The 115,343-nt window shown below is 37.1% G+C and carries 118 protein-coding genes, 2 pseudogenes and 1 other annotated feature (1 of these 121 running past the window's edge); of the genes and pseudogenes, 28 read left to right on the forward strand and 92 right to left on the reverse strand.

Annotated elements, in window-relative coordinates:
- Positions 1-124 precede the first annotated feature (124 nt).
- The 13 genes from DLJ74_RS00005 to DLJ74_RS00065 form a co-directional block, all read right to left on the reverse strand.
- The gene (locus tag DLJ74_RS00005; RefSeq protein WP_181397392.1) at positions 125-1,741 is read right to left on the reverse strand and encodes a type 2 periplasmic-binding domain-containing protein; all 1,617 of its coding nucleotides are present in this window, start codon (positions 1,739-1,741) and stop codon (positions 125-127) included.
- Positions 1,742-1,777: 36 nt separating this feature from the next.
- Positions 1,778-2,674 carry a carbohydrate ABC transporter permease gene (locus DLJ74_RS00010; RefSeq protein WP_245902222.1) on the reverse strand — a complete coding sequence of 299 codons (897 nt, stop codon included), beginning with the start codon at positions 2,672-2,674 and terminating at the stop codon, positions 1,778-1,780.
- A 16-nt stretch (positions 2,675-2,690) separates the two neighbouring features.
- Positions 2,691-3,647 (reverse strand): ABC transporter permease, encoded by a 957-nt coding sequence (locus tag DLJ74_RS00015; RefSeq protein WP_425454553.1) that lies wholly within the window; start codon positions 3,645-3,647, stop codon positions 2,691-2,693.
- A 195-nt stretch (positions 3,648-3,842) separates the two neighbouring features.
- Complete coding sequence (locus DLJ74_RS00020) at positions 3,843-6,131, reverse strand: helix-turn-helix domain-containing protein (protein WP_181397393.1); 2,289 nt, start codon at positions 6,129-6,131, stop codon at positions 3,843-3,845.
- Positions 6,132-6,192: 61 nt separating this feature from the next.
- Positions 6,193-7,674 carry an alpha-L-fucosidase gene (locus DLJ74_RS00025; protein WP_109982825.1) on the reverse strand — a complete coding sequence of 494 codons (1,482 nt, stop codon included), beginning with the start codon at positions 7,672-7,674 and terminating at the stop codon, positions 6,193-6,195.
- A 15-nt stretch (positions 7,675-7,689) separates the two neighbouring features.
- Complete coding sequence (locus DLJ74_RS00030; protein ID WP_109982826.1) at positions 7,690-8,622, reverse strand: aldo/keto reductase; 933 nt, start codon at positions 8,620-8,622, stop codon at positions 7,690-7,692.
- 12 nt (positions 8,623-8,634) lie between these two features.
- Positions 8,635-9,468: an amidohydrolase family protein gene (locus DLJ74_RS00035; RefSeq protein WP_109982827.1), complete on the reverse strand. Its 834-nt coding sequence runs from the start codon at positions 9,466-9,468 to the stop codon at positions 8,635-8,637.
- A gap of 14 nt (positions 9,469-9,482) precedes the next feature.
- The gene (gene fucU, locus DLJ74_RS00040; RefSeq protein WP_109982828.1) at positions 9,483-9,917 is read right to left on the reverse strand and encodes an L-fucose mutarotase; all 435 of its coding nucleotides are present in this window, start codon (positions 9,915-9,917) and stop codon (positions 9,483-9,485) included.
- Positions 9,918-9,929: 12 nt separating this feature from the next.
- Entirely contained in the window at positions 9,930-10,946 is a 1,017-nt protein-coding gene (locus DLJ74_RS00045; RefSeq protein WP_109982829.1) for a zinc-binding alcohol dehydrogenase family protein, read from the reverse strand.
- A 136-nt stretch (positions 10,947-11,082) separates the two neighbouring features.
- On the reverse strand, positions 11,083-12,867 hold the full coding sequence (locus DLJ74_RS00050) for an L-fucose isomerase (RefSeq protein ID WP_109982830.1): 1,785 nt from the start codon (positions 12,865-12,867) through the stop codon (positions 11,083-11,085).
- A gap of 53 nt (positions 12,868-12,920) precedes the next feature.
- The gene (locus DLJ74_RS00055; RefSeq protein ID WP_109982831.1) at positions 12,921-14,387 is read right to left on the reverse strand and encodes a rhamnulokinase; all 1,467 of its coding nucleotides are present in this window, start codon (positions 14,385-14,387) and stop codon (positions 12,921-12,923) included.
- A gap of 21 nt (positions 14,388-14,408) precedes the next feature.
- Complete coding sequence (locus tag DLJ74_RS00060) at positions 14,409-15,062, reverse strand: class II aldolase/adducin family protein (RefSeq protein WP_109982832.1); 654 nt, start codon at positions 15,060-15,062, stop codon at positions 14,409-14,411.
- A 24-nt stretch (positions 15,063-15,086) separates the two neighbouring features.
- Positions 15,087-16,109, reverse strand: coding sequence for a LacI family DNA-binding transcriptional regulator (locus DLJ74_RS00065; RefSeq protein WP_109982833.1), 1,023 nt, complete (start codon positions 16,107-16,109; stop codon positions 15,087-15,089).
- 271 nt (positions 16,110-16,380) lie between these two features.
- On the opposite strand from DLJ74_RS00065, the gene DLJ74_RS00070 reads away from it, so the two are divergent.
- Positions 16,381-17,250, forward strand: a complete 870-nt coding sequence (locus DLJ74_RS00070) for a helix-turn-helix transcriptional regulator (RefSeq protein ID WP_181397394.1) — start codon at positions 16,381-16,383, stop codon at positions 17,248-17,250.
- 27 nt (positions 17,251-17,277) lie between these two features.
- On the opposite strand, the gene DLJ74_RS00075 is transcribed toward DLJ74_RS00070, so the two are convergent.
- Both DLJ74_RS00075 and DLJ74_RS00080 read right to left on the reverse strand, forming a co-directional pair.
- Positions 17,278-17,955, reverse strand: a complete 678-nt coding sequence (locus DLJ74_RS00075) for a DUF1129 family protein (RefSeq protein WP_109982835.1) — start codon at positions 17,953-17,955, stop codon at positions 17,278-17,280.
- Between the two features lie 4 nt (positions 17,956-17,959).
- Positions 17,960-18,283, reverse strand: coding sequence for a PadR family transcriptional regulator (locus tag DLJ74_RS00080; RefSeq protein WP_054788087.1), 324 nt, complete (start codon positions 18,281-18,283; stop codon positions 17,960-17,962).
- 300 nt (positions 18,284-18,583) lie between these two features.
- Between DLJ74_RS00080 and DLJ74_RS00085 the strand changes: the two genes are divergently transcribed.
- On the forward strand, positions 18,584-19,474 hold the full coding sequence (locus DLJ74_RS00085) for an endonuclease/exonuclease/phosphatase family protein (RefSeq protein ID WP_245902229.1): 891 nt from the start codon (positions 18,584-18,586) through the stop codon (positions 19,472-19,474).
- A 36-nt stretch (positions 19,475-19,510) separates the two neighbouring features.
- Here the strand turns inward: DLJ74_RS00085 and DLJ74_RS00090 are convergent, their stop codons facing one another.
- Positions 19,511-19,999, reverse strand: coding sequence for a DinB family protein (locus DLJ74_RS00090; protein WP_181397395.1), 489 nt, complete (start codon positions 19,997-19,999; stop codon positions 19,511-19,513).
- Positions 20,000-20,389: 390 nt separating this feature from the next.
- On the opposite strand from DLJ74_RS00090, the gene DLJ74_RS00095 reads away from it, so the two are divergent.
- The 5 genes from DLJ74_RS00095 to DLJ74_RS00115 all read left to right on the forward strand — a co-directional run bounded on the left by DLJ74_RS00095 (position 20,390) and on the right by DLJ74_RS00115 (position 24,331).
- Positions 20,390-21,205 carry a CAP domain-containing protein gene (locus DLJ74_RS00095; protein ID WP_054788084.1) on the forward strand — a complete coding sequence of 272 codons (816 nt, stop codon included), beginning with the start codon at positions 20,390-20,392 and terminating at the stop codon, positions 21,203-21,205.
- 253 nt (positions 21,206-21,458) lie between these two features.
- Positions 21,459-21,788 carry a four-helix bundle copper-binding protein gene (locus DLJ74_RS00100; protein ID WP_054788083.1) on the forward strand — a complete coding sequence of 110 codons (330 nt, stop codon included), beginning with the start codon at positions 21,459-21,461 and terminating at the stop codon, positions 21,786-21,788.
- A 25-nt stretch (positions 21,789-21,813) separates the two neighbouring features.
- The gene (locus tag DLJ74_RS00105) at positions 21,814-22,266 is read left to right on the forward strand and encodes a DUF2188 domain-containing protein (protein ID WP_109982838.1); all 453 of its coding nucleotides are present in this window, start codon (positions 21,814-21,816) and stop codon (positions 22,264-22,266) included.
- Between the two features lie 228 nt (positions 22,267-22,494).
- Positions 22,495-23,847: a PepSY-associated TM helix domain-containing protein gene (locus DLJ74_RS00110; RefSeq protein ID WP_109982839.1), complete on the forward strand. Its 1,353-nt coding sequence runs from the start codon at positions 22,495-22,497 to the stop codon at positions 23,845-23,847.
- 13 nt (positions 23,848-23,860) lie between these two features.
- A complete protein-coding gene (locus DLJ74_RS00115; protein WP_109982840.1) occupies positions 23,861-24,331 on the forward strand; it encodes a hypothetical protein in 471 nt (156 codons plus the stop codon).
- A 78-nt stretch (positions 24,332-24,409) separates the two neighbouring features.
- Here the strand turns inward: DLJ74_RS00115 and DLJ74_RS00120 are convergent, their stop codons facing one another.
- From DLJ74_RS00120 to DLJ74_RS00140, 5 genes are all read right to left on the reverse strand, one after another.
- Positions 24,410-25,291 carry a manganese catalase gene (locus DLJ74_RS00120; RefSeq protein ID WP_109982841.1) on the reverse strand — a complete coding sequence of 294 codons (882 nt, stop codon included), beginning with the start codon at positions 25,289-25,291 and terminating at the stop codon, positions 24,410-24,412.
- A 207-nt stretch (positions 25,292-25,498) separates the two neighbouring features.
- On the reverse strand, positions 25,499-26,767 hold the full coding sequence (locus DLJ74_RS00125) for a hypothetical protein (protein WP_109982842.1): 1,269 nt from the start codon (positions 26,765-26,767) through the stop codon (positions 25,499-25,501).
- Between the two features lie 27 nt (positions 26,768-26,794).
- Positions 26,795-27,235 (reverse strand): hypothetical protein, encoded by a 441-nt coding sequence (locus DLJ74_RS00130; RefSeq protein ID WP_109982843.1) that lies wholly within the window; start codon positions 27,233-27,235, stop codon positions 26,795-26,797.
- 52 nt (positions 27,236-27,287) lie between these two features.
- Positions 27,288-28,052, reverse strand: a complete 765-nt coding sequence (locus DLJ74_RS00135; RefSeq protein WP_054788075.1) for a sporulation protein — start codon at positions 28,050-28,052, stop codon at positions 27,288-27,290.
- 371 nt (positions 28,053-28,423) lie between these two features.
- Positions 28,424-29,866: a glycoside hydrolase family 1 protein gene (locus DLJ74_RS00140; RefSeq protein ID WP_109982844.1), complete on the reverse strand. Its 1,443-nt coding sequence runs from the start codon at positions 29,864-29,866 to the stop codon at positions 28,424-28,426.
- Between the two features lie 318 nt (positions 29,867-30,184).
- Here DLJ74_RS00140 and DLJ74_RS00145 point away from each other — a divergent pair, with 318 nt between their 5' ends.
- Entirely contained in the window at positions 30,185-30,919 is a 735-nt protein-coding gene (locus DLJ74_RS00145) for a MurR/RpiR family transcriptional regulator (protein ID WP_109982845.1), read from the forward strand.
- 161 nt (positions 30,920-31,080) lie between these two features.
- Positions 31,081-31,575 carry an SRPBCC family protein gene (locus tag DLJ74_RS00150; RefSeq protein WP_109982846.1) on the forward strand — a complete coding sequence of 165 codons (495 nt, stop codon included), beginning with the start codon at positions 31,081-31,083 and terminating at the stop codon, positions 31,573-31,575.
- A 79-nt stretch (positions 31,576-31,654) separates the two neighbouring features.
- Here DLJ74_RS00150 and DLJ74_RS00155 read toward each other — a convergent pair whose 3' ends face one another.
- Both DLJ74_RS00155 and DLJ74_RS00160 read right to left on the reverse strand, forming a co-directional pair.
- A complete protein-coding gene (locus tag DLJ74_RS00155; protein ID WP_054788074.1) occupies positions 31,655-33,109 on the reverse strand; it encodes a flotillin lipid rafts scaffold protein FloT in 1,455 nt (484 codons plus the stop codon).
- A 15-nt stretch (positions 33,110-33,124) separates the two neighbouring features.
- Positions 33,125-33,655 carry an NfeD family membrane protein gene (locus DLJ74_RS00160; protein ID WP_109982847.1) on the reverse strand — a complete coding sequence of 177 codons (531 nt, stop codon included), beginning with the start codon at positions 33,653-33,655 and terminating at the stop codon, positions 33,125-33,127.
- A gap of 236 nt (positions 33,656-33,891) precedes the next feature.
- Here DLJ74_RS00160 and DLJ74_RS00165 point away from each other — a divergent pair, with 236 nt between their 5' ends.
- From DLJ74_RS00165 to opuFB, 3 genes and pseudogenes are all read left to right on the forward strand, one after another.
- Positions 33,892-34,236 (forward strand): NIPSNAP family protein, encoded by a 345-nt coding sequence (locus DLJ74_RS00165; RefSeq protein ID WP_054860405.1) that lies wholly within the window; start codon positions 33,892-33,894, stop codon positions 34,234-34,236.
- Positions 34,237-34,300: 64 nt separating this feature from the next.
- The gene (locus DLJ74_RS00170; protein ID WP_109982848.1) at positions 34,301-35,260 is read left to right on the forward strand and encodes an ABC transporter ATP-binding protein; all 960 of its coding nucleotides are present in this window, start codon (positions 34,301-34,303) and stop codon (positions 35,258-35,260) included.
- Positions 35,253-36,723: pseudogene (opuFB, locus tag DLJ74_RS00175) on the forward strand (osmoprotectant update ABC transporter permease/substrate-binding subunit OpuFB). The gene DLJ74_RS00170 and the pseudogene opuFB overlap by 8 nt, the downstream one beginning before the upstream one ends.
- 217 nt (positions 36,724-36,940) lie before the next feature.
- Here the strand turns inward: opuFB and DLJ74_RS00180 are convergent.
- Positions 36,941-37,660: a ferredoxin reductase domain-containing protein gene (locus DLJ74_RS00180; RefSeq protein ID WP_109982849.1), complete on the reverse strand. Its 720-nt coding sequence runs from the start codon at positions 37,658-37,660 to the stop codon at positions 36,941-36,943.
- Positions 37,661-37,853: 193 nt separating this feature from the next.
- On the opposite strand from DLJ74_RS00180, the gene DLJ74_RS00185 reads away from it, so the two are divergent.
- Positions 37,854-38,459: a DedA family protein gene (locus tag DLJ74_RS00185; RefSeq protein ID WP_109982850.1), complete on the forward strand. Its 606-nt coding sequence runs from the start codon at positions 37,854-37,856 to the stop codon at positions 38,457-38,459.
- Positions 38,460-38,522: 63 nt separating this feature from the next.
- Here DLJ74_RS00185 and DLJ74_RS00190 read toward each other — a convergent pair whose 3' ends face one another.
- The 12 genes and pseudogenes from DLJ74_RS00190 to DLJ74_RS00240 form a co-directional block, all read right to left on the reverse strand.
- A complete protein-coding gene (locus DLJ74_RS00190; protein WP_109982851.1) occupies positions 38,523-40,082 on the reverse strand; it encodes a 2-isopropylmalate synthase in 1,560 nt (519 codons plus the stop codon).
- Positions 40,083-40,222: 140 nt separating this feature from the next.
- Positions 40,223-40,460: a binding site (T-box leader), on the reverse strand.
- Positions 40,461-40,556: 96 nt separating this feature from the next.
- Positions 40,557-41,393, reverse strand: coding sequence for a 23S ribosomal RNA methyltransferase Erm (erm, locus tag DLJ74_RS00195; protein ID WP_109982852.1), 837 nt, complete (start codon positions 41,391-41,393; stop codon positions 40,557-40,559).
- 391 nt (positions 41,394-41,784) lie between these two features.
- Entirely contained in the window at positions 41,785-42,378 is a 594-nt protein-coding gene (clpP, locus tag DLJ74_RS00200) for an ATP-dependent Clp endopeptidase proteolytic subunit ClpP (protein WP_109982853.1), read from the reverse strand.
- Positions 42,379-42,409: 31 nt separating this feature from the next.
- Entirely contained in the window at positions 42,410-43,069 is a 660-nt protein-coding gene (locus tag DLJ74_RS00205; protein WP_109982854.1) for a sigma factor-like helix-turn-helix DNA-binding protein, read from the reverse strand.
- Between the two features lie 291 nt (positions 43,070-43,360).
- Positions 43,361-44,020 (reverse strand): SOS response-associated peptidase, encoded by a 660-nt coding sequence (locus DLJ74_RS00210; RefSeq protein WP_109982855.1) that lies wholly within the window; start codon positions 44,018-44,020, stop codon positions 43,361-43,363.
- A 70-nt stretch (positions 44,021-44,090) separates the two neighbouring features.
- Positions 44,091-44,906: a polysaccharide deacetylase family protein gene (locus DLJ74_RS00215; protein ID WP_054788064.1), complete on the reverse strand. Its 816-nt coding sequence runs from the start codon at positions 44,904-44,906 to the stop codon at positions 44,091-44,093.
- Positions 44,907-44,975: 69 nt separating this feature from the next.
- Entirely contained in the window at positions 44,976-45,587 is a 612-nt protein-coding gene (locus DLJ74_RS00220) for an FMN-binding negative transcriptional regulator (protein ID WP_109982856.1), read from the reverse strand.
- A 14-nt stretch (positions 45,588-45,601) separates the two neighbouring features.
- Positions 45,602-46,120: a spermidine/spermine N(1)-acetyltransferase gene (gene paiA, locus DLJ74_RS00225; protein ID WP_109982857.1), complete on the reverse strand. Its 519-nt coding sequence runs from the start codon at positions 46,118-46,120 to the stop codon at positions 45,602-45,604.
- A 24-nt stretch (positions 46,121-46,144) separates the two neighbouring features.
- Entirely contained in the window at positions 46,145-46,570 is a 426-nt protein-coding gene (locus DLJ74_RS00230; RefSeq protein ID WP_109982858.1) for a MarR family transcriptional regulator, read from the reverse strand.
- Positions 46,571-46,730: 160 nt separating this feature from the next.
- The gene (locus DLJ74_RS20985) at positions 46,731-47,339 is read right to left on the reverse strand and encodes a pectate lyase (protein ID WP_245902230.1); all 609 of its coding nucleotides are present in this window, start codon (positions 47,337-47,339) and stop codon (positions 46,731-46,733) included.
- Positions 47,319-47,840 (reverse strand): annotated as a pseudogene (locus tag DLJ74_RS20990) (RICIN domain-containing protein); the annotation flags it as partial. The pseudogene DLJ74_RS20990 and the gene DLJ74_RS20985, both read right to left, overlap by 21 nt.
- A 192-nt stretch (positions 47,841-48,032) precedes the next feature.
- Entirely contained in the window at positions 48,033-49,430 is a 1,398-nt protein-coding gene (locus tag DLJ74_RS00240) for a sugar porter family MFS transporter (protein WP_109982860.1), read from the reverse strand.
- Positions 49,431-49,903: 473 nt separating this feature from the next.
- Between DLJ74_RS00240 and DLJ74_RS20325 the strand changes: the two genes are divergently transcribed.
- Positions 49,904-50,080, forward strand: coding sequence for a hypothetical protein (locus DLJ74_RS20325; RefSeq protein WP_181397399.1), 177 nt, complete (start codon positions 49,904-49,906; stop codon positions 50,078-50,080).
- Positions 50,081-50,295: 215 nt separating this feature from the next.
- Here DLJ74_RS20325 and DLJ74_RS00250 read toward each other — a convergent pair whose 3' ends face one another.
- From DLJ74_RS00250 to DLJ74_RS00355, 22 genes are all read right to left on the reverse strand, one after another.
- Positions 50,296-51,858 (reverse strand): response regulator transcription factor, encoded by a 1,563-nt coding sequence (locus tag DLJ74_RS00250; protein ID WP_109982862.1) that lies wholly within the window; start codon positions 51,856-51,858, stop codon positions 50,296-50,298.
- On the reverse strand, positions 51,852-53,291 hold the full coding sequence (locus DLJ74_RS00255) for a sensor histidine kinase (RefSeq protein ID WP_109982863.1): 1,440 nt from the start codon (positions 53,289-53,291) through the stop codon (positions 51,852-51,854). The genes DLJ74_RS00250 and DLJ74_RS00255 overlap by 7 nt, the downstream gene beginning before the upstream one ends.
- On the reverse strand, positions 53,288-54,286 hold the full coding sequence (locus tag DLJ74_RS00260; RefSeq protein WP_109982864.1) for a sugar-binding protein: 999 nt from the start codon (positions 54,284-54,286) through the stop codon (positions 53,288-53,290). The genes DLJ74_RS00255 and DLJ74_RS00260 overlap by 4 nt, the downstream gene beginning before the upstream one ends.
- A gap of 234 nt (positions 54,287-54,520) precedes the next feature.
- Entirely contained in the window at positions 54,521-55,204 is a 684-nt protein-coding gene (locus DLJ74_RS20605; protein WP_219987208.1) for an excalibur calcium-binding domain-containing protein, read from the reverse strand.
- A 780-nt stretch (positions 55,205-55,984) separates the two neighbouring features.
- The gene (locus tag DLJ74_RS00270; RefSeq protein ID WP_109982865.1) at positions 55,985-56,854 is read right to left on the reverse strand and encodes an ATP-binding cassette domain-containing protein; all 870 of its coding nucleotides are present in this window, start codon (positions 56,852-56,854) and stop codon (positions 55,985-55,987) included.
- Positions 56,847-57,248, reverse strand: coding sequence for a GntR family transcriptional regulator (locus tag DLJ74_RS00275; RefSeq protein ID WP_109982866.1), 402 nt, complete (start codon positions 57,246-57,248; stop codon positions 56,847-56,849). Before DLJ74_RS00275 ends, DLJ74_RS00270 begins: the two co-directional genes overlap by 8 nt.
- A gap of 14 nt (positions 57,249-57,262) precedes the next feature.
- On the reverse strand, positions 57,263-58,000 hold the full coding sequence (locus tag DLJ74_RS00280) for a hypothetical protein (protein ID WP_109982867.1): 738 nt from the start codon (positions 57,998-58,000) through the stop codon (positions 57,263-57,265).
- 20 nt (positions 58,001-58,020) lie between these two features.
- On the reverse strand, positions 58,021-58,494 hold the full coding sequence (locus DLJ74_RS00285) for a small multi-drug export protein (RefSeq protein WP_181397400.1): 474 nt from the start codon (positions 58,492-58,494) through the stop codon (positions 58,021-58,023).
- Positions 58,495-58,624: 130 nt separating this feature from the next.
- Positions 58,625-59,515: an ROK family protein gene (locus tag DLJ74_RS00290; RefSeq protein WP_109982868.1), complete on the reverse strand. Its 891-nt coding sequence runs from the start codon at positions 59,513-59,515 to the stop codon at positions 58,625-58,627.
- Positions 59,516-59,548: 33 nt separating this feature from the next.
- Positions 59,549-60,988: a glycoside hydrolase family 1 protein gene (locus tag DLJ74_RS00295; RefSeq protein WP_109982869.1), complete on the reverse strand. Its 1,440-nt coding sequence runs from the start codon at positions 60,986-60,988 to the stop codon at positions 59,549-59,551.
- A 17-nt stretch (positions 60,989-61,005) separates the two neighbouring features.
- Positions 61,006-62,553: a response regulator transcription factor gene (locus tag DLJ74_RS00300; RefSeq protein ID WP_109982870.1), complete on the reverse strand. Its 1,548-nt coding sequence runs from the start codon at positions 62,551-62,553 to the stop codon at positions 61,006-61,008.
- Positions 62,543-64,300 carry a cache domain-containing sensor histidine kinase gene (locus DLJ74_RS00305; protein WP_109982871.1) on the reverse strand — a complete coding sequence of 586 codons (1,758 nt, stop codon included), beginning with the start codon at positions 64,298-64,300 and terminating at the stop codon, positions 62,543-62,545. Before DLJ74_RS00305 ends, DLJ74_RS00300 begins: the two co-directional genes overlap by 11 nt.
- Before the next feature lie 37 nt (positions 64,301-64,337).
- The gene (locus tag DLJ74_RS00310; RefSeq protein ID WP_425454554.1) at positions 64,338-65,186 is read right to left on the reverse strand and encodes a carbohydrate ABC transporter permease; all 849 of its coding nucleotides are present in this window, start codon (positions 65,184-65,186) and stop codon (positions 64,338-64,340) included.
- A gap of 39 nt (positions 65,187-65,225) precedes the next feature.
- On the reverse strand, positions 65,226-66,101 hold the full coding sequence (locus DLJ74_RS00315; RefSeq protein ID WP_054860423.1) for a carbohydrate ABC transporter permease: 876 nt from the start codon (positions 66,099-66,101) through the stop codon (positions 65,226-65,228).
- A gap of 48 nt (positions 66,102-66,149) precedes the next feature.
- On the reverse strand, positions 66,150-67,427 hold the full coding sequence (locus tag DLJ74_RS00320) for an extracellular solute-binding protein (RefSeq protein ID WP_109982872.1): 1,278 nt from the start codon (positions 67,425-67,427) through the stop codon (positions 66,150-66,152).
- A 189-nt stretch (positions 67,428-67,616) separates the two neighbouring features.
- The gene (locus DLJ74_RS00325) at positions 67,617-68,348 is read right to left on the reverse strand and encodes an ABC transporter permease (RefSeq protein ID WP_109982873.1); all 732 of its coding nucleotides are present in this window, start codon (positions 68,346-68,348) and stop codon (positions 67,617-67,619) included.
- Positions 68,349-69,059 carry an ABC transporter permease gene (locus DLJ74_RS00330; RefSeq protein WP_109982874.1) on the reverse strand — a complete coding sequence of 237 codons (711 nt, stop codon included), beginning with the start codon at positions 69,057-69,059 and terminating at the stop codon, positions 68,349-68,351.
- Positions 69,056-69,967, reverse strand: coding sequence for an ABC transporter ATP-binding protein (locus DLJ74_RS00335; RefSeq protein ID WP_109982875.1), 912 nt, complete (start codon positions 69,965-69,967; stop codon positions 69,056-69,058). The genes DLJ74_RS00330 and DLJ74_RS00335 overlap by 4 nt, the downstream gene beginning before the upstream one ends.
- Before the next feature lie 97 nt (positions 69,968-70,064).
- Positions 70,065-71,447, reverse strand: coding sequence for a sensor histidine kinase (locus DLJ74_RS00340; RefSeq protein WP_109982876.1), 1,383 nt, complete (start codon positions 71,445-71,447; stop codon positions 70,065-70,067).
- On the reverse strand, positions 71,444-72,112 hold the full coding sequence (locus tag DLJ74_RS00345; RefSeq protein WP_109982877.1) for a response regulator transcription factor: 669 nt from the start codon (positions 72,110-72,112) through the stop codon (positions 71,444-71,446). The genes DLJ74_RS00340 and DLJ74_RS00345 overlap by 4 nt, the downstream gene beginning before the upstream one ends.
- Positions 72,113-72,298: 186 nt before the next feature.
- Entirely contained in the window at positions 72,299-72,889 is a 591-nt protein-coding gene (locus DLJ74_RS00350; RefSeq protein ID WP_109982878.1) for a TetR/AcrR family transcriptional regulator, read from the reverse strand.
- Positions 72,890-72,894: 5 nt separating this feature from the next.
- Positions 72,895-73,644 (reverse strand): alpha/beta fold hydrolase, encoded by a 750-nt coding sequence (locus tag DLJ74_RS00355; protein WP_109982879.1) that lies wholly within the window; start codon positions 73,642-73,644, stop codon positions 72,895-72,897.
- A 236-nt stretch (positions 73,645-73,880) separates the two neighbouring features.
- On the opposite strand from DLJ74_RS00355, the gene DLJ74_RS00360 reads away from it, so the two are divergent.
- Entirely contained in the window at positions 73,881-74,663 is a 783-nt protein-coding gene (locus DLJ74_RS00360) for an SDR family oxidoreductase (RefSeq protein ID WP_054860427.1), read from the forward strand.
- A 78-nt stretch (positions 74,664-74,741) separates the two neighbouring features.
- Here the strand turns inward: DLJ74_RS00360 and DLJ74_RS00365 are convergent, their stop codons facing one another.
- The 4 genes from DLJ74_RS00365 to DLJ74_RS00380 all read right to left on the reverse strand — a co-directional run bounded on the left by DLJ74_RS00365 (position 74,742) and on the right by DLJ74_RS00380 (position 78,089).
- Complete coding sequence (locus tag DLJ74_RS00365) at positions 74,742-76,076, reverse strand: hemolysin family protein (protein WP_181397401.1); 1,335 nt, start codon at positions 76,074-76,076, stop codon at positions 74,742-74,744.
- A 97-nt stretch (positions 76,077-76,173) separates the two neighbouring features.
- Entirely contained in the window at positions 76,174-76,626 is a 453-nt protein-coding gene (locus DLJ74_RS00370) for a DinB family protein (protein ID WP_109982880.1), read from the reverse strand.
- 109 nt (positions 76,627-76,735) lie between these two features.
- Positions 76,736-77,173: a carboxymuconolactone decarboxylase family protein gene (locus DLJ74_RS00375; RefSeq protein ID WP_109982881.1), complete on the reverse strand. Its 438-nt coding sequence runs from the start codon at positions 77,171-77,173 to the stop codon at positions 76,736-76,738.
- Between the two features lie 40 nt (positions 77,174-77,213).
- Positions 77,214-78,089, reverse strand: coding sequence for an RNA polymerase sigma-70 factor (locus tag DLJ74_RS00380; protein ID WP_054860430.1), 876 nt, complete (start codon positions 78,087-78,089; stop codon positions 77,214-77,216).
- A gap of 147 nt (positions 78,090-78,236) precedes the next feature.
- Between DLJ74_RS00380 and DLJ74_RS00385 the strand changes: the two genes are divergently transcribed.
- Both DLJ74_RS00385 and DLJ74_RS00390 read left to right on the forward strand, forming a co-directional pair.
- Positions 78,237-78,686, forward strand: coding sequence for a GNAT family N-acetyltransferase (locus tag DLJ74_RS00385; RefSeq protein ID WP_054788749.1), 450 nt, complete (start codon positions 78,237-78,239; stop codon positions 78,684-78,686).
- Between the two features lie 130 nt (positions 78,687-78,816).
- Positions 78,817-79,389, forward strand: a complete 573-nt coding sequence (locus tag DLJ74_RS00390) for a hypothetical protein (RefSeq protein WP_109982882.1) — start codon at positions 78,817-78,819, stop codon at positions 79,387-79,389.
- 90 nt (positions 79,390-79,479) lie between these two features.
- On the opposite strand, the gene DLJ74_RS00395 is transcribed toward DLJ74_RS00390, so the two are convergent.
- The 9 genes from DLJ74_RS00395 to ric all read right to left on the reverse strand — a co-directional run bounded on the left by DLJ74_RS00395 (position 79,480) and on the right by ric (position 90,709).
- Complete coding sequence (locus DLJ74_RS00395) at positions 79,480-80,997, reverse strand: nitrate/nitrite transporter (RefSeq protein ID WP_109982883.1); 1,518 nt, start codon at positions 80,995-80,997, stop codon at positions 79,480-79,482.
- A 113-nt stretch (positions 80,998-81,110) separates the two neighbouring features.
- Complete coding sequence (locus DLJ74_RS00400) at positions 81,111-81,755, reverse strand: response regulator transcription factor (RefSeq protein ID WP_109982884.1); 645 nt, start codon at positions 81,753-81,755, stop codon at positions 81,111-81,113.
- Positions 81,756-81,760: 5 nt separating this feature from the next.
- On the reverse strand, positions 81,761-82,816 hold the full coding sequence (locus DLJ74_RS00405; RefSeq protein WP_109982982.1) for a PAS domain-containing sensor histidine kinase: 1,056 nt from the start codon (positions 82,814-82,816) through the stop codon (positions 81,761-81,763).
- Between the two features lie 5 nt (positions 82,817-82,821).
- Positions 82,822-83,274 carry a GAF domain-containing protein gene (locus tag DLJ74_RS00410; protein ID WP_146202416.1) on the reverse strand — a complete coding sequence of 151 codons (453 nt, stop codon included), beginning with the start codon at positions 83,272-83,274 and terminating at the stop codon, positions 82,822-82,824.
- 101 nt (positions 83,275-83,375) lie between these two features.
- On the reverse strand, positions 83,376-84,065 hold the full coding sequence (narI, locus tag DLJ74_RS00415) for a respiratory nitrate reductase subunit gamma (RefSeq protein WP_109982885.1): 690 nt from the start codon (positions 84,063-84,065) through the stop codon (positions 83,376-83,378).
- Positions 84,062-84,637 carry a nitrate reductase molybdenum cofactor assembly chaperone gene (gene narJ, locus DLJ74_RS00420; RefSeq protein WP_109982886.1) on the reverse strand — a complete coding sequence of 192 codons (576 nt, stop codon included), beginning with the start codon at positions 84,635-84,637 and terminating at the stop codon, positions 84,062-84,064. The genes narI and narJ overlap by 4 nt, the downstream gene beginning before the upstream one ends.
- Positions 84,630-86,165 (reverse strand): nitrate reductase subunit beta, encoded by a 1,536-nt coding sequence (narH, locus tag DLJ74_RS00425; protein WP_109982887.1) that lies wholly within the window; start codon positions 86,163-86,165, stop codon positions 84,630-84,632. The genes narJ and narH overlap by 8 nt, the downstream gene beginning before the upstream one ends.
- Positions 86,155-89,832 (reverse strand): nitrate reductase subunit alpha, encoded by a 3,678-nt coding sequence (locus DLJ74_RS00430; protein ID WP_109982888.1) that lies wholly within the window; start codon positions 89,830-89,832, stop codon positions 86,155-86,157. The genes narH and DLJ74_RS00430 overlap by 11 nt, the downstream gene beginning before the upstream one ends.
- A gap of 169 nt (positions 89,833-90,001) precedes the next feature.
- The gene (gene ric, locus DLJ74_RS00435; protein ID WP_109982889.1) at positions 90,002-90,709 is read right to left on the reverse strand and encodes an iron-sulfur cluster repair di-iron protein; all 708 of its coding nucleotides are present in this window, start codon (positions 90,707-90,709) and stop codon (positions 90,002-90,004) included.
- A gap of 296 nt (positions 90,710-91,005) precedes the next feature.
- Between ric and DLJ74_RS00440 the strand changes: the two genes are divergently transcribed.
- Complete coding sequence (locus DLJ74_RS00440) at positions 91,006-91,431, forward strand: hypothetical protein (protein ID WP_109982890.1); 426 nt, start codon at positions 91,006-91,008, stop codon at positions 91,429-91,431.
- A gap of 17 nt (positions 91,432-91,448) precedes the next feature.
- On the opposite strand, the gene DLJ74_RS00445 is transcribed toward DLJ74_RS00440, so the two are convergent.
- Genes DLJ74_RS00445 through DLJ74_RS00455 form a run of 3 tightly spaced genes read right to left on the reverse strand, consistent with a single transcriptional unit; the run spans position 91,449 to position 93,546 of the window.
- The gene (locus tag DLJ74_RS00445; protein WP_109982891.1) at positions 91,449-92,093 is read right to left on the reverse strand and encodes an O-methyltransferase; all 645 of its coding nucleotides are present in this window, start codon (positions 92,091-92,093) and stop codon (positions 91,449-91,451) included.
- Between the two features lie 23 nt (positions 92,094-92,116).
- Complete coding sequence (fosM, locus tag DLJ74_RS00450; protein WP_054860437.1) at positions 92,117-92,539, reverse strand: FosM family fosfomycin resistance protein; 423 nt, start codon at positions 92,537-92,539, stop codon at positions 92,117-92,119.
- 17 nt (positions 92,540-92,556) lie between these two features.
- Positions 92,557-93,546, reverse strand: coding sequence for a zinc-binding dehydrogenase (locus DLJ74_RS00455; RefSeq protein ID WP_109982892.1), 990 nt, complete (start codon positions 93,544-93,546; stop codon positions 92,557-92,559).
- Between the two features lie 151 nt (positions 93,547-93,697).
- Between DLJ74_RS00455 and DLJ74_RS00460 the strand changes: the two genes are divergently transcribed.
- The gene (locus DLJ74_RS00460) at positions 93,698-94,513 is read left to right on the forward strand and encodes a helix-turn-helix transcriptional regulator (RefSeq protein WP_109982983.1); all 816 of its coding nucleotides are present in this window, start codon (positions 93,698-93,700) and stop codon (positions 94,511-94,513) included.
- 82 nt (positions 94,514-94,595) lie between these two features.
- Complete coding sequence (locus DLJ74_RS00465; RefSeq protein WP_245902223.1) at positions 94,596-95,021, forward strand: VOC family protein; 426 nt, start codon at positions 94,596-94,598, stop codon at positions 95,019-95,021.
- A gap of 37 nt (positions 95,022-95,058) precedes the next feature.
- Here DLJ74_RS00465 and DLJ74_RS00470 read toward each other — a convergent pair whose 3' ends face one another.
- From DLJ74_RS00470 to DLJ74_RS00485, 4 genes are all read right to left on the reverse strand, one after another.
- Positions 95,059-95,529: a metal-dependent hydrolase gene (locus tag DLJ74_RS00470; protein ID WP_109982893.1), complete on the reverse strand. Its 471-nt coding sequence runs from the start codon at positions 95,527-95,529 to the stop codon at positions 95,059-95,061.
- An 81-nt stretch (positions 95,530-95,610) separates the two neighbouring features.
- The gene (locus DLJ74_RS00475) at positions 95,611-96,315 is read right to left on the reverse strand and encodes an MBL fold metallo-hydrolase (RefSeq protein ID WP_109982894.1); all 705 of its coding nucleotides are present in this window, start codon (positions 96,313-96,315) and stop codon (positions 95,611-95,613) included.
- A 32-nt stretch (positions 96,316-96,347) separates the two neighbouring features.
- A complete protein-coding gene (locus DLJ74_RS00480; RefSeq protein ID WP_181397402.1) occupies positions 96,348-97,247 on the reverse strand; it encodes a nuclease-related domain-containing protein in 900 nt (299 codons plus the stop codon).
- 249 nt (positions 97,248-97,496) lie between these two features.
- Positions 97,497-97,997 carry a CarD family transcriptional regulator gene (locus DLJ74_RS00485; protein WP_109982896.1) on the reverse strand — a complete coding sequence of 167 codons (501 nt, stop codon included), beginning with the start codon at positions 97,995-97,997 and terminating at the stop codon, positions 97,497-97,499.
- Between the two features lie 133 nt (positions 97,998-98,130).
- On the opposite strand from DLJ74_RS00485, the gene DLJ74_RS00490 reads away from it, so the two are divergent.
- The 3 genes from DLJ74_RS00490 (at position 98,131) to DLJ74_RS00500 (ending at position 100,157) form a co-directional block, all read left to right on the forward strand.
- Positions 98,131-98,568, forward strand: a complete 438-nt coding sequence (locus DLJ74_RS00490; RefSeq protein WP_342767694.1) for a MarR family winged helix-turn-helix transcriptional regulator — start codon at positions 98,131-98,133, stop codon at positions 98,566-98,568.
- 258 nt (positions 98,569-98,826) lie between these two features.
- Positions 98,827-99,606, forward strand: a complete 780-nt coding sequence (locus DLJ74_RS00495; RefSeq protein ID WP_109982897.1) for a Cof-type HAD-IIB family hydrolase — start codon at positions 98,827-98,829, stop codon at positions 99,604-99,606.
- A gap of 125 nt (positions 99,607-99,731) precedes the next feature.
- Entirely contained in the window at positions 99,732-100,157 is a 426-nt protein-coding gene (locus DLJ74_RS00500; RefSeq protein ID WP_054788739.1) for a DUF2935 domain-containing protein, read from the forward strand.
- Between the two features lie 71 nt (positions 100,158-100,228).
- On the opposite strand, the gene DLJ74_RS00505 is transcribed toward DLJ74_RS00500, so the two are convergent.
- Entirely contained in the window at positions 100,229-100,447 is a 219-nt protein-coding gene (locus DLJ74_RS00505) for a hypothetical protein (protein WP_109982898.1), read from the reverse strand.
- 217 nt (positions 100,448-100,664) lie between these two features.
- On the opposite strand from DLJ74_RS00505, the gene DLJ74_RS00510 reads away from it, so the two are divergent.
- Complete coding sequence (locus DLJ74_RS00510) at positions 100,665-101,174, forward strand: GNAT family N-acetyltransferase (protein WP_054788756.1); 510 nt, start codon at positions 100,665-100,667, stop codon at positions 101,172-101,174.
- 68 nt (positions 101,175-101,242) lie between these two features.
- Here the strand turns inward: DLJ74_RS00510 and DLJ74_RS00515 are convergent, their stop codons facing one another.
- The 5 genes from DLJ74_RS00515 to uvrA form a co-directional block, all read right to left on the reverse strand.
- A complete protein-coding gene (locus tag DLJ74_RS00515; protein ID WP_054788737.1) occupies positions 101,243-101,815 on the reverse strand; it encodes a hypothetical protein in 573 nt (190 codons plus the stop codon).
- On the reverse strand, positions 101,812-102,006 hold the full coding sequence (locus DLJ74_RS00520; protein ID WP_054788736.1) for a hypothetical protein: 195 nt from the start codon (positions 102,004-102,006) through the stop codon (positions 101,812-101,814). The genes DLJ74_RS00515 and DLJ74_RS00520 overlap by 4 nt, the downstream gene beginning before the upstream one ends.
- Before the next feature lie 58 nt (positions 102,007-102,064).
- Positions 102,065-102,376 (reverse strand): CHY zinc finger protein, encoded by a 312-nt coding sequence (locus DLJ74_RS00525; protein WP_054788735.1) that lies wholly within the window; start codon positions 102,374-102,376, stop codon positions 102,065-102,067.
- Positions 102,377-102,400: 24 nt separating this feature from the next.
- Positions 102,401-103,048, reverse strand: a complete 648-nt coding sequence (locus tag DLJ74_RS00530) for a pentapeptide repeat-containing protein (protein ID WP_109982900.1) — start codon at positions 103,046-103,048, stop codon at positions 102,401-102,403.
- Positions 103,049-103,144: 96 nt separating this feature from the next.
- On the reverse strand, positions 103,145-105,601 hold the full coding sequence (gene uvrA, locus DLJ74_RS00535) for an excinuclease ABC subunit UvrA (RefSeq protein ID WP_109982901.1): 2,457 nt from the start codon (positions 105,599-105,601) through the stop codon (positions 103,145-103,147).
- Positions 105,602-105,763: 162 nt separating this feature from the next.
- Between uvrA and DLJ74_RS00540 the strand changes: the two genes are divergently transcribed.
- The gene (locus tag DLJ74_RS00540) at positions 105,764-106,477 is read left to right on the forward strand and encodes a MerR family transcriptional regulator (protein ID WP_109982902.1); all 714 of its coding nucleotides are present in this window, start codon (positions 105,764-105,766) and stop codon (positions 106,475-106,477) included.
- 52 nt (positions 106,478-106,529) lie between these two features.
- Here DLJ74_RS00540 and DLJ74_RS00545 read toward each other — a convergent pair whose 3' ends face one another.
- The 5 genes from DLJ74_RS00545 to DLJ74_RS00565 all read right to left on the reverse strand — a co-directional run bounded on the left by DLJ74_RS00545 (position 106,530) and on the right by DLJ74_RS00565 (position 110,007).
- Positions 106,530-106,928, reverse strand: a complete 399-nt coding sequence (locus DLJ74_RS00545; RefSeq protein WP_109982903.1) for a RidA family protein — start codon at positions 106,926-106,928, stop codon at positions 106,530-106,532.
- A gap of 26 nt (positions 106,929-106,954) precedes the next feature.
- On the reverse strand, positions 106,955-107,371 hold the full coding sequence (locus tag DLJ74_RS00550; RefSeq protein ID WP_109982904.1) for a VOC family protein: 417 nt from the start codon (positions 107,369-107,371) through the stop codon (positions 106,955-106,957).
- A gap of 29 nt (positions 107,372-107,400) precedes the next feature.
- Positions 107,401-108,465, reverse strand: coding sequence for a site-2 protease family protein (locus tag DLJ74_RS00555; RefSeq protein ID WP_054788731.1), 1,065 nt, complete (start codon positions 108,463-108,465; stop codon positions 107,401-107,403).
- 71 nt (positions 108,466-108,536) lie between these two features.
- A complete protein-coding gene (locus DLJ74_RS00560) occupies positions 108,537-109,157 on the reverse strand; it encodes a hypothetical protein (protein ID WP_109982905.1) in 621 nt (206 codons plus the stop codon).
- 16 nt (positions 109,158-109,173) lie between these two features.
- Complete coding sequence (locus tag DLJ74_RS00565; RefSeq protein ID WP_109982906.1) at positions 109,174-110,007, reverse strand: DUF7587 domain-containing protein; 834 nt, start codon at positions 110,005-110,007, stop codon at positions 109,174-109,176.
- 258 nt (positions 110,008-110,265) lie between these two features.
- Between DLJ74_RS00565 and DLJ74_RS00570 the strand changes: the two genes are divergently transcribed.
- On the forward strand, positions 110,266-110,916 hold the full coding sequence (locus tag DLJ74_RS00570) for an SDR family oxidoreductase (protein WP_054788728.1): 651 nt from the start codon (positions 110,266-110,268) through the stop codon (positions 110,914-110,916).
- A gap of 83 nt (positions 110,917-110,999) precedes the next feature.
- Here the strand turns inward: DLJ74_RS00570 and DLJ74_RS00575 are convergent, their stop codons facing one another.
- The gene (locus DLJ74_RS00575; RefSeq protein ID WP_109982907.1) at positions 111,000-111,914 is read right to left on the reverse strand and encodes a VOC family protein; all 915 of its coding nucleotides are present in this window, start codon (positions 111,912-111,914) and stop codon (positions 111,000-111,002) included.
- Between the two features lie 149 nt (positions 111,915-112,063).
- Here DLJ74_RS00575 and DLJ74_RS00580 point away from each other — a divergent pair, with 149 nt between their 5' ends.
- Positions 112,064-112,618: a PadR family transcriptional regulator gene (locus DLJ74_RS00580; RefSeq protein ID WP_109982908.1), complete on the forward strand. Its 555-nt coding sequence runs from the start codon at positions 112,064-112,066 to the stop codon at positions 112,616-112,618.
- Complete coding sequence (locus DLJ74_RS00585; protein ID WP_109982909.1) at positions 112,619-113,092, forward strand: DUF4188 domain-containing protein; 474 nt, start codon at positions 112,619-112,621, stop codon at positions 113,090-113,092.
- A gap of 25 nt (positions 113,093-113,117) precedes the next feature.
- Here DLJ74_RS00585 and DLJ74_RS00590 read toward each other — a convergent pair whose 3' ends face one another.
- Both DLJ74_RS00590 and DLJ74_RS00595 read right to left on the reverse strand, forming a co-directional pair.
- Positions 113,118-114,401, reverse strand: a complete 1,284-nt coding sequence (locus tag DLJ74_RS00590) for an NCS2 family permease (protein WP_109982910.1) — start codon at positions 114,399-114,401, stop codon at positions 113,118-113,120.
- Positions 114,402-114,595: 194 nt separating this feature from the next.
- Positions 114,596-115,343, reverse strand: partial view of a C40 family peptidase gene (locus DLJ74_RS00595; protein WP_109982911.1) — the 3' portion only. It continues 326 nt past the right edge of the window; 748 of the gene's 1,074 nt are visible here — the last part of the coding sequence; its start codon lies off the right edge, out of view — the gene reads right to left on this strand; it ends in the stop codon at positions 114,596-114,598.

Genomic DNA, 115,343 nt, shown 5'->3' on the forward strand with positions numbered 1-115,343 from the left:
TACTATTTAAACGCATAAAAATCCCCCTAAAGTAGTTTTACTTTTTTAAGTGTCTACTTTAGGGGGAGCATATCAATGGTTAATAGGAAACCTTTTTTCATTGATTAACTTCACTAAACAAATCTCAGTTTGCTTCTAAATATTGATTATAGGCCTCTTGATTAATTTCAACATATCTTCCTACACCAAGTGATTCAAGGCCTGCGACATAATCATCCCAATCATCCTCAATGCTCAATTCACCGGTAATAAACTGAACAGAGCTCTGCTCGACATTATCGAGAATATTTGTTTCTAATGTCGCTAACTCATCCTGAACATTTTCAGGATACCATATCGCCCAGAAAGGGAATAATTCATCTGGTTCCTTTCCTTCATAAAGATAGGTCGCCTCCTGCAAGCGCCGCTCAAAACCTTCGTCTGTATAAATATCCTCCGCCTGCACCCATCCATCTCTATATTCTCTTGTTTGGTAATATTGAGCACTAGCTCCCCAAGCATTATTTGTTGGTTCATCTGAATGCAATTGCTTTAAATTTGGTTCAACCTCTTCATTAATCGCGACATCACCTTCTTCAGGCTTGATCCAATCCTCTCCTTCAACACCAAAATGGGCCCGAGTAGATCCTTCCTCTGTAAACATATAATCTAATAGTTTTATCGCTTTAATTTGTGCCTCTTCACTTGCTTTATTTGTAATAGCAAAAGTAGCTCCTTGTACTACTGGATAGTAATAGGAAGCATACTGTCCATGTGGGCCTTTTAATGGTGTTAAAGGATCATAGGCATATTGATTCTCGTTATTCGTAAACTCCCATGGGTGGATGGATGTTGCTGCACCAAGTAACATTTCTGTATTATTTCCTAATTGTAAATAAGCATCTTGATTTTGAGTAAATGCTCCTGGATCAATCAATCCTTCCTCATATAATGATCGTATATATGTTAATCCCTCCTTCCACTCCACTTTATTCGCTACGAATTCTACTTTCCCATCCTGAACCATTAGCTTCGAATCCACATCGTCATATATAAATCCATTCATTAAAAAAGGGATAATGGAATGTTGTGGTAAAGCAATCGATCCACTTAAAGGTATTTCATCTGATTTTCCATTTCCATTGGGGTCTTGTTCGTTAAATGCCGTTAACACATTTTTAAACTCTTCATGTGTTTCAGGTATAGACAAATCCAGTTTCTCTAACCAATCCGTATTAATCCACATTTTGTTCGGCCATGTGCAATGAAAGCATTCTTCTAATTGTGGAATTCCGTATATATTCCCATCTGGAGCCACCGTGATTTTTCGAAACTCCTCATGTTCCTCTAGTACCTTCTGAAGATTTGGTGCATGTTCTTCAATCAAGTCGTTTAATGGTATTAACACTCCCTGTTTTCCATATTTCAAAAGATCATTTGCTTTAAACTGATCCACCCATTCAGTAAGGAAGTACACATCAGGGTAATCTCCACTTGCTAAAGAAATTTGCCGGCGCTCTTTGGCTGCTGCTCCATCCATGGAGGTTGTTTCAAATTGAAAATTAATTCCAAATTCCTCTTCTGCAAATTTTGTAAAGGAATTGGTTTCCAAATCTACTGTATCACTTTCTGGCATAAACACTGTCATTTTCGTTTTCCCATTCGAATCGGTTTGCTCCTCTGATGTTTCTTTATCCGAATTACACGCAGTTAATACGATTACCATGCTAAAAGAAATAAGCAAAACCATCAGCTTTTTCATTTTTTTCCCCCTCATCATGATTAGCTGTAATAAAAATTATCCCTTCACTGAACCAATGAGCATCCCTTTTACAAAATATTTTTGTGCAAATGGGTAGATCATTAGTACAGGCAAGCTAGAAATCACTATTAAAGAATATCTCATCAGGTTAGCTAATTGTTCTCTCCTCTGCTGTTCAGCAATATCCATATTAGCTCCAGAGTCACTTTGCACAATCAATAATTCACGAAGCTCTAGCTGAAGTGGAAACAATTCCTCTGACTTTAAGAAAATCATCGCATCAAAATAACTATTCCATTGAAAAACCGCGTACATCAATGCTAGAACAGCAATAATTGGCTTTGACAAAGGCAGAACAACATACCAAAGAAATTTCAAACTACTACAACCATCCATCTCACTTGCTTCCACCAGTTCATCTGGTACACTGGATTGAAAAAAGGTTCTTGCAATAATTACCTGCCATACCGCCATTGCCTTCGGAAGGAGAATTGCCCAAGGTGTATCGAGCATCCCTAGCTTTTGAACCACTAAATACTCAGGTATCAATCCTCCATAAAAAAGCATAGTAAATAAGATAAAAAACATGAAAAATGTTCGCCCATAAAACGATTTTCTCGAGAGTGGATAGGCAAATACAACGGTTAAAACAACCGAAATAATCGTATAGCCAATTGTGTATAAAATGGAGTTACGAAACCCTCTGATCACATCCGAATTCGTTAATACCTCTATATACCCTTGTAAGGAAAAATCAACAGGCCATAGCCACACCCTCCCTGAAGTCACAGCTTCTGGACTACTAATAGAAGCACTAATTATATAAATAAGCGGATATAAAACAACGATCATTATGCAACAGAGGAACACATAAATAGCTCCAAGAAATAGGCGATCACCAAAGGATTCCTTTATCCATATTTTACTGCTCACTTGAACTACCCCTTTCTTACCACAAACCGTCACCTGAAACCTTCTTCGCCAAGGCATTAACGATGATTAATAGTACGAGATTGACAACAGAATTAAATAAACCTACAGCTGTACTGAAGCTGAAATTGGCATTAATAATTCCCATTTTGTAAACATATGTTTGTAAAATTTCTGAAGTACTCAGGTTCAAAGGATTTTGAAGCAAATATACTTTTTCAAATCCAATTGCCATCAAATTACCTACACTTAGGATGAGAATAATAACAATTGCTGGCATAATCCCAGGTATGTCTACGTTCCAAATTTTTTGTAGCCTAGATGCACCATCCATTTTCGCCGCTTCGTATTGTTGCTTATCTACCCCTGCAAGTGCCGCCAAATAGATAATGGCAGAATAGCCTGTTAGCTGCCATGCATCAGACCAAACAAAAACAGAACGAAACATTTCTGCATTTCCTAAGAAATTAATTGGCTCAAAGCCAAAAAACTCCACAAACGAGTTAATGATCCCTGTTCTAGGCGACAACATTAGGATAATCATCGAAACAATGACAACAGTAGAAATAAAATAGGGTGCATAGGTAAACATCTGAACAGAACGTTTAAATAGCCCATCTTTTATTTCATTTAAGGCAAGTGCCAAAATAATCGGCAATGGGAAGGTAACTGCTAAATGATACAAGCTTAATAGCAGAGTATTTTTAATCAGATCCCATGCCACAGGATTTTGGAAAAAAGCTTCAAAATGCTTGAAGCCTACCCACGGACTTCCGAATATTCCCTCTACAACGTTATAATCCTTAAAGGCGATCACCGCCCCCACCATTGGTACATATTTAAAGATGACAAAATAAAGAATAGGTGGGATCATTAATAGATATAACTGCCAATGCTTGCGAAAACTTCTTTTGGCCAAATGTAATTGAGAGGTTTTCTTTTTTTTCAAACCGTCATAACCATGACCTATCTCCATCGCTTGTTTCAATCTTCATCCTCCCTTCTGTTCGAATAATAGCACCTCATTGGTAAGCGCTTACAAATAAATTATCATGTTCTGGCTGAAGAGAATACAGACAATTCTATTTATAGCGTACAAATTTAGAATTTAATGAAATATAGAAAAGGTACCATTCAAATCAAAAGGTACATATTAGAAAACCTTGGCGTATTAGTCTTGTAATGTCTTTCGAAATTGATTCGGAGTCACTTTATTGATACGTTTAAAGGCCCTTCGAAAAGAATGAGCACTATTATAGCCCACCTCTTTCGCTATATCATTAATCGTTTTTTTCGAATTAGCCAATAGATTCATTGCTTCATTCATGCGAATTTTTTCAAGGTATTCGTACAGATATTCTCCCGTCTCTTCCTTGAAAATATGTGAGATGAACTTTTCCGGTCGATTAAAGTGTTCTGCGATTCCATAGATGGTTAAGTCAGGGCTCTGATAATGCTCATGTAAAAATGTCTTTATCGAATGAATCATCGTATGATTGGATTCCTTCCGTTGATCTGCAATCATTTGGCAATAACATTCAATGGCCTGATCAAATTTGTTCTTAAGTGATTCGATACTTTCTTCATCTACTTGGATATCCCAAATATTTTTCCACACCTTTTCTAATTCTTCTTTTTTCGAACTATACTGATCAAAAGCCTTAAACAGTGTTCCCTTGATTTCATACATCACTTGTTCTAACATATCCTTTGGTAAGCATCGATTGTTTATATTTTCTTCATAAATCTCCTGTAATATTTTTTTGGCTTCTTCTGCATTTCCTTCTTTTAAATTTTTTAAAAGTCGAAACTCATAGTCTAATGGATAATAAAATAATACCGTTTCCTTGATCATCTCGTTATACCAGAATAAGTGATAGTCATTTGTCGAAATAGTAATATAGTCGAGTGCTTGCACCGCCTCATTATAGGAACGACTTATATCAAGCAATGATTGAAACGGCTGCCCAAACCCAACCTTTAAGGATATACGATATTGATGCTGAAATTGCTTTTTTAGGGATAGAAACATTTGTTCAATATCTCTAGCAAAAACATCGGTATCTTTTTGATCATCTAAGAAAATGTAAACCATTTTATCTGAATCTAAATTCGTTACGTAAAATTTTTGGCACAGCTTCAAGGACTCTTTTTGGATAACTAAGCGAATAGCATGTAATTCTTCGTAAATTTCACTACTGGACATCTCTTCATAGCCTGCCACCTTTAAAATAGAGACAAAACCTTTATTTCCGATGATCGGCAAATCTGCTAGTGCAGCGAATTCCTGTAAGTTCTGATTTTTCTCCGTCAGTTCCCCAGCTAGTAGCTGCTTAAGAAAGGCATCTTTTAATAATGGCTTTTGCTCCGCAAGCTGACTGTGTAGATCTACATTTGTGGCAATTAATTTAGATATATTACCATGTAAAAAATCATAGTCATTTCTGGATTCTGTCCCTGTATATTCCTTTAGTGTTTTCATCATCCCTGTAATTGGTCGGCTATGTCTGTAGGCAAATAAAAAACAAATGATCAATCCAATTACAAGTGTACCTATCGTAACTAGCCAAGTAATATATTTTATCGGTGCAGCCTGTCTAACTAACGTCTTACTAGGGATGCCCGCCACATATGTCCAGTTGTACTTATCGGAATGAGCCGTGATGAGGAGTGTCCCATCTTCTAAATAGAGGCGATTATCGTTCATTGATACCCTAGAGTGAATTGGTGAAATCTCTGATTCGTCAATGCCATTTGTTGTTACAATATGGCCATTATTTTCGTCCATTATATATACCCACCCATTAAATTGTGTAGAAATCCCCATTAACAGGTTATTTATTTTACTACTTTCAATTGGAACGACAATCGAACCCATTGATTTTGAATAGCTATTCATTGGTAATGGTCGTATATAAGTAATCACATTGGTATTCCTCTCATCCATGACAAACGCTTTTCTAGGTAGCATTCCTTGGTGATGGGATAAAACTTCAGTCTTCCATTCAGAAAATGTGAAATCAGTATAATGATACTCCTGATAAAAATGGTAGGGTCGGTAATAAACAGATCCCGGTACCATTACAATGTCCATTCGACGAAAATAGATATAGAAATCTTCAAGAAAATCATTGGTGGAGGCGAAAGGAGAAATATCTGTAGACAGCTGCTTCATGCTAGAGACAATTTTATTCTTTTCGGTAATATTTTTATTTAATAATGTGTTGACATCACTATTTGTAGCAAGCTGATTCGCAAATCGGTTTATTTCATCTAACCTTTGCTCCAAAATGGTTTTTCCTTCATGAAGAACTTGGGTGCTATTCATAATTGAGTACTTTTCCGCTGTTTTTAAGGAAACATGGTAAGAAATCAAGCCTGCGAACAAAGGAATAAAAAGAATAATAAGATAGGATAGCAAAAATCGTCTAAAAACCTTAGAAAATTCTGCTAAATTCATGATAACTCCCTCCCCAGTCATTAATAGATAAAGCCGAAATTTTTACATTTCGGCTTTGTTATCAGTCTATTTGGATTTTAAAGACAACCGGCTTTCTGCTTTGAACAGATGTAGTCTTGATCTTAAGGCCATGTGACGATCGCTCCCACTTTGGTATCTCATCAAATCCTAATATTGTTATGCTCTGAATAATTCCGTGGAAATGTGGTAGCTTTGAAGCATCCTGTTCAGCTAGTGCCGTAATGTTTACTTTTCCGTCCTCTGGATAGTTCAAAACCGTTGCATATAAAAAAGAACCTTTTACTGTGAAACGAATATCCTCTGGTGTGAAGCTCTTAGATTTACTATCGGTAAACTGTCCTTCTTCAATAGTCGTTGGTCCTTCTCCCGCTTTTCGCCATACCTTACTCCCATAAATGGCTTCCCCATTTGTATGAAGCCAATCTCCTATTTCGAGTAAAATATTTTTATCTTCGTTTGGGATCGTGCCATCTGCTTTTGGCCCAATGTTTAATAGCATTGTCCCATTTTTGCTTACAATATCCACTAAATCACAAATAAGCTCATTGGCTGTTTTATATTCATTATTTTCGGTATAACACCATGAATTTTTTGCGACAGCTGTATCTGTCTGCCAAAAATAAGGTTTTTGTTCAGCAAATTGTCCTCTTTCGATGTCCACTACTGCCGTACCAAACATGAAAGCATCATGCTTATAATTAATGGCAACTTCTATGCCCCACTCCTCTGCACGATTATAATAATAAGCTGCAAACTTCTTTAAATAGGGCTTAACGGAGCTATGCTGAATCCACCAATCAAAGTAAACGATTTTCGGCTGATAGCGATCAACGATTTCACAGGTCCTTAATAGCCAATCCTCTAAAAACTCCTCTGATGGTGCTGGAGAATATAAATCATGATGATCAGGCTCAGGCATTGCTGCCCAATAGAAATCTCCTCTTACTAGTGGCTCTTTTATATCACTATCAAATTCCTTCCCATGACCCATAAAAAACCAGTGCTCTATACGATGAGAGGAAGCACATATTGGAATACTACGCTTGGCTAACTCCAGCTTTAATTCTCCGAGTATATCTCGTTGTGGTCCCATTTCATATGCATTAAATTTAGAAATGTCGCTCCTGTACATTTGGAACCCATCATGATGTTCTGCCACAGGCATTACATAACGTGCCCCCGATTCTTGAAACAGCTGCGCCCATTCAGCTGGATCAAATTTCTCTGCCTTAAATAGTGGAATAAAATCCTTATAACCAAAATCCTTATGCTGGCCATATGTTTTTACATGATGTTCATATGCCTTCGATCCTTGAATATACATATTTCTCGAATACCATTCATTTTCAAAGGCTGGTACAGAATACACTCCCCAGTGAATAAAAATTCCAAACTTCGCCTCCCTATACCAATCAGCAAGCTTATATTGAGATAAAGAATCCCAATTGTCTTTATATTTCCCATGCTCAATCACTTTGTCTATTTGTTGAAGATAGGCTTGTCTATCAACATATGCTTTCATTTTATTTTCCTCCTTTTATTGTCTCCACTCTTCTCTCCCACTTGGCCAGCTTCTGTTCTGAATTGGTTTTAGTATCTTTAATACTTGTTCTAATAGTTCTTGATTGATCGGTTCGTCTATCCATTCTATGTTTTTCGCTATATTTCTTTCACTCGCTGTACTAACAAGCGTTGTAGGGATTCGGTTATTTTGGACAGAAAATTGAATCGCTAGCTTTGCTAGATTCTCGCCCTTTTCTTCACAGTAGGCTGCCGCTTCTTTACAAACAGAAATCATTTCTTTATCAGCAGGATGCCAATCCGCTACTGGCCGATTATTTAATAACCCCATAGAGATAGGCGAAGCATTGATGATACCAACATTTTTTTGTTCAAGTAATGGAACAATGTGTAAAAGTGACGTATCGTTTAAGGAATAGTGACAATAGGATAAAATTACATCTATTTCTGCTTTCTGTAATACCCTTTCAAATACGCTTAAAGGTAATCCTGAAACACCAGCATAGCGAATTTTCCCTTGCTCTTTTAATTGATATAATGCGGGAATCCCTTCTTCGATCACCTCATTGTAAGAACCAAATTCAATATCGTGTAACAAAAGAATATCGATATAGTCTGTTTGCAATCTTTTTAAGCTTTCTTCGGCACTTGTTATAATTCTTTTCTTGGAAAAATCGAAGGAATCTTCTCCATAACGACCTGCCTTCGTCGAAAGAATATAACGATCTCTTGGAATTCCTTTCAAAGCCTTACCTAATACCCTCTCTGCTTTGGTCAAGCCATAATACGGGGAAACATCGATATAATTAATACCTTTATCCAAGGCATAATGAACGGTTCGAATCCCCTCCTGTTGATTAATCTCTCTGAAAACAGAGCCTAACGAAGATGCGCCATAACTCAGTACAGAGACATCCAGCCCTGTTTTCCCTAATTTACGATATTTCAAGAAACTCCCTCCCTATACGTTTAACTTATAAAAGTCGATAGCATTTCTTCCAAAAATGCAATCTTCTTCTTCCTCTGTGACTTTGTTTGATAACGCTTTCTTTAAAAGCTGAAAAACTTCATCATAGCTTGCCGATAGTAAACAAACTGGCCAATCACTTCCATATAAAATACGATGAATCCCAAACATATCAACCACATGATCCACAAACGGAAGAAAGTCATCGAGTTTCCAATTGCCATGCTCCGCTTCTGTCACCATTCCAGATAGCTTACAATAAATATTCGGATGCTTCGCAATTTGCGTCATATAACTTTTCCATGGTTCAAGCACTCCTGCTGCGATATTTGGTTTTGCCATATGATCGATTACTCCTCTTAATGGAACTTGCTCGATAAGTTTGGTAACGGCTGACAACTGACTAGAATGGACTAACAAATCAACTGGCAAATCGATTTCAGCAAAAAATTCAAAAGCTTCTATATACTTCGTCCTTAAGATGACATTTTCATCAGGCATATCTTGAATCATTATCCGTATTCCAATAAATTTCGGATGCTTCAGAAATTGCGCTAACTGTTTTTTATATGCTGGATTCTCTACATCGATCCAGCCAACCACTCCTGCGATGATGCTTGATTTTTCACTTTGGGTAAGAATAAACTCTGTCTCTTCAATGGTGGGGGCTGCCTGTACGACAATCGTTTTATCGATCTGATTTTTCTTTAAGTGAGGAATGAGATTTTCTTCAAAAAAATCCCGATACAAAATCGGAATTTCTGGTGTAATCCACCCATAATCATTTCGGCTGATTTTCCAATAATGCTGATGTGCATCAATACGCATTGGACACTCCTCCTTCAGCTAATTGTAACAACACCTTTTTTCAAAATAATATTTGCATATAATGCTTGCTCTCCGGTAGCAATAATGGCATAGGCATTTTTCGCTCTCTCATAAAAAGCAAATCTTTCTAATTCCTCAAAACCACCATCCAAGGAAGTATTCTTCCTCACCATTCTACGATATTCATCCCAAATAGGGGTTTCCACATCGTCACCAGGTACAACTTGCATAAGTTTAATCGGATAGGATGTATAGCTATCTAACGGAAATAGCTGCAATATGGCCTCCAGAATTTCTGCTATCCCATTTCCATCATAACGAACAACCCTTTCACATAGACTTGCGGAAGGGAAATTACCATCTGCCAGAACTATCTCATCGCCATGCCCCATCTCCATTAATATTTTCAATAAATTTGGTGATATAATGGATGGAATTCCTTTTAACAATTGAGTCACCTCCTATTTTCGTACAATCATTGTTTTAATCGTATCCGATTGGGGTTGTAGCCAATCCTGAAAATTACTAACCGTACTCTCGAATGGAACTTTATCTGTTATATAATCTTTCACGTTGACTTTTTTGGAAAGTATCATCTCCTTAACAAATTGAAAATCCTCTCTTGTAGCATTTCTACTAGCAAAAAGCGTAAGCTCCTTTGCATGAAAGTCTGGATCAAAAAACGTTATATCCTCCTTAACTAATCCAACATAGACTAATTTCCCACCATGAGAAACATATTGAAAAGCTGTATTCATGGAGGTTGGATTACCTGTTGCATCAAAAACAACTGTTGGCAATTCACCATTTGTTATCTCCAAGAGTTTATCGATCGGCGCCTTCGAACCATTGACAGTGTGTTTAATCTGGGCCCATTCCCGACAAAACTTTAACCTTTTTTCATCAATATCCATTGCGATCACTTTTGCTCCTTTTTGATTGGCAATCGCCATCACGCCTAAACCAATGGGACCAGCGCCAATTACAAGTACTGTCTCCCCTTGTCTAAGCTCCGAACGCCTAACGGCATGTGCACCAATACTAATAGGTTCGATGACGGCAGTTTCATCTAAGGTTAGCTCATTTGTTAAGACTAGATGATCAATGGGAACAGATAGCTGCTCACACATTCCTCCATCTCTATGCACTCCTAACACGTTCATATCAATACAACAATTCGTCTTACCATTTCTACACGCTATACAGTTTCCACATTCCAGATATGGTATCACCGCAACTTGATCTCCTCTTTTTATAGCTGACGAGGTATCATCTATCCAGCTTACTGTTCCTGCAAGCTCATGGCCTAATACTCGTGGATATTTAAAGAATGGCTGATTCCCTTTAAAAGCATGAATATCTGTTCCACAAACGCCAATACGCTTAATATCAATAATCGCAGTACCTTCTGCCTTCTCAGGTGGTCGTTTGACCATTTTTCTTAGCTTTCCTGGCTGTTCACACACAATGTATTCCATCATCTATCCCCCTCATTGATTTTCTTTTATCTTACCAGCAATAATATGAAATAAAAATGGCATTTATTGCTCTTTTTATACTCTTTTTTGATATTTAAAAAACCAGAAAGTACCCATAAAGAGTACTTTCTAATGTCTAACTATATAACGGTCCGTATGTCGCACATGCTCGGTAATCTGCTCCTTCTATATCCTTTGTTCCGAACATATTCCAAGCACTTGGACGGAAAATATTTTCCTCCGAAACATTATGCATATTCACTGGAATTCTGAGCATTGCTGCTAATGTTAGGAGATCTGCACCAATATGTCCATAACTCATCGCACAATGATTGGCTCCCCAATTATTCATGACAGTATAGACATCTCGAAAGGCACCATCTCCCGTTAAGTTAGGAACAAACCAAGTGGTAGGCCATGTTGGATCTGTACGATCATTTAGTTTCTCATGTACCTTTTCAGGAAGATCAACCGTGTATCCTTCCGCTAGTTGCAGTACTGGTCCTAAGCCTTTCAATAGATTCACTCTGGCGATTGTGACAGGCATCCCACCTTTAGTTAAGAAATTACTGGAGAAGCCACCTCCACGAAAGTATTCGGTATTAGCTGGGCGCCATTTGGTGGCATTCAAGCATTTCTCTACCTCCTCAGCAGTAATATCCCAAAACGGCTTCATCACAGGCTTCCCATCCAATGATTGTTCACCAGTACCGTCTAATGCAGCTGCACCTGAATTAAGAAGATGAATGACGCCATTCTCCGCTTGGCCATTTACTTCATATCCAGTAACTCGCTTTATTGCATCAGGACTCCAATATGTTCGAACATCTGCAAAGACCTGTGCTGTATTTGTTAATAGGTGTCCGAATAACATCGTAATTGCATTTAAGGCATCATTTTCTGTTGCCACAATATATGGTGCTCGAATTCCATTCCAATCAAAGGAGGAATTCAAAATTGCCTCCATGAAATCCCCATTTGGAAAATGATCGGTCCATTGTCTTTGCCCTTGAAAACCTGATGCAATGGCATTTCTACCCATCGCTTCTTCCTCATATCCTAACTCAGCTAGTCTTGGGTTACCTTCCATTAGATCCTTTGTAATAATTGTCATCTTAATGTTCATCTGTAGATCTTCTTCCTTTTGTTCCTCTGTCCGTTGATTTTCAGCTGAATTAATATCAGAGCCAATCACACATTTTTCTTTCACCCATTTATATGCCTTCTCGAATTCTTGCTCATCATAAATCTTTTCTTCTATGCGTCTAGTAAATTCTGACATATCAATATATTCATTTCTCATTCCAAGATAATCCTGGAATAATTCTTCATTGACCATACTGCCCGCAATCCCCATTGAGACAGAGCCCATGGATAAGTAAGAGGTATCCTTGAGCATCGCTACCGTAAGCCCCGCCTTTGCAAAGCGGAGCAGCTTCTCTTGAACATCTGCTGGAATGGAGTGATCCTCGATATCCTGCACATCGCGCCCATAAATACCAAAAGCAGGAATCCCCTTCTGATTATGTGCTGCTAGTACTGCGGCTAAGTACACCGCTCCTGGTCTTTCCGTACCATTAAACCCCCAGACAGCATTAGGTCGACGAGGATTCATATCCATCGTCTCTGAGCCATAGCACCAGCACGGGGTAACGGTTATAGTCAAACCCACTGATTCCTTTTCAAATTTCTCCTTCGCTTCCGCTGCTTCCTTCACTCCGCCAATACAAGTATCTGCAATTACACATTCCACGGAATCGCCATTGTTATATCGTAAATTTTCTGACAAAAATTGAGCTACAGCTTTTGCCATATTCATCGTTTTTTCTTCTAAAGATTCGCGTACACCCTTACGCCTACCATCAATCGTTGGTCTGATTCCAATTTTCGGCATGCTTCCTATTAATCTTTTATTTGACATCTGTCTTCCTCCTTTAAGTGTCAGCTTATCGATGTTTCCTATAGTAAACCTTTTTATTCTATTAATTCTTTGAACTGGGTATAAGCATTCTGCCAATACTGATCGTGATTCGGTAAGTAGCTATTAATGGGAAAGGATTTTTTTACAATCGATTTTGCTTCCTTCCCATCTCTTATTTCCCCAAGTGCAATCAATTGCCCAAGTGCGTTTCCTACTGCACTTGCTTCTATTGGACCTGCAATGATTTCCCTATCCGTCGCATCTGCAATGGTTTGACATAATTGCTGATTCTTTGTCACCCCTCCCCCTATATGAATGCGCTTTATTTTTCGTTCAACAAGTGTTTCTAGCTGATCAATTACTAGTTTGTACTTCATTACCAAACTATCGATGATACAGCGAATGATTTCCCCTCTTGATTGAGGAATTGGTTGCTCAGTTTCCCGACAATATGCTCGAAGCTCTACTAACATATTCTCAGGATTAAAAAAACGGGGATCATCCGGATCAATCAATGATCGAAATGGGGTTGCTTGCTGAAATAATTGATTTTCTTCCATATAATTTGTCCTGATCCCATCTCTCTCCCATATTAGACGAGATTGCTGCAATAGCCACATCCCCATATTGTTTTTTAACAAACGGTAAGTGCCATCCATTGTTCCTTCATTGGTAAAACCCCACCTTCGTGCGTTTGGTGTGGTTAATGCTTTTTTTACAGGAATCCCAATTAAACTCCATGTACCACAGCTCATGAAAACAGAATAATCATCCTCTATGGGCAATGCTGCTAGCGCACTTGCCGTATCATGCCCTGCGACATGAATAACCTGTACTGGGTCCATTTGTAGTTCCCTATTTATATCAGGTAATGTAGATCCTGCGATGGTTAAAGATGGTACAATTTTAGCAAAAAGGTTATCTTTTACTCCCAGCATGCTAATAAGCTGTTTAGACCAATCTTCTTGGTGGATATCTAATAGCTGCGTAGTCGAGCTTATCGTGAATTCACTGGCTTTTGTTCCTGTAAAAAAATAGGTAAGTAGATTGGGAGTAAGAAGTAATGTATCAGCCTGTTCTAATAAGCCTGGGGATTGTTCTTTTATCGTAAATAATTGATATAAACTATTTATTGGTGCAGATTCTACACCTGTCAAAGTAAAGAGCTCTTCCTCTGACATCCATTCATGAAACTTTTCCATTCCGAATTTATTTTGTGGATCGCGATAACAATAGGGATTTGCTAAAAGTTCTCCTGTTGCAGATAATAAGCCAAAATCCACACCCCATGTATCTATACCTAAGCTCTCTACCTCATGTCCAGCTTGCAGACTAGCCTGCATTGCTTTTTTCATCTCATTGTAAATATGTAAAATATCCCAATAATAATGATTGGTCAATGAAACAGGGTGGTTAGCAAATCGATATATTTCATCTAGTATAAGTTGTTCTCCGTCATATTGACAAAGCATCAATCTACCATTGGATGCTCCAATATCAAACGCCCATACTTTTTTCACCTATCTCCCTCCTCTCGCAAGCTATTTTTCAGAGCTTTTTAACAGCTTCGCTCGATATTTTTCACTAGAAAGATTGCGTAAATCCTGACATTCTGACTCCGTTAATAGCCTAGGAGTACCAACCGTTTTAGATAGGTAATATACCTTTGCCGCCTCTTCTACTAGTTGCATAAAAAAGTAAGCTTCTTTCATCGATTTTCCTACCGTTAATACTCCGTGGTTTCTCATTACTACTACATCTGTTTCAGCAATAACCTCTGCAACGGCATCTGCTAGAATATGAGTAGTCGGAATGAGATAATCTAGATACGATATATTGCTTATCATTGCAGGGAAGTCAGGGAACATTGGAGGAATTTCCAAACCCGCTGAGGAGATGGCTACAGAGTAGCTTGGATGTGCGTGTAGGACAGAATCAATATCAGGTCTCCTTTGAAAACATTCTAAATGCATTAAGATTTCGGATGATGGTTTTAAATCACTTATTACTTCACCTGTTAAGATGTTTACACATACCCATTGCTCCTCCTTCACCTCCTGCAAATCAAATCCACTAGGAGAAATATACATATAATCCCCTTCTCGCATGCTTAGATTTCCCCCAGCACCTACTACTAGCCCTGTAGAGACTAGCTTCTTTGCATAAAGACATAGTTGTTTCCTAACATCAACCATGAATGAACCTCCTTTTAAATCGCATTATTTTATTGGCCTTGTAGACTTTCGTAGATGAATATCTGGTGATAAAACAATTTTTCGATCTTTCTGAATCGTTTTACCATCTAATCGTTCTACTAAGAATTGAATACCAATTCTTCCAAATTCCTGAGCAGGCTGAGATGCTACTGTAAAGAATGGATCAAAATATACTACTGGTTCTACTTCATCAAAGCATACAACAGATATATCCTCAGGTACTTTCATACCTAATTCCTTTAATGCCCGCATCGTACTAATCGCTATAAAATTATTTGCCGCAAATATGGCCGTAGGTCTCTTTGTAGAAGGTAAAGCTAATAATTGTTCGATATTTTTTTTCGTATCCCCTGCTTGGATACTCTTGAAGTCTATTTCCGTAATATAATGCTCGTATACTGGTAATTCATTTAATCTCAATGTTTCTAAATAACCTCTTAAACGCTCGCGTGCTGTTGAAATATTCGAAGGACCATTGATGAAAGCAATGTTATGATGTCCTTGTTCAATTAAATGCTCCATCAGCTTCCTACTACCTTCATAGCTGTCTCCAAGTACATAATCACCTGTAAAGCCTTCAATGGTCCGATCAATTAGGACAACAGGTATATCCTGTGCTCTAAGACGATTAATTTGTTCCAAGGAATGGTCACTTGTTGGGGCAATTAACACCCCATCTACTCTTGCGGATAATACCATATCCATATAATTCAACTCTTTAGATGCATCTTCATCCGTATTACTTAGTATTACTCGATACCCAAGCTCATGTGCTTTATCCTCTGCACCTCTTGCTAGCTTTGCAAAAAATGGATTCGAGATATCCGGCAAAATAAGACCTAAAGTTTTTGTTTGCTTGGAAATTAATCCCCTTGCCACAGAGTTAGGTACATAGCCCAATTCTTTAATAGCTTGTTCAACCTTTTTCCTTGTGGATTCCTTTGTCTTCCCAGAATTATTTATCACTCTGGAAACGGTCATTGCAGATACATTGGCCTTTTTGGCAATATCATAAATTGTCACCATGATCGAGAACCTCACTTACTTTTATATTTATTCCATTATATCGATAACATTCCTGGGCAACAATTAAATATAGAGATTGAGTACTTAATTAATGTATTTAAAAACATAATTTAGTTATCGATAACATAATATGATATAATCATATAAAGCGCTTTCGTTCTATATACGGAATAAATATTTATATATTATATAGTATGTGAGACTAGAGAAAAGTACTATTGTCATTTTTGCTTTTTTTATACTATTTTTTGATCAAGGAAAGGAGATAATGATGAGCTCACTTCAAGATATGAAACCATTAGAGGAATTATTCCCGTACTCATTTGTCTATAAAAATAGTAAAGCCCCTCAAAATGAACGTCCTGATCATATGCATCATTTTCATGAGATTATTTATGTCCACAATGGAAATGGCGTATTTTTCATTGATAACACCCTCTACGAAATGAGCAAGGGGGATATTTTCATTATTCCAAATGATACGCTTCACCATGCCAGACCTGACAAACATAATTTAATCACTTCTTCCGTGATCTTCTTTAGTTCTGGCTTGATTTATCCCATCTCTATTGATGATTCCTTTTCCTATTTATCACTTATCGAAAAAGTAAAGAAAGAAAAAGAATTCAAAATACAGATTCCCATAAAGGAACAGCCTATTCTTGAACAGTATCTCCTACAAATACATCATGAATTAACAGAGGATAAACTAGGGTCGATTCATGCATCCCTACTGATCACCCATCAAATCCTACTACACCTTTCTAGAATGAAGCTAAAAAACAAGGATGAGCTCATTCATGCAAAAACATCTCCACATGATTGGATGAATTACATTCTTGCTTACATTGAAAAAAACCTGGAACAAAACCTTTCTTTACCTGCTTTAGCTAAAGAAGCACTTGTAAGTCCCGCTCATTTTAGTCGAATTTTCAAGCAAATTACTGGAATGGGTCCAATCGCATATATCAATAAAAAAAGAATTTTAAAATCAAAGGAATTACTTCTGCAATCCTCTCTTACTATTACGGTAATAGCAGAAATGATGGGCTATGATAGCACGCCCCATTTTTACCGAACCTTTAAAAAGTATGTAGGAATGACCCCTGCACAGTTTCGAAAAAAAGAGAGAAATGCATGAAGCACACGCATTTCCCTATCAAAAAGTTTATGATGTTTTCTTAAAATAAGTCGCTAGGACGTAAAATACAATACTTATCCCTATTAACCAATAAACAGGTATTTGTACTGACATCCCAAAGTCAGGCATGATGATGAACATAGTTAAAAACAAGCCAAATGGTAAGGCTCCAAAGCAAAAACCGAACAGAACACTTTCAAGCACTTTGTTAATATCTTTAAAGCATGACCACTTTAAATAGGCGAAGATGGCATACATAGCTACAAAAACAATGATAATAGAGGTGATAGCCTCCAAGGCTAACGTACCTATGTAATAGATTTTCTCTTGATCTCCTTTACCAAAGCCAAAGTATAGAATAGAATGAACGACTCCATTTAAGAAGGTAGTCACAGCGAGAAAATAAAATATAGCCATGAGACCCACCTTTACTCTTTTAGGTGTGATCATTTTTGGTAATTCCCCAATAATTTCGTTGGCATATTGCCTCGGATCATCACCGAAGACTTCCTTTGCACTCTTCCCTTCTCCCTGTGCGTCTAGAAGATGATCTAGCAGTTCCATTAAAATCTCTTCCGATTCTTGTTCTGATTTATTAAAGAACAGGCGAACATACAATAGCATTTCTTCATACACTTTTTTATTTTCTTCATTTAATAATTTTCTTTTTTGATTATTTTGCTCAATTAATACGGACGCATCCATATTTTCACTCCTCACCTTTTAATAATTGATCAACAGGGGTTTTAAGGCCGTTCCATTGGGTTTTAAATTCTGTTAACGCCGTTTTTCCTTGATCCGTCAAATGGTAGTACTTTCTATTTGGTCCATGAGGGGACTTTTTCATTTTCCCTTTAATAAGCTCCTCTTTCTGTAGTCTAAGTAATATTGGATAAATAGACCCCTCACTCACATCTATCCCTTGTGATTGTAGCTTCATTGCTAGTTCATATCCATAAATAGACTCCTTTGATATTATTGCTAATATACAGCCTTCAAGGATTCCCTTCAGTAGCTGACTTCGAATCGCCAAATTCACACACCTACCTTGCATTGCAATATAGAGAAGTAAAAAGAAAAGCAATTCTTGATTGCTATCTTGTTTTACAATGTAGTAAATTTATTATATATCCTTTACCTAAAATATGCAAGAACAAATAAAAGAAATAAGACCGGTCACCTTTTACCACAAAAGTTGCAGGTGCTTTTTACTATTTTTCTTTACTTTTTTGAAAACTCTAGTTCATACCAACTTCACATTCCTGCTTTATACTAGACATTGATAGTTGGAAAGGATTGATAAAAAACAAAGGAGGAATTTTCATTGAAAAGGATGCTGCAAATAGCTGTTGTCTTAACTAGTTTATGGTTGCTTTTAGGTAGTACTTCTTTTTCGTCGATCCATGCATCTACTGAATTACATAATAAGAAGTCTGAAGCTAAATTAAATGTGATGAGCTTTAATCTAAGATATTTAAATGATTCTGATCCTTCCCCACATACATGGGAAGAAAGGCGTTCTACTGTGCGTCAAGTTATTCGCATGGAACAAGCGGATATTATCGGCACACAAGAAGCGGTCTATCAACAGGTGAAAGATTTAGCTAGTGATTTGCCAAATTATGCATGGATTGGTCAAGGCCGTGAGGGTGGCAGTAAAGGGGAATTTATGTCCATATTTTATAATAAAAACCGTTTTACTCCATTAGAATACAACCATTACTGGCTATCAGATACACCAGATATAGTAGGTTCTACATCATGGGGAAATACAATCCCTAGAATGGTCACTTGGGTGAAATTCCTTGATCACCAATCGAATAAAGCATTCTATTTCATCAATACCCATTTCGATCACATGTCTGAAGATGCAAGAGAGAATAGTGCTAGACTTATTTCAGAAAAGGTAAAGGAACTTGATTCAGATCTCCCTGTAATCTTAACTGGGGATTTTAATGCTGGACCCGAAAGTATACCTCATGACATCTTACAGCAGCAAGGCAAGTTTGTTGATACCTTTATAGCAGCAGAGAAAAGAATAAATGAAGAGCTTGGTACATTCAATGGTTATGATAACCCTTCTGGTGGAGGCGCAGATAATAGAATTGATTGGATTTTATCTAGAGGAGAAATCACAACAGAATATCATAAAATTATCAATTTTAGAAAAAATGGACAATACCCTAGCGACCATTACCCAGTATTGTCGAGGGTGACCTTTTAAGAAAGGAAAAGAGGCTGTCAGGATAGACAGTCTCTTTCATTCTTCATCGGCACTAGAACCATATAAACCTGGTACAGGGACCTCGAGGAGTCGTAAATACAAGGTTAATTGCCCTCTATGATGATACCAATGATTGAGGACAAGAGATCGGATGAAAGTATATCGCGGTCCTTTCATTAGGATCTCTCCATTTTGTTTCATCTGCCATTCTGCAAATAACTCCTCTGTTCCCCATTCAGTTAGCCAACCACTAGTTATCCGACGATTATGCTCAAATGTATCCAAAATTTCTGATACAGAAGATGCCTCAGAAAGTGGCACTGTCGGAACCTCTCTTATTAATTCACTAAAATATACTGTTAGCTCTCCAGGTAACAAGGCAATATGAAGCCCTAATTGGCCAATCGACATCGATTTTTCATGAGGTCGAAAGGTTAAACAACCCTCTGGAATACGACTTAATGCTTCTTTTGTTTTCTCTGCTTCATCCTTAAATTCTTCTAATAATAACTCTGATAGATTCATGCTATATACTCCTTTCCCATTTGCCAGAATTGTTATGTTAATCATAGCAGAATAACAAGCACGACATTACTTCTAAATTGCTCTAATTCAACCACTCTGTTTCACAGGAAAGATTCTCCTATTATATTACAATTGTCATATGGCTGTTATGCTATAGAAAAGATATGTAAATATAAATGCTCCTAAAAAAATTGTCAATACCAAATCACAAGAAAATAATGCTAGTTTATTAGAAATTATCCAATTTTGTGGAAATGAATCTCTTATTCTTAAAAGGTTTAATATAATATAACCCTCAAAAAATTAATATTGGAAGTATTATCCTCAATTATTACAAAAAACACATGCTATGATGATAGAGAAATAAATAACAGAAGGAGTGTTTTTTTCATGTTAAAGAAAGTTGGAATTGGAATAGCATTAGCTGGTACAGTGCTATTTGGTAGTGCATTCTCACAACAAGACGTAGAAGCAGAGCAACAAGCCCATATTCAAAGTAAAATTAACTATAATATAGATTGGACAAAAATTCAGAATGGAGATATTCAAAGTTTAATAGACAAGCTTTGCAACAACCTCTCTAACGGTGAAGAGCAGTCCAATAAACAAGAGCAAGAAGATAAGGCAAAAGAACAAGAGCAACAAACAGAACAAAATACTGAGCAAGAAAAGCAACAACCAGTTGCTAAAGAAGAACCAAAGAATGAGCAAAAAGAAGAGCCAAAAGAAGAACCAGCAACTGAACAAAAAGCACCTGAACAAACAAATAATAATACAGAGCAAGCTAAAGAACCATCTAATACTCAGGAACAAAATGATACAGAACAGCTTAGTCAATTTGAACAACAAGTGGTAGCATTGACAAACGAAGAACGTCAAAAGCAAGGTTTATCTGCTCTAGAAATTGATACAGAACTAAGTAAAGTCGCTCGTGAAAAATCTAATGATATGGCAACAAACGGCTATTTCAGCCACAACAGTCCAACATATGGTTCTCCATTCGATATGATGAAACAATTCGGTATTAGCTATAAAACAGCTGGAGAAAATATTGCCAAAGGACAGCAAACACCAGAAGAGGTAGTGAATGCTTGGATGAACAGTGAAGGACACCGAGCAAACATTTTAAATCCTGACTTCACTCATATTGGTGTTGGCTATGTAGAACAAGGAAATGTTTGGACACAACAATTTATTGGTAAATAAGTAAAAGGAAGATCATAGGTGCCAATGCCTATGATCTTTTTTTATACGTTAGAAAAAGGATAAAATTTCTACACTGGAGAAGTTCCGATGTAGCTGGAATTTCAAGGTACCGAGTCTAAGGAAAACTAGACATTCGCCAAAGAATGAGCGAATGCGAGTTTTCCTAATCCCTCCCCTTACATATTTGTATGTTTATTTATTGCATGAAGCGGAAAAGTATAATATAGAACAAATTTTAAATGGAGGTTTTAGGATGAGTCACCAACAATACCAAGAACTACTTGAAACATTGCACGAATGTATGACAGCATGTAATCACTGCTTTGATGCTTGTTTGCAGGAAGAGGATGTAAAAATGATGAGCGAATGTATTCGATTAGATCGAGAATGTGCAGAAATATGTAGTTATTTAGAGTCAGCTATTTCACGAAATTCACCTTTTATTTCCGAGTTAGCTTCGGTTTGTGCCACAATATGTGCAACATGTGGAGATGAATGTCAAAAGCATCAGCATGAGCATTGTCAAAAATGTGCAGAAGCATGTTTTCGTTGTGCAAAAGCATGTCAAGAGATTGCATTTTAATTCGTTTGAAGGGGAGAGGATATAAATGCCTTGGGATACACAGGATTATCCAAGCTCATTGAAAAACTTAGATACAGCTGTAAAGAAAAAAGCAATTGATATCGCAAATTCCATGATAGACGAGGGTTATGATGAAGGACAAGCCATTCCAATAGCAACAGAGCAGGCCAAAAAATGGTACGATAATGCTTCAGAGCATGAACGAAATCAGGTTATGCAGATGAGTGACGAGGATCTACGAAAAAGAGATGAAAATTCGCAAGATAGTCGTCCGGAGCTCTTAGAAAAAGGAGAACATGTCATTCCACATGAGAATGGCTGGGCAGTTAAAACGCAAGATGCGAAGCAGGCTTCTAATGTATACCAAAGGAAGAACGAAGCAGTAAAACGGGCACAGGAGATTGCAGAAAATAAGCAAACAACGGTTATTATCCATAAAAAAGACGGATCAATTCAAGAAGGAATAAACAAATCCTAGCTTTACTTCCATCAAAGGGACAGTGTTTGTTAGCGAAACTTATCAAGATGCTTAGTGTCCGTTTCAAGATTTCAACGAATAATTAAGGATGAACACTGTGATTGAATAGCTGGTGAACCATTCAGTTCATCAGCTTCTTTATTATTCACAATATTGTCATTGGTGAATGGTCAGATTCTCGATTAGAATGATAGTAATGATTACTATTTAGAATTGAGGACATGATAAATGGATAATAAAAGTAAACAAAAGTCATCCGCCAACATTTACCAAATCGTTTGGCGTTGGCACTTTTACGCAGGAATTATTTTTGCACCATTTCTTCTTATACTTGCGATTACAGGAGCGATTTATTTATTTAAACCCCAAATAGAAGGCGTACTCTATGAAGATTATTACAATGTGATCGAACAAGGAGAAAAACTTGCGCCATCAGAACATATAGAATCAGTATTGGATCAATTTCCTGAGGCACAAATCACCAGTTATCGACCAGGTGAAGAGCGTACACGTTCTGCTGAAGTCAAGATCAGTCTGAACGGGGAATCGTATACTATTTTTGTGAATCCCTATACTGCAGACATCATTGGAAAGTTAAATGAAAAGGACCGTTTCATAGATAGAGTAGAAGAATTCCATGGTGAATTAATGATTGGTACCGTCGGTGATCGGATTGTAGAATTGGCTGCTTGCTGGACCTTGCTATTAGTTATCACTGGATTGTATATCTGGTTCCCAAAAACAAAAAAGTCCCCTTTTGGTGTGATTTTTCCTAGATTTAAAAAAAATAAACGAATTCTCTTTAGGGATCTCCATGCAGTCTCAGGGGCTTGGTTGTCATTAGCCATTATTTTTCTTGTCATCACTGGTTTATTATGGTCTGGTTTCTGGGGTACAAAGGTTCAAAATCTTACGACAAATGCTGGTATTGGCTATCCACCATCCATTTGGGTAGGAAGTGCTCCAGAATCAACTATTCAAACAAAAGATATTGCAGATGTCCCATGGTCTGCCCAAACAATGCCCGTTCCTTCTTCCGATCAATATGGAGGGTTTGTCCCGATAAGTATTGATGATGTTGTACGTATTACTAATGATGAAAATATATATCCAACCTATGAGGTTATCTATCCTAGCAGTCCCGAAGGTGTCTTTACGATCTCTGTATTTCCTCCAAAGGCAAAGGATGAAGCAACCCTTCACATTGATCAGTATACTGGTGCCATACTAGCTGATTATCGCTATGAGAACTACAAGCCATTAGGTAAATTAATGGCTTGGGGTATTACGGTTCATAAAGGACTGGAATATGGTGTAATGAATCAGATTATTGGCCTAATTGTTTGTATGGGGATCGTCCTTCTAGTCATTAGTGGCCTTATTATGTGGTGGAAAAGAAAACCGAACAATAGGCTTGGAGCACCAACTGGACCAAGTATCATTACAAAAAAAAGAGTGACCATCCTACTTCTTCTGTTTAGTTTTGTTTTTCCCTTAGTAGGTCTTTCAGTCATTTTTGTTTTTGTACTAGATTGGCTGATTCTAAGAAGAATACCAAGACTAAAACAATTCTTTTATTAAGGCTGGTGTAAAAATGAAAAAGTATGCTATTTTATGTTGCTGTATACTCTTAGCAGCATGCTCTGCTAACCTTGTAAAAGAAGGTTCTGCAGAGCTTTATCATACCGAATATCCGCTCGAGTTGGAACTAGATTTACCAACAAAGATAGCACCTAAGCAAGTTTTTTCTGTTCGTGTTTTATTAATAAGAAATGAAGTGCCAATTAATGAGTTAGAAGGGGTCCAACTTAAGGTTTGGAAGAATGAACAACCAAATCGAATACTTGAGTCCAACCTAGCCTATGAAAAAGAAGGTTGGTATCAAACCGATCTGACGCTAACCGAAGATGGAATTTACTTCTTACAAGTTCTAGCGAGCACTGATCAGTCTTCTATTTTACCAACCAAACGCTTTATTGTTGGTGAATTATCGGATGAGGAATTAAATCAACTCAAACAATTAGAGGAAAAGCCAGATCAAGAATCACATCACGAGCATCATTAGGCTATTCCTATAAAAACATCGTGCAAAAATAAAGCACAAAACCATAACCTGGCTTTGTGCTTTTACTGTAATTTTTATTTAATTTCTATTTTCATTCTGTTCCTCGTAGGCCGCAGATTCTACTTGTGGAGGTGCTGGCTTACTTGGATCTGGGCTATTATGAATATACGCTGGTGCTTGGGATAACTGAGGGACTTGTCCCATTGCTTTAGGATCGGATACATATTCAAAATTACCTTGTTTATCCATTGTCTCACCACTTGCCCATCTCCCCTGTGCACTTTCCTCTCCATTCGAGAAATTCATAAACGAATAAGACACTTCTTGCTTTTCTAAATTTTGTGGAAATGTACTTGGAACAATCGCTTTCTGATTCTGCTCCAACTCTTCAATTGCTGCCATCCATTGATTCTGGTGCATGGTATCTCTTGCAATTAAGAAAGATAACATATCCCGAACGCCTGGATCAGTAGTGGATTCATAAAGTCTTACAACTTGAAGACGTCCTTGAGATTCGGCATTTAAATTCGCTCTAAAATCAGCCAATAAATTCCCACTGGCAATCGTATACCTAGAGTTCCACGGGTAGCCTGTACTGTCAGTTGGAGTAGCACCTAGACCTGAAACAATCACATGTTGCGGATTCATTCCGCCAAGAACTGCCTCCACAGCAGGGTTTTTTGCTGCCTCTTCTTGATCCCTAGCTGGAGCTCCATCTAATAATTGAGCTATCATCGTAGAAATCATTTCAACATGGGCAATTTCTTCTGTTCCAATATCCAATATCATATCCTTATATTTTTGCTCTGCCCGACAGTTCCATCCTTGGAATAAATACTGCATCATTACCGTTATCTCACCAAATTGTCCACCTAGAATTTCCTGAAGCTTTTTAGCGTAAACGGGGTCTGGTTTGCTTGGTTTGGCATTATACTGAAGCTCTTTCACATGAAAAAACATGAACTGATTCCTCCATTTTCAGATAAATAGATACATATTCCATTACGTATTTGACGACAAAGATAGTTTCCCATTCGATCATCATTTTATGTAAAATTCTTTAAATCTTTATCATTTAATAGTCCTTAACAACACAAAAAAAGAATAGACATTAACATAGAATACGTTAATATCTACTCTTCCTCTTAATAATGTTGGTTTTTCGCTCTATTTTGTAAAGGCATCTAATAATATCACTTCTCCTGACTCCGCATCCACACAATAATGGCAGTCAAGCTTACCACAAAGTACATATTTCTGTTTAGCATAATCATATACATAGTATGGCTTTATGAGAAGATGTTGCTCTAGATTCTCAAATGCCTCTTCTTTTCCTACCATTACTTTATCCTCTGATTCAAAATTCTGAAACATTTCTAGAAAGGAACTTGTATCGATATAATTAAGCACCTCAAAGGTTTTCGGATCAAGCATCACTACAAGCTTTTCATTAAAGATTAGTTTGTTTTGCTCATTTAACTTTAACACGGCATGAACCATTTCCATATCTCGATATAGATGGTCTAGCACCCATTTTCCAGAATCATTTGGATATACCTTACGCATAAAATTTTTTACGGTTTCAAAGCACTTCTCCTGCTCCTCTTTCGTTATAGAGAGCATATCAGGACTTGGTTCATTAGCATAAGCTGTATCTGCAGAAATTTCCCTATTCACATCAATCTTTTTTCGTACTATATCGTTGTCAAGTCCACTCTTCCATGTTAATAAATGCTTTATTTTTGTACGCAACGCTTCCGGAATACCGATATCGAAATTTAAGGTTTGTTGTTCCTTATTTGTTACGAAAACCTCTTCCATCGCATAGGCTTGTTTCCATTTTTCTTCTTCCATTACTGGGAATTTAATGATATCAATCTGCTTATAGGCAAGCTCTATTACCGATTCCTGTGTTAACGTAAATGATTCTACTTCGACTAAATGCTCAGAAGGAAATTCCCCATGAACGGCAAAAAGAAGCAGCCTGCCCTCCTGATCTAGTTTTACCTCAATTTGTCCTGATGGGGAAATAGCTATTCCATCTATGCTTGAAACAAATAACCAGCGATTTGCTTCTTCTTTTGCTAAATGAAATAAATTCGATGAGATATTCGTCTCTTGTTCTATCCATTCCACAATCGCATTCGTATCTGGTGCTTCAACGCGGAGATCGGTAAATGTTTTTTCTCCAACAAAAATAATACTTTGTATTTGCTTAGAGTGTAGATCGATTTCTACAACGGCTGTTCCTTCTGGGTTAAGATCTTCATCCTCGTAATCGGGCTTATGCAACGGAAACCATTCCATACACAATGTATAAACCGTCTCTTGGTAAGTATTTACTTTACGCTGAATACTAGAAGTTTTTAAAAAATAGGAATCTAGCTTTAGTTTCTCTTTTGTCCAATCGACTAAATCTTGTAATCTTTTATCCATGTATACTTCACTCCCGCTGTCTCTTCCTTATTTAAAATCTTGTAGATAGCTTGCAACATTTTCAGGGATAGAAAAACTTAGCTTGTTATCCTTCATCACTAGATCTACAAATGGAACATTTTCATAGGTAATAATCTTCGCTACCTCTTGAAGTCGTTTTTCCTCATTCGTTGACTCACCTAATCGGATCGTTTGTTGTTTGTTCATTAAAAAGGTACTCCCTGCTATAGCCTCTGAAGGGACCTGTGCTAACTCCCACTTATCTAGCTTCAAAGAGGATACAAAATCAGCTATTTTCTGATTGTCTGCAATAGTTGTCTGTAATTCCCCGTTTGTGGACGATAGCACCTCTATTTGTTGTGCTTGATCGAAGCTACTACCCAAATTAGTATCATTTTTATCACTACAACCAATTAAAAAAGCGGTGATTGTCGATATGCATAGTACAGGAAATAAGAATTTCTTCATATTAACCTCCAGCGTAATCTTTAAAGCCGAGAAAAAATAATTCTCGGCATCTTTAGTTTTCAATATATTGGCTAATCACGTCTTTTAGCCTTTTTGCTACATATAGAGTTCCTTGCTCCATCTCAGATTCTAATATGGTGATTCGTACATTATGCTCATCCATATCTAATGCTTCTGCAAACAAGCTGCGGAGCCCTTTTGCCTTTCGATCCACCTGCAATACGATTTCAATTCGATCCTCTTGTAGAAGGAATACTGCTTCTAATTCATCTAAGTCTGCTTTAAATTCCTTTAATGGGCGAAATTCAAACTCCTGAATATATCCATGATGATCAGAATATTCCATATCAACTTTCTTCAGCTCAAACGCTAACTCATTGGTTAAAGCTTGAAGACACGTATCCATCCATTTATGTGGAGCTACTTGTAAATAATCCCGATCATTTGGATCAATGGCTTGTGGAATATCTAGCCCTGTTTGTATCCATGCTCTCGTACGGTTAATAGTCGGAGGCGTATGAATCGGTAAAGGAAATTCGAAATCAATGACCTTTGTTTCCCCTACTCCGATAAGAAAGGACTCATTGAGTGCGAAGCGGTGGAGTACAATATTTTCGTAATGTTTACGATCGTTTCTTTCTCGTAAGGCCTCTGTCATAACGAAAAGGTTAATTTTGTCAACCTTTTGCTCTATTCTTCCACCTTTAATTACTACCTTTCCTTGCAGTATATCTCCAGGTCTTAGTCTTTCGTTTGTTAATTGCGTGTCAACCTCCGCACTACCAATTCCTGCACTCGCAAGTAACTTTTTATACATGTACACTCTCCTCATTCTATCTCAAGGATTTTATTGTTTATTCTAAAAGGACAAATGCCCTTTATTAAAATACGTTAAAAATTACCCATTAGTTTCATAAATCAAAGGAAAAATTACTTCTTCATATTCCGTTGTCACAAAATGTTAAATATTTTACGGGAGATACGGATAGATCTATGCTTATAGAGGTTTTGGCTGCAGCTTATTATTCATGCACCTGGGGCGTATTAGGAAGAGATCAGGATGATTAAGCGATGTCCTTTTATTTTTTTCCTTTTTAAAAGTATAAAAAGAGGGAACGTATCCCCTCTTTCTCAACATATCTTACCATATTCACTTCAGATTATTTTTAGAACAAATTTTTTTGAGCGTTATAATTCTTCTCCATTTGTTTCAATGACGTTTTGATACCAGAAGAAAGATTTTTTCCTCTTTCTATCTAATGTTCCACTTCCATCATCATGCTTATCGACATAGATGAAGCCATATCTTTTTGCATATTCACCTGAAGATGCACTTACTAAGTCAATACATCCCCAAGCAGTATAACCCATTAATTCCACACCATCATCTATGGCTTCCCCCATTGCTCTAATGTGTTCTCTTAAGTAGTCAATACGATAATCATCACGAACACTACCATCTTCTTCTACTTTATCATATGCACCTAACCCATTTTCTACGACAAATAGTGGTACCTGATAGCGGTCATATAATTCATTTAAAGAAATACGAAGTCCTATTGGATCTATTTCCCAACCCCAATCACTTGCCTCTAGAAATGGATTTTTTATTCCACCCACTAGATTTCCGTGACCAACTTCTTCCGGGGACTTCTTCTTCTTTTCGGTGCGAGACATGTAGTAACTAAATGAAATGAAATCCACTGTTCCTTCTTTGATTAGTTCCAGGTCTCCATCTTCCATAGCAATGTCAATATCATTTTCTCTAAAGTAACGATTGATAAAGCTAGGATATTCGCCACGAACTTGAACATCTCCACAAAAATTGTTAAAAATACGAGATTCTTGCTGTGCATACATAACATTTTCGGGGTTACTATCATAAGCATAAACTGGAGCGTAGATAAGCATGCAGCCAATTTGTGATTCTGGAATGATCTCATGTCCTAATTTTACTGCTATCGCACTTGCAACAAATTGATGGTGAAGACCTTGGAAACTTTCTTGAAGACGGGTCTCCTCACTTGTTGGTGAAAAGCCAAGACCGAAAAGTGGCATATGAGTGGCACCATTAATTTCATTAAATGTTAACCAATATTTCACTTTATTTTTATAGCGATTGAAAATAACCTTTACATAACGTTCAAAAAATTCGACTAGCTTTCGATTTTTCCATCCACCATATTCTTTGATTAGATGCAACGGCGTTTCATAGTGTGCAATAGTGACTAATGGCTCAATACCGTGTTTATGAAGTTCATCAAATACACGATCATAGAAAGCCAAGCCCTCTTCATTTGGTTCTAGCTCGTCCCCATTAGGGAAGATACGACTCCACGCTATACTCAAACGAAAAACCTTAAAGCCCATTTCTGCAAACAACGCGATATCTTCCTTATATCGGTGATAAAAATCGATCGCTTCGTGGTTGGGATAAGAATATTTAGTTGTATCCATCTCAAAATCAAATCCAGCTTGGGATAAAAGCTTCAACCTCGCCTTTCCACCAGGTAATACGTCTGCAAGGTTAAGACCTTTTCCACCTTCCTTGTAAGCACCTTCTAATTGGTTCGCAGCAGTTGCTCCTCCCCATAAAAATCCTTCAGGAAACGATAAGTTACTTTTTGCCATTAGCTTGTCCCTCCTATGTCTTTATCACAGCTTTAGCCGTCCGTAAGACCCTCACTCTAAGATTTGATAAGATTAAAGAATGTTTTTTCAGGGTAACTAACGTGACGCTACGCTATCCATCGAGGATAGAAATTCCCCTGATGAAAATCTCACTTTACTAGTGATTATATAGTTTATGTTAATTAGGGTAAACAACACTTGGTGCTTTCGTTTCAATTCACACATTTTGTGATTTGTTTCATAGTTGTTACGTTATGTAACATTAACTAAATTATGCTATGATATTAGAAAATGTTGAACTAGGTGGGAGAATTGAAAATGTTTACTCATGAAATGATTGCTTCCTTTAATGAATTAGAGACAGCTTTATACAATTACATCTCGCAAAATAGTGAGAAAGTGGCTTATATGCGAATAAGAGAGCTTGCTAATGAAACACATGTCTCGACTGCTACCATTTTAAGATTTTGTAGAAAGGTACACTGTAACGGTTTTTCTGAATTTAAAATAAAGTTAAAAATGAGTTTAGAGGAGAAGAAAAAAACGGTCATTAAAAGTCCGCATCATTCAATTACAGAATTCTTTGAAAGAACATTAAGTGGGGATCTAGAAGCATATATGGATAATGCTGCAAAAACGATTTCTACAGCGGGAAGTGTTATTTTTATAGGATTAGGGAGCTCAGGTATATTAGCAGAGTATGGGGCTAGATATTTTTCGAGCCTTGGGAAATTCTCCCTTTATATTAAAGATCCACACTTTCCTATCCATACGAAATTTCGAGATAATAGTGTCACGATTGTTTTATCTGTGTCTGGCGAAAATCCGTTCACCGTGACTCAGGTCAATCAATTAAAACAGGAGGGTAGTAAAATCATAAGTATTACGAACAATAAACTTTCTACCATCGCCAAGATATCAGATATTAATTTATCTTACTATGTAACAGAGGAATGGTTTCAAGATGCCAATATTACGACACAAGTTCCGGTTGTTTATATATTAGAGTCATTAGCTAGAAAGATTTCAGCTTATTTTGATAAAACAAGATAAGCGGTATTATCCTCCATTCCCTTAAATAATTATTTGACAACAATATTCCTTAAATGGTATATTCCTAATAAGGAATAAATAGTTGGCTAAAGGTGGTATCTGTATAAAAAATGAAATCAGCTTTAGGCAGAACTAATTAAATAATTATTGGAGGAATTCTTATGTCAAATCAAATCAGCTTCACCTATACCTTTCATGCCCCACGTGAACTTGTGTTTAAGGCATTCACTGAAGCAGATCACTTAAAGAACTGGTGGGGACCAAAAGGGTGGAAGTTTGAAGTGCTTCAATCAGATTTCCGTCCGGGTGGTGTCTTTCTTTACAGCCAAAAACCTGACGACGGGGACGCAATGTGGGTTAAATTTGTATACAGTGAGATTGTTACACCAGAAAAAATCGTTTACTCTAGCTTCTTTTCCGATAGGGAAGGTAACACTATCCGTGCACCCTTTAACGAAAATTGGCCACTAGAAACCCTAACTAGCATGTCGTTCATGGAAGATGGAGGAAAAACAACCGTTACAGTGACTTTGGCGCCTGTATCCGCAGCTGAGGATGAGATCAACACCTTTATCGAATCAAAAGAAATGACTCAGGAAGGATTTATCGGAACCTTTAAGCAATTAGAAGATTATTTATTGAACACATCAAAATAATGAAGCGAAATTGTATGAATTAAAAGGTAAGGAGTCTCCTATCATAAAGAAGTCTCCTTACCCTTTATTTCTACAAACATTATTCTTCTACTTCGCTAAACTCCGGTTTCCGTTCGTTCGTAACGGCTAAACCTTCTTTTATTTTTGACTCACTGTTCGATGAGATATTATCTAGCATTCCTTTTAGATCTACACCTGATACATCCTTTAACGTTTCAGGTAGCTGGCTCATTAGCTTTGTCACATAATTACTCATTCTTGCAGCACCATCACCTTCACCATTCCCATTATCGATGACTGTTACCTTATCAATAGAACGAACTGGTTCAGCAACCTTTGCAGCAAAATCTGGAAGCATATCAATGATCATCTCTAAAATAGCCGCTTCCCCGTATTTCTCCATTGCTTCTGCTAGCTTTTCTTTTGCCTCGGCTTCAGCTAGACCTTTTTGGCGAATTGCATCTGCTTCCGCTTCCCCATCAAGGCGAATTTGTGCAGCCTCTGCTTCGGCTTGCTTGACACGTGTGACTTTATCCGCTTCTGCTTTTTGCTCAGCAGCATAGCGTTCTGCCTCTGCCTTTTTCGAAATTTCTGCCTCGTATTGACGCTGCTTTCGTAATACTTCCTTTTCATCAATCTCAATTTGTTTATTTTTCTCTACTAACTGTATTTGCATTTCTTCTTCCTTGACACCTTGTTCCGCTTTAGCAGAATGTAGCTTATATGCCATGTCTGCTTCTGCTTTTGCCGTATCCTGTTCACGCTTATATTGGGCTACCTTTAATTCTTTTTCTTTCTCGGATTCTGCAATCTGGGTTTCACTTAATAATTCGGCACGTTTTCCCTCTTGCTCTGCTTGCGCCTTTTGAATTCTTGCATCTCGCATAGCATTGGCTTCTGCAATTTGAGCATCTCGTTTTACTTCAGCAATTCTTGGCTTTCCTAAAGCTTCTAAATAACCGTTCTCATCCTGAACATCTTTGATGGTAAAGGAAACAATTTGTAATCCCATTTTCTTCAGATCAACAGCTGCTTGAGTTTGTACCTCTTGTGCAAAACGCTCACGATTTTTATAAATCTCTTCCACTGTCATCGTCCCTAAAATAGCACGTAAATGCCCTTCTAACACTTCTTGTGCTTCCTTGCGAAGCTCAGAGTCATCTTTTCCTAGAAATTGCTCACCGGCAGTTGCAATACCCTCTGTCGTGCTTTGTACTTTAATAATAGCTGTTCCATCTGCCATAACAGGCACACCATTTTCTGTATAGACATTTGGTGTGGAAATGTCCAGGCTATGGGAGCGAAGGCTAATATTCTCTGCTCGTTGGAAGACAGGAAGTATGAAGGCACCACCGCCACGAACAATCTTAATACCACCTCCATCTTCTGTTTTATGTACATTCTTACTCCCTAAAAAACTACCTGTCACTATCATTGCATCATCAGCGCCAACCGTTTTGTACCGTACGGCGAACAAGATGGCGAAGGCAACAATAACTGCAACCACTACACCAATAACTACTAAAAAATCCATTCCATTTCCTCCTTTTTAAAATTCGTTAAATTCCGAAACATAAAGAATCTGTTCTTTTATTTCTACCACTAGTACCTTCTTACCTTGTTTAATCTCTTCTTTATCAAAACTTGCGGCTATTTCATTCCAACTCCCGCTAGGTGATTGGATCAACACCTCACCCATACCTGTAGCAGGAATGGTAGTGATCACTTCTCCTACTTTCCCTTTAAGGTCATGAACAGAAATCGATGTAGAGGATTCTGCATTTGACATGGGAATGACTAAAAAATAATAGATGAGGAGATAGGCACCTAAACCTATTAGAAGACTAATGAGAAGAACATATATCTCAGATAATTCGGAATACTTTGACCACAGTACTCCAGATCCAGCAACCACAGCCAATGTTCCAAAAACGAGTAATGGATTAAATAAATCTCCAATGCTATCAAACAAACTATCTAATATTCCATCAAAAATATTACCGAGAAATAAAGAAATAAGAGCAATACCTAAACTACCCCACAACAGCCACCAATAGATATCTACTGCCTCAATGAGAATACACCTCCTTCACTCTTATATACGAATCAAAAGGAAAAAGGTTTCCATTTTTTCAGGATTCGCACTGCTTCCTTTGATTTCTTCAAATTGTTACCACACCTTACCATTTTAATGGAAAATTCTGAAGTATTCCACCCTTAAAAAGAAATTTGATCTATATAACTTTCAAGAGAAAAAGGGTTTTTCTAAAGTCGAAACGAAAGTTATAAGGAGAAAATTGAAAAGGATGTGTCCACATGTTTTATCGAAGGAAATTTTACATTGTTAAAAATGAATTTATTGATATTTTTAATAAGCATTTTTTAGAAACAAATTTGCCTAATCAACTGAAATATGGTGCAAGATTAGTTGGTAGATGGATGATTCCTCATTCAGATACTACTACAGAGATTTTTGCTATTTGGGAGTATGATAGCTATGAAAGCTATCAAGAAATTGAAAAGAATGTGAGGAGTGATTCTAAGCATCTTCTTCGGATCAAGGAATGGTATACGAAGCACGGAGGGAGGGAATATGTATTTAAGACCTTTTTTCTAGAGGTACGAAATGAAGAAATTCACTCAACAATACCTTATGAATAGATTTCTTTAAATAATTAAGGGTATACAAATAGAGAATACTTTGAGTTAAAGGAGCACTCGCTTTATGATAAAATTCGAAAATGTTAGCAAAACCTATGCAGATGGCACGACTGCTGTCGATACCCTAAATTTCACAATCAATAAAGGAGAATTTTTCGTATTAATCGGACCAAGTGGCTGTGGTAAAACGACAACACTTAAATTAATTAATCGTTTAATTCGACTAACAGAGGGCACTATTTTTATTGATGAAAAAAGAATTAGCGATTATGATATCCATCAGCTAAGATGGAATATAGGATATGTTTTACAACAAATCGCTCTATTCCCACACATGTCCATCGAAGAAAATATTGCTATTGTACCAGAAATGAGAATGTGGGACGAGTCGAAGATTAAGAATCGGGTCACAGAGTTACTAGAAATGGTTGGTTTAGACCCAGATACATATCGCCACCGTAAACCAAACGAACTGTCAGGTGGAGAACAACAACGGGTAGGTGTAGTGCGTGCTTTGGCAGCAGATCCTGCCATTATATTAATGGATGAACCTTTTAGCGCCTTAGATCCAATAAGTCGAGAAAAATTACAGGATGATATGATCTCTTTACAAAAACGCATAAATAAAACGATTGTATTTGTTACACATGATATGAAGGAAGCTATTAAGCTTGCTGATCGGATCTGTTTAATGGATCAAGGGAAAATCGTACAACTCGGTACACCGAGAGATATAGTACAAAACCCTTGCAATGATTTCGTACAAGACTTTATTGGAGCTTCACAAACGGCAGAAGCAGCTTTTTCCTTAGAAAAAAGTCTATTACCAGTGAATGAGAATCAACCAGTGCCAGAAGACACCATCCATTTAGAGGCAACATTAGCGGAGGTTATCGAGAAATTAACCAAAGCCGAGGAGATTGGTGTCTACCGTGAGAATCAATTTATCGGTAAGGTGAATCGACAGGTTATTCTTGAGTATCTCTCTACATCTTCTAAAAAAGGTGGGGAGCAACATGTCTAATATATTAGATGTCTTTCAATCACGAAGATCAGAGCTTTTCCAGGCATTTTTTGAACATATTCAGATCTCTTTTATCGCTCTATTATTTGCTGTTCTTATTTCGATTCCACTTGGAATTTATTTAACCAAAAAAGCAAAAATCGCTGAAGGGATTATTGGAATAGCAGCAGTCCTACAAACAATCCCTTCCTTAGCTTTATTAGGTTTATTTATTCCATTGTTTGGAATCGGAAAGGTCCCTGCGATTATAGCACTAATTATTTATGCTCTACTTCCGATCCTTCGTAATACTTATACGGGAATTAAAGAGGTGGACCCAGCCTTAATGGAAGCGGCAACTGCCATGGGAATGAACACTAGACGTAAACTTATGAAGGTAGAGCTACCTCTAGCCATGCCGGTTATTATGGCTGGTATACGCACCGCTATGGTTCTGATTATTGGAACAGCAACACTCGCGGCATTAATCGGCGCTGGGGGATTGGGAGATATTATTTTACTAGGAATTGATCGAAACAATTCATCCTTAATTATCCTAGGAGCTATTCCAGCAGCATTACTTGCTATTTTGTTTGACTTACTTCTACGCAAAATGGAAAAGCTTAGCTACAAACAGTCTGTAGTAACCATTGGCTTGGTAGTACTTATTTCCTTATCATTTATGCTTGTCCCTAACTTAATCAAAGGGGAAGAGGAAACACTCGTTATTGGAGGAAAGCTTGGTACAGAACCTGAAATTTTAATTAATATGTATAAAGCCCTAATCGAAGAAGATACAGAAATTAAAGTGGAACTTGAACCAGGATTAGGGAAAACCTCGTTTTTATTTAATGCATTGCGAAATAATAGTATTGACATTTATCCCGAATTTACAGGAACTGCTATATCCGAGTTCTTAAAGGAATCTACAACAAGTAATGATAGGAAAGAAGTCTATCAGCAGGCACACGATGGCTTATTAGAAAAGTTTAATCTAAAGTATTTAAAACCTATGCAATATAATAATACCTATGCTTTAGCAGTACCAGAGGTATTGGCTAATGCATATCATTTGGAAACTATTGCTGATTTAAAGACTATAAAAGGAGAGATCCATGCCGGATTTACATTAGAATTCTCTGACAGGGAAGACGGTTATTTAGGAATTCAAAAAGTCTATCAGCTAGAATTCCCTAATGTAAAGACAATGGAGCCTAAATTAAGATATTCTGCAATCGAACAGGGGGACATCAACTTAATAGATGCTTATTCAACAGATAGTGAAATACAACGTTATAACTTAAAGGTCTTAAAAGACAATAAAAACTTATTCCCTCCATATCAAGGAGCTCCTTTATTATCAGCTATCTGGTAAAATCACGGATGACGAAATGCGTGACATGAACTATCAGGTCGCGGTAGAAGGAAAAAGCGCTGAAGAAGTAGCCAGAAACTATCTTGAATCAGAAGGTTTAATTGAATAGATTTATGCGTCCTCTTTTAAGGGAGGACTTTTTTTAGCTCTTTCATATTGTAAGAATTTGATAAGCGGAGCATCATTAAATAGGAAATTCCACACCGTACATGATACTTTCATCGCATACGGCGTGCCCTCTAATGCTTAAGTGCTTCCTATTAGCCTGTTAGCATTGCTTGTGCCTATAACAGAGTTGGGAGGTTTTTTAATGTAACAGTTATCACTTATATTGACAAATCTAATGATAAAAACTTAGGCAGTTGTTGTTCATGCTTATCGAGCATTATCTGTTCAGGCTTGATGCCCTGCTCACGCAGTACTTCAATGTTCTGAATGAGGAATTCGTCACTGCCGACAACATAGAAGAGTCCATCCTCCTTGTCTGCAGCAAGATGTCTCACTGCTTCATAGTAGTCTTTACGGTTATCGACGAACTGTGATGTAAACTTCTTGTCAGGTGTGGATTTAAAAATATTAGTAAAAAGGAAATTTTTTGATGAATCGATATTCAAGGAATGCATTTGATTGACGTTGTCACCACGTTTTAAAAAATCAAGTACAAGCGGTCTGAAGGTTGCAAGGCCGACACCTGATGACAGCATGTAAACATTTTTGTTTTCTCTTTTAAGTGGTACATTCGAGTGAGTTTTAAATATGGCAATTTTATTGCCGACCTCAAGATTTCTTAAAACTGTTTTAAACTCAGAACACTGCTCTCTGATGCGTGTTGTGATACCGATTGAACCTTCGTACGGTAAAGTGGAGATTGACATGTGGCGAATCAGGCTACGGTTTGGTTTATCTCCGGCATTAAAGCCTTCTAGTGCGAAGTGGGTGTGAGATCCTTCTTCCCATGTAAAGTTTTCCGGGCAGTCGAGCAGGTATGTTTTAACTTCTGGCGTTTCTTCAATAATCTTATTTATTTTAGTCCAGTAGATTTGCATTGTATATTCTCCTTATTCCATTATATTTATCGTTACTATCTAATATACAATAATTGATAACAATTCTCAATGTGTGATTTTTTTATTTTGCTGTCATACCCTAAATAGCTTTTTTATTGTATGATTAGGTGGTTGTACATATTTTTTAAACAAAATTCATAGATATAGATTATTTAAAGAGGAGAAAAAGGTGATGGAGAATTGGATTACAGATTTCCTTGAACAATTCGGATATTTAGGCGTTTTTCTATTAATTTGTGCGGAGAATCTTTTCCCACCGATCCCTTCAGAAGTGATTTTAACATTCAGTGGATTTATGACGTCGAGTACAACCCTTTCCGTAGCGGGGGTTATTATTTACTCCACCTTAGGTTCGGTGCTTGGTGCCATCCTACTATATGGAATTGGCATGCTGTTCGGGATTGAGAGAATGGAAAGATTTATTCAAAAATATGGTTCTATTCTTCGGGTAAAGGTGACAGATATTCATCGAGCAGATCGTTGGTTCGACAAATACGGGTATTGGACCGTTCTTTTTTGTAGAATGATTCCACTTGTCCGTAGTCTTATATCTATTCCTGCGGGGATGACACGAATGAATTTTCCCTTATTTCTAATTTTCACAACGGTAGGTACGGTTATTTGGAATACCTTCTTAGTGACCTTCGGAGCTAAAGTTGGGGAATCCTGGGAGGATATCGTACATTATATGGACATCTATTCGAACATTGTTTATCTATTACTATTTATAGTTATTGTATTTTGTGTTGTTTATTTTTGGCGACGGAAAAGGAAATAACATATTAAACGGGCATGATTAAGCTACTTATTCATGCCCGTTCCTTGTAATGAATGTATAATGCTAGCCAAGTTGCTGGATGTTCGCTTCTTGTAACTGCTTCACAATAGCCATATTAATCGCATTCATAAATGCTAGTGCACTTGCCTTCATAATATCCTCATCTGCCGCTTGCACAGTGAAGAGCTCATCAGCAAATTCTACTTGTAGCTTAACCTTTCCAAGCGCTTCCTTTCCTCTCGAGATACTGGTTATTCTGTACTCATGTAAACTAATATCTAGACCGCTTATTTCCATAAGAGCAGTATATAATGCATCTACTGGACCTGTTCCACTGGATGACTGATTGAATATTTGATCACCCTTTTTCACTTTGACACTTGCCGATGGAAATTGGTTATTACTAATTACTTGCAGATCGACTAATTCATAAAAGCAATGTTGGTCTGCTAGGTTCTTGAGATGACGGGCAACAATTGTATAAAGATCATGACTATAGACCTCTTTCTTCTGATCGGCTATCTCAAGAAAATCATCAAAAATTACAGTAAATTGATCATCCGTCAATGAACCAAAGCCTATTCTTTGTAATGCACTTTTGACCGCATGTCTTCCAGACCTTGCTGTTAGGACTAATTCCATGTCGTCTAATCCGATATCCTTTGGACTAATGATTTCATAGGCGTCCCGTGATTTTAGTAAACCATCTTGGTGTATACCGGATGAATGAGCAAAGGCATTTTCACCTGTAATAGCCTTATTTGGCTGAACTTCTATTCCCATCAAATTGCTCACCAGCTTAGATGTTTTCATAATTTCCTTTGTCACGATTTTCGTCTCTGCCTTGTAAATGGAGGGCTTGGTTTTGATGGCCATAACTACCTCTTCTAAAGAAGTATTCCCTGCTCTCTCACCAATCCCGTTAATCGTACATTCCACCTTATCAGCACCATTTTTAATTGCCGCTAAGGTGTTAGCAGTTGCCATACCTAAATCATTATGACAATGGACACTCAAGATTACCTGGTCATTTAAATTTATTAATCGTTGATTAATACGATAGATTAAATGACCAAATTCCTCTGGTTCAGCAAAGCCAACCGTGTCTGGAATATTGATAATCGTTGCACCAGCCTTCACGACTGCTTCAATGGTATTCCATAAATATTCAAAATCAGAACGTGATGCATCCTCCGTTGAATATTGCACGTCTGGTAAAAGTGTTTTAGCATATTTAACTGCTTCTACACCTTTACTTAAAATTTCATCCTTTGATTTACCAAATTTCTTTTCTACATGTATATCAGAAGTACCTAACACAATATGGATAAGGGGATTTTTCGCATATTTGATACTTTCATAAACGGCATCAATATCAGATTTTACCGCTCTAGCTAATGCTGTAATCACAACATCCTCTGAGTTCCCAACTTTTGTAGCAATTTCCTTCACCGCCTGAAAATCACCTGTGGAGGATGATGGGAAACCTGCTTCGATAAAATCAACACCTAAATGCTTAAGCTGTGTTGCTACTTCAAGTTTTTCTTTCATATTCAATTTCGCGCCAGGAACCTGTTCCCCATCTCTTAACGTCGTGTCAAAAATCGATACATTTCTCACCATTTATCCACTCCTTTTTTAGTATACTGCTTTGATTATAGGTATTCGATTCTATCCATAAATATCGATAATCCTATAAAAAAACTCGGATTCGTTAGCTTTTCTATTCTAACTATAAATAAAAAAGCCCGTCTCTATATCACTATAGAGACGAGGCTTTGCTCGCGGTACCACTCTAATTGGTTAATACTGATTATTAACCCACTCTCATTCGGTGGCTATCACCACCTATCTAGATAACGGTAGACACCGACAGCCCCTACTTCATTGTTCAGGGTGTTGCTCTTGGAGGAGTTCAAAGGAGTAACTACCAGTTCACACCAGCCACTGGCTCTCTTAAAATTTACCGATCCTTTTACTATTTCCAATCTTTGCATTTTATTATAAATTATTGATAGGATATACGAATAATTGTCATTTGTCAATATGGAAAATACCCATAATTTTTATCTCCCTCTCGCTCGGAGTGAGGGCACATTACCCTTTTATCCTAGGCCACCTTGTTTTTGGGACATACTGGACCATTGCTATAAATATTTTTTGCCACTGGAATTCTGTTAAAGCACCAACCGGAAATTCCTGTTTTATCCCTAGATTCCTTTTCACATGTTTTATTTGAGGTCGTGTAAACACTACGCTTAATGCCTCATCAATGGATAGCAATGGGTGTTGCCATATAGCGTCCACAAATGCCTTAAATAATCGATAATCTTTTACCGAGAGGAGTGGGTCTTTTTTTCTCGATATATAGACCATAGCTGAGTCAACCTTTGGCGGAGGAGAGAAGTTATCCCTAGAAATACCTCTTACCAAACGCATATTAAAGTACATTCTCCAAGTAATGATATAGCGATCCTTCACCATTTTTGCTGTGAATCTTTTCGCTGCTCCTTTTTCCATTACGATTACTCCCCGTTGAAACCCGCTAAATGGGACGAGTATTTTTTTCATAATTGGTGTTGTAATCGAATAGGGGATATTGGATACTAACACAAAGGGATGTTTTGGCAAGCGAAATTTTAGTATATCCTGCTGAATAAGCTGAAGATTAGATAGCTGCTTTCCCCTCAAATGATTGACTAGTTTCGCATCATACTCCACTGCAATGACTTTACTTGCCCTTTGACTTAACATGCCAGTTAATTGACCCTTCCCCGCACCTAGTTCCAAGACATTATCCGATTTCATAATAGCTGCTTGATCAACTATGTCTTTAATTAATTTTTTATTATGCATAAAATGCTGCCCCAAATAATTGGGAGGCTCTCCACGATAGATTTTATTTTTCCGTTTTCTGTAGATTTTCTTCGTCATGATATCTCTTCCTTTCCAATAAAAAATCACAGACTACTGCCTGTGATGAAAAGTAAAAAGAAGAGATTACCCCTACAGAATTGTATGGCTAATAAAGTACTAGAAAATCATAGTATGTGTCCAGCATATTTAGATGAGATTTATACAAGTACATAGAGAAAAAGACAGGTAAATACACCTGCCTTTTCTACATACAATACATTCTATATACTGATGGAGATTGTTAAAAGGACAGACTACTCCCATTTACTCTGCATACACAAACAGAGTCCACGTTAAATATGAAATTACTGATTCATATTTGGGAAACGTAGTCTTATAAACATAGCCATCCTTTTAACAACCCTCCTTAAGTTTTTCAATATATCGTTATTATATGCTTGAATCCAGTTTATGTCAACCCTCGTTTGGATTGGATAATGTCATCAATTAACCCATATTCCTTAGCCTCTTCTGCTGACAAATAGTAATCCCGATCTGTATCAGATGCTATTTTTTCCATCGTTTGACCGGTTCGCTCCGCAATAATTTGATTAATTTTCTCCCGAAGCTTTAAAATCCTTCTTGCTGTAATATCAATTTCTGTCGCTTGCCCACGAGCCCCACCTAAGGGCTGGTGGATCATAATTTCACTGTTTGGAAGGGCTAAACGTTTACCTTTTGTTCCCGCAAGCAATAACATTGCCCCAAAGGATGCTGCTAATCCGGTACAGATAGTCCGAACATCTGGTTTAATATACTGCATTGTATCAAAGATCGCAAAACCTGCCGAAACAGAACCACCAGGACAATTAATATAAAGCGAGATATCTTTATCTGGATCATCAGCAGCGAGAAATAATAGCTGTGCGACGATGCTATTTGCCATATGGTCATTAATTTCATCACTTACCATAATTATTCGATCTTTTAAAAGTCTTGAATATATATCGTAGGAACGCTCGCCACGACTGGACTGTTCAATAACATAAGGGATCGTTGTCAAATGAATTCCTCCTTCAATCATTTAGGCGGCTCTAAGCAGCCATAGAGAGAATGTTAGTAGGAGGAGTGAAAATGTGGTGTTTACACTTTGGTTGATTATTAGGATATAACACTGGAATTAGCTTTATAATACGAGATGGATCATCTAAATAAATGGACTGTGTAATGATAGACACCAGCTTTTTATTTGCTCTTGTGTGATCATATGATTCCAATTTATCCTGATCCATCTTTTCAAGATGCTTACGCGCACGGTAAAGCGTTGCTTTCACGCCCGTCTCAGACATATGAAAATACTCGGCTATCTCTATTAACCGATAACGAAATACATCCTTCAAGATAAAAATAAGCAGCTGTTTAGAGGTCATTTTAGATTGGAGCCTTTCTACCAGAAACTCAATCTCTTCCTTGTCTCCCTTTTCTTCTGATGCTAGATCTATTGGTATTTCCATTAATTCGTGCTGATGTCTTCGCTTTTGATCAATCCAAACATGATAAGCAATTTTTTTCAATAAGCTAATATTCCATTGATCCTTATCATCATAGTAGGCTATCGCTTTACATATCGCCTCTTGGGCAAGTTCTTCCCCATCCCATTTATTCCGTGATAAGAAATGACAATAATGAGATAACTGGCGATAAACTTGTATGAAAGAACCCTGTACTTCTATTGTGCTAGGCCTAGCGCACATTTCACTCACTCCTTTACACTTCTCTAATAGCTAAAACGATTGTTGGAAGAAAAAAGATATGGGTAACGAAAAATTTTCTTAAAATTATTATATTCTCTAAGTGGAAAATTTTATACTGTTATGATTTACATCTTTCTTCGTGAATAGAGGCGAATGATGATTAAATTGCTTTAGGTTTTGAAAATAGAAGCCCTGGATAATAAACGGTATTTTTTTGTTAAAAATAGTCAAAAATGAGAATCCTATAAATCATGTAATAAAACTTTGTTAGTATATGCATTTGTAAACTATTTAAATTGCCGGTTCAATGAGCGTTTTATCATTATTTGAAGGGTTATTTACTAATTTAGAAACAGGGTAAAACGACATAGCAGTTGAAGGATATGGTTTCATTAATGACTTTAATACTTGAACATCGTGCTGGTCAGGTTGTAGCCATTGTTCCCTGCTTTTCTCATCTAAGATGACTGGCATTCGATCATGGATTTCCTCCATTATTTCATTTGGCTTGGTAGTAAGTATCGTGCAGGAGATAATCTCTTGATCCCCTTGCTTCCAACGATCCCATAAACCCGCGAAGGTAAACACACGCTGATTATTGACCATAATTCTATAGGGAGTCTTCCCATTGTCTTGACGTTTCCATTCATAAAAGCTATCCGCTATAATGACACAACGTCTCCTAGCTAGTAAAGGGCGAAAGGATGGCTTTTCCTCCATCGTTTCACTTCGGGCATTAATCATTTTATTACCAATCTTCGTATCCTTTGCCCATTTAGGAATGAGTCCCCACCTAAAATATCCTGCACGATAACCATCCTTTGTTCCCACCATCCCAAGTATATTTTGGGTCGGTGCCACATTATAGCTTGGATGGTAATCGTTAATGGTAATATTTAAATCACTTTCAATAACCTCTTTTGATAGATGGAGCGTAAACCTGCCACACATATGGATCTCCTCCAAACAAGGATTTTATTAGTCATTGTAACTAAAGTATTCCTTGTCTATTCATTCATTCTTATAAAATCCCTATATGTGTTAAATCTACCTGCTTTCCTCCTTCCACTTCAACTATATCGCCATCTACACTTAACCATACTGAAATAGCTGATGGATTATAGACAAACTGACTGTCGGCTGAAAATTGAAGCCTGTGAAAAGCATGGATATAATCAACAATTTGGATATTGGTGGCATACCAAATATCATCTCTATCACTGGTTAAACGGCAAAATTTTTCAATCTTATCCCAATTTTGATCAAGATCAAATTCATAACTATGTCCCCACACATAAAACATGTACAAATATTGACTCTTGTGAAGATGGATGAATTCCTCGGCAAGCTCTAATAAATTTTGATTATGGTGACAGGTGGGTTGCCATTCCATGAAATTATCTGGTATAGCAAAATTGCCGGTGCTATGAACTGTTCTTGCATATTCTATTCCCATATATGGCAGCATCTCTTTGATTTGATTGTTATAAGAGCCATTTGGATAAGACAGCCCCCTAACAGGATAACGAACAATTTGCTCTAGAGCTTTGCGATCCTTCATTACTTCTTCTATTAATTGTTCCTTTGGTGATCGAGCAATCGTTGGATGGGTTACCGTATGTGCAGAAACCTCATGTCCTTTGTATAAGTTGGCTACTTCTGCTGCTGGGATTCTATCACCTTTTCCAAGTAACCCTGAATTAATATGAAAGGATCCCTTGATACGATATTGATTAAATATTTCTACTAAACGTCTATCTGCAGCTTTCCCATCATCATAGCTCATTGTTAGAACCTTATACTTTCCATTGGGATATGTCATGACTACTTGTGGCATCAAACACCTCTCCTTTAAAGCGTTTACATACATTTTATTATAATCGAAAGAGAAAGTTAATAGTGAATTTTAGTTATTTATGTTTGCTTTCATTAATGAACAAATCTGCTGTTCATTGGGGTTTGAAATTTGTTCTAGTTGATTAATAATTAACTTTTTTCTTTGCACTGAATGATTTTGGCTCAGTTTCGCTTTTCCTTCTATTTTGTTGATTTTAATTTTGAAACATTGAATAGCCCTGCTCATTCCTGAAATAAAATTAGAATCCAACTCATGCAAATGATAGGTACTTTTCGGATCTTCATACTTCAAAACCATCTGATCTAAGGAATCTACAACCTCTTTTTTGTCTTCCAAAAGTTCTACTTTACCATACACGTGAACAGTAACGTAATTCCATGTTGGTACTGCATTATTCGTCTCATACCAAGATGGAGAAATATAGCAATGAGGACCTTGAAAAATTGCTAGTATAGTTTGATTTCTAATATCCTTCCATTGCGGATTCAAACGAGCAAAATGGCCATACAAATAGGTATGATCGTTGTTCCATATGAGCGGTAAGTGAGTAGCAAAAGGGACGCCATTGTGCTGAGAAATAAGTGTTGCAAAACTATATTGCTCGATTATCTCATCTATTACTTCCTTATCTTCTATTTTAAAATGGGAGGGACGATACATCTTTGTTCCACCTTTCAATTAATTGCTTTAGTCATAATCAAATCCGTTTGTTCTTCTTCACCCATATAAAAAGAATGAACTCCAGTTTGAACAAAATCCATTTTTTTATAAAATGCTATAGCATTTTCATTCTTTTCCCATACCCCTAACCAAATTTTCTTCTTGTCACGTTCTAAAGCAAATTCAATAGCTGTATTTAATAGAATCTTACCAATTCCGTGCTTTTGGTATTTATTCTTTACATATATTCTCTCGATTTCGAGTGATTCATCACCCATTTTTTCTGACTGTGCATTTCCAATATTAATCTTTAAATATCCGACCATCTCACTATTTAAATACACGAAGAAAAATTCCGAAAACTCATTAGATAATTCCATTTCCAATTGTTTCGAATGAAAAGCTCTCTTCAGATAGGCATCTAAATTTTCCGATGAATTCTGACTTTCGAATGTTTCCCGAAAGGTTTCTATACTTATTTTTTGCAGTGTTGGTAATTCTTCTTTGGTGCATTTTTTTACATTTATCGTCATGCTAATTGCCTCTCCTTCCTATAATCAATAATTTCTTTTGTTTCCCTTCTTTACTAATTCCCAATCTTTTTCTATATTCTTTCTTACTCTTTGAAGTAGCCAGAGGATGGTCTCTTCTTCTTTTTCGGAAAAACCTGCTAGAGCGATGCTATTAGAATAGTCATTTTCTTTTTTGATAAAAGGGTAAACCTTCTTTCCCTTTTCTGTTGGAAAGATTTTTTTAATCTTTTTATTAGAGTGATCATCCTTTTTTTCTATAAATCCATTCATTTCAAGTTTTTTAATCGCACGAGCTACTGTTGTTCTGTCTACCTTGATCATCTCGGCCAACTTTTCTTGAATGATTCCTGGATTTTCACATATGCGAACAAGGTATAAATATTGTCCTTTCGTAAGATCATACTCTTTAAATTCAATATTGCTGATAGAATCTAATGCCCTTGCAATCATTCCTATTTCGCGAAGAATATCGATCTTGCTCACTCCTTATTTGATGTTTTTTGTTGTAAATACAACAAGAATAAGCATATAGCAACTTTGTTGTATTTGCAACAAAAACTCCCATAAAAAAAGTGCTTAACAACGTAATTGCTAAGCACTTTCATATAAATTAATATTCGTAATTTCCGCTTTCCGAAACATTTTCTACATTATACCACTTTCTACCAACATCAGAATATCTTGTGTTTGTCATCGTAACTTCACTAGAGTCGCTATCTGTTCTAAATATAGCTTCATCCATATTCGTAATGACACTACCATCGATAAAGATACTTGTTTTAAAAGTAGTACCTCCATTTTGACGAATCATTTTTCCAGCATCATCCGCTGTAAAATTGATAATTTCAAAAGTCGAAGGAGCATTCACCTGGAACATTTTATCACTACCCTTTTGTGCCATTCCACCTCTAATTGTGACATGACCATCATCCTTAATCGTTAAAGCATCCTCACCGATATCCTCCCAGACTACATTCTGTACTAAGACATCTCCATACGTATGCACACCATCTGCAGCCGGGTGACCGATTACCACATTTTTCAAGGTTGCTCCGTCCTCCAGTCTAAATACTGGATCTTGATCTTCTCCTTGGCTGCCATCTCCAACAGTATCTGGGTTAGCTACATACCTTTTGCCTTCACCATCAAAGACTTCACCTGATTCTACGACAATGGTTTGATTTACGGTTATGGTATCACTTGGTGGTACTTCAATAATACGCCATTGCTGGCTCTCACCACCCCAGTCATCCCATTGGACAACGTTCGCGCCATTTTCTGTCGACCAATCGAATACTTCAAGGGCTTTTCCACTATGTCGATTAACGATTTTAACATAGCCATTTCCAATACCTTCAATTGCCCATTGCTGATTTGCTGCATTCCAGTCATACCATTGGCTTACATTAGCACCATCCTCTGTAGACCAGTCATAAACCTCCATTGCCTTGATACTATTTTGGTTCACAATTTTATGGTAGCCTTCCCCAACATTGATAATACGCCATTGCTGATTTAAACCACCTAGATCATCATATTGAACAATATTTCCACCATCAGAAGTGGACCATTCATAGACCTCGAGAGCCTTTCCACTAAATCTATTTATAATCTTGTAGCTTTTACTTGAATCAAAACTTGCAGCCTCCAGTGACTCTACGGAAATTGCCCCAACTAACAATAGTGCAAATGCTAACATAGTTAATAATTTTGCCCGCATTGATTACACACCTTCTCTTCCTTTTAATAGTGGTTCAAATTACATAGATCTCAACTATTGGCCAATAGTTTACAATGTAATTATAAACAGTTATTCCAAAATATTTCAATCAGTTTCAGCTAAGTAAGCAATCTGTGAATATCCATTATCAAGAAAAAAACCTACTGAATGGATCAGTAGGTTTTGCTTTGATTATGCAAGTTCCTCATAAGATTTCGCTTTCTTTTTATCTTTAGCACTCCACATTCTCCCTATTTCCTCAAGTGATTTATTTTTTGTCTCTGGGACAATGGTCATCACAAAGATAAAGCAAATGACGTTGATAACCGCAAACATCCAGAATGTAAAGGCACTTCCCATATTACTGATTAGTACAGGGGTGAATTGGCCGATCGCCCAGTTTGCTCCCCAAAGGAATATAGTCGCAATTCCTACCGCTTTCGCTCTAAGATGATTTGGGAAAATCTCCGGAATCATGATCCACGGAATTGGCCCCATTGATACACAGAAGGAAGCAGTAAAGCCTGCAATTAAGATGATTAATAATACACCAGCGTTTGCTGGTTCAAAATAGAAAACACTTCCAATTAGTAGCATAAAGATTGCCATGAAACTTGAACCAATTGCCATCAATTTTTTTCTTCCCAATTTATCTATCAAAAAGATTGCTAATATAGTAAAGACAACTTGCACACTACCAATGATACTTGTGGCAAGAAATTCGGTATTATTTTCAAACCCGACACTACGGAAGATATCTGGTCCATAATATGTGACCGCATTCATTCCGATTACTTGATTGAACAAGGCAAGGAAGATACCTACACCCATAGCCATTCTTAAACCTGGCTTTAACAATTCTTTTGCCGAACTACTTTGTTCCTCTTTAATTGAAGCTTTAATTTCTCTTTCTTCTTTTCTAGCAACTTCTTCTCCATTAATACGTTTTAATATATTGAATGCCTCTTCATCTTCTCCTTTTTGAATAAGGAATCTTGGACTTTCCGGAATAAAGAATAGTAAAAGCATAAAGATAATTCCGGGAATAGTTCCATAGCCTAGCATCCATCTCCAACCAGCCTCTAATCCCCATTCATAGGACCCACTATTTGCTACACCATAGTTAATATAAAATGTTGCACAAATACCGAAGATCGTGAAAAGTTGATATAAAGATCCTAATCTACCACGAATAGCAGGTGGTGCACATTCACTAATGTAGGTTACCGATAGTGCTGATGCGAAACCTATACCTAGTCCACCTAATATTCTAGCAAGTACAAGTGTGGTGACATCGATTGCAAAGGCAGAGCCCAGTGCAGAGATGATAAAGAAGACGGCCGATACCATCAATAGTTTTTTACGACCATATTTATCACTAAGAAAACCAGAAAGGGCAACACCTGTTACTCCCCCTATCATGACACAGGAAATAACCCATCCCTCCATTGCCGGACTTAAATTATATAAATCTTGTAAATATCCTATCGCACCTGATATAACAGCGGTATCAAAACCATAAAGCAATCCTGCCATACCAGCTGAAGCAGCTACTAAAATAACATACCAAGCTGAATGCTTTTTTTGCATGATAAATCCCCCTTCATTAACGTTTTCGATTTGACTTCGCTTACATTTTGGTTGGAAGTAAGCGTTTCTTACTCTTTCTTAAAATTAACATGAAAACATTTTCAATAAGAGAGGTATCATCTTCACTTTTTTGCAAAATACTAGACAATCTTGTGCTGTCGGTGTCATCTGTTCTCTCGAACTTATTGTTCTTTTCGCTTGAATGTCTGGTATTCTTGTTGTGACAGTCATTTTGGAGGCTTTCTCGGGCAAAATGGACTTTATCTTGGTTGTAAACGTCATTTCGGAGACTTTCCTTGCGCAATTTGGACTTTATCTTGGTTGTAAACGTCATTTTGGGGGCTTCTATCGGGCAATTTGGACTTTATCTTGGCTGTAAACGCCATTTTGGGGGCTTTCATCGAGCAAATTGGACTTTATCTTGGCTGTAAACACCATTTCAGAGGCTTTCATCGAGCAAATTAGACTTTATCTTGGCTGTAAACACCATTTCAGGGGCTTTCATCGAGCAAATCGGACTTTATCTTGGCTGTAAACACCATTTAGACTTTATCTTGGCTGTAAACACCATTTCAGGGGCTTTCATCGAGCAAATCGGACTTTATCTTGGCTGTAAACACCATCTCAGAGGCTTTCATCGAGCAAATTAGACTTTATCTTGGCTGTAAACACCATTTCAGGGGCTTTTCTCGGGCAATTTGGACTTTATCTTGGCTGTAAACGTCATTTTGGGGGCTTTTCTCGGGCAAATTGGACTTTATCTTGACTGTAAACGTCCTTTCGAGGCTTCTTTCCCGAGCAAAACGTTCTTCAGGGTAAGACCCAACCAAAAAAAACAACGATCGTTTCAATAGGATCGTTGTTTTTAAATATATTTATTTCGGTATTCACTTGGGCTTAGTCCTACTTCTTTTTTAAAGACCCGGCTAAAGTAGTTAGGATCCTTATATCCGATATCTAGTGCTATTTCCTTTAATGGTTTACTTCCATCTAGTAGAAAGTCCTTTGCCTTTTGAATTCGGATATTGGTAAGATACTCTACAAAGGTGACACCAAAATGTTCTTTAAATAATTTGCTCAAATAATAAGAGCTTAGACCTACCTTTTCTGCAATTCCTTCTAGACTGACTGCATCTTGATAGTGGCTATCCAGATATCCTTTCACTTGGATCAGTATTCCTTGCACACCGTTAGTTCGCCATTTATTAATTTCTTCCATAACGGTTTGGAGGTGAGCTTTTGCTGCTTGCTTTACTTGCATCGCTGTTTCATATGGATGAAAATTCATCTGTACATCTTCACCAAAGCCAAATTCTTTTGTCGCTCTTGTCAAGACAATGAAGAGATTCTCCATTGCTTTTTGGATTAGCTCTATTTGATAGTTAACGCTCTTTTGAATCCATTGGAAATATGCCTCAAAGACTTCTAAGCCTTTACGAGTATCACCGTTTTTCACAGCTTCTAGTAAATCCTTTTCTAAATCAAAGGGTACAAAATTCTTTCTTTTGTCTTCCAATTGCTTGCTATAAACTAGATAGGCAGAGCCTGACCGTTTTTCCACCATTTCTAATGTATAAATCGCTTGTTCATAGGATTTAGAAAAATGCTGAAAATTAGCAACAACGGAACCGATACCAACACATAATTGACAATTGTCTAGTTGATGCTGCATCGTACGAATCATTAATCTAGCAAAATTCTCCCTCTCTGTTAATCCAGTATTATCGGCTTGATATTTCACAAAAACAGGGATTTGAAAACCGATGAGTGGTCCAACAAAATAAGGATAAGGTTGTGTTGCTAAAGCTCGCTTTAACGTTTGATACCATTGCGTCTTTTGCTCACGATCTGGCTTTCGTTCCTCTGCTTGAAAGTAGAATACTGCTGCAAACCCTTGTTGATCATCGAGATCTAACCAATCGTTCCAATCATCTTGGTTAAAATCATGAACATGATCCATCATTAGAGAAATGACGAAATCCATTTCTACTAGGGAACTTGCTCTTTCCAAACGTTGCTCAATGTCCTGTTTTTCCTGCATTTGTTCCTTTTCTTCCTCCACCTCAGCGGCCATTCGATCGAAGGCATCTAGTACTTCCTGAACCTTGCTTGGCTTGAGCAAGTACTCCTTCACTCCATATTTCATCGCTTCTTGTGCATATTGAAACGTATCGAAGGCTGACACCATTACACACTTCGCATGTGGAAGCTGGTTGAGAATTTTCTGTGTTGCCTTTAGTCCATCTAGATCGGGCATTTTTATATCCATAAAAATAATATCGGGCTCTGTATCAAGTGCCTTCTCCACTGCTATTTTTCCATTCTGTGCCTCTGCAACGATTTCTAAATTATCACGATTTCTACTTAGGATAAGGCGGATGCCTTCTCTTTCGATAGCTTCATCATCTACAAGCATTACTTTTAACATGAATCCTTCCTCCATTCCTTTCCTGATGGTAACTGAATGGTAACCTTCGTTCCTTTTCCAATGGCAGAATCGATCCAAAGCGCACTCTCTTTATCAAACAACTCGAGTCGATCGATAACATTTCGCATCCCTATACCTGTGGAATGACCTAATTTCTTTGATTGAGCTTCCTTTTCTTCTACTGGATGTATAATTTGATTGATTGTTGCTTGATCCATTCCTTTGCCATTATCGGTAATCTCAATAAATACCTTCTGTTCCTTTTGATAGATATTCAATGCAATCACTGCACTATCTGCCATTTCCTCAATGCCATGAATAAAGGCATTTTCTACGATTGGTTGAAGAGTTAGGCATGGGATCGGAGTATGTAGACACTGCTCTTCTATTTGAGTGTGGAAGGCGACTCGATCTCCAAAACGTGTTTGTTGGATAAAAAAATACTCTTTCACTATTTCCACTTCATCTTTTAAAACTGTCTCTCTGTCTAAATTTCCGATATTGTATCGCAATAGGGCAGAGACAGAGGAAATTAATTCACTCGTCCGTTCTGCCCCCTCAATATAAGAGGTTTTAGAAATGGTGTTCAATGTATTAAAGAGAAAATGTGGGTTAATTTGATTCTGTAGGCTCTTCAATTCCATTTCCTTTAGTAATTGGGCAAGACGTGCTTTTTCTTTCATCTCTTTCACAGACTGTAAAATATTATGCTTCATCTCATTAAACATCTTCGTTAAAAGCCAAAGCTCGTCCTTTCTTGAAACCGTAACATCTTGACCAGAGTAGTTTCCTGCAGATATTTCTTTTGCTGCCTTTGTCAAACGAGAAATCGTTCTGGTGATGCCATCCGAAAACCATAAGGCAAACAGCACACTTAAGATAATGATGGCAATAACTATGGCCGTTCCCATATTCTTCGTATGGTGGATTCGTTCGTCCTCCAAAGAGATTAAATTCTGATATTCGGTTAGATCTTGATTAATGATTTCTAATGTATTTTCATGAATATAGTTGGCAGTATTATCCGCTTCACTTAAATAGTAGGAATACTGTTCTATATTGTCATCATGGACTCCTTCTACCGTTTTGTCTGTAATCTCTAAAAAGCTTGTTAACATATGAAGGAAATTTTTCTGAACAATACTTTCTTCTGTTAACTCCTTATATTGTTGCTGTAAATCAAGAAGCTGTTGCTTCTCCCTTTGATAAAACGCTAAATTTTCTGAAACAGGTTCGTGGACATATATTTGTAGTGATTGAAAGGTTTGATCTGTCACTCCTGTTATTTCATTTAACAGTAAATAGTGTTCAGAGCTTTGCTCATGGAGCTCAATAATTTTCTGTGTGCTCTGTTCTCTTACTAAAAGGAGAATCACGACTAATGTAATGACAGTAAAAAAATACATTAATAGCTTCGTTCTAATTTTGATCATGGCTCATCACGCTCTTGTGGAATGAAATTATCTAAGTTCTTCTGTGAAACTACTGTTGCATCTGTATGGTTGACTTCTTCGACCGAACGCCCCTTGACAATATCAAGCATTAACTCAATACTACGATATCCCATCTCATAAGGCTTCTGACCGATAAGCACATCCACTTTACCTTGCTCTAGCAATTCCATATTCTCAGGTAAGGTATCAAAACTTATCATGTATATACTGCTTGACCTATTTAGTGATTCCGCGGCATGAACCATTCCTATCCCATCTAACGCACTTGTTCCATAAAGGGCATCAATTTCTGGATGATTCTTTAACATTTCGTAAGTTTTTTCTTCTGCGATAACTTGTGTAATATTAGATTCCTCAATCTCGACAATTTCTACTCCTTCTATATCAGCTACAACATTTTTAAAGCCTTCTACACGTAGTTGATGATGCGCATTCGTAAAACTGCCCGTAATGATGCCAACAGTAGCTTGGCCCTTCTTATCTTCTACTAAAGTTTTCCCAGCAATTTGCCCAGCCAAATAATTATCTGTCCCGATATAGGTTGTCCGCAAGCTCTCTGGTGCATCTGTATCAATAGTAATCACTGGGATTCCCTGATACACCGCTTTATTAATCATTGGTAAAAAATCCTCTGTTAATGCCTGCACAATAATACCATCAACCTTAGCTTTTATTGCTTGATCTAAAAGCTTTAACTGTTCCTCTGGATTGGAACGCCTCGGACCTTCGTATTCCACAAAAACGTCATACTTTTTCTCTGCATCCTTCGCTCCTTCCCCAACTAACCTCCAGTAATCATGATCCATCTCTTCCCCAATCAATGCAAAGTGGTAAGAGGGAAGATTGTCTGGTTCCGTCGCTTTCGTTATTTCTAAACGATCTACTTGAGCTTTTTTATAAAAATAAAAGGAAAGACCTATTGCTATGACTAAACAAGCCATAAGTAACACATAAATTGCTCTCTTTCGATTCATCTTATCCTCCATAAGATCTGACTTTCGATATTAACTCATTAAATGTATCATAGCATAATTGTTGCAGAGGGGAAAAACTCCTCAAATTTTATACCTCTACATAAATTAGCTTTTTCAAAAGAATAGGACAGATAATCAATATATAATAGATATCATAACTCGAATGTAATACGATATGGTTGCAAAAATAAAAGTACCTGCCTAGAACACAGGTACTTAGATCATTATATAAGCCTACTCACAACCAACTCCATCACCATCTCTATCTAAATGCCTTCCGTACCCCGGGTCACCTTCATACACTGGAGCAGCTCCGGCATTTCTTGCATGTGTGCAATTGTCATATACAACATTGCTAGTGCTGGGACTATTTTTATTATTCGTTACAGAACTGCCAGAGTTTGTACTTGCATTTGGGCCTTGAACATTAGCAGTCGCTACACTGTTTTGCAATTTTGCTTTCTCCGATTTTAAAGATTCGATTTCTCCATCCTTTTCACTTATTGTTAGTGTCAATTGTTTTATATCACTTTTTAGTTCCTCGATGTTAGATTCGTAATTAGTAGAATCTTCATTAATCTTTGCTAATTCATTTTTAGTGGTTTTAAGTTGGTTTTGTAGATCTGTATTTTTATCTTTTAGCGCCTCTACTTCGGTTTTTAAAGAGCTATTTATATCAGTTAAATCCTCGTTTTCATTAATTAATTCTTCATTTTGTTCTTTCACATCAGCTAGTTCCGCAATTGTACTATCGTCTATACTTAGACCAATTATTGATAGAAGGAACCCGCCAATTAGTATAGAGTAAAATACTTTTTTAGACAATACTTTTTCTTTATTTTTGTTTTTCTTGATGAAATGTACTACTAAATAAATGAATGCAGAAATAAATAATAAAAATCCAATAAAAAAAACCATGTTGACCTCCCAAAAAAATATATTTATAAATTCATTATATATCATATATTATTATAAGACTATTATTTCGACAAATTTTTCCAATAAATTGTCATTATTTAGTTAAAAAGAATTAATTTATCATTCCTATGTATACTACTAATGTTTTTTACTATTACTTTATACCCAACCACATAGACATGTCATTGATAACATATTAACTTAAATAAATGTAGTATATGAATTGGAATAGTAAATAGCGATTAATATGAACGTTTCTCTCCTAATACTAATTGAATGTCAAATGTTCTAGCGATCTTGCTAATATCTAAAGGTATCAACATCGATTTTGTAGTTAAGTTTATCGAGAGATAGTGAGAGAGATGAGGGAGAAAGGTATAAAAAAAGTAGCATGTGCGGATACACTTACTACAAGGAAAACTAATCACTAATACTATCATTCTCCTCCTATTTTTAAAGTCTATTACTAGATTTATAAAAGAAAAGGAAAACATGACTTTAGAATTGCACCATTGAATGTAACAAGACTATCTACACTCTTTCCATCAGCAGAAAAACCTTTCAAAGTATTTAAGGTGATATTAATAAAGAACAAATGTATAGCGTCCATTTATGAAGAAATGACAAGATCCTAATAAACAAGACTAAGACTTGGATGAAAAAAAAATACAATGGCTCTGTCAGAAAGAATGGACAGGCTTAGTGATTCCAGGTGGCTATGATGTTATTGATATAGTTAATACGGACGGTTAACGCTGTGATAAGATGAGGCTCGAGGACCTAAGCTCTTTCCAGCAAGGCTGTTAAAATCTCATCCAGCTCAAGCCGCTGATAGTGTGTGACTTCTATACCTAGTTGCTCTAAGTCTGGCTCGATAGCTGCTAAGGAATCTGTTATGATACGATTAGGATGTGAATCCATTTGTATCACATGTGGATGCTTTCGGAGAGATTCTGGCATTTTATTTAACGACAAATATGCCCAGCTTTCTAAAATTTGATCCTTCTCATAAATGCCTATCATTTTCCCCTTATCTAGTAACCAAATATAATCACACAATGCTTTAATCTCCTCTTGTTGATGGGTGGCAAGGATAATCGCATGATTAGGGTTCTCCATGAAATCCACTAGTTCTGTTTGCATTTTACGTGAAGAGACAAAATCGACCCCAGAGAAGGGTTCATCTAACAGAAGAAGCTGCGGATGATGCGCTAACGCGAAAATAAACGCTATTTTCTTCTTCGTTCCTGTCGAACTATTCGTATATTTTTCCTTTTGATTAATCTGATACCTATCCACTAGCTCCTGATATTTTTGTTCATCCCAATTCTCATACCAGTAGCGAACAAGATTAGCGAGCTCACGTATAGACAGCTGGCCGAAAGCCTGATACAAATCTCCACCAGCATAACCCATATCTTGCTTGATCCTACTATCATTAGAGTCAAGTTCCCCGTTGAAATATAGAATATGGCCAGAGTCAGGCTGAAACAACTGCATCACAAGACGAAAAAAAGTACTCTTACCAGAACCATTGGAGCCAATTAAAGCGGTGATCGTTCCAGGCTCAACACGAACATCGATAGGGCCAAATTCAAAATACTTGAAGGTCTTGGTCAACTGATCTATTTTTAACAAAAAATTACTCATAATGGTTTTCCCCCCATTTTTTATCCATAGCGTTAAAAAAGAATTTTTCTGCTTCTGATCTCGTCATTCCCAGCATTTTTAGATCCTTAATCGTTTTCTCCAAAATCGAGGAAGCCACTTGTTCTTTCGTTTGATCCTTCGACTTTTGATCCACCTCATTGACAAAGGTTCCCTTCCCTTGAATCGTCTTAATAAATCCCTCATTCTCTAAATTTTGATAGGCTCTCCTTGTCGTAATGACACTACAGGATAATTCGTTCGAAAGTGCTCGAATAGATGGAAGGACACTACCTGGTACTAATTGGCCACTTATCATCAGTCCTTTTAATTGTGATTCGATTTGATGATAAATGGGTTCTTTGCTTTCCTCTGAAACGGTAATAGGGAGTTTCATTTAGATAGCCTCCATTACAGGTAATCTCTTTTACTTAGTCTTTTTTGTAGGATGATTCCCCATATATTATAGCTTAATAAACCAATGATAATCATCACAACAGACGGCATCCAATCGTATTGTTGCGTCCATTCTGCTACCTTCTCCACGACGCTATTTTTTGTATTTAGATTAAAAACAATAATGAAAGAAACAATCGTTAAACTATATAAAAAAGAAAAAATATAAAGCATTTTGCCGTTTGTTCCAGATTCAATGTAAACATTTAATCCACCAATAGTTAAGGAAAAACCAAACCAAAATAATAGAAAAGACACTAGCTGTTGAGTCGTGAATACTAGATGATAGATATCTCTTATTCCTATAACAATTGTCGTATAAAAGGTGGTGGAAAGGATAAGCAATGTGATCAGCATTAAAAGCATGCGACTTTTGGTCAATATTTTAATAGGAACAGGCATTGTTCGAAATAAAGCGATTCTTTTTCCGAACGGATCCTCCTTCAATGTCTTCAAGCTAAGGTAAGGACTGGAAAGAAATACGATAGATAAACATGGTGATAGAAATACAAATAAAATGTCTACAGATACCCCATTGAAATGGTTTTGGTAACCAGCTAAAGTATTTATTAGCTCCTTTAAGAAGGTGATCGAGAATAGTCCCAATAATACAGTTACAGCAAAGGTTAGGATATAGGCAGGAAAAAGCATTCTTATCTCTGTTTTAACTAACTTAAAAGCACGTTTGTACATGAAACTATTCACCTCCACCATTATTGTGCTTGATTAAAAATATTTTCTAAAAATTTATTCTCCACGTTGAACCAATCAATACCGAAGTAGACAAGTAGGCCTAGCAATAGACTCCAAGCTGCGATACTAATAGTGATCCAGATCGATACCTGTTTTTTGGTTCCACCAAAAAGAAGTGCTAAAAATGCTGTTAAGTGACTACCGACAAAAAATGGTCCGAGTAAGGTTAGCCCCGGTAAGCCATATTTATCCCATATTTTTTTGGCCCTACCAGTTCGCTTCCCATCATCTTCCTTCTTTCTCCATCGTTTAACTTTTTCAATAAAAACGATGACGATGTAAACCGTGATCAGGTTTCCTCCGATCGCAAGGATAAATACCGGAATTGCTGACAAACCGGCTAAAATGGCAACTGGTGTAACAACAGCTGATTCAAAAAAAGGTACTGCTGCCAATAGAAATACAAGTATATAACCCCAAACTACGTCTAACATATTTATTCCCCCTAAAGTTATACTGTTTATATTGATATACACAGTATAACACCTTTTACAAAAAATGCAAACAGAAATATGAAAAAGGACGCTAATTAATTTGCGCCCTTTTTTCCTAAATAATGTTACTTTAATCATCTAAGCAATGTTTCTTAAACCCATATACTGCCCCAAGTAAATTAGCATGCTGTCGATGCTGGCAGGACTTGATTACTGGCTTCATTTTAGCAAGCCCAATACGTTCGATAATTCGATCCAATTTCTCATTCAATCTGTCTATCAATTCTTGCCGTGCACTTATTCCACCACCGATAAGAATTACTTCAGGGTCGTAAATATATTGTAGATTATAAATACCAACCGCCAACAAATGATAGAAACGATCTACTGCTTCTGAACAAATTTGATCACCAGCTTCTGCCATCTGAAACACTGCTTCACCTGAAAGCGTGTTATAGTCTTGATTTTTTGCTTTCGCTACTTTTTTTACTAAAGCTTTCGTAGAAGTAATTCGGCTCCATACACTGTTATCCTCTATAGAATCTGGATCTAAAAGCATATAACCAAATTCTCCACCATGCAGATGGGCTCCTTTATGCAAGACACCGTCCTTAATGATCGCACCACCGATTCCTGTTCCAATCACCATTACCATAAAATCACGAAGCCCTTGTGCTGCTCCATCCCACAGTTCTGCGTAAGCAGCACAATTGGCATCATTTCCTAAAAACACAGGCAAACGTAAAGTCTCTTCGATACATTTCTTTATATTTGGACCATGTAAATAACGAACAGCACTAGAACCATAGATAATCCCTTGATCAGATACAGCACCCGGACAACTAACCGCAACTCCGCTTATCTCATGGTAAGATGCTTTCACTCTTTTCATGAGACCTAATAATTCCTCTAATGAAGAAGGTGTTTTTTCTTTATAAGAAGTTAATATATTTGCCTTTTCATCGACGATTGCGGTTTTAACAAAAGTCCCACCTATATCTATAGCTAAATAGGTTTTCATTCACTTCACCTCAATTTGGGTAAAAGAAGATGCTTACTTACAAATATCATCATCTAATGCAAGAAATTCTCTTTCTTTAATGATTTGCTGATACCAATAAGCAGATTTCTTCAAATGACGATTCCGATTGTCTTCTAAATCTATTTCTACTAGACCATATCTATTTTTAAAGGCATTCATTGGGGAAACATTATCCGAAAATGCCCAAAGCATATAGCCTGTACAATTAGCGCCTTCCTTTACTGCTTTTAATAACCATTTTAAATGCTCAGCGATAAATTCGATTCGATAATCATCCTGAATAATATTGCTTTCATTTTTGAATCTTTTCTCATTCTCTACACCCATACCATTTTCCGCGATAAACCATTCGATGTTTCCATATTCCTCTTTCATTCGCATCGCCATATCATACATAATTTGTGGGTAGATCTCCCAACCACGATAAGGATTCATCTTTTTGCCTGGCATATCAAATTTTTCATAATAGTACGAAGGATGAAATGGGATAGCTTCATTCCATGCAGATGTCCTAGCTTGTACCCGATGTGGAAAATATAGATTTATGCCGACATAATCCACTGTATTATTTTTGATGATGGATAGTTCTTCTTCTGTATAATCAAAGGTGATTCCATGCTTATCCATTAGATCAAATAGCTGTTTCGGATACTCTCCTTTTATTGCCGGATCTAAGAAGGTACGATTAAAAAACAAATCATACATTTCCGCTGCTTTTTGGTCATGGGGAGCAGAAGAACGTGCATAGGTAACCTCTGGATTTAAGATGACGCCAATCTTTGCTCCATGCTTAGCCTTTAAATCCTTTTCTTTAAAAAGCTGCACTACTCTAGCAGTTGCCAGACCTTTATGATAGTTCCATTGCATCCATTTCTTTGTGTTTTGCTCAAACGGCCAACGGATCGCATCTAAGTATACCCTTGTTTGAACCACTACTGGTTCATTAAACGTAAACCAATGCTTTACTCGATCTCCATAGCGGTCGAATACCTTTTCTGCATATTTGACAAATAATTCGAGGACATGCTTGGAAGCCCAACCGCCATACTCCTTCAATAGCTTTGCAGGTAATTCATAATGTTCTAGACAGATCATTGGCTCTATACCATTGTCTATTAATTCGTTAATCACATCATCTATGTAATTGGCATATTCTTCGTCGACCGTTGCTGTTTCATAGTCTGTTAGGAAGCGTGACCAATTGATAGAAGTTCTGAAATGGGTTAAACCGATTTCCTTCATCAGCGCGACATCTTCTTTAAAGCGGTTTCTGAAATCTGTTGCAACAGCCGGCCCATATCCATTGTGCCAGACATTCTTGTTTTCTTTATACCATAGATCTAAATAGGAATCCTGTGTATCCTTCTTCCCTGACCAACCCTCTGATTGCCAAGCGGACAGAGCGGCACCTAAGATAAAGTCCTCTGGTATCTTTATTGCTACTTTTTCCATTACTACTACCTCCTAAATTATCTCTCTAATCTCGAAGAAGTTACTTGCCTGTATTTCGTAGGTGTCATACCGACAAACTTCTTAAAGACCTCTACAAAGTATTTATATTCATTGTAACCTACTTGTTCGGCTATCTCATGTATTTTAAATGGAGTTTCCATTAATAATCTCTTGGATTCCTCTACACGTAGGCCATTGACATATTCATTAAAATTTTTACCTGTTTTTTGTTTAAATAATGAGCTAAAATAATTTGGTGAAATATTGATAACATTAGCTACTTCTTGTGCTTTTATATCGGACGCAAAATACTCCTTTATATAGGCTATAGCCCGATCCATTAACCAATCATTATGATCCGGTTGCGTTAAATGGAAGCCATCAATAATCCTTTCAATGTCCATTAAGATCAATTCTCCTATCACTATAAAAGAGTCGACTAATAATATGTCTGGATCTTGATGAAATGCGAGCTTTATTCCACTAGGCTCCATTTGTAATACGTCTTGACATTGTTTCATAATAGCCTGCATTAACGCTCTCGCTAACTCAATCACATGTCCAAGAGTAATATGCTGCTCTTGGAAATAGTAGACCATTTGCTGAACGATGGATTGGATCTCTTCCATTTCAAGATGCAGAATCGCATTTGTTAGATTCTGCTCCATTTCCTTCGGGTAGGTAATCATTTTTACTTCTTTCGTTTTCTTTTCATAAAAAGCTAATTTTTCTCGCTTAATTGGCATTTGAAAAACGGCATCCACCATCTGAGATACTACGGAATGAAGCTGCTTGACTTGTACTGTGAAGGGACACAAGAAGATAAGATGATCCGATAACTGGTGTTGCATGTCTGTTAATAGTTGATCACTAGATTGGTTCTCCGTGTCAAAGAAGCATGTTAGTAATATATTAGATCGGATAAATAAGGAAACTCCGAGTCTACTATTTTTAGAAAGCATTTGATCAGCGGTTTGCTTCCAATTGTTTTTCAATTCCCGAAGTTCGTCCTCTGTGAACTTATTTATATCGAAATAATAATCCCACTTCATTGTCAAGATTATTTTCAGCTTTTGTTCCTTAAGTATCGGAGAGACTTGTGTTGGATTGGGGTATTCCAATACTTGTTCTATTAATGTGTTCAATAGAACATGCTGTTGCTTTTGCTCTTGCTCGTTTCTTTCTAATTTCATTTTCTGCATTAATTTATCCATAATGGTAAGTAGTTGGTCAATATCTACTGGCTTTAGCAAATAATCCTTTACCCCTAATTGCATCGCTCTTTGGGCATAGCTAAATTCATCATAGCCACTAATCATGATTATTTCCGTGTTAGGGTAATACTGGCTAATATAAGTAGCAAGCTCCAAACCGTCTTTATTTGGCATTTTGACATCTGTTATGATAATATCTAACCCTTTATGTTCGTTGATTTTATTGATCGCATCCTCTCCGTCCATAGCAGTACCTACTACTTCAATCCCTTTTTCGTGCCATGGGATGGTGTTCGCTAATCCACGAGAAATTATTGGCTCATCATCAACTATTAACATACTATAGGTCATTATTTTCACCTGGTTCTTGTTTTTTTGCTTTTTCCTTTTCCAGTGTTAATGGAAGCTCTAATGTTATCCATGCCCCTTTGTTTCCTTTTTTGATCTCCATACCATATCCTTCACCAAATGCTAACCTCATTCGATCTCTTATATTTTGCAGGGCATATCCTCCATCAATCTTCGATAATGATTCTTCTTGAAAACCCCGGCCATTATCGATAACGTCGATGATCAGACTTCGTTCTCTTTTATATGCGCGTATATCTATTTTGCCTTGCCTTGGGAGATCCTTCAATCCATGAAGGATACTATTTTCTACTAATGGCTGTATTAATTGTTTCACAATCAGTGTGTCCTTCAATTGTTCCTCATAGTATATCGTATATTGTAATCGATCACCCATTCTACTTCGCTGAAGCTCCAAATAATTATCAAGATAAACCAATTCCTCTTTCAGTGAAACCCACATACTTCCTTTATTGAGATTCATCCGAAATATCTTCGACAGGCGTTCGATTAGTTGACTTGTTTCCATTGCTTTTTCCATTCTTGCAGTCCAACGAATCATATCTAATGTATTATATAAAAAATGAGGATCAATTTGATTTTGTAATGCCTCTAGCTCCGATTCCTTCTGCTTGATCTTCAATTTATATTCGCGATCAATAAACTTTTGTATCGTTATAACCATTTTATTAAACCTTAATCCTAACCTTCCAATTTCATCCTTTGAATGAACCGGAACCTTTGCCGAAAAATTACCCTTTTCCAATTGCTTTGTCTGTTCGGTTAATTCTAAAATTGGTTTCACATGCCAATTATAAAAACCAAAAAATGCGACAACACCAAGAACAGCTAATAGGACAACAAGATTAATCATTAATGTACGAACATTGTACAAGTTCTGCACTACCTCATCCTGATTAACTAGTATCACAGAAAACCAATTCGTTCCGGTTATTTTTTGCTTAACCAATAGATATTTTTCCCCACCTGTTTCATAGGTGAAATTTTTCCCCTGTTCATGTGTGACTAAGTCAATAATAGCTTGATTAGGATATTTATTTCCTACCAGATCACTATCAGGATGTAACACTACTTCTCCACTGTTGGATAAAACAAAGTAATTTCCTTGTTGTGTCATATCTACTTCGATATTTTTATATAATTCTGTTTCATTCAGACGGATTCTCGCCATCCCTATTGGTTGTGAAATCTTGTTAATGTCATTAATTTGTCTAGTTAAACTAATTACATGGTGCTCTCCAGACCATGCACTGTTTAATTTATACGTGTTGCTCCAAACTGGCTCCCCGCCTGTCGAAATAGCTAGCTTTCTAAGTTCATTTTCATTTCCTTCGACCGGATTACCGAAATTCAGTAAATTATCTTGGTTAGTACTGACAAGTTTAATTGAATCAATATACTTATAGCTCATGATTTGAAAGGTAAAAAAACCTTTAATGGCATTTTCCGCTTCTCTGACCTTTGCTACGTCTTGCTTTGGTGTTGTGAAGAAGGTGCGGAAGCTCTCATCGTAAATCATATACGAGGTAATATTTTCGATAGTATTTAAGGTTGCTACTAGATTTTCATCATTTTTTTCTAATCTTGCATTAATATTTTCCTCTGCTTGCTCCTTAAACACCTCGGTTGTTTGGTAATAAATAAGCGAACCAAATAGGATAGTGGGTAGTGTAATAAGTATTAAAAACACACTGATAAATTTTTTTCTTAATCCCCAATGACGAATCATTTACATCACCTTTAAACTCTTTTCTACCTATCATACACTATCCTTTTACAGCGCCTGCTGTCATTCCTTTTACAATTTCTTTTTCTAATAACAGGTAAAAGGCGATAATCGGAATCAAGGACATCGTTAAACCTGCCATTTGGGCACCATAGTTTGTCGTAAATTGACCAGCAAAACTAGCTAAACCGAGTGGCAATGTTTGGAGATTAGGGTCATTGATTAAGACTAGTGCAAATGAAAATTCATTCCAATTGTAAATAAAATTCAAGATCAGAACTGTAGCTAAGGCAGGACGCGACATTGGTAAAATAATCGACCAAAAGATTCGGAAAATACCACATCCATCCATAATCGCTGACTCTTCAATATCCTTTGGAAATGCCTTCATAAAGCTTGTTAGAATAAAAATCGTAATCGGCAGATGGAAAGCGATATATGGAAATATTAGCGTAATCGGTGTATTTAATAATCCGATATTACGCATTAGGATAAACATTGGTACTAATGTTGCATGGATAGGGATCAGCATACCAAATATAAAAAAGGTGTAGACGGCTTTGTTTAATTTAAAGGTAAACCTAGACAAAAAATAAGAGGTAACTGCACCGATTAAAACGGTTAAAAACGTTGCTGTTAAACAAATAAAAATACTATTAGAGAATAGTGTTCCTAGATTTGCCGTTTCCCAAGCACTGATATAATTTTCTATGACAAATTCTTTCGGAAAGCCGAATTGATTATTTGCAAACTCCTGCTCGGATTTAAATGAGTTAATCACCATCCATAGAATAGGATAGGCATTTACAAGTGCGAAGATGATGAGCACAACGTAAATCAGTGTTTTTTTCACCGGAAATTTTTTATGTTGATATGCTTTGTTTTCGATCGATTTTTCGTATGTGGACTGCAATAGGTCTCCTCCTCTCTATATCATCTTTTTTCCTAAAAGTTTGGTTACCGTATAGATTAAAATAAGGCTGAAGAAGAAAATAATGACTGATACTGCACTTCCATAGCCATATTGTAATTGATTAAATGTTTCATTAAACATATACAATGCCATTACATCTGTCGAATGGGCTGGTCCGCCATTTGTCATGACATAGATAAGATCAAATGTCTTTAAGCTTCCAGAGATACAAAGAATTACAGCAACAATAATGGTATCCCAAATCATAGGAATCGTAATGCTCCAGGTGGTTTTCCATTCGGAGGCTCCATCGATTCTAGCAGCTTCCAATACTTCTTCTGGGACATTTTGTAAGGCGGCTAGAAAAATGATTAAATACAGCCCAACAAACTGCCAAATGACAGTTACCAATACGGCAATCATGGACCATTTAGAATCACCGAGCCAATTCTGTGCTAAGAAATCGAGCCCAATCGTTCGCAATAATTCATTAATTAAACCATTTTCCGAATTATAGATTAAGCTCCATGTTATCGAAATAACGACCGTTGATAACACAACAGGTAAAAAGCCGATCGTCCGGAATAACTTCAATCCTTTTATTTTTCTGTTGAGTAATAATGCAATGAACAACGCAATGGGTACTTGACCCAAAACGGAAGCTAAGACAACATAAATATTATTTTTCAAGGAATTCCAAAATAGTGGATCTTGGAACAATGCTTTAAAATTATCAAGACCAACATATTGCATCGCTGAAAAGCCATCCCACTCCATTAATGAATAATAAAAGGATTGAAGAATTGGTAAGATTGCAAAGATAAGATAGATGATCAATGCTGGTAAGATCCCCACCGTTATTGCTATTGTTTTATTTCTAGTTGCATGCATCCGCTCACCTCCATTAAGACAGGTTACATAGTGCAACCTGTCTCATATTTATTTACCTTCATTTTCAGCTTGCATCTCTTTCGCAAGCTCTTCTGGTGTCATTTCACCTAAAGTAATGGACTGTAGCCCATTATTAATTAAATCGGTCAACTCCGGAGTTAAGGTAGCATCATAAACAGGAGCTAATCCCCCTTGTGCCAGCTTATTCGCTTCCTGAAATACTTGAGGAATTTCATCACCCATTTCAAGATCTGCAGGAACAATAATATTTGCCTCTAGTAACTGTTGATACATCTCTTCACTATAAAAAAACTTTAAAAATTTGAATGCCGCTTCTCTTTCTTCCTCACTTAAATCACTGTTTAGTGCAATACCTCCACCTGCAACACCTGCAATTTTCGCTGGATCTCCTTCTCCACCTTCAAAGCTTGGAAATGGAGCAACACCAATATTCTCAATATTTTCGGCACTTTCTAATATCGGGCCAATTGCCCATGATCCTGCAAAGTGCATAGCAGCATTACCACTTATAAAGTTATTGCGAGCCTGTGCCTCATCCAGTGTATTCATATCCTCGTTGAATGCTTTTATTTCCGTAAGCTCTTGGATGATAGACAATGATTGAACGAATTGTTCATTTTCAAACGTTCCTTCACCGTTTAAAGCTTGAGGTAAAAAGTCACTTCCAGTAAATCGATCAGCAATGGTCGAAATATATACAGATTGCAATGGCCAAATCGCTTTATTCCCTAGTGAAATAGGGGTGATATCCTTTTCATTTAATGCTTGGATTAAACCCTTTAAATCTTTATAGCTTTCCGGGAATGTGTCAAAACCTGCCTGTGCGATCATTTCTTTATTATAGAAGATCAAACTCGTTTCACTTATATTTCCTGGTATGGCATACTGATTGCCATCCACAGCATAATCCTTCATAATCCCTTCTGGAATTGTGTCTTTCCAATTATCGATAATATCATTTAAAGGTAGGAGCGCATCCCCTTCCACTAATGGTTGTATTCTTGCTCCTGGCCAAACACGGAACATGTCAGGCAATTGTTTACCCGCTGCTTGTGTACGAAGCTTTGTCTCGTACTGGTCATGTGGAATGGCTTCAATGATCACCTCAATATCTTCATTCTCTTCATTAAATTTCTCGACCATACTTTTATAGGCATTATTCTCTGGTCGATCCTCTGTCCAATCATTCCAAAGTGTTAATTCAATCACATCACTACCTGAGGTTTCTTCATTATTACTCCCTCCACATGCTACTAAGCCTAATAAAAATGCTGTACTAAATATCATAATGGCAAGCTTTCTCATTATTACCCCTCCTCTTTTTCTAAACGCTTACACAGATTGTAACTGCTTACAAATAAGTTGAATATCCTAGTAATTTATAAAAATATCCGAAAATTTATCCATCTTAATAGAACAAACCGCAAAAAGCCTTACTCATACTATTGTATCAGTAAGGCAAATTTTATTTTAATTTGATTTATTAATTATAATTTATACGGCCTTTCTTTGAAAATAAATATATCCACATAGGAAGAATAAAACAAAGCTACCACCCACAACGAGTAACAATTGATCCCACGGGATAAAGAACACATCCCCTTCCTTTCCACCTATATACATCATCATAAATGGTTGTCCCCATGGATAATATGGTCCATATGTTTCTGAATTAATAGCTAGTATTGTCGGCAAAGTAAAAATAACATTCACCGCAAAGGGAGCAGCAAAGCTCTTGAATAACATAGACATCCAAAGCTGTAAGGCAACTAAAGGCAATGTCGCTACCCAACCACCAAAAATACTCTTCCAGACAATATCAATAGGAAATGGAGTGGTAAAGCCTTTTATCATCCCTACTGTATAGACACTAGCAAGATATAATAACTGAATCACCATGACTAAGAGCATCACGAGAGCATATTTGCTGATAAACACTTTTCCTCTTGTAACAGGCATGGCGAGAAGCTGCTTCCAGCCACCTGCTTGGTGCTCATATCGGCAAATAACGCTTGCCAGCACGCCTGTTATCAGAGGTAAAAATAATAATGCATAGGTGAAATTCATGCCCATTAAGGCGATATACCAATCATTTGCTACACCTTCCAGCAGGTCCATATTATAGGTTAAACCAATAAAAAGTCCAATGAGTGGACCGACAAAAATAATTGGCAAGATTTTAGATTTTCGTAATTTTAACCATTCCGAGCGTAATATTCCAACCATTTATTTGACATCCCTTCTTGCAAAATCTAACATACCAGCAATATACAATAAAAAGCCAACTCCGAGACCGAGGAGTACGTTGATAATGGGATCTCCCCATTCATTTCTCAATGTTGGCCATTTCCATATCATCCAATCGGGTAAGACATAGGCAGAATAAGCGAAAATTACCCCCATAATACCTGTTGTGATGGGAATACCTTGATTTTTACTAACCGTAGCAATCCAAAGCTGTAGTGCTAGTACAGGTAAGGCTGCAACAACAGGATATAGACTTAATGTTAATATGGAGTTGTATGGTATATCACTCCCTAAACCAAGAAACAGACCAAAGCCAAATGTGAAAACCATGAGAAGTAGTGAGGAAACAACTAACAAAAAGGCTAGTACAGTGAATTTGGCTAAGTATACACTCCATTTCGAAACAGGGAGGGCAATTAATTGCTTCCAGGCGTTTGTTTCACTCTCAATACTTGTTAAAAAAGAAGTGAGGATCGCAATCCCTAACACGATGGCTAATGGAGTAAAGGAACTGACATTTGCTAAATAGTACTGCCAGTCATTTTCGCTCTGCTGGAGGAGATAATCCTTCCTCACTCCATAGTTGACCATTTGTAATGCAATGACTCCGAAAGGACCTAAAAAGGTTAAGAACCAAAATCCTTTCCGTTTAATTTTTAAAAACTCCACACTTAGCAATTTTTTTATCATCCAGCTTGCTCCTCCCTCGTCATTTGCAGGAAGATCTCCTCAAGTGATCTCTTTTCTTCTTCCACACGATAGATGGCGATGTCCTTTTGAACGAGGAAACGAATTGCTTCTGCCACTTTTTCATCGGTATGCTCGGTTAAGTAAATGATTTCGTCCTGGTAATCTACCTTTACTCCCTTTGCAAGTAAATATTGCCATGCCGCTTTACTATTACTTACTTTTAACGAAATCTTTTGTTTGGCTAACCTTCGCATTGCTTCAATCGAATCCTGAAAAATCATTCTCCCTTTTGTTACAATTCCCACCGTTGTCGCCATTTGATCAATTTCAGATAATAAGTGACTAGAGATAAGGACAGTCATTCCATGCTCTTCTGGCAATCGTTTGATTAGGTCACGAATTTCAATAATCCCTGATGGATCAAGACCGTTTGTTGGTTCATCTAGAATTAATAATTCTGGATAATTTAATAATGCTGCAGCAATCCCCAAACGCTGCTTCATTCCAAGTGAGAAGCCTTTTACTTTTTTATTGGCTACATCTGATAAGCGAACAATTCCAAGCACTTCCTTTATTCTAGATTTTGGTGTACCTAGTATTTTCCGCCATACTTCTAAATTTTCATAGGCTGTTAGATGAGGATAATAGGATGGATTCTCTACTAAGGAACCGACTTTTGACAAGATACTCATTCGACCCTTGTTCAGATCCTTCTGAAAAACTTGTATAGAGCCAGAGGTTGGCTTCATTAGTCCTAACAGCATCCGAATCGTTGTCGTTTTTCCTGCTCCGTTTGGTCCTAGAAATCCATAGACCTCTCCTTTTGGTATCTTCATATCCAGACCTTCCACTGCCATTTCTTTTCCAAATTTTTTGGTTAATTTTTTCGTCTCTACGATATATTCCATTTTTACTCACCTCTCTTTCTATGATAGACAGTCTAGGTTAAATTCTAGTAGGGGCTTCGTTTAAATTTTGTTTAAAAAATAGTGGGAAGAACTAGATTTAGCTCTTCCCACTATATAGTCGATCATTTATAATTTTCACCGTTGTTCCTTGCTCATTTGTGTCCATTGTCCAATCCAATTCCATTCCTTTTACCATTTTATCTACAATGGATAAACCTATTCCTGCACCCTTTTGATCAGAGTCTACTTTTAATCCGTGACCATGATCGGAAATGACCACTGCATCATAGTTAGCAACAGATTCTATCTTTATTTCAACATATTTACCACTGCTTGCATGACGTAATACATTTTGTAAAAGGTTGTCATAAATTCGAGTTAACCAGTTTGGATCTACATGCCATGTGTGATCCATCCCTACATCGATATCGACATGGACATGAAATCCTGCTTTTTCAAAGACTGGGTACCAGGAGGCTATACACTCTCTTGTAAAACGGGCGATATCTACTTCCTTGTATTCTAATTTGTATTTACTTGCCATTAAAAGCGTGTAAGACATTAGATTCTCAATAAGACGATCTATATTGTCCACAGAGGATGCTAATGTTCGAAGGGCATCCTGTGTAGTTGCCGGCAAATCCTGCTTGGTTAGTTTATAGGTTTGTGCATTGATTTTGGTTAAAGGGGTTCTTAAATCATGAGATAAATTGGCGATTAATTCCCTTCTTAACTCTTCCTCCTCTTGCTCTCGCTCCTTGCTATCCCTTAATTCGTCTACCATTTGGTTAAAAGTCTGTTCAAGATGACCGATCTCATCCTTTTTCTTCACATCAATCTTAATTGGTAGTCCGTCCACATCACGTATTTCCATTGCCTCTTGCAAATATAATAATCGCTTACGAATACCGCGAAAGAATAAAAAAGAGATGAAAATAAATAGAAGGATAATTACTATCATCCCAACAAATAAAATCGAACCGAACTTATCATACACCTTTTCTACTGGTGTACTAAAGTTCTCTCTTGGCATTTCAAACACAACGAGTCCATTCGCTTCACTGCCACCTGCAAATGCAATGACAGTAAATGGATTTCCATCATAACGATCTTTAATAAATTTTGCCGTATACGCTGCAGTCCATTGTTCTGGAAGCTTTTTGTCGACATGGAACTGTTCTTTTAGAATACCATTACCATCCACCCAGAACATGGCCGCTTCTGGAAATTGCTCTCCCCACTTCTGAAAATAATCGTTTATTTGTTTATCGGTAATGGCATCTAGCTGATTTGTTTCTTCATGCCACTTTTCTTCAATCCATTCAAAATCGTATTCTTCCCGAGCATCATTCTTTTCAAAGCTATCTGCTACACCTGCAATAAAGATAGCAATAAATAAATATCCAATCTGAACAATCGATATGGCTAACACAATAAGGAGCATGTATTTTGCTAAAAGAGATTGAAAAAACTTCCTCATACCTTCACCCGATAGCCGATGCCTCGAATGGTTTCAATAATCCTTGGCTTAGCCGGATCCTGCTCCATTTTTTCGCGCAAATAACGAATGTGTACCATTAGCGTTTTGTCCCCATCTATGTAAGGCTCCCCCCATACACCTTCATAAAGCTGCTCCTTTGTTAGAATTTGATTGAGATGACGAATAAAAAAATGAAATAAATGATATTGTTTGCCTGTTAGCTTGATTTCCTCACCTGTCTTCTTATTCATAATCATCATCGTTTTCACCTGAATGCTCAAATGTCCTATCTCAATCGTATCTTCACTTTTTTGGAATCGTCTTAACAGAACCTCTACTCTTGCAGCGAGCTCTTCTGGATGAAATGGCTTGGTTAAATAATCATCCGCAAAACTTAGCCCTTCGATTTTGTCCTCCACTGCAGATCGTGCAGATAACATGAGGATTGGTAAATCCTTTATCTCTTTTTTGATACGCTTCCCTATAGAAAAACCGTCCAGCCCTGGCAACATAATATCAAGGATTGCCATATCTATATTCGATAAATAGGATTCTAAATTTTCTCCAGACCGAAGCCATGTCACGTCATGCCCCTTTTCCGTCAACGCTTCTGTTACCCAGCTCCCAATTTCCTTCTCGTCTTCTATGTATAAAACTCGTGCCATTAGTGCCCTCCTTTTTTCTAGATATATTTTGCTATAAGATACCACCTATTTTCTCTTGTCACAAGCACTAAATGATCGCTTTTTTGTCTAGTTTTGGGAGAATAAGGACATTTCTAACATGGATTCTGCTTGAAATGTCCTTTACTTTTTGGGATGAGCGACTTTTGGGATTCAATTGTAGTGATTTTAATGTTTTTCACAAAATTCGCTGAACATCTGATCCTTTACTTCATCAATCGGAAACTGATCAGGGTATGTCGATATCATTAGCATGATTCCTTGAAGGGTGGAAGAAAAATATAAGGAACGTTTTCTCGGGGCTTCCACTCCTATTTTTTTAAATATTTCACATTGTAGTTCAAACTGCCTTGCATTTTCTTCTACAATCCGTTTACTGTATTGAAACAATTCTTGATCTGCCTCTGGCTGTGTTTGTAAATGCAGATAAAATCGGAACTCTTCTGGCTTTTCGTACACATTATCGACGGCCGAGTTAATAATATAGGCTAGCTGATCAAAAGGAGTAGTTTGGGCAATCGCAGTTTCCATCACCTCTGTTAATGCTTGGATTCTTAGATCCACCATCGTAGCAAGTAGCTCTTCTTTTCCTTTAAAATAATTATAAAGCAATCCTTTTGAAATATTTGCCTCTTTCGCAACATCGTTAATAGAGGTTGCGTGATATCCCTGTCTTATAAACAAATGCATGGCAGCACTTCTAATATTTTCTTTTGCTAATTGTCGAATACGTTCATTTTCCTCTGGTGTTCTTGGCATTTTATTTATCTCTCCATAAATTTAGTCATTTGCTGATAAAGCTTGTGAGGATGTGTTAGTGTAAGCATATGGTCTGCTCCAGAAATGGAAATGATTTGAGCATTCGTGCATTCACGAAAGTACTCTTTGACACGCAAGTTATCGGCGGACTCTTCCGTGCCAATTAAAAATAATGTGTCTGGCTTTAATTCTGCTAATCTCTCAAAAGCTGGTGGCTCTGGCCAAATCAACTCAAAGGAAGGCCAGTTAAAGGTTCGTTGTATATGATGACGAAGCATTTTTTCCGTTAATTCTCTTTGGGGACTTGCCTGAACCACTCGGTATAATGGTGCGCTCTGCGAAACCTCTATCATTTGATCAATATCAGGAGCCGCAGCTGTGATACTATTCATATATTCTATAAATTGATCGGAATAAGGAAAACCGGTTAATGCTGGGGCTAACAAAATTAGCTTTTCTACTCTTTCAGGATACTCTAAAGCGAAGTCTGTTGCAATCTGTCCCCCCATGGAACGACCGACAACGGTTGCTTTTTTAATTTCCAGATGGTCTAGAAGCGATTTTACATCTTCTACACAACTGACATCACCTGTTGGATCTGGTGATTTTCCAGCACCACGACCATCGTAAGTAATAGCTTGATACCTTTGCGATAGCAATGGCGCTAGATAGGTCCATTCTCTTAAGTCTGCTCCCCCACTATGAATAAAAACGATTGGCTTTCCATTCCCACTTACTTCATAATACAAATTCATATTTAAATTCCCTCCTTATTTTTTTATAATTTTTTTATAATTTTATCATTGAATGAACGTTTAGTCAAAAATATTACTAAGTCAAATGACCGTTTACTGGAGCGGTTAGAAAATACTTTGTTCCCAAATGTGACGAGTATCGTCATCCTTTTTGTTGTTTTATTTTATCCTTCTAGTATATATCTTGTAGCTTTTCGTATATTAAGTAATAGTTTTTTAAAAAGGAGCGTAGATGAATGGAACGATTTCAAGATAAAGTAGTGATCATCACTGGTGGAGGATCAGGCTTAGGGCGAGCAGCTGCTCTACAAATGGCAAAGGAAGGAGCCAATTTAGTTCTTGTAGATGTGGATAAAGAAGGTTTGGAAACAAGCAAAAAAGAGATTCTCTCTGCTTCTCCTAATGCAACAATAGAACTCTTTGAAGCTAATGTTGCACATGAATCAGAAGTTAAGCAGTATGTCGAGCATACGATAAACACATTTGGAAAAATTGATGGATTTTTTAATAATGCTGGAATTGAGGGAAAGCAAAACTTAACAGAGGATTATGAAGTGGAGGAATTCCAACGGGTAGTAAAAATTAATTTAGATGGCGTATTTTACGGGATGAAATATGTCCTAAAAGAAATGAAAAGACAAGGATTCGGTTCAATCGTGAATACTGCCTCAGTTGGAGGTATTCGTGGTGTAGGAAACCAATCAGGTTACGCGGCAAGTAAACATGGTGTAGTAGGGTTAACTCGAAATTCAGGTGTTGAGTATGGACAATACGGTGTAAGTATAAAAGCTATTGCTCCAGGTGCCATTATGACACCAATGGTGGAAGGGTCACTGAAACAAATAGGTGGGGAAAATTGGGAAGAGGCTGGAAAAGAGTTTGTCAGTGTAAACCCTATGAAACGGTTTGGAAAACCAGAGGAAATTGGATATCTCGTTGCTTTTTTATTATCAAGTCAGGCGGATTTTATCAATGCAGCGGTGATTCCAATCGATGGTGGTCAATCTTATCAATATTAAAAACACTGCGAATGCCTAGTTATGTTTATACTTTCCAACCGTATAAAAAAGGATGGCCAAAAAAGTGCCATCCTCTTTTTACTGTGATTTTTCCTCGAAATCCTCGGTTTGTTCTACTCTAGTGATCAATACTTTATCTACTCGAACATTATCCATATCAATCACTTCTAGGAGAAGATCATTTACGTTTATTGTATCTTTTTCGCTAGGGATATTACCAATCTGATGGGTAATAAATCCACCTAACGTATGGAAATTTTTATGGTTGGTATTCCATAACGGGCCATCTTCTAAATCGAAATATCGAATAAACACATCAATGGAAACAAGACCATCTGCTAACCACGTCGTTTCATCTCTTTCAATAATTTGTGGATCAGGCTCATCCTCTTTTTCAGGCAAGTCACCAACAATGTTTTCTACAATATCATGAAGGGTGATAAAACCTTCGATACCTCCGTATTCATCGATCACTACTGCTTCATGCTGTCCAGTTTGCTTTAATGTCTCTAAAGCCCGGTATACCTTTACTGACTCTGGTAGAATAAGTGTTTCGGTAACGCAATCTGAAAGCTCAAAATGCTCATCTAGGATCATTTTTGAAAAGACATCCTTTGTATGAATAATCCCTTGGAAATTATCTAAGCTTCCTTTCCCTACTGGAAATTTAGAGTAGCGACTTTCATTAATTCTTTTTATGTTATCTTCAAAAGGTGCTTCTATATCTATCCAAACAAGCTGTGTACGGGGGGTTAAAATATCTCCTAAGAGTTTGTCGCCCAGGTAAAATATTTGTTCGACAAGATCCTGCTCGATTTCCTCTACTGTACCACTATATACACCTTGCTCAATTAATTGATTTATTTCTTCTTCCGTTACATCTGGTTCTTTTGTCTGCTTAATTCTCAATAGCTTTAGAACAAATTCAGTTGATTTACTTAAAAACCAAATGATCGGCCGCCCAATTTTTGAAAAAAAGTACATCGGCTTTGCAACAAGACAGGCTACCTTTTCAGGATTTCCCATCCCGATTCGCTTTGGTACTAATTCTCCAATAATTAGCGACAAGTAAGTGGAAAGGCCAACGACTAATGCAAAACTTAATTCATAGCTAAAAGCAGCAAGTGCATCGACTCGTTCTACATATACTGCCAATTGCCCTGCAATAGTAGCACCACCAAAGGCACCTGTTATCACACCGATTAAAGTAATTCCAATTTGAATCGTAGAGAGCAACTGATTAGGGTTTTCGGCTAACTTCAATGCATACCTTGCTCGAGCGTCTCCTTCATCTCTACGTTTTTCTAATCTGTTTTGTTTTGATGTTACAATCGCAATCTCAGTCATAGCAAAAATACCGTTTGCTATGATTAAAATAAGTACAATAACTATCGAAGTAACTATACTGTCCAAAAAAACTTCACCGTTCCTTTGATTATATGAAATTTTAGGGCTTACCTAATACTATAAATTATATCACATTATTGTAGTTTGGAACGGCACGAGTATGCTATCTAAAGAATGGCACATCCTTTACACCAACTAATCTTGCATAAATAAACAGTTGTCCTTTATGGTGTATTTCATGATCATACATTGCTAATAGATATTTTTTCTTTGTTCCTTGGAGCTTTGGATGTGTGGCATTATTTTGCATTTCTAATTCTTCCTCTGTTATCGATTGATAGGTTGCTTTCGTTTTTTCTGTAAAGCTGTTGACAGCAGCGCGTACTTCCTCCATTGTTTTGCATTCTGGAATATCTGGCGGTAGAAACTCCTCTGATTTCACCATGGAAACGAAAACATCATTCCAGCCAGTCACATGAAGAGCTAGTTCCCCTAATTCCATCGCACCCTCCCATGGTTTAAAATGAATAGCTTCATCATCTATTTGCTCTAATAAATTCACCAATACTTGGCGATGTTGAAGCCAGTCCTCCATCATGATTGTCGATTCACTCACTATTCTTCCCCCTCACCTTTTTCATACTTTTACATAAACTTATAAATTCGACGAGTAGTCAATTAGATCCTCTAAATTATAAAAAAAGGGGGATTTTTTTCCCTCCTTTTTATTCCGGCACATTATTATTCGCTATCGATAGTCGGTTCCAGCAGTTAATAGTAATAATTAAAGCAACTAAATCAATATACTGCTTCTCATTAAAGTACTGTCGAACGGTTTGATAAACATCCTCTGGCACTCCGTTTTCTCCAATCTTCGTTACTGCCTCTGTTAATTCTAAAGCCGCTCTTTCTTCCTCTGAATAGAAGTTCGTTTCTTGCCAAGCACTTAAGCAATAGATTCTTTGTTCTGTTTCCCCAAGCTTCCTTGCATCCTTTGTATGCATATTGATACAAAAAGCACAATTGTTCAGCTGGGAGGCACGAATTTTTATTAATTCTATTAGCTTTTCATCAAATCCTGTCTGCTTTTTGTACATTTCTAATTGGCGGATGAGCTTGACTAATTCTGGAGCTTCCTCCATATAGTTTATTCTTGGTTTCATCTATCTTCCTCCTTTTTTTGTCTTTCACTTATAAGACAAATTAGAAGGAGTAATTGTGACCTATTTTGTTTAATTTTTCTGGATTCATCACGACATAAATATTTTCAATACCATTTTTCGTATAATGGAATGTCAATATTTTTATTGGTTTACCTTGTCGTCTTTGGAGAATACCAATTTCACCATTTACATGAATCAAGCTTAGCTCACCATCGAAGGTACCTCTTTTATGAATTCCTCGTATATAAGCAGCAACACGGTGCTTGTCATAGATAGGATACATAGCAGAAAGTACTTTACCACCACCATCTGATAACAGGACAACATCTTTCGATAATTGGTCAATGAACGGTTCGAAATTACCACTATCTACTGCTTCTAAGAACAAATTAGCTAACTGGTGTACCTCTTCTTTCGTAGCTTTCGGTGCATTAATATTTTCTTGTAGCTTTCGCTTTGCCCTACTGAATACTTTACGACAGCTTTGTTCAGATCGCCTGAGTATTTCTGCTATACTTTTATAATCATAGGAGAGTATTTCACGTAATAGAAAAACACACCTTTCAAGCTCTGTCAGTTGATGTAGGAGAACAACAAATGCATACGAAATAGATTCTTCCTTTAGCAATTGTTCTAACGGCTCATTTACCATTGTTTCGACAATTGGCTCTGGAAGCCATGGCCCTGGATATACTTCTCGCTTTTTTCTAGCGGATTGTAGAAGATTAAGGCATTTATTTGTCGTCATTTTCGTTAAATATGCTTTTGGATCTTGAAGGGATGAAATGTCCATCTTTTCTAGCTGAACAAAAACATCCTGAACGATATCCTCCGCATCCTTAACAGAACCTAACATTTTATAAGCAACAGAAAATAGGAATGATTTGTATTCTTCATAAAATGTACGATGATCCATCTTCTTACCAGCTTTCCTTTATAATGTGGTTAATCGGTGAACAAAACATAAGATGAGGATTCATTTAAAATCACTATACCATTAGTGTGGATAAAGTTCCATTTACTGCTAGATACGCTAAAATGAAAAGAATACAGAGGTGATAAAATGATTAGAGAATTAGATGAAAAAGAATCATTACCTATGGATTTATTGCTTTTAGCAGATCCATCGGAAAAGCTAGTGACGGAATATGTAAAGAGAGGGAAATGTTTTGTCATGGAAGAGAAAGATTCCATTATTGGTGTCTATGTCCTGCTTCCAACTAGACCAAAAACAATAGAAATCGTAAATGTGGCTGTCGATGAAAGCTTTCAAGCAAAAGGTTATGGTAAAAAGCTTGTTCTTCATGCCATTCAAACCGCAAAGCAAGAGGGCTATAAAACAATCGAGATCGGAACAGGAAACTCAGGTGTTGTTCAATTAGCATTATATCAAAAATGTGGCTTTCGGATAACTTCGGTTGATCGCGATTTTTTCCTTCATCATTATGATGAACCGATCTTTGAAAATGGTATCCAGGTGATTGATATGGTGAGACTATCACAGCAGTTATAAGGTCTTCTATCTGGCTTTAATCCTCTTAGGATTAGAATCTTTATAGGGAGTAATTCGTATAAATTATTTCATTCTCCGTACAATACTGATGTAAAGCTCATGTGATATCTTACATAGGAGGCCAGTAATAATGGGGTACAATGAATATTGGGAACAAATTTACAGTATTAGTGAAGAACTAAATTCTCTAATAACTGCTTATTGGGATGATTATTCCAATTTATCATCTTGGCAATTTTGGGTAGTTCTTTTCATCATGATAATACCTTTAGTTATACTTTACTTTACCGTTGATCGCCAAAGGATTTTTGAATTATTCTTTTTTGGTTTTATCGTACACATGCTTTGGTCATATTGTGATACTATTTTATCGTTATATAAGTATTTTGTTCATACCTACTTTCTAACACCTTTATTGCCTTATGCCCAAAACATGACCACTTCATTGCTTCCCGTAAGTTTTATTCTGTTATATCAATATTGTACGAAACACAAGAAGAATTTCTACTTGTATACATTGTTCTTAAGTGCTTTCTTTGCATTACTTGGTACCCCTATTGAAGAATATTTTGGCTTTGTAAAGTTTGATAAGGGATTGCTACCATTGCATATTTTCTTTATAGATGTAGCTATTGCTTATATTGCTTATTGGGGAACCAAATTCGTCTTAAGCCTAAACCAAAGAAGTGAAAAAAATAAATAAAAATTCTTTTCACTTCTTTTTATTTTTACATATTTAGAACCGCATTGAACTTCAGACCTTTTCACTTTCGGAAATGAAAGATTACGAAGGTTAGCTCTGCGATACTTTCGAATCCTTTTTATGCTCAGTTATATCAGAAAAGGAAGCGACATATCGAATGGGATCTCCTGCTTCGTCCTTCACTGTACTAATATTTAGCCATTCAAGATATAGTTCACCATTTTTTCGTTTGTTCCAAATCTCCCCTTGCCACTGGCCCTGTTCCTTCATTTCTTTCCACATCTTTTGATAGAAGGATGGAGATTGTTTGCCTGATTTTAAAACAGATGGGGTTTTTCCAATAATCTCTCCCTCATTGTAACCTGTTAATGTCGTAAAAGCAGGATTCACAGCGATAATTTTTCCATTCGGATGGGTAACCATAATTCCCTGTCCTGTAGATTTAAATACGTCATTTGAAATTTTCAGACGGTCATGGTAATACATCCATACAACTAATACTAAACTCGCCAAAGCCATTTGGGATAATAACATAAAACCAATCGCATAATGACCTGTGATGGAATGAACAATCGATAGGATAAGTGGTGGAAAAAATCCGCCTAAGCCACCCATCATCGATACAATCCCATTCACAATCCCTGCTTGATTCTGAAAATACATCGGCACTAGCTTAAATAGCACACCATTACCTATACCAGCAGAAACGGCAATCGCAATTGAGCCAATGGTATAAAGGCCAATCGAAGGCGAGAAAGCTAACAAAATAGCAGCAATCGTATATATCGTAAAAACGCCTGTCAATAAATACATTGGCTTAAACCGATCACCTAGCCAACCACCAAGTGGCCGAATGAATGTAGCTACTGCAATAAAACCAGCCGTTCTTAAGCCTGCATCTACTCGAGCCAATTCGAAGTTAGAAACGAGGAAGTTGGGTAAGTAGACCGTAAATGCGACAAAGGAGCCAAATGTAATAAAATAAAATAGTGAAAACAACCATAATTTTTCGTTTTTATATACACTTTTGATTTGTTCCATGATTGGTGTTTTCATTTTTTCTTCTTTTCGATCACCAAGGAAAATATTTAGTGCAATAAAAATAAGTAACAAAATCAAATACACTTTGACTGTTAAGGACCAACCAATTTGTGTGGCTACAACAGGTGCAGAGAACGTCGTTACCGCTGTTCCAATATTACCTACACCATACAACCCATTTACAAAACCTTGTTTTTCCTTAGGATAATATTTAGGAAGGGAAGTAACACCGACTGAGAAAACCGCACCACCTATCCCTAAGAAAAGACCACCTATCATTAAATCAACAAAGCTCGAAGCCTCACTAATATAAAATACCGGAAATAACAAGAGAATAAAGCTTGTGATAAATACTATTCTGGCACCATATAAATTGGTAAAGTATCCGAGCGGGATCCGTAAAATGGATCCTAATATAACTGGAATAGCCGTTAGAATAGCAATACTCTCTGCTGGAATATGGATATCCTCAGTCATAAAAGGTACTAGCGAAGATATGAGCACCCAGACCATAAAACCTACGACAAGATTTAAGGTTTGCAATGGCAATTGTATTTTTTTCATGATTCACTCACCTTTACTTATGTTCTGAAAAGGTTTTTTAGATTCCCAATTCCATTGTATATTTTTCCTCGAATCAAATAAATTAGGGAGTTCCCCACTCAGATGAGGATACTCCCTTAAAATTCTAACAATTTCTTTTTTAACGCATATTCGACTAATTCAGGCTTACTCTTTAGATTTAATTTTTCCATAATCTTTGCTTTATGTGCTTCGACTGTTTTGACAGAAATATATAGCATTTCGGCAATCTCTTTATTTCCATATCCTTTTGCGACCAACGGCAAAATCTCTAATTCCCTTTTCGATAAAATCTCAAGCCTATCGTCCTGATTTGCTTCACCATTTTTGATGAATTCACGGACAAGAGAGTTGGTCATTTTAGGTGAAATATAGGTTCCATTGTTTTTCACCGTACGAATCGCTGCTATTAATTCTTGGTCTGGCGCATTTTTTAGTATATAGCCTGCTGCACCATTTTTTAATACATGAAATAAATATTCGTCATCATCATGCATGGTTAAGATTAATATTTTCGTAGAGGGAAAATCCTCATGAATTCTTCCTGTTGCAATTAAACCACTTTCTCCCGGAGGCATGCTTAAATCTAGTAATAAAACATCCGGCTCATGTTGTGCCACCTTTTGATAGGCTTCCATTCCATCTGCCGCCGTATCTACAACTTCCATATCATTCTGGAAATTTATTATCATAGAAAATCCGCTTCTCACAACAGCATGATCATCTGCGATCACAATCTTCATGGGCTTTACTCCTCCTCCAATTGATTTGGTATAGGAACCGACAGAAAAACAGTCGTTCCTTTATGATGCTCGGAATGGACCTTTAGCTTACCATTAATCAGTTCCGCCCGTTCCTTCATGCCAAACAAACCGATACCAGACCCTTTTACTGTCGGATGGTCTACATCAAAGCCTTCTCCTTTATCCCGTACATAAAGCTCTAGTCGATCTTCACTTTCCGTAAGAATAACCGTTATTTCTGCAACCTTTGCATACTTAACAGCATTCAATACCGCTTCCTGACAAATACGATAAACGGTTGTTTCCATATTTGGTAGATAACGGCGCTGCTTGATCGTAGAAGTAAAGCTTACTTCAATGCCATAGGTTTGTTTCACCCATTTAAAATGTGAGCGAAACGCTGCCTCTAGGCCAAGATCATCAAGAGAAGCTGGCCGTAAAAATACGGATAGATCACGAATATCCTCAATCAAACGGTTTAGCGTTCCTTCCGTATCATCTATTTTCTTTAGAATATCCTTCTCATCCATATACCTCATTACACGAATATCAACAAGTGTACTAATCAGCTCTTGAACGACACTATCATGAAGCTCTCTAGAAATACGCCTTCGTTCTTTCTCCTGAGCATCGATAGTTTTTTGAAGCATCTTGTTGCGATAAACAAGCTCTTGTTTTTTATATTGTAAAGTTAAATCACGGAGCATAAACACATACACTCCGTTTTCCTCATCGATCATGTGGTAACTAGCAGCATATGGTACAATTCCTTTACCATTCGTTTCTAAATAAACCTGAAATGAGGTAAAATCACTTTCGGGATCCTTTAAATAGCAATGCACACAGGTCATTAGATGCTCATCACTCGTGTACCCCCTACAAAAGGAGCAAAGGGAATTAATGTTTCCACCTTTAATTTTTTGTAACAAACTAGGGTCGATAATTTGTTCTGCAGCTGGATTTAGGGATAGGATATTCCCCTCTTCATCCAGGAAGAAAATTGCTTCTGTGCTGTTTTGATACATCTTGACTAAAAAATCGATCATCTGATTATTCGTCATTTGAATCAATTTGTCATCAACTCCTGCAGATAAAGTGGACCGAAGCACTCACCAAGTTCATCCATCATACGTTGATATAATGCTATGCCTGCTCCTTCAATTTCTCTACTTGCTACTAGCAAAACAGCTGTGACACGGTGATTTTTGAATAGCGGCAATGCGACAAAGCTCTTTATTTGTTCAAACTGAAGAATCGGATAATGATACATCTTGTTTGGATCTATTTGAGTAGGTACATTGGATACAATATAAGGCTTCCCAGATTTAAAAACAGCACCAGCAACCCCTTTGCCTGTACGTAATTGAATCCTCTTATATTGCTGGTTTAAATTACCAGATATATACTTCCATTTTAATAAAAACTGCTCCTCAGGTAAAACCATAGCTAGAGCAACTAAATCAACTTCGTAAATTTCATGAAGCTGATGAATCGCCGTTTGAAAGTCAAAGGATTCCATACCTTCTCCCCTTCTTTCCAATAATGTAAGACCCCTATCAATGGGCTTTCAGATATTAGCGTCGTTCTTGAAGCAAGAGACGGCTAACTCTATAATCATGGTTAAGACGTTTTTCTTTTTTTATGTCTTCTATATAGAATATAACTTCTACCAATATAATTCAATGGTACACTCCACACGTGAACCAAACGTGTAAAGGGCCATATAGCAAAAATGAGAAAGCCAGTAAATACATGAAGCTTAAAGGTTAGCGGAACATCTGTCATATAAGAAGGATCTGGTCGAAAAATAAGTAGGTCCCGAAACCATACAGAAATCGTCTCACGGTAATCAAAGTCATGCTGCACGTTATTCGTAACTAATGTGGAATAAACACCCATAAACACAATAAATAACAGCAAAATATTAACAATGATATCCGATGTAGAGCTTAGCTTACGGACCGATTCTTTCGTAATACGTCTAGAGGTTAGAAGTAGCATTCCCGCTAAAGTAACCACACCAAAAAATCCACCAGCATAAACAGCCCCAATATGATATAGGTGATCATTTACACCTAATGCCTCCATCCAGGACTTCGGTATCCCTAGTCCTGCCACATGGCCTAATATAACGGGTATTATCCCGATGTGGAATAATAAACTACCGATCATGAGCTGTTTTTTCTCAATAAATTCACTAGATTTCGCCGTCCAACTAAATTGATCGTGCTTATAGCGATAGAAATGCCCGATTAAAAATGAAGCAATGCAAAGATAAGGGAAAATCACCCACAAAAATTGATTTATCATTTGGATTCAACCTCCTGCTTTAGCACACAGGATTTCATCAGCTCACGCATCCCTTGAATTAAATAGAAATAAGGACTATTTTGTTTTTCCAAGGTCTGCAATAAGTGATAGGTCCCGTCTTCGATTACAGCAAATAATAACGAGAAACTCTCTAGTGATCGTTCATCTTCTAGCCAATCTGCAGCAAAGATAAATTCACACATTAATGGTAGATAGTCTGAAAGTTCTGCTTGATCCATATTTAATCCATACATCTCATATAAGACCTTAAGGCGGGCAAGCATTTGCCCACGCTCCTTACTATCTTCGAATTTAGCATAGGTCATGTATAAGGTTGCTTTTTTCTGAAAATCAAATGTTTCAATATATTGCTCTTGAATCTTATCCAGCTCATCGAATTTACCGATCTTATCCCAATACGACCGAATAGATGAAAGTCCCGGCATACCTGATGCAAAAGTTGCCTCAAAGAATTCCTCGTTAAAGATCGATAACTCCTCCGGATAGGAGAGATGTTGACTGAAAAAATCAAATGCTTGCTTATATTGATTTAATTTTTCTAAATTAATCACGCCAAATCCCTCCATAGAAGGTTTCTTCGTATATTTCCTTTCCTGATTTCTCCACTGGCATAGATGGACCACATCCGTCACAGCCCATATCATAGCCTTCAGATCCTTGCGCACGATACGTATCCATATATCCTTCCTTATGGGAGGTAGGAATAACGAAACGATCCTCATATTTAGCGATGGAAAGCAAGCGATACATTTGCTGTGTTTGATGTGCAGAAAGACCAACCCGGTCTAGACGGGATTCGTCGAATTCTTTTCCACTTGATAAAGCGCGCATATAGGACCGCATCATGGCCATTCGCTGCAATGCTTCTTTTACTGCATCGGCATCACCAGCTGTTAACATATTAGCTAAATACTGAATCGGTGTACGCATTTCCTCAATAGCTGGGAAAATAGCATCCGGATTTTTAATCGAATCCCTTCCTTCGAAATAACTCATAATCGGACTAAGTGGTGGCACATACCATACCATCGGCAATGTTCGATACTCTGGGTGTAATGGAAAGGCTAGTTTATATTCGATGGCAAGCTTATATACTGGTGAATTTTGTGCTGCTTCAATCCAATCCTCTGAAATCCCATCTTTTCTTGCTTGCTTAATTATTTCCGGATCATGTGGATCTAGAAATAGATCACATTGTGCTTCATACAAATCTTTTTCATCAGGAGTTGATGCTGCCTCTAAGACACGATCAGCATCATAAAGGAGTACTCCTAAATAACGAATTCTCCCCGTACATGTTTCAGAGCAAACAGTTGGGAGGCCTGATTCGATCCTTGGAAAACAGAAGGTACATTTTTCTGCTTTATTTGTTTGCCAGTTAAAGTACACTTTTTTATACGGGCAGCCTGTCATGCAATAACGCCAGCCACGGCATGCCTCTTGATCCACTAAAACAATCCCATCTTCGTCTCGCTTGTACATAGCTCCAGATGGACATGATGCCACACAGCTTGGATTGAGGCAGTGTTCACAAAGCCTTGGTAAATACATCATAAATGCTTGCTCAAAATTAAATTTAATCTCTTCTTCGATTTTTTCCACATTCGGATCTTTCGGTCCAGTGACATGTGCCCCAGCTAAATCATCCTCCCAGTTTGGCCCCCATTTGACCTCCATTTTCTCACCAGTGACTGCTGAATGAGGTCGCGCAACAGGCTGATGCTTTTTTTCCTCTGAAGTGGTTAAATGCTCGTAATTATAAGTCCATGGCTCGTAATAATCCTTCATTTCTGGCATATCTGGGTTATAAAAGATTTTCCCCATTGCGATTTTGGATAGCTTGGAGCCAGATTTGAGCTCCAGCTTCCCTTTTCGCATTTGCCAGCCACCTTTATATTGTTCCTGATCCTCCCATCGCTTTGGATAGCCCATTCCTGGTTTTGTCTCAACATTGTTAAACCACATATACTCTGCTCCCGGGCGATTGGTCCAGGTGCTCTTACACGTAACACTACAGGTGTGGCAGCCAATACATTTGTCTAAGTTCATAACCATTGCCACTTGTGCTTTAATCTTCAAGCCAATCAACCTCCTTCATTTTCCGAACCGCTACATATTCATCTCGCTGATTACCAATAGGTCCATAGTAGTTGAAACCATAGCTTAGCTGTGCATATCCTCCAACCATTTGTGTTGGCTTCACGTGAATCCGTGTCGGGGCATTATGGCTTCCACCACGTTCACCTGTAAGCTCCGATCCGGGCACATTAATATGCTTATCCTGTGCATGATACATAAACATGGTTCCTTGTGGCATTCGGTGACTGACGACGGCACGTGCTGTAACGACACCATTTCGATTGTAGACCTCTAGCCAATCATTGTCCTCGATATGATGTGCTTTTGCATCGAGATCACTTATCCATACCGTTGGTCCTCCTCTAAACAAGGTGAGCATGTGCAAGTTATCTTGGTAGGTAGAATGGATATTCCATTTTCCGTGTGGCGTCAAATAACGCAATACGAGAGCATCCTTCCCTCCGATTACCTTCTGATCATGCTTTCCAAAGACCATTGGTGGCAGTGTAGGTTTATAAATTGGCAATGACTCCCCAAACTGTATAAAGATTTCATGATCGATATAAAAATGCTGTCTTCCAGTCAATGTTCTAAATGGCACTAATCTCTCAATATTTGTCGTGAATGGAGAATAGCGTTTCTTCCCTTTGTTGGACCCAGTGAATACAGGTGTCGGAATCACTTCACGTGGCTGTGCAGTGATTTGGTCAAAGGTAATCCGTTCTGCTTCCCTATCGGATGAGATATCCTTTAATTCCATTCCTGTGTCAGCTTCTAATGACTTATATGCTCGTTGAGAAACGGCTCCATTCGTTGCGGAGGAGATGTGAAGCATTGCATTGGCTACCTGTCTCGCTGTTTCCATTTTCGGTAACCCATTTTTAATGGTTTCATCAAAATGTGTACCATTAATTAATTTCAATTCCTCATACTCTTCCTTAACAGAGAAATTAACCCCATGTGCACCAATTTTTCCTTTTTCAATATTCGGACCTAAGGTGACATATTTATCGTAGATTTTCGTATAGTCCCGTTCAACGATTTGAATATTCGGCATTGTTTTTCCTGGGATAGCCTCGATCTCCCCTTTTTTCCAATCCTTCACTAATCCATTCGGTTGCGCCATTTCACTAGGTGAATCATGACCAAGTGGAGCTGTGACCACATCCTGATAGGTTTCAGGTAAACGCTCTTCCGCCATTTTGGAAAAGGTTTTTGCAAGGGATCGATAAATGTCCCAATCAGAGCGTGATTCCCATAATGGATCAATGGCTGGATTAAATGGGTGAACAAATGGATGCATATCGGTTGATGAAAGATCTGTTTTTTCATACCATGTTGCAGCAGGCAAGACTATATCTGCATACATGGGGGTTGCTGTCATACGGAAATCTAATGCTACTAACAGATCTAGCTTTCCTTCAATCTCCTCTTGACGCCATTTGATCTCCTCGGGCTTTTCTTCATCATTTTGCTTAGAGAGCAAGCCATCATGTGTACCAAGTAAATGCTTCATAAAGTATTCCTGACCTTTTGCAGAGCTTGAAATAAGATTGGAACGCCATACGAATAAGGAACGCGGGAAATTCTCTTCTGCATCTGGGTCCTCAATCGCAAAGCTCAGCTCATTAGACTTAAGCTTTTCAACCGTGTGCTGAATAATCTCTTCTTTTGTCGTTTTACCCAGTTTTTTCGCTTCTTCTGCTAATTTTAAGCTATTCTGATTAAACTGCGGGTAGGATGGTAACCAGCCTAATCGTGCTGCTAAAGCATTATAATCCGCAGGGTGCTGATAACGAATTTTTTTACTTGTTGGTGATTTTAGCGAGTCATTTCCCATCTCTTCATATTTCCATTGATCGGAAGCAAAATAGAAAAAGGATGTTGCATTTTGTAAGCGTGGTGGACCTTGCCAATCCTTCGCAAATGCAATGGATGACCAGCCTTCGATTGGTCGACATTTTTCTTGACCAACATAATGAGCCCAGCCTCCTCCATTTTTACCTTGAGATGCAGTTAAAATAACTAAGTTTAAAATAGCGCGATAAATAGTGTCACTGTTAAACCAATGGTTAATCCCTGCCCCCATAATGATCATAGATCTTCCATCAGTATCGATGGCATTTTGTGCAAACTCTCGCGCAACTTGTGTCACGATCGATGCCTTTACTCCAGTAATTTTTTCTTGCCATGCGGGAGTATAATGAGATTTATCATCCTCGTATCCCTGCGACTCAAGGGGACTATTCGCTTTTTTCACACCATATTGGCTGATCATTAAATCATAAACTGTCGTAATTTTTCTTACGGTACCATCCTTTAAGGTAATGGTTTTTGCTGGGATTGGACGGTTAAAGGTACCGTTCCCTTGATTATCAAAAAATGGAAAGGTAATTTCCTCCCACTTCGCATCAAGTGGGACAATTGATAGGGCAGGATCCACCTTCGTTCCGTCTTCATTCTCTAATTTTAAATTCCATTGTTTCCCTTCCTCCCAGCGTTGCCCCATTGTGCCATTTGGCACAAGCATTTCTTTTGTTCTTTCATCGTAAATAACCGGCTTCCAATCAGCATGTTCGGTCTCATAGCCAAGATCACTTGCTCGTAAGAACCTCCCAGCTTTTAACCTGCCATCCTCCTCATCTAACAAAAGTAAAAATGGCATGTCGGTATACTGTTTGGCATAATTAATAAACATTGGCTCTTTTCGTTGTTCATAAAAATCATCTAAAATAACATGTGTCATCGCTTGTGCTAGTGCAGCATCTGTCCCGGGATTTGGTGACAACCAATTATCTGCAAATTTGACATTTTCAGCATAGTCCGGTGCCACGGAAACAACTTTTGCCCCTTTATAACGTACCTCTGTCATAAAATGGGCATCTGGTGTACGGGTTAATGGTACATTAGAGCCCCACATAATTAAGTAACCGGCATTATACCAATCTGATGATTCTGGTACATCTGTCTGCTCTCCCCAAATTTGTGGAGAAGATGGCGGTAAATCCGCATACCAATCATAGAAACTCAACATTTCGCCACCGATTAAGTTAATAAAGCGAGCACCGGAAGCATAGCTAATCATGGACATAGCTGGAATAGGAGTAAATCCTGCGATACGGTCCGGTCCATATTTTTTTATTGTATAAATTAATTGAGCTGAAATTAGTTCAAGTGCAGCCTCCCATGTTACTCTAACGTGACCACCCTTACCGCGTGCTTGTTTGTACAGCTTTGATTTCTCTTCATCTTCGACAATACTTGCCCATGCCTTCACTGGGTCTTCATGTACTTCTATTGCTTCTCTCCATAAGCGCCAAAGCTTGCCTCTCATATAAGGATACTTGACACGAAGAGGACTATATTCATACCAAGAAAAGGAAGCACCACGTGGACATCCCCGCGGTTCAAATTCTGGCATATCAGGCCCACAGGATGGATAATCCACCTGCTGATTCTCCCATGTGATGATGCCGTTTTTCACAAACACCTTCCAGCTACAAGAACCTGTACAGTTAACACCATGTGTGGTTCGCACAACCTTATCATGTGACCATCTGTTACGATACATATTCTCCCAGTCTCGATTTTTTTCTTCTAAAAGTGACCAATTTCCAGCATATTTTTCTACTGGTTTAAAATATCTCAAGCCAACCTTCCGTTTCATCTCGATCTTTCACCCCATTCATTAATGCTAGGTTAATAATTTGTTAGGGAATCATTTATAACCTTTTCTAGTATCTATTATGAATGGAAATCATCACTTCTCCTATTAGGGAATTTCCTATTCATCCGGCAAAAGCCCCTTTAGTTTCGAAATAAAAAAAGGAGCCTCCCTAAAGAAGGTCTCCGCTTTGTCTTACTTTTTTAAACAATACATGATTTTCGATATGAATATGATCACATGTGTCTTTTTCTAATTCATTTAGTCTTTTATAAACTAGCTGAAAGGTGTTACACGCGTCTGCTGGTGGCTGGAAGTCATTTGTGATTTCCCTTAATTCATGTAATAAACCACCAGTTAGGTCATGCTTGCTTTCTAGCTCGAACAAATAAGCATCTACTTTTTTTCTAAGTTTTTCTGATGGTTCTGTTTGATAGGTTTCCAGTATTGGAAAGATATACTGATCCTCCTTATTCATCATGTTAAGAAGTTCTATACGCAATCTATCAAATAGCTGTTTCACTTTTCTTAGTTCCGTTTGTTTCTCTCCATGTACCATAGCCACTTTTTTCACAATTGAAGAAAGGCCTACTAATTCCTCTTTTAGATAACGATGATGCTTCATTTGGATATAATTGATTAAAGTGATTGTATCAAATGCTTTTGGCTTTAGACCGTGGTAATTCTTCTTCCGTGTTTCCACATCTTTAATTTCAAATAAAATCTTTTCTGGATCATACCCCCTTTTTGTTGCCGCTTCTTTTAGTGATGCTTTCCCATCACAATAGTAATCTATCCTTTTATGTCGAAATAAATCCGTTGTCTGAGGTAATTCGGCAACAATCTCCGATACTAGTGTATCAAGTGTTATTTGAGGCATTTCCTCCCATCCTCTCCTCGTATTCTCCCTATCTCTTCCTCAATATAAGGAAAACAGCTAGAAGTCGTCTATTCGGAAATTCCCTATAATCCGTTTAAAAAATGAGTATAAATTTTTCATGAGGTTCCCTATAAGCAAACCACCTATATTCATTCAGGGAATTCCCTAATCTTAAAAACTTCTATGCTATGCTACGATAAAGTAAGACTTAGGATGGTGGATAGTTATCAAACTATCAACGGAATAGTAAGCTCAATGACAAGAAAAAAACGAAAATGATTGAGGAGGAATGCTTCATGACAGGACCATCTTTAAAACAATTACATGCTCATCATGCAATTCATGCAGGTGCACTTGCTGGGGCGATTGCGAAGACGGAGGAGCTCAAGCAATTCATGCGTGAAGAGAATGTAGATAAAATTAATATGGCTGTTTCTGAATTGCTTGATTATTGGGAAAGTAGAATTATTAGTCATGCCGATGCAGAAGAGGAGGAGAATGGGTTTTATCAAGAGATTATAGAGCTTAAGCCTTTATTAAAAGAGGAAATTGTGGCATTAAAACGGGATCACAATCTACTGAGAACCATTGCTGAACAAATAAAAACACAAATGGAGGAGGAAGGCTTCTCTATAGAGATACTGGAAAAATTTCAAGCATTGATTATTGTGAACGAAATTCATAGCCACGATGAGGAGCAAATCTTATTAGCAAATGAGTAAAGTGATAAGTAAATTGTTCACTTATCACTTTTCACTTTTGAAATAGTTAGCCCATCTCCAATTGGAAGGATAATCGATTCTAATTTAGGATGACTAGCAACTTTTTGGTTAAATTGCTTCATCCGTTCTGTACGTGGCTTTGGCTCGATACTAGCATCTGCTACACTACCAGCTGCTAGCACATTATCGGCGATCGCTAAAGCGTCCGGTTCTGCTAGCTTGATACAATAATCTAAATAGTTCTCATAATTCCCTTTATCTGCATCAATAAAGAAAAAATCAAATTTTTTATTTTCAGAAGCTAATTTTTCAAGGCTTTTGAGAGCAGGCCCAGTAATATAATTAACTTGATTGCCATAGCCTGCTTTTTTTAGATTTTTATGTGCAAGTGTTGCATATTTTTCTTCTAACTCCAGCGAGGTTATTCTGCCATTCTTCTGAAATCCTCTTGCAAGGCAAATTCCGCTATAGCCTGCAAGCGCCCCTATTTCTAGTAGATTTTTTGCCCCTGAAATAGATACAAGCATGGTTAAGAGCTTGCCTGAAGAAGGCGATACCGAGATAGATGGCATGTCATTTTCCTTAATAGATTCTATAACTTCTTCTAATAATGGGTCCTGTTTGGCAAACAGATTATCTATATATTGATTGACCTTTTTCATGTCCCTTCCACTCCTTTTTATCCTTATAAATAAAACTCCATATGCTTCTTACTTTGTTGATAATAATGTAGTCTATCCTCTAAAGTTCCTGTATGGAACTCAAACTTATGCCCATCTGGATCGGTAAAATAAATAGATTTCTTATCACGCGTATCTCTTTCTCTACCTGAAAGTATATTTACATCTAATTCTTTTAATTTGTTGTAAATTTCGCTATATTCCTTCTCCTCAATAGAAAAGGCAATATGTGTATAAGAGCTATGAATCTCATTACGAGGAATATTTTTTTCCTCATTCAATGCAAGCCACATCCCAAGTAAATCAAAATAAGCTGTCGTATTTCCTTTTACTAATAGCTTTGCTTCGAACACATCCCGATAAAACTTTATCGATTTTTCCAAATTAGAAACGGAAAATAATAGATGATTTAATCCCTTAATTGGCAAGCTACATCCGCCCTTTCTTAAGTCTCCTCCTGCATATGGACAATCATTTTTCCTCGCACGTGTCGGCCCTTTAATTTCTTTAGTCCTTCAGGCAACTCTTTACGGGAAAGAACTTCCGTTACCATGGCATCAAGCCTTTTATCCTTCACCCTTTGCATTAATTCTTGCGCCATGTAAGCTAAATTTCTCCTTGCACGTGCAGATCCACTTTGATGGGCAGCCCCTAGCGCTACTTCATGGATGGATGGAGATAAGGTAAAAGGCTTCACGTCAGAAGTGTCAGGTCCTCCTGCTATATAGGCTAATTGACCAGAAAAAGTAAGGCGTTTTAGGTCTTCTGTTGCTTCTTTTCGTCCTACTGTATTCAAAATAAGGTCAACACCTTCACCATTTGTCTCGTCTAAGATTCGGCTAGTTACATCCTCTGTGCGATAGTCAATGGCTATATCTGCACCAAGCTGTTTAACCCAAGAATGGTTATAGGAAGAGGCCGTGGTAAAAACTTTTAATCCTAATTCTTTAGCTAGCTGAATCGCGAATCCCCCTACTCCACCAGATCCGGCATGGATTAAGATAGATTTTTTCTGAAAATGGTTTAATTTTTGTACAATTCCTTCATATGCTGTCATTCCTGCACAGAGAATGGTAGCAGCTTGATCAAAAGAAACACCATCAGGGATTTTTGCTGTAACATCTGAATCTACTACTGCTTTTTCAGCAAAGGCGCCATTATTCGATAAATTAGTATGACAGGCCACACGATCTCCTCTATTAAATCCATGTACTTCTGAACCTATTTCTACAACCTCTCCTGTTAAATCAACCCCAACTACATGTGGATACTTCCAATACGGATTGCCATTTTCGATCATTTTATAATCGACTGGGTTTAATGCCGTACTGATAATTTTTACAACCAATTGATTTTTTTCAGGACTAACATCCGCGATTTCCCCCCACGTTAGGTTTTCTATCTTTCCAGGTTCTTCTATATACCATGCCTTCATCTATTCTCAACTCCTTTTTTCACCCTGTTTTAACATTATGATACCATCTTTATCCAGATCACTAAATCATATTGCATCTGTTGTTCATGAAAGTGATGTTATTATGATAAAATATATTTAACTTTGCTAGGAATGGAGGGAATGGTTGATTATGACAGAATTTCTAACCTATCATCCACCACCACCTTTGTCGGATTATGTTCATATCTTTTGGTACAGCAATGGACTTCAATCACCCCACGAAAAAGAACGCGTACTCCCGGATGGATCAATAGAATTAGTGATCAATTTACGAGAAGATATCATCAAGCTATATGATAAAGAGACGCATGATCACTTTACAAGTTATCAGGGGAGCATCATTTCTGGTCCTCATTCAGATTTTGTTGTGATCGATACCGCAAGTCAAACGAATACGGTAGGTATTCATTTTAAGCCTGGAGGTGCTTTTCCTTTTTTCCCAGTTGCGATTTACGAGTTATGGAATACCCATCTTTCTTTGGAGCAATTATGGGGCGATAAAGTAAAGGCATTACGTGAAAGGCTACTTGAGGCTCGCTCACCTACTTTTATGTTCCACATCTTGGAGCAATTTTTAATAAAGATGAAAAAGGATACAACCAACCACCCAATTATCACCTATGCCCTAGCTAAATTTCAATCACCAGAATATCCGCTTCGAATTAGCGATATCACTGATCAAATCAATCTAAGCCCTCGGCACTTTATCGATATTTTCAAAAAAGAAGTTGGTCTGACACCTAAGCAATTTTGGCGTGTACAACGATTTCAACATATCCTCAGCTCCATTCACAAAGTAGATTCAATTGATTGGATGGATATCGCACTAGCATGTGGATATTATGATCAGGCCCATTTCATTCACGATTTCCGTTCCTTTTCAGGCATAAAACCAACAGCCTATCAATCGAATCAAGATTTTAAAAATCACGTTCCGCTTTTTTAGATAGGTCATTTTTTTACAATAATAAATGACATGTGCTGATTATAATGAATGTAACAAATATTTTTGAATGGAGGAGATTATTATGTATCCTATTCCTAGAGGCCATCACACTGTAGCACCCTATATGATTATTAGAGAAGCTGCCAAAGCGATAGAATTTTATAAGAAGGCATTTGGTGCAAGTGAGGTAATGTGCCTAAAAAATGATAATGGAAAGATAAAGCATGCAGAAATTAAAATTGGGGATTCCATCATCATGATAGTGGACGAGTTCCCAGACTTTGAATTAATGCGCGGTCCCCAGTCGCTTGGTGGTTCTTCTATGCATATTTTCCTTTATGTAGAAGATGTAGACTCTCTCTACCGGCAAGCAATGGAAGCTGGTGCAAAAGAGTTAGCACCAGTAGAGGATCAAGCAGATGGAGATAGGCGAGGAGGATTAATCGATCCATTTGGACATATTTGGTGGATGGCCACACATGTGAAGGATGTTCGATTAGAGGGATAATTCGGGGCGGGCGTTTGACAATGTCCGCCCTTTTCTATTATAAAATTAGATCCTTCCCAAAATAGATGGTCACTAGCGTTAACCCCAATAGAACGATATTCTCTACCGTTCCACCAGTTTTTGTTGTGATTGGGAAGCGAATGGTGATACTGACTGGATAAAAAAGCTTAATTCCATTTTTCGTTGCAGCATCCAAAATAAAATGGCTTACCATTCCTACCAGAACTCCCATAATAATCGATGAATTATCTGTGAAAAGAGTTAATAAATAGCCAACTAGTAACAAAAATAAGAGGCTATGGGTAAAGGTTCTGTGGCCAAATATTGTATTGATTACTTTTGAAATAAGCGGAAACCTTCTACCAATTTTACTTCCACCATGGCAAATGTCAGGCAAAACAGCCCCAAAAGCCCCTGCAATAATAAAAATAGTAGGGTCATAGTGTTGATAATGGACAACAGCGGCAGCCGATGCTATCCCTCCCATAATATGTGTCTTTCCTGTCATTTTACTTCTCCTTATATGTACTGTCTTTAGTAGTGATTGATGCAGATAAGGAAACGTTTGTTCTTATTTTAGCATAGTTTATTAGTATAGGAAAGCATTAGTTTTGGTATATTTTCCGCCATGGTAGCAATAATAGGTGTTCGCATCAAGTTTTTTTAATTTTGCTAATGACTTTTTTGCATCCTCCATATTTAAACAATAATCAGGATTAGCGATCATAAGCTTGTGATCCTGATGAACTGCGGCATCCCCTGTAATTACACTGTTTAAATGAGGGAAGAACAAAGAAATATGGCCTGATGTATGCCCTGGTGTGGCAACAACCTCACAACTTTTATCTAAGATTAGATCACCATTATAGACAACTCTATCAACTGAAACATGTTTCTGTTCTTTCAGTTGGCTTATAAACGATTTTCCAAACTCTTGGAGTTCTTTTGGCATGTGCTGTTGCATCTCTTCAGCTTGCTTCAACCTTTCAGATTTAACCTGCCCGCTAATGTATTTAGATTCTGTGTCACTTGCTATTATATTTATCCAAGGAAATTGATCCTTAAATTCTCGCAATGAACCGATATGATCCATGTCATAATGGGTAATAATAATATTTTTTAATTGACCTATTTGGTAGTGATTTTTAATGATCGCTTCCTCAATTAACTTTAAACAAAAGGGATATCCCGTATCCACTAAGGTGAGCTCACCCCTCGATTCTATTAAACTAGGATAAATATAATCCTTTTGGTCATTAAATTCGACTTTTATTGGTAATTCTATTATTTTCATTTCTTCACCTCTTTCAAAAATTGTCCATTATTTCACTTTCTCACAAAATACGCACCTTTATTAGCTCCCATTTTCTCAAAGTTTTTCTTAAGAACAGTTCTAATACTCCAATTAAGATCCATTTCACACCAATCGTGAATAATTTTAGTCGTTATTTTTTGATTTGGAAATAATATTTGAAATTCATCTATATTGCGTAAAATGACGTGCTGTAAGTTTTCTTTTTCTCCACATGCTCTACACGTACAACTATTTTTTGCTATATCCTTTAGTATTCCGGAACAGGAAGGGCAGCGCATTCCTTTTTTTAATTCATTGTAATGGTAATCAGGAAGTGTTTGTTGAGGGGATGTTTTTTTATTTAGGCTATGTAACTTGTCGGATAATTGCTGTAGAGACGGAGATAGTGGAATTGTTTGATTAAATTGTCTGATATACTGCCCTAACTGGGATGGTAAAATAATTTTATCCGTTCGAGGTGCATGAAAAAGTGTAAATTCGGGGTTCGGAAATACTGCAGTAGGTACTATTGGGGTGGTGAAGCCAAGTTGATGGAAAAGCTGCCTAAGCAAGGAGCTGGATCTTTTTAACTGAATAAGCGGATCATCCACTTCTTTCTCCGAAATATGATAGAGCTTTTCGTCTTGATCATAATATTCACCAATATAATTCTTTATTTCATACATATAAAACAGATTATTATATAGAAGCCCCTGATCTATTTGGAAAAACCTATCGTTATAATTTAAACAAAGATCTTTTAACAATATGTAACCACCTGGGAGTTGTTCTAGTAGATGATCAAAATAGACCTCCCCTTCATAACCTCTTTTTAAGCTCCTATACCTTCTTTTGTCTTTGCTAGAAAATCGCTTACGGTAAATAAGTGCTTCATAGACTTGCAATTCATGAGCTTTTTTACGCGCTGGCAAATGTATGCTCCTTTCTTTTCTAACATTCTATTATAAATACAAAAACAATGCTAGTGTTATCTGATTTAATTGTTAATGTTCGTGAGAATTTTATCTTGATTATTTTGCTTGATGACTACGGGATAACCAAGATATTTTGTTTTATCTTGGTTATTTTACTGGGTGACTGCGCGATGGCCAAGATATACTAATCTTTACATAAAAAAAAAATGCATAAAAGAGCTTACAAACTCTTCTACGCAGTGAATTCTATACCGTCTGTCTAATCATATTGTTCACTTTGCTGGCAATCTCCTCGTAGGTCGTGTCTAATGAGACAGCCAGCTCACTGAACATAATATTTTGTACTGATTCTAACAGCTTGTGATCCAAATCAGACACCTTGTGGCCGTTTTCTTTAGCCTTTATTTCTCTTTTCATTAGTGTATTTAAAATATTAGAAATCTTTTGGCGGTTTCCTGTATGAACATAACTCGTATATTTTTTATTGCGTTCTCTTGCATTGTCGATCCATTCCACACCTGGAAATTGGAACGAATGTAATATTTCCTTGGCTTCTTCTTTATTCATAACTGTCCACATGTTAGTTTGATTATCCTCAACAGGTGCACTAATCGTCAAATTTGGATCTTTTACTGGGTGCATCACATAGTAGGTTCTCTCTTTATCTCTAAACTTCTTTTCACAGATGTCGTCAATTTTACACAAACCATGTGTCGAATAGATAATCATATCTCCAACATTAAACATTTAGTCAAGCCTCCAACTAACATTTTGTCAACTTAGTTTACAATTATAGTATACGCCATTTTTAAAAAGATGTCAATCTAGTTGACAAAGGAGAGTGCTTTTTTTATAATTAGTTTCGAAAAAATGCGCAGGAGTGGTCTTGTTGAATGATGACTTACACAACCTCAGCTTATTCGATATGCTTAGCGAACGGCAAATACAGCTTCGTAAATTATTAGAAGATTTGCGAAATGATCATAGTGAAATAATTCTATCCAATTCCGAATGGTACATTCTCGCTAAAATCGATAAAAAGGAGCCAACGATAGCATCTGTTGCTAAGAATGTAGATATCTCGAGACAAGCAACACATAAATTCATTAAAAATCTGGCAGCAAAGGGATTAATAGAAATCATTGATGCCAAACATAACAAAAAAGAGAAATGTATTCGTTTAACCGATCTTGGTATAAGTTGCTATGAAAAAAATGAGGCATTAAAAAAAGAATTAGAGGATAAAATGGCCGTCAAAATTGGGGAAGAACAACTTCAATATTTAAAAAACATGCTCAAAATAGATTGGGGATTGTAATGGGTCTGCTCTAATAGCAGACCTTTTTTCTAGCATAAAGGTTGAACCTTACCATCACGCTAGCATGGCTATTACGCTGATAAGGTCAACAATATTTTAGAGGGGAGTTGGAAATCATTCCCCTCCTCTATTAGTCTAATTTATGAAACCAGTTTCAGATCAAGGAAAAACGAATATTTGACATGAAACGCGTTTCATAGCTTACACTAAGGATGGTAACCATACGACATCAAATATAAAAGGAAAGTGGGACAAGAAATGAAAGAACAAAGTGTTATATTTTTTGATATAGACGGAACATTATTAGACCATGATAAAAAATTGCCTCCTTCCACAAAAGAAGCGATTTTCCAATTAAAAGAGAATGGACATCTAGTTGCTATTGCTACAGGCCGTGCACCTTTTATGTACGAGGATTTGCGCGAAGAATTAGACATTGATACATTTGTGAGTTATAACGGGCAATATATTGTTTTAAACGGGGAAGTGCTACATACGAATCCATTAAATATCGATTCTTTAATTAAACTAACTGAAACTGCTCTTCACAATGATCATCCCGTTGTATTTATGGATCATGAAGATATGAAGGCGAATGTTCCTGATCACCCTCATGTCAAAGAAGGAATTGAGTCATTAAAGATCAAGCATTTTCCGACACATGATCCGTATTATTACGAAGGACGCGAATTATATCAATCTCTTTTATTTTGTCCAGAAGGGGAAGTGAAACAGTATAAAGATAATTTTCGCGATTTTGATTTTGTGAGATGGCATCCTTTATCTGTTGATGTCCTCCCTAAAGGTGGTTCAAAGGCAAAAGGGATCGAAAAGATTGTAGAAAAACTAAATATTCCAAAAGAAAGAATATATGCTTTTGGGGATGGCTTGAATGACATCGAAATGCTATCGACAGTAAACAACAGTGTTGCAATGGGAAATGCGGAGGAAAAAGTGAAAAATGTAGCAAAATATATTACAGAGTCTGTGGAGAATAATGGGATAGAACATGGGCTTAAGCTAGTTGGTTTACTATAATTACTAAAAACCCAATTTTGGAGACTTCTCTAGAATTGGGTTTTTTCATTTGCATCGGATCAAGTTCTAATCCTGTATCCTTTCGTATATGTATTTAATGATGTCAATAAGGATGGAGGGTTTTTATGCAATATTATTATGGGAATCAGATGCCACTTCGTGTCCTAGATGAAGCTGAGTTTTGGAAGCATCAAGAAGAAGAGCATACAGTCGTTATTAGAGAGCTCGTTAAAAATTTGGAGCAGCCATACGTTGATGCACTGAAAGAATGGGAGAAGGCTTTTGCTCAAACCCATCAGCAAGTAGTGAGGTATATTGAAACAGTTAACCGATCTGCTGGACAGGTTTCAGATGCACTTTATCAGGATATTTTGAAGCTAACCTCTTTTTGCCTTGAACAGAGTCAGCAATTTATAAACTTTTGTCGTACATTAATGGAAGAAAGTAAACCGATCAGCACCAATCAAACCGCTAAGGTCGTGTTGAATCATATTATTGTAGAATCAGAATACTTTATCGGGGTTGCCCAAACTATTTTATATCAAAAATAGAAAGTTACTTCCTTCTACCGCTTTTAAGGTGTTGTCCTTTATAGTCTAATTCTGTAAAGGGCTTTTTTACTTTATTTTAATTTTGCTGGAATAAAATATGCGATGGTTGCTGATAGAAAGGCTATGATTATGGGTTGGAATAAATGGATTTCCTGTGGAGAATTGACACCAAGACTGCGTACGTTTGCTATATATGGCGTATACCACAAAGTTAAAATCATTCCAGATATGAGTTGAAGTAAGGAATAGATGATTAAAAAACTTACAGCAAAAACTATATATTTCTTCACTTTTAAAAAACCTCTAATTTCACTTTATTTTATTCTTACCTAAGGGTTCGTACAGACGTTAAATAGATTTCAGTCTTCTAAGAAGCCAACTAGTATAGGCTAAAATTATCTATTACACATATTAATCTGTATTCGTTTTCATTGACTTACACCTTTTCTTTAAAATATACTTAAATTACCTAAGGAAAATTTAAAAGGGAGTGATTGCGTGAAAACTATGATAAGTAAATGTACACTTGATGACTTACGTCTTTTGCAGGATATTGCTACAGATACCTATAATGAAACATACAGCCATTTAAACACTCCAGAAAACATGAACGATTATTTAGAAAATGCCTTCAATGCTAATCAACTTACAAAAGAACTATCCAATGAATTTTCTTCTTTTTTATTCTTGTATTCCAATGATATTCTCATCGGTTATTTAAAAATTAATGAGGGACCAGCCCAAACCCGTGAAGTCGGGGAAAATGCTATGGAAATTGAACGAATTTACGTCAAACAAAAGTACCAAGACAAAGGTTTTGGTAAAACATTACTGCAGACAGCCATTGAGCTAGCCAAAGAGCATAACAAAAATGAAATATGGCTAGGTGTTTGGCGAAAGAACAAAAATGCCATTGAATTTCATAAGAGCAAAGGCTTTGAAATAAGAGGTCAATACTCTATCTTTATTGGTGATGAAGAAAAAGAAAACTATATTATGGTAAAAACCTTGAAATAGGTAGATTGAGAGAAGAGGATTTCTCTCTTCCTACTTCGTTTTTTTCAGCTATGGCATGCCACACTTCTCTAACTATATGAAGACCTAACCACATTTTCCTCTAATACCTTTTGTAGATTTTGCTCCATCTCCTCTGTCATCACAATACAGCTTATCGTTCGAAATCTTGACTTAATTTTTAACTCTTTTTTATCATTAATTTCTGAAGAAAAGCCATAATGCCTACTGTTTACATCTATCGGAACAAATTCAAATGACTTTATTTTTTCCCATCGAATAAACTGATTCCCACTAAGAATCCCTTTATTTGTGATAGAAAACAACTGAAACAAATCATTGGAATGAAGTAAAGGGATAAAGAAAAAGGGGTACAAATAGAAATTAAATTCATCGTGAAAAATGGCCAGGATAAACAGCGTTGTTGCTAATACTAGTGTAAAAGCATATAGGATGATCCCCCATTTTTGTGTGGAAAGGGTCGGGGGTTTTATTTCTCTACGTTCAGAGTTTTTAATGGAAGCCATCTCCTCATCTGTTAGCGGCATAATTACACCTTGATTCATTTTCTTTAAAAGGACGATTAACTTATAGCTATGATATCCGATAAATAGAAGAAATAATAGACTCATTAATATTCTCATGCGCCATCACCTCTTGTCTTGTAAAAGTTGGAAACCATTAATAGAATTATTCCTATGATCATGAGTGGTATTGCAGAAAAGCCTAACATATTCTCTTGAATTCCTAACGTGCTATGAAAGGTAATGCCAAAAGCCACTAACCATATTCCGATAAAGAATAATGTTTTACTCTTTTTGCGATGTTTCTCCATCTTAATTCCCCCGTATTAATATACGAATAACTCAAGGCTTTCGTTTCATAAAACTTCGCTATTCAAAATACAGATGGTAGTGGTTTTCACATCTTTCATTGAATCTCGACTTACAATGTAAACAATGATTTGTATTTATGTACTGATTAATCGTTAGTTCTACTCCACAGACTCCACAGATTATCGCTTTTTCCTCTCTTTCCTTTGCGCTCCATAGTTCAATCGAATGATTTTCACATTCTTGATGACATTTATAGCATGGATAAAATTTATGACAACATTTAAATTTTATCGCAATAATATCCTTTACATTATGATAATGTTTACAGCGAGTTTGGTTATCTACAGTAAGTCCATAGATTTTTGGCATGTTGTTCACCTCATTAAACGTATTTTATTGCTTTACTTTTAACCCTAACAATCGAGAAAAACCAATAGCTTGTTCAGGTGAAACTACACATCCTTCTAGACTTTCCATCGAAACATTCATTCTATCAAATGTACAAGTACTAATATCAATGCCTTTAAGCACCGTTTGATGGAAATCGACCTCATTCATATCACTCTTCTGAAACTCCACATTGATAAATTTACTATGATAATAATTAGCATTTTGTAAGGAGGTCTGATCAAATATTACTTGATTTAAACGAGACTCCGCAAAACTACTGAACCTCGCGATACATCCCTCAAAGGATACATTCCCTAACGAGCTTTCCGAAAAATCCACACCTAATAATTTACAATCCTTAAACGCAACTCTATGTATCGATCCCTGTCTCAAATTAACATTTGATAGATCACAATTTTCAAAGATCACATCCGTCAAGTCTGCCCTTTCCAAAGAAACACTCGGAAAGGTCACTCCTTTAAAAATAACCTTGGATATCATCACAGGATAAAAATTTTTACTACTTATCATGCTATTAGATATCTTACAATTTGATAATTCCAGCTCTTCTTTTGTGAAAATATCCCCTTCCTTCCCTTCTTCTAAATCAAAAGGGATTTCAGGTAATTTGATTTTAAAGTTTTTTGTCATAACAACACCTCTTTGCACCATTATAACAAAAATTTATTGAATGATAGATCCAAAAAAAAGCTGAACTTTACGAAGCTCAGCTCGGTGAAACTCTGCCTATAAGTACTTTCCGGTATAGGAAGTTTGATTTTCTCTTATCGTTGCTGGTGTTCCTTCGGCTATAATTTGACCTCCATTTACTCCTCCTTCGGGACCTAGATCAATCACCCAATCTGCCGCTCTAATCATTTGGCTATTATGCTCCACCATAATAACCGTATTTCCTGCATCCACTAATCTATCTAATAGCTTTAGTAATTGAACAGTATCATTGGGATGTAATCCTGTTGTAGGTTCATCTAATAAATATAAGGATTTTTTATTCCCTTGTTTCAGGAGCTCCTTAGCCAGCTTCAATCGTTGTCCTTCTCCACCTGAGAGGGTAGTTAAGGATTGGCCTAATTTCAGATATCCAAGACCAATCTCCACTAGTAAATCAAGAACGTATTTCACCTTTCTCTCCTTGTTGAAAATCGTTAAACAATCATGAACAGAGCTTTCCAATATATCATTAATGGAATGCTCCTTATATTTTACTGAAAGGATCTCCTTCTTAAATCTCTTTCCATGACAAACAGGACAAATTACCTCTAAATCCTCGAAGAATAGCATGTTTGTTGATACATAACCTAATCCTTGGCAATTTTCACAACGTCCACCGACTGTATTAAAAGAAAAATGCTTTGCTGTCAGCTTGTTCTCTTTCGCTACTGTTAACTGAGAAAATAGCTTTCGAATTTCAGTAAACACTTCTATATATGTTGCAATATTAGACCGTTTCATTCTACTTAGTGGTGACTGACCGACTGTTATCATTTGATCAAAATATTGAAGGCCTGTAACCTTCTCAAAGCCTTCGTGGATTTTGTCGTTCCCTTTTGCTAATACATCAAAAACAAGCGATGATTTCCCTGAACCTGATACACCTGTAACTGCTGTAAGACATCCAATTGGAAAGGAAGTGGTTATATCCTTTAGATTATGAACATTGGCATGATGTACCGTTATTTTCTTACCAATCCCTTGCCGGAAATCACTCACCATTTTGTGCTCTTCCCGTAAATATTTCCCTGTCACGGAAGCTTCCTGTTCCATTAATTCCTGTAAGTTTCCCTCGCCAACGATTGCTCCTCCCATTTTACCTGCACCTGGACCCATATCTATGATATAGTCTGCATGCTTCATCACGTCTACGTCATGCTCGATGACTAAGACTGTATTACCTAAATCTCTAAGCTTTTTCAATACACTTAACAGTCCTAAGGTGTCCTTCGGATGTAACCCTACAGTAGGTTCATCCATGATATAAAGTACCCCTGTTAATGCAGAATCGAGAAGGGCTGAAAGTCTTAACCTTTGTACTTCTCCTCCCGATAGGCTTATCACTTGGCGATCCAACGTCAAATATCCCAATCCTATTTTGATAATTCTTGTAAGCTTTGTCTCTAAATCTTGTATAAACGTCTTAGTGATCGAATAACTTTCTACATCTAATGACTTCTCTAGACTTTTGCTCCATTTTAGCATTTCCTCTAAAGAATGGTTTACGAGGTGTGTAATCGTTTTATCTGCTACCTTAACCCTTCGGCTAGTTTCGTTTAACCTTTCTCCTTTACAATCAGGACATGTCTGGGAATAAAAATAATTTTCAGCTTCTGCAGAGGCTCCAGCCTTTTCCGTAAACCTTCTCCACATTCCTGTTAATACACCTTCAAATTTGCCTTTATCAACCGTTTTTGGAGGCTTAACAGTAGGGAAATATTTCTTCACTTCCTCACTTTCGACACCATAATATAAAATTGCCTTTTGGGCAGGGGTATAGTCTTTTAGAGGTAGTTGTTCTTGAAGTGATATACCGTAATAGTTCATCGCAGCTTTTACAATAGATACCTGATAGTCTGCATAGCGCCCTTTCCATATATCTACGGCTCCATTTTCAATCGAATGTGCTTGATGGAAGAGAGATTCTTTATGAATATCGACGACTTCTCCTAGACCTTTACAAGTAGGGCAGGCTCCTTCAGTGGTATTGTAAGAGAAATGCGTTCGAGTCAATTTTTCCATTCGATGCTGACATTTCGGGCAATGAATATATTCTCGAAAGCTATTTTCTTCTTTCTCTATTTCCTCTTCATTCCAAGTTGGCTCTATCTCATACTGACAAACAGAACATCTCCTCCTACCAATTTTCTCAAAAATCATCCGTAGACTTGTATACATATCTGTTACGGTTCCAACTGTTGAGCGAGGATTCTTATTGGCAATTTGTTGGTTAATACTGATGGATGGAGAAAGCCCACTCATGAATTCTACTTTCGGTTTATCAATTCCTTGTAAGCCCATGGATTCTAGATATTGCCTCTGACATTCTTTAAATAATGTATCTATTGCCAAGGTAGACTTTCCTGATCCGGAAGGACCTGTTAGGACAATGAGTTGATTTTTTGGAATAGATACTGACAGGTCCTTTAAATTATTTTCTTTTGCCCCATTTACCACGATTACATTTTCCAAAACTATCTCCTCCAATATCTTTTCTATTTCAAGCATACAACATTTATGCAAGTGCAAAGTTTTGATAGCAATGCTATTATTATAATAGGCTTAAAATGAATCAAACCCGTCATGGGGTTACAATGTTTTAATTGAATCTTTTAAAGAAAAGAGAGGACTCCTATGGAATTAAGACCGATAGACATTGCTCGAGAGCTAGACGTAGGAACCAGTGCCTTACGGCATTATGAAAAATGGGGTATTGTTCCACCAGCCAAACGGAAGGCAAATGGGTATCGTGTTTATACGGAAGTACATGAAGCCTATTTCAAATGTATACGCGCTATGTATCCAGGGTTTGGGATGGCCACAGTAAGAAAAGTTATGCCTATGATTCAGCAAAATAAGTTTACGGAAGCTTTATGGGAAGTAAATAGAGTCCAAGCAAATTTATATGAAAATAAACAACAAGCAATAAAGGCATTAGATATATTAAAACCTGATAATATGGAGAGCTTTTTGAATAGGCAAAATAAAAACCTGTATAACATTGGGGAAGTAGAGAGGGAAATTAAAGTCCCAGCCACTACGATTCGGCATTGGGAAAAAGAGGGCTTAATTAAACCTGTTAGGGACGCTGAGAATGGCTATCGAATGTATAGTCGTGACGATATTCGTAAATTATTAATCATTCGAACCGTTCAATCATCGGTATATTTCCTTGATAGTGTTCGAGAGATACTAGATAGAATCAATCAGCTTAACGTCACAGAGGCAAGAAAAATCACCATGGATTCTTTAGTGTATATGGATTATCAAATTGAGCAGCAACTTCGTGGTGCGCATTACTTATATCGATTAATCAAATTACTGAAGAAAAAAGAAAAAGAGGCATAAGTTAAAACCATGAACTATCTTTTCGATATCCCATGGTTTCAGTAATTTATGTTTATGCTTCAAGCTTAGCTGCCCATAACTCGATTTCGATCTTTATCTCGGGCAAGCCCAATTCAGTGATATACCCTATGGTCATTGATGGATAGTCTGTAGTAAATAACTGCCCCCATTGGGTATAAAAGAAATCCCAATCTATCCTTTCTGTTGCCCATATGTTCACTTTAATAATGTTTGTTGCATCTAATCCTTCAGATTTCAAAAAGGCTTTGATATTACTAAATGTGTTACTCACTTGGTCATTGATGGTAGGAGGAATATTCCCTTCTTGGTCTACCCCTATTTGTCCGGATGTTACGAATAACTCAGCATTTTTAGGAATTCTCGTAATATGTGTGTAATTACCTACAGGTGGTGGCATATTTGACGGGTTTTTTCTCGTAATTTTTTGCATCTTATCGCCTCCTTAGATAAATTTTATTAAAACTCCCATTCCGGATTCCAGACTACCTCCCAAAGATGTCCATCTGGATCTTGAAAGTAACCGGAATATCCTCCCCAAAAGGTGTTACATGCCTTTAGTGTAATGGTGGCTCCCGCTTTTTCTACGAGTTCCATGATTTGATCTACTTCTTCTTTACTGCTTACATTGTGTCCAATCGTAAATTCTGTCGGACTGTTTGCTGTTTTTGTAACCTTTGCATCGTGAGCAATAGCTTCTCTATTCCATAATGCTAATTTAAGTCCAGATTGCAGATCAAAAAAAGCGACAGCACCGTGCTCGAATTCTTCTCCTACTATTCCCTCTGTATGCAAACCTAATCCATCTCGATAAAAGGATACTGCCTTTTCTAAATCATCTACTCCTAATGTAAGAACTGAAATTCGCGGTTCCATAAATCAACATCTCCTTAGGGTTTAATTGGTTACATCATTTGCTCCAGTTCAGGTTGCATTGCACTTGTTAGAACTATAGATAGTTGTTCCTCAGCATAGTAAAAGCCAAATTGCCCTTTGCCTTTCTCTATTTCCTTCATTACTTCGGATAATTGGATTCTTACCTGCTCATTATCCCCGTTCAGCTTGGCGCGAATTGCTTCACTCCTTTTATAACTGATAGGTTCAAAGGAATTCATAAGCCGATGCAATCGGTCAAATTGTACCTTATCCTCCTCCTTATTTACTACCATATCGATCTGCTTAATTTGGTTGATAAATTGTAATGTGAATTTATTTTTCTTTGTTATAGGTATCTGCTTAAATGGTTCAATCAAATTAGAAGCTGTGTCGTAATTTTTCGTGACAAGCGTATAATAAAAGAGAATATGTGCAACCGAAATATTATCAATGGTTGGTTCCAATGTCTTAGCCTGTCTGATTAAATCCTTTGACCAGTCCCTGGGATGTAATGGAGTCATCATTTCCTTAATTAATAATAAAGAAATTAGAAATTCATCTGAATGTTTCCCACCTCTCCATAGCTCCCACAATATACGACCATCGGATTTTAAGGACCCTTGATATGGCAAAATGGTTAAAACGAATACACTTAAATTAAAAATACCAAAGTAGTATACCATATCGATGTTCATGAACTCTCCAGTAAGTAAACTGATCATACCGACTACTACTGAAAAAATAGGGCCACCCGCTGCATACCATTTATGCTGTCGGGCGATCGTTTCTAAATCTTTGGCCAATGGTGTGCAGTTCGAAACTCCACCAAAACTGAACCAGCTGTCATTGACGCTTATACGTAACCGATCTGTTTTTTCAATGGTGATGGGACCAACTGTGACATAATTGAATTTGTAACCTGACCATATTCCAAATACAACGTGTCCTAACTCATGAATGAATAAAGTAAAGAATAAAAGAGCTGCACACATACCGATCAAATTAGCTGTTTCTGCGTAGTTGGTAAAGTTAAACAGTCCAATAAGCATGGCTGAAATAATTACGATGCCAAAAGGCTTCATGATGTCATTCATTATTTGTTTCTCCTCTAGAATGTATTTTCATTTGTGAAGGTTATGGTCTACCATTATCGACTCAATGATTACTAACCTACAATTAAATCAAAAAATCTTTCATATGCATCATATATCTTGTCCGCTTCCACCTGATCCTGAAATTCATCTTCATATTTATAAACAAAGAGATCCATTTCATAAAGGGAAATCAGAATTCTGACAAGTGGCTTCGGCATTGTATCCCAGAAGAATATTTTGTCATCGATAGTCGTCAATTCTTCCAGGATCTCTTCGAATTGTTCTTCATCCAAGCCCTTTCCTTGTTGGAGTTTTTCAAAAAAGCCCCCGCCCTTTTCCATTTGTTCCATGAGACTTGACATAACTTTTTCCTTTGCTTTGTCCGATATTTGATCACAAGCAAGACCCTTCTGCCTCAAGGTGCTGATATTTGCTGCAGCATCCCGTATTCTCTCGGATTCTTCTCCTGAATAATTTCTGGAAAAGTTATAAAGCTCACCACAGACTTCCATGACTGACTGTACGGCATCTTGTGGAATAGAGTCTTTATCACTCCATTGCTCTATCAATAGTGAAAACGACCTTTTCATATTTTCATATTCCTTCTCATCCATGCCATTACCCATCCGCAGTTTAACAAGCAAATTTATCTCCGATTCAATAAAATGTTCCAATAATGTTAATTGGTCCATATTGACACCCCTTTTGTTAATTCATAAACTCGGAAGGACGACCGATTAACTCAAATGCTTCCTTAGGAATAAATTTTTCAACAAGTACCTCCTGTGAACTATTCGCATAATTCCGGACCATTTGAAATGGTTTACCAGCCTTGGTGACTAGATACTTTTCTTGTATTTCGGGGTCTGTTAAATCATAGTATTTATTAGTAACCTTATTCAAATCAATTCGTACTATCCGAAGATCCTGTGGCTTCCTGTCATTATTTATATCATACCTAGCATTGTCGAGGGCAACATCAAAGCTTTTGGTTGTGGAAATAAATTGAGAGCCTTTAAAATTCTCCTTACTTCCATTTCTCACATGTCCAGCAATACTCATATTTCTATCCGGCCTTCTAGCCTTTATACCCTCGGAGATATCCTGCTTATCTGGTAAAACACGGTAAACAATCTTTTCCCCTGACTTTGGCTTTATACCAATTTTTTTCAACAGATCATCTGCCTGATTTACCTTTTCTTGAATCTCCTCTACTCCATCAGAGGAATAAGTATTTCCACTCGAAAAAGAAGATATAGCTTCATCTACTGTTCCTATCAGTTCCCCTATATAATTGACAATACCCTTAACCGTCTCTTCTACACCGTCAATCGTATTCTCAATACTATCTCCAACTGAACCGAACCAATCAGTTACAGGCTCCAGAAATCCTCCATCTGCTTCAACAGAGCTAACAGTGGCTAATGTTGAGATATCAGCAAGAGGTGCTCTCTCCGCTGATGTGTTTATTGGCTGCATAAAAGGAAAAAGCATAAGTGCAATGAAGAAACAGAGCAGATATGGTTGTTTAATTTTCTTCAACTTTCTTTCCTCCTAACTATTAAATGTGATCGATTCATCCATCTAGAATATGAACTCAGATGATAACGTTTCATTCTATGTATGATTAATTACACTCTTTATAATAGAAAAGATTTCAAGTAAAGTCTATGTAATTTATACATATAATAAAATTTAGTATTTTTTTCCTAATAAGCCTTTTCTAAGTAAGCGCAAGATTATTAATTTATCATTAATTAGGTTAAAATAATAAATAGAACATGTAGAAAGGGTGAAAAAATGAAAGTTTTAGTTATTGGTGCTAATGGACAAATCGGTAAACATCTGGTTTCCTTTATTCAGGAAAATGACAAGCTAGAGGCAAGGGCTATGATTCGTGATGAAAAACAGGCTCCTTATTTCAAAGAATTAGGTGCAGAAATAGCGGTAGTAGATCTAGAAGATGAAATAGAAGCCATTGCAAAAGCTGCAGATGGAGTCGATGCTATCGTCTTTACTGCCGGATCTGGTCCAAACACAGGGAAGGATAAGACACTGATGATCGACTTAGATGCTGCTGTGAAAACAATGGAAGCAGCGAAAGAAGCGAAAGTTAAACGATATATTATGATCAGTTCCTTTGATACCACTCGTGAAGCTATTCAATCTGCTCCAGAGTCCTTTGCTCCATATGTAGTGGCGAAGCATTATGCAGATGAATGGCTTAAATCCACTAACCTAGACTATACCATTATACACCCTGGGTTATTAACAAATGATTCTGGAAAAAATAAAGTTGAGCTTGCAACAACGGTAGCAAGAGGAGAAGTTCCTCGAGAAGACATTGCGAGAGTTATTGTAGAAAGTTTAATCAATGATTCCACGATCGGGAAGGAATTCCAGGTTGTTGGTGGAAGCACCCCTGTCGAGGAAGCAGTAAAATCTGTCTAACTAAAGTGAAATCAAGTGCTTGTGAAAGGACCCCCTAAAAAAGGGGGTTATTTTCACCTTGTGTATTTATACACATCTACTGATTATCCCTTATACACTTTTTTCAATTCTGCCAGATCGAGCTTCTTCATTTTAAGTGTTGCTTGATTCAGTCGATTGATTTGTTCTGCAGTGCTATTATTCATCATCTCATCCATTTCTCTCGGTACGATTTGCCAAGACACTCCAAACTTATCCTTTAACCAACCACATTGTTCGGACTCAGGAACAGCCGATAGCTTATCCCAATAGTCATCAATTTCTTCTTGCGTATCGCAATATACCATAAAGGAGATCGCCTCATTGAATTGGAAGTCATGATCCATTGCACTATCCATTGCAGTAAACCAATGATCTAATAGCATGAAATCTGAAAACATAACCGTCCCTTCTTTATCAAGCTCCATGCCTTCAGGATAGCGATAAATCTGTCCCCAATTTGTGCTCTTAAAGGTAGACACATAAAAGTCAACGGCTTCCTCAGCTTTCCCACACACCTCACCAACAAACATAAGCGAAGGTAAAATAGCAGGCCTTTCTTCTCCATCAGGATTAGTCAGGATTAACTGCCACGATACACCATACTTATCTTGAATCCAGCCGTACATTTCGCTAAACGGATACTTATCTAAAGGCATTAGCTCAGAACCACCTTCAGATAATTTGTTCCAAACCTCCTCGAGTTTCTCACGAGCGTTGGCTTCTCGTGATGGATCAAAATTAACGGTAAATGAAATAGATGGATTGAATTGGAAATAAGGACCTGCGCTGATAGCCATAAACCTCTGTCCCCATAATTCAAATGAGACTAAGTTAGCGTCACCTGATGGGGTATCATTCAATGTCGTACTGTTTGTCATGTTTGATTCAGGAAAAATCGACGTATAAAACTTTGCTGCTTCAGCGGCCTCCTTATCAAACCACAAATGTGGAACAATATTTTTCTTTAATTTTGTCATTATTCTCCCTCCTTTATGTGCATATTCTATCATAGCTATTGACAGACTATTTCTTTTCTATTGCTATGTTAAAAAAGACATTGACTTAACGTTCATTTTACATGTATTATATATCTAAAAGATACATATCATTTAGATAGGGGTATTCCATGAAAAAATATAATCATACAACATATGCCATTCTTGGTATATTAACGACTGAATGCAGAACGGGGTACAGTATCAAACGACTCATCGATCAAAGTCTAAATCATTTCTGGAAAATTAGTTATGGGCAAATTTATCCTACTCTGAAACGAATGGTGGAAGAGGGATTAGCAACCGTAAAAACACTCACAGAAGGTGGTAAACCTGATCGACATGAATATTCACTAACTTCAAAAGGGGAAGCTGCCTTGAAGGAATGGTTGGAGCAGCCAATCGAACAAATACCTCACGAGCGAAATGAAGTATTACTAAAATTATTTTTCGGAAGACACCAAACAAAAGAAAATACATTATTACAGCTGGAAACTTATAAGCAAAAATTAACGGAAACCTATGAAACCTATCAGGCTATTGAAAAGATGATCAAATCCAATCATCAACATCATGAGGATGTGACCTATTGGTTACTTACTTTAGATTACGGGAAACGGGTGGCAACAGCTGCGATGGAATGGTGTGATACGACTCGAGATTATTTTAAAAAGGAGGAAGAGTAAATGGCAAAGCACATTTATAAAGGTCGATTTACAACAGAAAACCAGGAAGATTTAGTAGTATTTCTTATTGGAATGAGGATAAACAAACGCTATCTATTCCATCGTTGGTTACCTGTCTTTACTGCTATGCCTGGGATGATTAAGGAACTCTATTCGAATAAAGAGGAGCTAGGGTTTCTATCAATGGAAAGTTATTTTGGTTTAAGAACAACTGTTATGATTCAATATTGGCGGTCTCTCGATGATTTATTGGCATATGCAAAAGGTGAAAAACATTTGAAAGCATGGGAAAGCTTCAACAAGAAGATTGGAAATAATGACTCTGTTGGGATCTACCATGAAACCTATGAATTGAAAAAGCAACAGTATGAATCTGTATATGGAAATATGCCGTTATACGGACTAGGGAAGGCGATGAAGCATATTCCAATTACAAAAGAAATAATTACCGCAAAAAAGCGACTTAATCGTTAGAAAAAAGCCTCCGAATCTCGGAGGCTTAACTAATAAATTGTAATATAAAAGTGAGTAAAAATAGACAAGCGATCATATAAAGGGTGAAGGATACGTTTCTTTTTTTCCCTGTCGCTAATTTTAACATCACATACAAGATGAATCCCATTGCTATACCATCTGCAATACTGTACGTAAAAGGGATCATGATCATCATAAAGATGGCTGGAAATGTCTCGGTCATATCCTGAAAGCTTAAATTCCGTATATTTTGTACCATAATTGCCCCAACAATGATTAAAATCGGTGCAATAGCATTTGCTGGAATGATATTCATATATGGAATCAGAAAAATCGTACCGAGAAAAAGTATTCCTGTTGTGATCGACGTAAGCCCTGTTCTACCACCTGCCGCAATTGCAGCAGTAGATTCAGCTGTGGATACAGTTGGACTTGAACCAAAAATACCAGATAGCATCGAGGCAATACTGTTTGCTTGAAAGGCCTTTTTAAACTTTTCTGGTCCTTTAGCTAAGTCTAACTGACCTGCGACTAATCCCATATTTTCAAAGACGATCACCATCGTAATGGAAAATACAGAGATAACAAAAGGCAATGATAAACTGTTTTCTAGCGAAAACGCTCCAAATACTTGGCTGTATTCCTGCAAGGAGAAAGCCTGATTCGTAAGTGGAGGCATTACATCAAGCAAAAAGGCGATACTTATCCCAACGAAAATCGTCCAGAGAAAATGCCCTTTTACATTGCGAACAAACAAAACAAAAGCGATAATTAACGTTAATATCGTTGCTAATACGACAGGATCACTTAAATCGCCCATCGCAATAATCGATTGATCGCCTTGTTCTATTAAGCGCCCCTTCTCCAGTCCGATCAATATGAGGAAAAATCCTATCCCTATGGTTATAGCTTCCTTTAACGAACTAGGAATCGCTTTGTTGATTACCTGCGTTAATTTAGAAAAAGCTATCAATAGGAAGATAATTCCGGAAACTACTGTGACACCAAGTGCCTCCTGCCAGGCTAACCCCATCGACTGTACCAAGGTATAGGTAAACATCGCATTAATTCCCATCCCAGGGACCACTAGGATCGGTGCATTGGCCCATAATCCCATTAGGAGACACCCTACAAATGATGTCATGATGGTAGCCACAATGGCACCTTGTAGAGGGATCCCTGCCTCTGACAAAATCAGCGAATTAACCGCAATAATGTATACAATCGTGAAAAAACCGATAAATCCTGCTGTTATCTCCTGTTTAACACTTGTCTCGTGTTGTTTTAATTGAAATAAGGATTTTTTCATTCCATTTCCTTCTATTTAATTATCCCTCTCCCAACCCGCTCTCCTCTATGCTTTCTTATACCAAAATAAATAGCAAAGAAAAGAGAGCCAACTTACATTTTAGTAAAAATGGAGCATTTGTCAACTACTTAAGACGATAAACAATGAAAGCAAACAACCCTTTAGAAGTTTCCTAAAGGGTTGGCGTCTTACCATTAATAGAATCTTTTAAAACTAGAAAAGTGTTTCTTCCAATAAGAATTGTTTAAGCTAACAACCTCTACTCCATCTGAGCCTGCATGGATAAATTGATTGTTTCCTAGATAGATTCCCATGTGTGAAATGCCAGATTTATAAGTTCCCTCAAAAAATACTAAATCTCCAACCTTGGGATTGTTAACATAATAGGAACGGTCATAATAACCTGCACTGGAAAGTCGCTTGATGTCCTTTTTACCAGCTTGCTTGTATACATAATAAATGTATCCACTACAATCAAATCCATTTGGTGTTGTTCCACCCCAAGCATACTTTGTACCCTTTAAGCTTGTAGCAACATCGATAAGTTTGGTTACGTTGTAATCTATATTACTAGGTTGTTTATTGCTAGTATTCTTATCAGAAGTGGAGCTTGTTGAATCTTGCTTTGCTCCGATTTTCAACTTTTGACCAACATAAATTCGATCAGAGCTTAGATTATTCCATTTCCTCAAATTAGCAACAGAAACACTATATTGAACTCCTATATGAGAAAGTGTGTCCCCTGACTTTACAATATAAATAGTAGAGGAAGAACTACTTTCTTCTTTATTAGAGTTAGAATTAGATGATGTTTGCTCATTATTAGAACTGGTATTAGAGCTTGACTTTTTTACTACTAAGACATTGCCTGGGTAGATCAATGTAGTATTTAAATTATTCCATTTCATTAAGTTTTGAAGGGAAATATTGTGCTTGTATGCT

The sequence above is a fragment of the Gracilibacillus dipsosauri genome, from assembly GCF_003176895.1.
In the GTDB taxonomy this organism is placed as follows: domain Bacteria; phylum Bacillota; class Bacilli; order Bacillales; family Amphibacillaceae; genus Gracilibacillus; species Gracilibacillus dipsosauri.

What these genes read in the sequence shown, in the direction of transcription:
- DLJ74_RS00410 (WP_146202416.1), bottom strand. Translation starts at nt 83,274, where the DNA reads ATGGAATCCTTTGACTTTCAAACGGCGATTCATCAGCTTCATGAAATT.
- DLJ74_RS00105 (WP_109982838.1), top strand. Translation starts at nt 21,814, where the DNA reads ATGCCTTGGGATACACAGGATTATCCAAGCTCATTGAAAAACTTAGAT.
- DLJ74_RS00025 (WP_109982825.1), bottom strand. Translation starts at nt 7,674, where the DNA reads ATGAAAGCATATGTTGATAGACAAGCCTATCTTCAACAAATAGACAAA.
- DLJ74_RS00390 (WP_109982882.1), top strand. Translation starts at nt 78,817, where the DNA reads ATGGGGTACAATGAATATTGGGAACAAATTTACAGTATTAGTGAAGAA.
- DLJ74_RS00470 (WP_109982893.1), bottom strand. Translation starts at nt 95,529, where the DNA reads ATGACAGGAAAGACACATATTATGGGAGGGATAGCATCGGCTGCCGCT.
- DLJ74_RS00360 (WP_054860427.1), top strand. Translation starts at nt 73,881, where the DNA reads ATGGAACGATTTCAAGATAAAGTAGTGATCATCACTGGTGGAGGATCA.
- DLJ74_RS00515 (WP_054788737.1), bottom strand. Translation starts at nt 101,815, where the DNA reads ATGAGAATATTAATGAGTCTATTATTTCTTCTATTTATCGGATATCAT.
- DLJ74_RS00495 (WP_109982897.1), top strand. Translation starts at nt 98,827, where the DNA reads ATGAAAGAACAAAGTGTTATATTTTTTGATATAGACGGAACATTATTA.
- DLJ74_RS00215 (WP_054788064.1), bottom strand. Translation starts at nt 44,906, where the DNA reads ATGCCACAAGTAGTCATGACATATCCCAATGGAAAGTATAAGGTTCTA.
- DLJ74_RS00355 (WP_109982879.1), bottom strand. Translation starts at nt 73,644, where the DNA reads ATGAATTTGTATTATGAAGTAAGTGGGAATGGAAAGCCAATCGTTTTT.
- DLJ74_RS00320 (WP_109982872.1), bottom strand. Translation starts at nt 67,427, where the DNA reads ATGAGAAAGCTTGCCATTATGATATTTAGTACAGCATTTTTATTAGGC.
- DLJ74_RS00550 (WP_109982904.1), bottom strand. Translation starts at nt 107,371, where the DNA reads ATGGAACCGCGAATTTCAGTTCTTACATTAGGAGTAGATGATTTAGAA.
- DLJ74_RS00120 (WP_109982841.1), bottom strand. Translation starts at nt 25,291, where the DNA reads ATGTTTTTTCATGTGAAAGAGCTTCAGTATAATGCCAAACCAAGCAAA.
- DLJ74_RS00335 (WP_109982875.1), bottom strand. Translation starts at nt 69,967, where the DNA reads ATGGAATATATCGTAGAGACGAAAAAATTAACCAAAAAATTTGGAAAA.
- DLJ74_RS00555 (WP_054788731.1), bottom strand. Translation starts at nt 108,465, where the DNA reads ATGAATGACATCATGAAGCCTTTTGGCATCGTAATTATTTCAGCCATG.
- erm (WP_109982852.1), bottom strand. Translation starts at nt 41,393, where the DNA reads ATGACGAAGAAAATCTACAGAAAACGGAAAAATAAAATCTATCGTGGA.
- DLJ74_RS00165 (WP_054860405.1), top strand. Translation starts at nt 33,892, where the DNA reads ATGTTTTATCGAAGGAAATTTTACATTGTTAAAAATGAATTTATTGAT.
- DLJ74_RS00570 (WP_054788728.1), top strand. Translation starts at nt 110,266, where the DNA reads ATGAAAGTTTTAGTTATTGGTGCTAATGGACAAATCGGTAAACATCTG.
- DLJ74_RS00330 (WP_109982874.1), bottom strand. Translation starts at nt 69,059, where the DNA reads ATGATAAAAAAATTGCTAAGTGTGGAGTTTTTAAAAATTAAACGGAAA.
- DLJ74_RS00525 (WP_054788735.1), bottom strand. Translation starts at nt 102,376, where the DNA reads ATGCCAAAAATCTATGGACTTACTGTAGATAACCAAACTCGCTGTAAA.
- DLJ74_RS00440 (WP_109982890.1), top strand. Translation starts at nt 91,006, where the DNA reads ATGACAGGACCATCTTTAAAACAATTACATGCTCATCATGCAATTCAT.
- DLJ74_RS00305 (WP_109982871.1), bottom strand. Translation starts at nt 64,300, where the DNA reads ATGATTCGTCATTGGGGATTAAGAAAAAAATTTATCAGTGTGTTTTTA.
- DLJ74_RS00170 (WP_109982848.1), top strand. Translation starts at nt 34,301, where the DNA reads ATGATAAAATTCGAAAATGTTAGCAAAACCTATGCAGATGGCACGACT.
- DLJ74_RS00520 (WP_054788736.1), bottom strand. Translation starts at nt 102,006, where the DNA reads ATGGAGAAACATCGCAAAAAGAGTAAAACATTATTCTTTATCGGAATA.
- DLJ74_RS00130 (WP_109982843.1), bottom strand. Translation starts at nt 27,235, where the DNA reads ATGAAGAAATTCTTATTTCCTGTACTATGCATATCGACAATCACCGCT.
- DLJ74_RS00230 (WP_109982858.1), bottom strand. Translation starts at nt 46,570, where the DNA reads ATGATTGCAAGGGCATTAGATTCTATCAGCAATATTGAATTTAAAGAG.
- DLJ74_RS00590 (WP_109982910.1), bottom strand. Translation starts at nt 114,401, where the DNA reads ATGAAAAAATCCTTATTTCAATTAAAACAACACGAGACAAGTGTTAAA.
- DLJ74_RS00140 (WP_109982844.1), bottom strand. Translation starts at nt 29,866, where the DNA reads ATGGCAAAAAGTAACTTATCGTTTCCTGAAGGATTTTTATGGGGAGGA.
- DLJ74_RS00560 (WP_109982905.1), bottom strand. Translation starts at nt 109,157, where the DNA reads ATGGACCAATTAACATTATTGGAACATTTTATTGAATCGGAGATAAAT.
- DLJ74_RS00135 (WP_054788075.1), bottom strand. Translation starts at nt 28,052, where the DNA reads ATGTATAAAAAGTTACTTGCGAGTGCAGGAATTGGTAGTGCGGAGGTT.
- DLJ74_RS00240 (WP_109982860.1), bottom strand. Translation starts at nt 49,430, where the DNA reads ATGCAAAAAAAGCATTCAGCTTGGTATGTTATTTTAGTAGCTGCTTCA.
- DLJ74_RS00460 (WP_109982983.1), top strand. Translation starts at nt 93,698, where the DNA reads ATGACAGAATTTCTAACCTATCATCCACCACCACCTTTGTCGGATTAT.
- DLJ74_RS00020 (WP_181397393.1), bottom strand. Translation starts at nt 6,131, where the DNA reads ATGAATTTAGCAGAATTTTCTAAGGTTTTTAGACGATTTTTGCTATCC.
- DLJ74_RS00295 (WP_109982869.1), bottom strand. Translation starts at nt 60,988, where the DNA reads ATGGAAAAAGTAGCAATAAAGATACCAGAGGACTTTATCTTAGGTGCC.
- DLJ74_RS00290 (WP_109982868.1), bottom strand. Translation starts at nt 59,515, where the DNA reads ATGAAAACCTATTTAGCTATAGATATAGGTGGGACTTTTGTTAAAACC.
- DLJ74_RS00005 (WP_181397392.1), bottom strand. Translation starts at nt 1,741, where the DNA reads ATGAAAAAGCTGATGGTTTTGCTTATTTCTTTTAGCATGGTAATCGTA.
- paiA (WP_109982857.1), bottom strand. Translation starts at nt 46,120, where the DNA reads ATGACGATAAATGTAAAAAAATGCACCAAAGAAGAATTACCAACACTG.
- DLJ74_RS00185 (WP_109982850.1), top strand. Translation starts at nt 37,854, where the DNA reads ATGGAGAATTGGATTACAGATTTCCTTGAACAATTCGGATATTTAGGC.
- DLJ74_RS00070 (WP_181397394.1), top strand. Translation starts at nt 16,381, where the DNA reads ATGAGCTCACTTCAAGATATGAAACCATTAGAGGAATTATTCCCGTAC.
- DLJ74_RS00205 (WP_109982854.1), bottom strand. Translation starts at nt 43,069, where the DNA reads ATGTGCGCTAGGCCTAGCACAATAGAAGTACAGGGTTCTTTCATACAA.
- DLJ74_RS00575 (WP_109982907.1), bottom strand. Translation starts at nt 111,914, where the DNA reads ATGACAAAATTAAAGAAAAATATTGTTCCACATTTGTGGTTTGATAAG.
- DLJ74_RS00510 (WP_054788756.1), top strand. Translation starts at nt 100,665, where the DNA reads ATGATAAGTAAATGTACACTTGATGACTTACGTCTTTTGCAGGATATT.
- ric (WP_109982889.1), bottom strand. Translation starts at nt 90,709, where the DNA reads ATGCCTCAAATAACACTTGATACACTAGTATCGGAGATTGTTGCCGAA.
- DLJ74_RS00220 (WP_109982856.1), bottom strand. Translation starts at nt 45,587, where the DNA reads ATGTATCGTCCCTCCCATTTTAAAATAGAAGATAAGGAAGTAATAGAT.
- DLJ74_RS00540 (WP_109982902.1), top strand. Translation starts at nt 105,764, where the DNA reads ATGGAATTAAGACCGATAGACATTGCTCGAGAGCTAGACGTAGGAACC.
- DLJ74_RS00125 (WP_109982842.1), bottom strand. Translation starts at nt 26,767, where the DNA reads ATGGATAAAAGATTACAAGATTTAGTCGATTGGACAAAAGAGAAACTA.
- DLJ74_RS00465 (WP_245902223.1), top strand. Translation starts at nt 94,596, where the DNA reads ATGTATCCTATTCCTAGAGGCCATCACACTGTAGCACCCTATATGATT.
- DLJ74_RS00315 (WP_054860423.1), bottom strand. Translation starts at nt 66,101, where the DNA reads ATGCATGCAACTAGAAATAAAACAATAGCAATAACGGTGGGGATCTTA.
- DLJ74_RS00260 (WP_109982864.1), bottom strand. Translation starts at nt 54,286, where the DNA reads ATGAATCGAAAGAGAGCAATTTATGTGTTACTTATGGCTTGTTTAGTC.
- DLJ74_RS00090 (WP_181397395.1), bottom strand. Translation starts at nt 19,999, where the DNA reads ATGAATCTATCAGAGTTATTATTAGAAGAATTTAAGGATGAAGCAGAG.
- DLJ74_RS00485 (WP_109982896.1), bottom strand. Translation starts at nt 97,997, where the DNA reads ATGTTTAATGTTGGAGATATGATTATCTATTCGACACATGGTTTGTGT.
- DLJ74_RS00350 (WP_109982878.1), bottom strand. Translation starts at nt 72,889, where the DNA reads ATGCCAAGAACACCAGAGGAAAATGAACGTATTCGACAATTAGCAAAA.
- DLJ74_RS00285 (WP_181397400.1), bottom strand. Translation starts at nt 58,494, where the DNA reads ATGTTAGACGTAGTTTGGGGTTATATACTTGTATTTCTATTGGCAGCA.
- narI (WP_109982885.1), bottom strand. Translation starts at nt 84,065, where the DNA reads ATGATAAATCAATTTTTGTGGGTGATTTTCCCTTATCTTTGCATTGCT.
- DLJ74_RS00380 (WP_054860430.1), bottom strand. Translation starts at nt 78,089, where the DNA reads ATGGATCATCGTACATTTTATGAAGAATACAAATCATTCCTATTTTCT.
- DLJ74_RS00445 (WP_109982891.1), bottom strand. Translation starts at nt 92,093, where the DNA reads ATGAAAAAGGTCAATCAATATATAGATAATCTGTTTGCCAAACAGGAC.
- DLJ74_RS00340 (WP_109982876.1), bottom strand. Translation starts at nt 71,447, where the DNA reads ATGAGGAAGTTTTTTCAATCTCTTTTAGCAAAATACATGCTCCTTATT.
- DLJ74_RS00345 (WP_109982877.1), bottom strand. Translation starts at nt 72,112, where the DNA reads ATGGCACGAGTTTTATACATAGAAGACGAGAAGGAAATTGGGAGCTGG.
- DLJ74_RS00155 (WP_054788074.1), bottom strand. Translation starts at nt 33,109, where the DNA reads ATGGATTTTTTAGTAGTTATTGGTGTAGTGGTTGCAGTTATTGTTGCC.
- DLJ74_RS00385 (WP_054788749.1), top strand. Translation starts at nt 78,237, where the DNA reads ATGATTAGAGAATTAGATGAAAAAGAATCATTACCTATGGATTTATTG.
- DLJ74_RS00180 (WP_109982849.1), bottom strand. Translation starts at nt 37,660, where the DNA reads ATGCAAATCTACTGGACTAAAATAAATAAGATTATTGAAGAAACGCCA.
- DLJ74_RS00300 (WP_109982870.1), bottom strand. Translation starts at nt 62,553, where the DNA reads ATGACCTATAGTATGTTAATAGTTGATGATGAGCCAATAATTTCTCGT.
- DLJ74_RS00255 (WP_109982863.1), bottom strand. Translation starts at nt 53,291, where the DNA reads ATGATCAAAATTAGAACGAAGCTATTAATGTATTTTTTTACTGTCATT.
- DLJ74_RS00095 (WP_054788084.1), top strand. Translation starts at nt 20,390, where the DNA reads ATGTTAAAGAAAGTTGGAATTGGAATAGCATTAGCTGGTACAGTGCTA.
- DLJ74_RS00325 (WP_109982873.1), bottom strand. Translation starts at nt 68,348, where the DNA reads ATGGTTGGAATATTACGCTCGGAATGGTTAAAATTACGAAAATCTAAA.
- DLJ74_RS00405 (WP_109982982.1), bottom strand. Translation starts at nt 82,816, where the DNA reads ATGACGAATAATCAGATGATCGATTTTTTAGTCAAGATGTATCAAAAC.
- DLJ74_RS00060 (WP_109982832.1), bottom strand. Translation starts at nt 15,062, where the DNA reads ATGGTTGATGTTAGGAAACAACTATGTCTTTATGCAAAGAAGCTAGTC.
- DLJ74_RS00500 (WP_054788739.1), top strand. Translation starts at nt 99,732, where the DNA reads ATGCAATATTATTATGGGAATCAGATGCCACTTCGTGTCCTAGATGAA.
- DLJ74_RS00455 (WP_109982892.1), bottom strand. Translation starts at nt 93,546, where the DNA reads ATGAAGGCATGGTATATAGAAGAACCTGGAAAGATAGAAAACCTAACG.
- DLJ74_RS00065 (WP_109982833.1), bottom strand. Translation starts at nt 16,109, where the DNA reads ATGGTGACAATTTATGATATTGCCAAAAAGGCCAATGTATCTGCAATG.
- DLJ74_RS00580 (WP_109982908.1), top strand. Translation starts at nt 112,064, where the DNA reads ATGAAAAAATATAATCATACAACATATGCCATTCTTGGTATATTAACG.
- DLJ74_RS00585 (WP_109982909.1), top strand. Translation starts at nt 112,619, where the DNA reads ATGGCAAAGCACATTTATAAAGGTCGATTTACAACAGAAAACCAGGAA.
- DLJ74_RS00545 (WP_109982903.1), bottom strand. Translation starts at nt 106,928, where the DNA reads ATGCAAAAAATTACGAGAAAAAACCCGTCAAATATGCCACCACCTGTA.
- DLJ74_RS00210 (WP_109982855.1), bottom strand. Translation starts at nt 44,020, where the DNA reads ATGTGTGGCAGGTTTACGCTCCATCTATCAAAAGAGGTTATTGAAAGT.
- DLJ74_RS00115 (WP_109982840.1), top strand. Translation starts at nt 23,861, where the DNA reads ATGAAAAAGTATGCTATTTTATGTTGCTGTATACTCTTAGCAGCATGC.
- DLJ74_RS00085 (WP_245902229.1), top strand. Translation starts at nt 18,584, where the DNA reads ATGCTGCAAATAGCTGTTGTCTTAACTAGTTTATGGTTGCTTTTAGGT.
- DLJ74_RS00035 (WP_109982827.1), bottom strand. Translation starts at nt 9,468, where the DNA reads ATGCGTATTGATGCACATCAGCATTATTGGAAAATCAGCCGAAATGAT.
- DLJ74_RS00190 (WP_109982851.1), bottom strand. Translation starts at nt 40,082, where the DNA reads ATGGTGAGAAATGTATCGATTTTTGACACGACGTTAAGAGATGGGGAA.
- DLJ74_RS00400 (WP_109982884.1), bottom strand. Translation starts at nt 81,755, where the DNA reads ATGAAGATTGTGATCGCAGATGATCATGCTGTTGTGAGAAGCGGATTT.
- DLJ74_RS00150 (WP_109982846.1), top strand. Translation starts at nt 31,081, where the DNA reads ATGTCAAATCAAATCAGCTTCACCTATACCTTTCATGCCCCACGTGAA.
- DLJ74_RS00375 (WP_109982881.1), bottom strand. Translation starts at nt 77,173, where the DNA reads ATGAAACCAAGAATAAACTATATGGAGGAAGCTCCAGAATTAGTCAAG.
- DLJ74_RS00430 (WP_109982888.1), bottom strand. Translation starts at nt 89,832, where the DNA reads ATGAAACGGAAGGTTGGCTTGAGATATTTTAAACCAGTAGAAAAATAT.
- DLJ74_RS00475 (WP_109982894.1), bottom strand. Translation starts at nt 96,315, where the DNA reads ATGAAAATAATAGAATTACCAATAAAAGTCGAATTTAATGACCAAAAG.
- DLJ74_RS20605 (WP_219987208.1), bottom strand. Translation starts at nt 55,204, where the DNA reads ATGGTTTTTTTTATTGGATTTTTATTATTTATTTCTGCATTCATTTAT.
- DLJ74_RS00100 (WP_054788083.1), top strand. Translation starts at nt 21,459, where the DNA reads ATGAGTCACCAACAATACCAAGAACTACTTGAAACATTGCACGAATGT.
- DLJ74_RS00275 (WP_109982866.1), bottom strand. Translation starts at nt 57,248, where the DNA reads ATGAAACTCCCTATTACCGTTTCAGAGGAAAGCAAAGAACCCATTTAT.
- DLJ74_RS00145 (WP_109982845.1), top strand. Translation starts at nt 30,185, where the DNA reads ATGTTTACTCATGAAATGATTGCTTCCTTTAATGAATTAGAGACAGCT.
- DLJ74_RS00270 (WP_109982865.1), bottom strand. Translation starts at nt 56,854, where the DNA reads ATGAGTAATTTTTTGTTAAAAATAGATCAGTTGACCAAGACCTTCAAG.
- DLJ74_RS00050 (WP_109982830.1), bottom strand. Translation starts at nt 12,867, where the DNA reads ATGTCAAATAAAAGATTAATAGGAAGCATGCCGAAAATTGGAATCAGA.
- DLJ74_RS00250 (WP_109982862.1), bottom strand. Translation starts at nt 51,858, where the DNA reads ATGTTAAAAGTAATGCTTGTAGATGATGAAGCTATCGAAAGAGAAGGC.
- DLJ74_RS00075 (WP_109982835.1), bottom strand. Translation starts at nt 17,955, where the DNA reads ATGGATGCGTCCGTATTAATTGAGCAAAATAATCAAAAAAGAAAATTA.
- DLJ74_RS00530 (WP_109982900.1), bottom strand. Translation starts at nt 103,048, where the DNA reads ATGACAAAAAACTTTAAAATCAAATTACCTGAAATCCCTTTTGATTTA.
- DLJ74_RS00110 (WP_109982839.1), top strand. Translation starts at nt 22,495, where the DNA reads ATGGATAATAAAAGTAAACAAAAGTCATCCGCCAACATTTACCAAATC.
- DLJ74_RS00280 (WP_109982867.1), bottom strand. Translation starts at nt 58,000, where the DNA reads ATGTACAAACGTGCTTTTAAGTTAGTTAAAACAGAGATAAGAATGCTT.
- DLJ74_RS00045 (WP_109982829.1), bottom strand. Translation starts at nt 10,946, where the DNA reads ATGGAATACATTGTGTGTGAACAGCCAGGAAAGCTAAGAAAAATGGTC.
- DLJ74_RS00015 (WP_425454553.1), bottom strand. Translation starts at nt 3,647, where the DNA reads ATGGAGATAGGTCATGGTTATGACGGTTTGAAAAAAAAGAAAACCTCT.